The sequence below is a fragment of the Maribacter sp. Hel_I_7 genome (genome assembly GCF_000688315.1).
Lineage (GTDB): Bacteria > Bacteroidota > Bacteroidia > Flavobacteriales > Flavobacteriaceae > Maribacter > Maribacter stanieri.
In genome coordinates this window covers 1-115,343 of record NZ_JHZW01000003.1, presented here as the reverse complement: position 1 = coordinate 115,343, position 115,343 = coordinate 1, and the positions used below count along the sequence as shown (strand labels likewise).

General features: G+C 34.7%; 92 protein-coding genes, 1 other RNA gene and 2 pseudogenes (1 of these 95 running past the window's edge). 63 read left to right on the top strand and 32 right to left on the bottom strand.

Annotation, left to right across the window (positions count from 1 at the left end; genetic code table 11):
* The 5 genes and pseudogenes from P178_RS0112105 to P178_RS0112085 form a co-directional block, all read left to right on the top strand.
* Positions 1 to 2,317, top strand: the 3' portion of a protein-coding gene (locus P178_RS0112105) for a SusC/RagA family TonB-linked outer membrane protein (protein ID WP_027066461.1). It extends 896 nt beyond the left edge of the window; the window shows 2,317 of its 3,213 coding nt (coding positions 897-3,213); the start codon falls outside the window, past its left edge; it ends in the stop codon at positions 2,315 to 2,317.
* Between the two features lie 4 nt (positions 2,318 to 2,321).
* Positions 2,322 to 4,043: a RagB/SusD family nutrient uptake outer membrane protein gene (locus P178_RS0112100; RefSeq protein ID WP_027066460.1), complete on the top strand. Its 1,722-nt coding sequence runs from the start codon at positions 2,322 to 2,324 to the stop codon at positions 4,041 to 4,043.
* 168 nt (positions 4,044 to 4,211) lie between these two features.
* Complete coding sequence (locus P178_RS0112095; RefSeq protein WP_027066459.1) at positions 4,212 to 7,544, top strand: VCBS repeat-containing protein; 3,333 nt, start codon at positions 4,212 to 4,214, stop codon at positions 7,542 to 7,544.
* Between the two features lie 388 nt (positions 7,545 to 7,932).
* Positions 7,933 to 11,232 (top strand): annotated as a pseudogene (locus P178_RS21955) (SusC/RagA family TonB-linked outer membrane protein).
* 25 nt (positions 11,233 to 11,257) lie between these two features.
* Positions 11,258 to 13,018 (top strand): RagB/SusD family nutrient uptake outer membrane protein, encoded by a 1,761-nt coding sequence (locus P178_RS0112085; RefSeq protein WP_027066458.1) that lies wholly within the window; start codon positions 11,258 to 11,260, stop codon positions 13,016 to 13,018.
* 88 nt (positions 13,019 to 13,106) lie between these two features.
* On the opposite strand, the gene P178_RS0112080 is transcribed toward P178_RS0112085, so the two are convergent.
* From P178_RS0112080 to P178_RS0112070, 3 genes are all read right to left on the bottom strand, one after another.
* Positions 13,107 to 14,261: a multiheme c-type cytochrome gene (locus P178_RS0112080; RefSeq protein WP_155941639.1), complete on the bottom strand. Its 1,155-nt coding sequence runs from the start codon at positions 14,259 to 14,261 to the stop codon at positions 13,107 to 13,109.
* Positions 14,262 to 14,329: 68 nt separating this feature from the next.
* Positions 14,330 to 15,046 (bottom strand): prolyl oligopeptidase family serine peptidase, encoded by a 717-nt coding sequence (locus P178_RS0112075; protein WP_051638285.1) that lies wholly within the window; start codon positions 15,044 to 15,046, stop codon positions 14,330 to 14,332.
* Positions 15,047 to 15,208: 162 nt separating this feature from the next.
* The gene (locus P178_RS0112070; protein ID WP_027066455.1) at positions 15,209 to 23,812 is read right to left on the bottom strand and encodes a T9SS type B sorting domain-containing protein; all 8,604 of its coding nucleotides are present in this window, start codon (positions 23,810 to 23,812) and stop codon (positions 15,209 to 15,211) included.
* A 127-nt stretch (positions 23,813 to 23,939) separates the two neighbouring features.
* On the opposite strand from P178_RS0112070, the gene P178_RS0112065 reads away from it, so the two are divergent.
* Positions 23,940 to 25,061, top strand: a complete 1,122-nt coding sequence (locus P178_RS0112065) for a PQQ-dependent sugar dehydrogenase (protein ID WP_027066454.1) — start codon at positions 23,940 to 23,942, stop codon at positions 25,059 to 25,061.
* A gap of 81 nt (positions 25,062 to 25,142) precedes the next feature.
* Here P178_RS0112065 and murQ read toward each other — a convergent pair whose 3' ends face one another.
* Positions 25,143 to 25,955: an N-acetylmuramic acid 6-phosphate etherase gene (murQ, locus tag P178_RS0112060; RefSeq protein WP_027066453.1), complete on the bottom strand. Its 813-nt coding sequence runs from the start codon at positions 25,953 to 25,955 to the stop codon at positions 25,143 to 25,145.
* 6 nt (positions 25,956 to 25,961) lie between these two features.
* Positions 25,962 to 26,711 (bottom strand): DeoR/GlpR family DNA-binding transcription regulator, encoded by a 750-nt coding sequence (locus P178_RS0112055; protein ID WP_027066452.1) that lies wholly within the window; start codon positions 26,709 to 26,711, stop codon positions 25,962 to 25,964.
* A 203-nt stretch (positions 26,712 to 26,914) separates the two neighbouring features.
* Between P178_RS0112055 and nagB the strand changes: the two genes are divergently transcribed.
* The 9 genes from nagB (at position 26,915) to acs (ending at position 39,264) form a co-directional block, all read left to right on the top strand.
* Positions 26,915 to 28,843 carry a glucosamine-6-phosphate deaminase gene (gene nagB / locus P178_RS0112050; protein WP_027066451.1) on the top strand — a complete coding sequence of 643 codons (1,929 nt, stop codon included), beginning with the start codon at positions 26,915 to 26,917 and terminating at the stop codon, positions 28,841 to 28,843.
* A 58-nt stretch (positions 28,844 to 28,901) separates the two neighbouring features.
* A complete protein-coding gene (locus P178_RS0112045; protein ID WP_027066450.1) occupies positions 28,902 to 30,416 on the top strand; it encodes a glycoside hydrolase family 10 protein in 1,515 nt (504 codons plus the stop codon).
* Position 30,417: 1 nt separating this feature from the next.
* Positions 30,418 to 31,692 carry an MFS transporter gene (locus P178_RS0112040; RefSeq protein ID WP_027066449.1) on the top strand — a complete coding sequence of 425 codons (1,275 nt, stop codon included), beginning with the start codon at positions 30,418 to 30,420 and terminating at the stop codon, positions 31,690 to 31,692.
* Positions 31,685 to 33,250: a glycoside hydrolase family 3 protein gene (locus P178_RS0112035; RefSeq protein ID WP_051638284.1), complete on the top strand. Its 1,566-nt coding sequence runs from the start codon at positions 31,685 to 31,687 to the stop codon at positions 33,248 to 33,250. The genes P178_RS0112040 and P178_RS0112035 overlap by 8 nt, the downstream gene beginning before the upstream one ends.
* Positions 33,247 to 34,101: a CPBP family intramembrane glutamic endopeptidase gene (locus P178_RS0112030; protein WP_036146750.1), complete on the top strand. Its 855-nt coding sequence runs from the start codon at positions 33,247 to 33,249 to the stop codon at positions 34,099 to 34,101. Before P178_RS0112035 ends, P178_RS0112030 begins: the two co-directional genes overlap by 4 nt.
* Positions 34,088 to 35,164, top strand: coding sequence for an anhydro-N-acetylmuramic acid kinase (locus tag P178_RS0112025; protein ID WP_027066446.1), 1,077 nt, complete (start codon positions 34,088 to 34,090; stop codon positions 35,162 to 35,164). The genes P178_RS0112030 and P178_RS0112025 overlap by 14 nt, the downstream gene beginning before the upstream one ends.
* A 132-nt stretch (positions 35,165 to 35,296) precedes the next feature.
* Positions 35,297 to 35,557 carry a DUF4212 domain-containing protein gene (locus P178_RS0112020; RefSeq protein WP_027066445.1) on the top strand — a complete coding sequence of 87 codons (261 nt, stop codon included), beginning with the start codon at positions 35,297 to 35,299 and terminating at the stop codon, positions 35,555 to 35,557.
* A gap of 33 nt (positions 35,558 to 35,590) precedes the next feature.
* Entirely contained in the window at positions 35,591 to 37,285 is a 1,695-nt protein-coding gene (locus tag P178_RS0112015) for a sodium:solute symporter family protein (RefSeq protein ID WP_027066444.1), read from the top strand.
* Between the two features lie 71 nt (positions 37,286 to 37,356).
* A complete protein-coding gene (gene acs, locus P178_RS0112010; RefSeq protein WP_027066443.1) occupies positions 37,357 to 39,264 on the top strand; it encodes an acetate--CoA ligase in 1,908 nt (635 codons plus the stop codon).
* A 155-nt stretch (positions 39,265 to 39,419) separates the two neighbouring features.
* On the opposite strand, the gene P178_RS21950 is transcribed toward acs, so the two are convergent.
* A complete protein-coding gene (locus P178_RS21950) occupies positions 39,420 to 40,649 on the bottom strand; it encodes a multidrug effflux MFS transporter (protein ID WP_051638283.1) in 1,230 nt (409 codons plus the stop codon).
* 106 nt (positions 40,650 to 40,755) lie between these two features.
* Between P178_RS21950 and udk the strand changes: the two genes are divergently transcribed.
* The 9 genes from udk (at position 40,756) to P178_RS0111960 (ending at position 47,672) form a co-directional block, all read left to right on the top strand.
* Positions 40,756 to 41,370 carry a uridine kinase gene (udk, locus tag P178_RS0112000; protein WP_027066442.1) on the top strand — a complete coding sequence of 205 codons (615 nt, stop codon included), beginning with the start codon at positions 40,756 to 40,758 and terminating at the stop codon, positions 41,368 to 41,370.
* On the top strand, positions 41,370 to 41,702 hold the full coding sequence (locus P178_RS0111995; RefSeq protein WP_027066441.1) for an FtsB family cell division protein: 333 nt from the start codon (positions 41,370 to 41,372) through the stop codon (positions 41,700 to 41,702). Before udk ends, P178_RS0111995 begins: the two co-directional genes overlap by 1 nt.
* A gap of 188 nt (positions 41,703 to 41,890) precedes the next feature.
* The gene (locus P178_RS0111990; RefSeq protein ID WP_027066440.1) at positions 41,891 to 42,664 is read left to right on the top strand and encodes a ParA family protein; all 774 of its coding nucleotides are present in this window, start codon (positions 41,891 to 41,893) and stop codon (positions 42,662 to 42,664) included.
* Between the two features lie 2 nt (positions 42,665 to 42,666).
* Positions 42,667 to 43,575, top strand: a complete 909-nt coding sequence (locus P178_RS0111985) for a ParB/RepB/Spo0J family partition protein (RefSeq protein ID WP_027066439.1) — start codon at positions 42,667 to 42,669, stop codon at positions 43,573 to 43,575.
* Complete coding sequence (locus P178_RS0111980; RefSeq protein ID WP_027066438.1) at positions 43,568 to 44,227, top strand: DUF5683 domain-containing protein; 660 nt, start codon at positions 43,568 to 43,570, stop codon at positions 44,225 to 44,227. Before P178_RS0111985 ends, P178_RS0111980 begins: the two co-directional genes overlap by 8 nt.
* Positions 44,228 to 44,229: 2 nt before the next feature.
* Positions 44,230 to 44,931: a 4-hydroxy-tetrahydrodipicolinate reductase gene (gene dapB, locus P178_RS0111975; protein ID WP_027066437.1), complete on the top strand. Its 702-nt coding sequence runs from the start codon at positions 44,230 to 44,232 to the stop codon at positions 44,929 to 44,931.
* Between the two features lie 93 nt (positions 44,932 to 45,024).
* Entirely contained in the window at positions 45,025 to 46,725 is a 1,701-nt protein-coding gene (gene lepB / locus P178_RS0111970) for a signal peptidase I (protein ID WP_027066436.1), read from the top strand.
* A gap of 4 nt (positions 46,726 to 46,729) precedes the next feature.
* Complete coding sequence (locus tag P178_RS0111965) at positions 46,730 to 47,359, top strand: WbqC family protein (RefSeq protein WP_027066435.1); 630 nt, start codon at positions 46,730 to 46,732, stop codon at positions 47,357 to 47,359.
* Positions 47,352 to 47,672 carry a DUF6122 family protein gene (locus P178_RS0111960; RefSeq protein WP_027066434.1) on the top strand — a complete coding sequence of 107 codons (321 nt, stop codon included), beginning with the start codon at positions 47,352 to 47,354 and terminating at the stop codon, positions 47,670 to 47,672. The genes P178_RS0111965 and P178_RS0111960 overlap by 8 nt, the downstream gene beginning before the upstream one ends.
* Here P178_RS0111960 and P178_RS0111955 read toward each other — a convergent pair.
* The 6 genes from P178_RS0111955 to P178_RS0111925 form a co-directional block, all read right to left on the bottom strand.
* On the bottom strand, positions 47,653 to 48,675 hold the full coding sequence (locus P178_RS0111955; protein ID WP_231500543.1) for an endonuclease/exonuclease/phosphatase family protein: 1,023 nt from the start codon (positions 48,673 to 48,675) through the stop codon (positions 47,653 to 47,655). The genes P178_RS0111960 and P178_RS0111955 overlap by 20 nt on opposite strands.
* An 11-nt stretch (positions 48,676 to 48,686) precedes the next feature.
* Positions 48,687 to 49,565: a rhomboid family intramembrane serine protease gene (locus P178_RS0111950; protein WP_027066432.1), complete on the bottom strand. Its 879-nt coding sequence runs from the start codon at positions 49,563 to 49,565 to the stop codon at positions 48,687 to 48,689.
* Between the two features lie 3 nt (positions 49,566 to 49,568).
* Positions 49,569 to 50,312 carry a rhomboid family intramembrane serine protease gene (locus tag P178_RS0111945; RefSeq protein WP_027066431.1) on the bottom strand — a complete coding sequence of 248 codons (744 nt, stop codon included), beginning with the start codon at positions 50,310 to 50,312 and terminating at the stop codon, positions 49,569 to 49,571.
* A complete protein-coding gene (mutL, locus tag P178_RS0111940; RefSeq protein WP_027066430.1) occupies positions 50,313 to 52,160 on the bottom strand; it encodes a DNA mismatch repair endonuclease MutL in 1,848 nt (615 codons plus the stop codon).
* A 422-nt stretch (positions 52,161 to 52,582) separates the two neighbouring features.
* Positions 52,583 to 53,065: a 6,7-dimethyl-8-ribityllumazine synthase gene (gene ribH / locus P178_RS0111930; RefSeq protein ID WP_027066428.1), complete on the bottom strand. Its 483-nt coding sequence runs from the start codon at positions 53,063 to 53,065 to the stop codon at positions 52,583 to 52,585.
* On the bottom strand, positions 53,065 to 53,832 hold the full coding sequence (locus tag P178_RS0111925) for a tetratricopeptide repeat protein (RefSeq protein WP_027066427.1): 768 nt from the start codon (positions 53,830 to 53,832) through the stop codon (positions 53,065 to 53,067). The genes ribH and P178_RS0111925 overlap by 1 nt, the downstream gene beginning before the upstream one ends.
* Positions 53,833 to 53,955: 123 nt before the next feature.
* Here P178_RS0111925 and recF point away from each other — a divergent pair, with 123 nt between their 5' ends.
* The 3 genes from recF to P178_RS0111910 are packed head-to-tail and all read left to right on the top strand — an operon-like array spanning position 53,956 to position 55,750.
* Positions 53,956 to 55,035 (top strand): DNA replication/repair protein RecF, encoded by a 1,080-nt coding sequence (gene recF / locus P178_RS0111920; protein WP_027066426.1) that lies wholly within the window; start codon positions 53,956 to 53,958, stop codon positions 55,033 to 55,035.
* 2 nt (positions 55,036 to 55,037) lie between these two features.
* A complete protein-coding gene (locus P178_RS0111915; RefSeq protein WP_231500542.1) occupies positions 55,038 to 55,454 on the top strand; it encodes a lipocalin family protein in 417 nt (138 codons plus the stop codon).
* The gene (locus P178_RS0111910; protein WP_027066424.1) at positions 55,454 to 55,750 is read left to right on the top strand and encodes a DUF721 domain-containing protein; all 297 of its coding nucleotides are present in this window, start codon (positions 55,454 to 55,456) and stop codon (positions 55,748 to 55,750) included. The genes P178_RS0111915 and P178_RS0111910 overlap by 1 nt, the downstream gene beginning before the upstream one ends.
* A 72-nt stretch (positions 55,751 to 55,822) precedes the next feature.
* Here the strand turns inward: P178_RS0111910 and P178_RS0111905 are convergent, their stop codons facing one another.
* Positions 55,823 to 56,242, bottom strand: a complete 420-nt coding sequence (locus tag P178_RS0111905) for a nucleoside-diphosphate kinase (protein ID WP_027066423.1) — start codon at positions 56,240 to 56,242, stop codon at positions 55,823 to 55,825.
* Between the two features lie 45 nt (positions 56,243 to 56,287).
* Positions 56,288 to 57,316, bottom strand: coding sequence for an alkaline phosphatase D family protein (locus tag P178_RS0111900; RefSeq protein ID WP_027066422.1), 1,029 nt, complete (start codon positions 57,314 to 57,316; stop codon positions 56,288 to 56,290).
* Between the two features lie 75 nt (positions 57,317 to 57,391).
* Here P178_RS0111900 and P178_RS0111890 point away from each other — a divergent pair, with 75 nt between their 5' ends.
* From P178_RS0111890 to P178_RS21945, 4 genes are read left to right on the top strand one after another with little or no spacing between them, the layout of a single operon-like run.
* Complete coding sequence (locus P178_RS0111890) at positions 57,392 to 58,408, top strand: DHH family phosphoesterase (protein WP_027066421.1); 1,017 nt, start codon at positions 57,392 to 57,394, stop codon at positions 58,406 to 58,408.
* Complete coding sequence (gene gldI, locus P178_RS0111885) at positions 58,405 to 58,956, top strand: gliding motility-associated peptidyl-prolyl isomerase GldI (RefSeq protein WP_027066420.1); 552 nt, start codon at positions 58,405 to 58,407, stop codon at positions 58,954 to 58,956. The genes P178_RS0111890 and gldI overlap by 4 nt, the downstream gene beginning before the upstream one ends.
* 13 nt (positions 58,957 to 58,969) lie before the next feature.
* Positions 58,970 to 60,106: a peptidylprolyl isomerase gene (locus tag P178_RS0111880; protein WP_410477211.1), complete on the top strand. Its 1,137-nt coding sequence runs from the start codon at positions 58,970 to 58,972 to the stop codon at positions 60,104 to 60,106.
* Between the two features lie 46 nt (positions 60,107 to 60,152).
* On the top strand, positions 60,153 to 61,226 hold the full coding sequence (locus P178_RS21945; RefSeq protein ID WP_051638282.1) for a glycoside hydrolase family 5 protein: 1,074 nt from the start codon (positions 60,153 to 60,155) through the stop codon (positions 61,224 to 61,226).
* Between the two features lie 35 nt (positions 61,227 to 61,261).
* On the opposite strand, the gene P178_RS0111870 is transcribed toward P178_RS21945, so the two are convergent.
* On the bottom strand, positions 61,262 to 62,707 hold the full coding sequence (locus P178_RS0111870) for an aminoacyl-histidine dipeptidase (protein ID WP_027066418.1): 1,446 nt from the start codon (positions 62,705 to 62,707) through the stop codon (positions 61,262 to 61,264).
* 68 nt (positions 62,708 to 62,775) lie between these two features.
* On the opposite strand from P178_RS0111870, the gene P178_RS0111865 reads away from it, so the two are divergent.
* The 3 genes from P178_RS0111865 (at position 62,776) to P178_RS0111855 (ending at position 68,306) form a co-directional block, all read left to right on the top strand.
* Complete coding sequence (locus tag P178_RS0111865) at positions 62,776 to 63,843, top strand: DUF3810 domain-containing protein (protein WP_027066417.1); 1,068 nt, start codon at positions 62,776 to 62,778, stop codon at positions 63,841 to 63,843.
* A 171-nt stretch (positions 63,844 to 64,014) separates the two neighbouring features.
* Positions 64,015 to 66,969 (top strand): amidohydrolase family protein, encoded by a 2,955-nt coding sequence (locus P178_RS0111860; RefSeq protein WP_027066416.1) that lies wholly within the window; start codon positions 64,015 to 64,017, stop codon positions 66,967 to 66,969.
* Between the two features lie 44 nt (positions 66,970 to 67,013).
* Complete coding sequence (locus tag P178_RS0111855; RefSeq protein ID WP_027066415.1) at positions 67,014 to 68,306, top strand: amidohydrolase family protein; 1,293 nt, start codon at positions 67,014 to 67,016, stop codon at positions 68,304 to 68,306.
* A 71-nt stretch (positions 68,307 to 68,377) separates the two neighbouring features.
* Here P178_RS0111855 and P178_RS0111850 read toward each other — a convergent pair whose 3' ends face one another.
* The 10 genes from P178_RS0111850 to P178_RS0111805 form a co-directional block, all read right to left on the bottom strand.
* Positions 68,378 to 68,785, bottom strand: a complete 408-nt coding sequence (locus tag P178_RS0111850; RefSeq protein WP_027066414.1) for a hypothetical protein — start codon at positions 68,783 to 68,785, stop codon at positions 68,378 to 68,380.
* Positions 68,786 to 68,806: 21 nt separating this feature from the next.
* Positions 68,807 to 69,997, bottom strand: coding sequence for a molybdopterin molybdotransferase MoeA (locus P178_RS0111845; RefSeq protein WP_027066413.1), 1,191 nt, complete (start codon positions 69,995 to 69,997; stop codon positions 68,807 to 68,809).
* Between the two features lie 66 nt (positions 69,998 to 70,063).
* A complete protein-coding gene (locus P178_RS0111840) occupies positions 70,064 to 70,840 on the bottom strand; it encodes a sulfite exporter TauE/SafE family protein (RefSeq protein WP_027066412.1) in 777 nt (258 codons plus the stop codon).
* Positions 70,824 to 71,897, bottom strand: coding sequence for a HesA/MoeB/ThiF family protein (locus tag P178_RS0111835; RefSeq protein WP_027066411.1), 1,074 nt, complete (start codon positions 71,895 to 71,897; stop codon positions 70,824 to 70,826). Before P178_RS0111835 ends, P178_RS0111840 begins: the two co-directional genes overlap by 17 nt.
* Positions 71,894 to 72,487, bottom strand: a complete 594-nt coding sequence (locus tag P178_RS0111830) for an NTP transferase domain-containing protein (protein WP_027066410.1) — start codon at positions 72,485 to 72,487, stop codon at positions 71,894 to 71,896. The genes P178_RS0111835 and P178_RS0111830 overlap by 4 nt, the downstream gene beginning before the upstream one ends.
* Entirely contained in the window at positions 72,471 to 72,944 is a 474-nt protein-coding gene (gene moaC, locus P178_RS0111825; protein WP_027066409.1) for a cyclic pyranopterin monophosphate synthase MoaC, read from the bottom strand. Before moaC ends, P178_RS0111830 begins: the two co-directional genes overlap by 17 nt.
* Complete coding sequence (moaA, locus tag P178_RS0111820) at positions 72,944 to 73,927, bottom strand: GTP 3',8-cyclase MoaA (RefSeq protein WP_081819440.1); 984 nt, start codon at positions 73,925 to 73,927, stop codon at positions 72,944 to 72,946. Before moaA ends, moaC begins: the two co-directional genes overlap by 1 nt.
* Before the next feature lie 68 nt (positions 73,928 to 73,995).
* Entirely contained in the window at positions 73,996 to 74,412 is a 417-nt protein-coding gene (locus P178_RS0111815) for a molybdenum cofactor biosynthesis protein MoaE (RefSeq protein ID WP_027066407.1), read from the bottom strand.
* Positions 74,412 to 74,651, bottom strand: a complete 240-nt coding sequence (locus P178_RS0111810; RefSeq protein WP_027066406.1) for a MoaD/ThiS family protein — start codon at positions 74,649 to 74,651, stop codon at positions 74,412 to 74,414. Before P178_RS0111810 ends, P178_RS0111815 begins: the two co-directional genes overlap by 1 nt.
* A 100-nt stretch (positions 74,652 to 74,751) precedes the next feature.
* Positions 74,752 to 75,546, bottom strand: coding sequence for a DUF6503 family protein (locus P178_RS0111805; RefSeq protein WP_027066405.1), 795 nt, complete (start codon positions 75,544 to 75,546; stop codon positions 74,752 to 74,754).
* Between the two features lie 87 nt (positions 75,547 to 75,633).
* Here P178_RS0111805 and P178_RS0111800 point away from each other — a divergent pair, with 87 nt between their 5' ends.
* From P178_RS0111800 to P178_RS0111715, 18 genes are all read left to right on the top strand, one after another.
* On the top strand, positions 75,634 to 76,446 hold the full coding sequence (locus tag P178_RS0111800; protein WP_027066404.1) for a TrmH family RNA methyltransferase: 813 nt from the start codon (positions 75,634 to 75,636) through the stop codon (positions 76,444 to 76,446).
* Between the two features lie 45 nt (positions 76,447 to 76,491).
* Positions 76,492 to 77,724: a M48 family metallopeptidase gene (locus P178_RS0111795; RefSeq protein WP_027066403.1), complete on the top strand. Its 1,233-nt coding sequence runs from the start codon at positions 76,492 to 76,494 to the stop codon at positions 77,722 to 77,724.
* Between the two features lie 44 nt (positions 77,725 to 77,768).
* Positions 77,769 to 79,973 (top strand): RelA/SpoT family protein, encoded by a 2,205-nt coding sequence (locus tag P178_RS0111790; RefSeq protein WP_027066402.1) that lies wholly within the window; start codon positions 77,769 to 77,771, stop codon positions 79,971 to 79,973.
* A gap of 49 nt (positions 79,974 to 80,022) precedes the next feature.
* On the top strand, positions 80,023 to 80,493 hold the full coding sequence (locus P178_RS0111785) for a Fur family transcriptional regulator (RefSeq protein ID WP_027066401.1): 471 nt from the start codon (positions 80,023 to 80,025) through the stop codon (positions 80,491 to 80,493).
* 25 nt (positions 80,494 to 80,518) lie between these two features.
* Positions 80,519 to 81,790, top strand: a complete 1,272-nt coding sequence (locus tag P178_RS0111780) for an adenylosuccinate synthase (protein ID WP_027066400.1) — start codon at positions 80,519 to 80,521, stop codon at positions 81,788 to 81,790.
* Positions 81,791 to 82,057: 267 nt separating this feature from the next.
* Positions 82,058 to 82,735: a DUF1080 domain-containing protein gene (locus P178_RS21940; RefSeq protein ID WP_231500541.1), complete on the top strand. Its 678-nt coding sequence runs from the start codon at positions 82,058 to 82,060 to the stop codon at positions 82,733 to 82,735.
* A gap of 11 nt (positions 82,736 to 82,746) precedes the next feature.
* Complete coding sequence (locus P178_RS0111770; RefSeq protein ID WP_027066399.1) at positions 82,747 to 84,183, top strand: Gfo/Idh/MocA family protein; 1,437 nt, start codon at positions 82,747 to 82,749, stop codon at positions 84,181 to 84,183.
* Between the two features lie 88 nt (positions 84,184 to 84,271).
* Positions 84,272 to 87,433, top strand: a complete 3,162-nt coding sequence (locus P178_RS0111765) for a PVC-type heme-binding CxxCH protein (protein WP_027066398.1) — start codon at positions 84,272 to 84,274, stop codon at positions 87,431 to 87,433.
* Positions 87,434 to 87,453: 20 nt separating this feature from the next.
* Complete coding sequence (locus tag P178_RS0111760; protein ID WP_027066397.1) at positions 87,454 to 88,440, top strand: ThuA domain-containing protein; 987 nt, start codon at positions 87,454 to 87,456, stop codon at positions 88,438 to 88,440.
* 71 nt (positions 88,441 to 88,511) lie between these two features.
* Positions 88,512 to 90,215, top strand: a complete 1,704-nt coding sequence (locus P178_RS0111755; RefSeq protein WP_036146740.1) for an OstA-like protein — start codon at positions 88,512 to 88,514, stop codon at positions 90,213 to 90,215.
* A 9-nt stretch (positions 90,216 to 90,224) separates the two neighbouring features.
* On the top strand, positions 90,225 to 91,400 hold the full coding sequence (locus P178_RS0111750) for an aspartate aminotransferase family protein (RefSeq protein ID WP_027066395.1): 1,176 nt from the start codon (positions 90,225 to 90,227) through the stop codon (positions 91,398 to 91,400).
* A gap of 104 nt (positions 91,401 to 91,504) precedes the next feature.
* On the top strand, positions 91,505 to 92,908 hold the full coding sequence (locus tag P178_RS0111745; protein WP_027066394.1) for a tetratricopeptide repeat protein: 1,404 nt from the start codon (positions 91,505 to 91,507) through the stop codon (positions 92,906 to 92,908).
* Positions 92,909 to 92,925: 17 nt separating this feature from the next.
* Positions 92,926 to 93,840 (top strand): DUF368 domain-containing protein, encoded by a 915-nt coding sequence (locus P178_RS0111740; protein ID WP_027066393.1) that lies wholly within the window; start codon positions 92,926 to 92,928, stop codon positions 93,838 to 93,840.
* A gap of 12 nt (positions 93,841 to 93,852) precedes the next feature.
* Complete coding sequence (locus P178_RS0111735) at positions 93,853 to 94,872, top strand: DUF368 domain-containing protein (protein WP_027066392.1); 1,020 nt, start codon at positions 93,853 to 93,855, stop codon at positions 94,870 to 94,872.
* Entirely contained in the window at positions 94,844 to 95,596 is a 753-nt protein-coding gene (locus tag P178_RS0111730; RefSeq protein WP_027066391.1) for a shikimate dehydrogenase family protein, read from the top strand. The genes P178_RS0111735 and P178_RS0111730 overlap by 29 nt, the downstream gene beginning before the upstream one ends.
* 147 nt (positions 95,597 to 95,743) lie before the next feature.
* On the top strand, positions 95,744 to 97,747 hold the full coding sequence (locus tag P178_RS0111725) for a DUF349 domain-containing protein (protein ID WP_027066390.1): 2,004 nt from the start codon (positions 95,744 to 95,746) through the stop codon (positions 97,745 to 97,747).
* Positions 97,748 to 97,909: 162 nt separating this feature from the next.
* On the top strand, positions 97,910 to 99,121 hold the full coding sequence (locus P178_RS0111720; RefSeq protein ID WP_027066389.1) for a sensor histidine kinase: 1,212 nt from the start codon (positions 97,910 to 97,912) through the stop codon (positions 99,119 to 99,121).
* A 74-nt stretch (positions 99,122 to 99,195) separates the two neighbouring features.
* Positions 99,196 to 99,456, top strand: a complete 261-nt coding sequence (locus tag P178_RS0111715; RefSeq protein WP_143099080.1) for a hypothetical protein — start codon at positions 99,196 to 99,198, stop codon at positions 99,454 to 99,456.
* Between the two features lie 50 nt (positions 99,457 to 99,506).
* Here the strand turns inward: P178_RS0111715 and rny are convergent, their stop codons facing one another.
* The 4 genes from rny to P178_RS0111700 all read right to left on the bottom strand — a co-directional run bounded on the left by rny (position 99,507) and on the right by P178_RS0111700 (position 101,891).
* Positions 99,507 to 101,075 (bottom strand): ribonuclease Y, encoded by a 1,569-nt coding sequence (gene rny / locus P178_RS0111710; RefSeq protein ID WP_027066387.1) that lies wholly within the window; start codon positions 101,073 to 101,075, stop codon positions 99,507 to 99,509.
* A 48-nt stretch (positions 101,076 to 101,123) separates the two neighbouring features.
* Positions 101,124 to 101,234: non-coding RNA, 6S RNA (gene ssrS / locus P178_RS22930), on the bottom strand.
* A 56-nt stretch (positions 101,235 to 101,290) separates the two neighbouring features.
* Entirely contained in the window at positions 101,291 to 101,587 is a 297-nt protein-coding gene (locus P178_RS0111705; protein WP_027066386.1) for a cell division protein ZapA, read from the bottom strand.
* Positions 101,588 to 101,600: 13 nt separating this feature from the next.
* Entirely contained in the window at positions 101,601 to 101,891 is a 291-nt protein-coding gene (locus tag P178_RS0111700) for a hypothetical protein (protein ID WP_027066385.1), read from the bottom strand.
* Positions 101,892 to 102,083: 192 nt separating this feature from the next.
* On the opposite strand from P178_RS0111700, the gene P178_RS0111695 reads away from it, so the two are divergent.
* From P178_RS0111695 to P178_RS0111685, 3 genes are read left to right on the top strand one after another with little or no spacing between them, the layout of a single operon-like run.
* Positions 102,084 to 103,775: a M23 family metallopeptidase gene (locus tag P178_RS0111695; protein WP_027066384.1), complete on the top strand. Its 1,692-nt coding sequence runs from the start codon at positions 102,084 to 102,086 to the stop codon at positions 103,773 to 103,775.
* A gap of 5 nt (positions 103,776 to 103,780) precedes the next feature.
* A complete protein-coding gene (locus tag P178_RS0111690) occupies positions 103,781 to 106,246 on the top strand; it encodes a carboxypeptidase-like regulatory domain-containing protein (RefSeq protein WP_051638281.1) in 2,466 nt (821 codons plus the stop codon).
* Between the two features lie 9 nt (positions 106,247 to 106,255).
* Positions 106,256 to 106,909, top strand: coding sequence for a hypothetical protein (locus tag P178_RS0111685; protein ID WP_027066382.1), 654 nt, complete (start codon positions 106,256 to 106,258; stop codon positions 106,907 to 106,909).
* On the opposite strand, the gene P178_RS0111680 is transcribed toward P178_RS0111685, so the two are convergent.
* The gene (locus P178_RS0111680; protein WP_027066381.1) at positions 106,910 to 108,055 is read right to left on the bottom strand and encodes a cysteine desulfurase family protein; all 1,146 of its coding nucleotides are present in this window, start codon (positions 108,053 to 108,055) and stop codon (positions 106,910 to 106,912) included.
* Positions 108,056 to 108,159: 104 nt separating this feature from the next.
* Here P178_RS0111680 and P178_RS0111675 point away from each other — a divergent pair, with 104 nt between their 5' ends.
* Positions 108,160 to 108,666 carry a hypothetical protein gene (locus tag P178_RS0111675; RefSeq protein WP_027066371.1) on the top strand — a complete coding sequence of 169 codons (507 nt, stop codon included), beginning with the start codon at positions 108,160 to 108,162 and terminating at the stop codon, positions 108,664 to 108,666.
* Position 108,667: 1 nt separating this feature from the next.
* On the opposite strand, the gene P178_RS0111670 is transcribed toward P178_RS0111675, so the two are convergent.
* A complete protein-coding gene (locus P178_RS0111670; RefSeq protein WP_027066380.1) occupies positions 108,668 to 109,210 on the bottom strand; it encodes a Smr/MutS family protein in 543 nt (180 codons plus the stop codon).
* 26 nt (positions 109,211 to 109,236) lie between these two features.
* On the opposite strand from P178_RS0111670, the gene P178_RS0111665 reads away from it, so the two are divergent.
* From P178_RS0111665 to P178_RS0111655, 3 genes are read left to right on the top strand one after another with little or no spacing between them, the layout of a single operon-like run.
* Complete coding sequence (locus tag P178_RS0111665) at positions 109,237 to 109,575, top strand: DUF2752 domain-containing protein (protein ID WP_316930010.1); 339 nt, start codon at positions 109,237 to 109,239, stop codon at positions 109,573 to 109,575.
* A gap of 15 nt (positions 109,576 to 109,590) precedes the next feature.
* Entirely contained in the window at positions 109,591 to 109,929 is a 339-nt protein-coding gene (locus tag P178_RS0111660) for a CCC motif membrane protein (RefSeq protein WP_027066378.1), read from the top strand.
* A complete protein-coding gene (locus P178_RS0111655) occupies positions 109,930 to 110,241 on the top strand; it encodes a CCC motif membrane protein (RefSeq protein ID WP_027066370.1) in 312 nt (103 codons plus the stop codon). It begins immediately after the preceding gene.
* Positions 110,242 to 110,295: 54 nt separating this feature from the next.
* Here the strand turns inward: P178_RS0111655 and rocD are convergent, their stop codons facing one another.
* Positions 110,296 to 111,576 (bottom strand): ornithine--oxo-acid transaminase, encoded by a 1,281-nt coding sequence (gene rocD, locus P178_RS0111650; protein ID WP_027066377.1) that lies wholly within the window; start codon positions 111,574 to 111,576, stop codon positions 110,296 to 110,298.
* 234 nt (positions 111,577 to 111,810) lie between these two features.
* Here rocD and P178_RS0111640 point away from each other — a divergent pair, with 234 nt between their 5' ends.
* The 4 genes and pseudogenes from P178_RS0111640 to P178_RS0111625 form a co-directional block, all read left to right on the top strand.
* Positions 111,811 to 112,983 (top strand): mechanosensitive ion channel, encoded by a 1,173-nt coding sequence (locus tag P178_RS0111640; RefSeq protein ID WP_027066369.1) that lies wholly within the window; start codon positions 111,811 to 111,813, stop codon positions 112,981 to 112,983.
* Between the two features lie 186 nt (positions 112,984 to 113,169).
* Positions 113,170 to 114,582 (top strand): annotated as a pseudogene (gene rlmD / locus P178_RS21935) (23S rRNA (uracil(1939)-C(5))-methyltransferase RlmD).
* A gap of 1 nt (position 114,583) precedes the next feature.
* Positions 114,584 to 115,090: a DUF6452 family protein gene (locus tag P178_RS0111630; protein WP_027066376.1), complete on the top strand. Its 507-nt coding sequence runs from the start codon at positions 114,584 to 114,586 to the stop codon at positions 115,088 to 115,090.
* On the top strand, positions 115,071 to 115,343 hold a 273-nt coding region (locus P178_RS0111625; protein WP_027066375.1), incomplete at its 3' end, for a DUF6048 family protein. The genes P178_RS0111630 and P178_RS0111625, both read left to right, overlap by 20 nt.

Genomic DNA, 115,343 nt, shown 5'->3' with positions numbered 1-115,343 from the left:
AAACGACGGTGCTGTACCATCTCACGCTCAATATGGTGATGGTCCAACTCCTGTAGTTCCTGCAACTTTACAAAGAGCTCCTGTTAGCGCTACGGTAAAACCAGGCGGTGGAACAGATTGGTTAGATGAAATTTACAGAACAGCTATTACCCAAAATGCTTCTATTACATTAGAAAATGGTAACGAGCAATCTAAATTTCTTTTCTCTGCTAGTTATTTAAACAGACAAGGTATTCAAATTGCAACTGGTTTTAAAAGAGGTTCTATTCGTTTAAACTCTGAATTTAAAATTGGTGACAAAATCAAAATTGGTGAACACACAAATATTTCTTTTGATAGAAGAAGCGGTGGTCAATCTTGGTTCAACTTTGCAACTAGAATGTCTCCTTTAGTACCTGTTTATGATGATGAAGGAAACTATGCAGGTAACTACAGTAATGATACTGGACTTTCTAATCCAAACAACCCAGTAGCTGAAGCAAACAGACAAGCAGATGATTTCAACAAAACCCTAAGAGTTTTTGGTGATATTTATGCGACTTTAGACATCATTGAAGGTTTACAATTTAAAACATCAATTGGTGGATCTATTAGAGCTTATAATGACAGACGTTTCAGAGCTCTTATTCCAGAATCTTCAGAGCCACTTTCAATAAACACTTTAAGGGAAGCTGATCAAGATTCTTACGAGTGGGTTTGGTCTAACACTTTAAGCTATAACAAGTCTTTTGGCGACCATAACATTAATGCATTGGTAGGTGTTGAAGCAGTTAATGTAACAGGTAAAGGAAAAGAAATAACTAGAACTGATTACTTCTTTGAAACTCCTGAATATTACTTGCTAAGTAATGGTGGTGGTGCTCCAAACGTAGCATATGCTTATGATAACGCATCATCTTTATTTTCATTATTTGGTACTGTAAACTATAACTATAATGGTAAATACTTATTAACTGCAACAGTAAGACAAGATGAGTCTTCTAGATTCTTAGGTGACAACAAGAGTGACATCTTCCCTTCTTTCAGTGCTGGTTGGGTAGTAAGTAATGAAAACTTTTGGCCTACCGATGGCGTAGTTAGCCGTTTAAAGTTTAAAGGATCTTGGGGTCAATTAGGTAACCAAACATTACCTGTAAACAATCCTACAACTAACATCTCTGTTTTGAGTGAACAATATGGTAACTACGGATTTAATGGTAGTGGCGGTGTTTCACAAGGAGCTGTATTAAATGCTGTAGGTAACCCAGATTTAAAATGGGAAACTAGTGAAACAACCAACTTTGGTGTAGAACTTGGTTTCTTTAACAACAAATTAAATCTTGAAGCAGAATACTTTGTTATAAACACTAAAGATTTAATTAACCAAGATGGTAGCTTAATTAGCTCAACTGCAATTGATGCTGCTCCACCTTATGTTAACCTTGGATCAATACAAAACAAAGGTATTGATGCTACTTTAAGTTTCGCAGACCAAACTGAATCAGGTTTTAGATATGGTATTGATGTTAACTTCTCTAGTTATAAAAATGAAGTTACTGAGTTGATTAATGCTTTCCAACCAGGTTTTGGTGGATTTAGAACTACCGGTACAGTAACAAGAACTCAAGAAGGTGAGCCACTTTCTTCTTTCTACGGTAGAGTTGTTGAAGGAATTTTCGCAACAGAAGCTGAAGTTAGTGCTAGTGCTGATCAAGGATTTGCAACTGCAGCTGACGGTGTAGGTAGATTCAAATACAGTGACATCAATGGTGATAACGTTATTAATGATGACGATAGAACTTTCATAGGAAGTCCACACCCAGATTTCACTTATGGTTTCAACTTAACTATGGGCTATAAAGGTTTTGATATGTCTGCCTTCTTACAAGGTTCTCAAGGAAATGAAATCTTTAACAATGATAAAGTTTATACAGATTTTCCAACATTCTTTAATGCTAACAGAAGTACAAGAGTATTAGATTCTTGGACTCCAGATAACTTAGATGCATCTTTACCTGCACTAAGTGCTAGTATTACTAACAACGAAGGAAACTCTAACTCTTTCTTCGTAGAAGATGGTTCTTACATGAGATTAAAAAACCTTCAAATTGGTTATACTTTTGATGAGCAAGTTTCTGCTTTATTAGGTATGGATAGTGTTCGTTTTTATCTTCAAGGAACCAACTTGCTTACTATAACTGGTTATGATGGGGTTGACCCAGAATTACAACCAAGATTTAGTGATAATGGAGCAATAGACAACTTAACAATAGGTGTATCTGATAACAACTATCCTTTAGCCTCAATTTACTCTTTAGGAGTTAATTTAAAATTTTAAAAAAATGAAAAAGAAATTAATTTATTCAACTATACTCACATGCATGATGCTAGGTGCATGTAGTGATGACTTTACCGAAATTGCTCCAACAGGAGCTCTTTCAGATGAAGCATTACAAAATGCCACTGGTGTTGACTTAAAATTAACCGCTGCTTATTCTGTATTGGATGGAGAACGTATTAACCGTCAAGGTGAAGCTGTTTCTGCAGGTGGTGATAACTGGTGGACCGATGTAATTGCAGATGATGCACATAGAGGTAGTACCGATAGTGATAATACTGAACTGTTTCAATTAGAAACTTTAGATTGGCAAACAGGTAATAGCTGGTTTTTAGGTAGATGGAGTGCTCTTTTTGGGGGTGTAAACAGATGTAATGCTGTTCTTGAATTAATCAGTCAGATTCCTGATGGAGATTTTTCACAACAAAGAGGTGAAGCACTTTTCTTAAGAGGTTATTATAATTTTGAACTTCAGAAATTTTATGGAAACGTTCCATTTATTTCAGTTGAAAATTTAACCAATAAAGAATTTAATCAACCAAATCCAGGTCCTATTTGGGCTCAGATTGAAGCTGATTTCCAAGAAGCAATGAGCTTATTAAGTTCTGATGTTGTAAACGGTAGAGCTAACTCATGGATTGCTGAGGCGTTTCTTGGTAAAGCTTACTTATATCAAGAAAAATGGGATGATGCATTTACATTGTTAAACAATGTAGCTTCTGAAGGTCCATATTCTTTGAACCCAGAATTTGTTAATAATTTCAACTTTGCTGGAGAAAACAGTTCTGAATCTATGTTCGCTATTCAGTTTGTATCAGATGACGGTCGTTCTTTCAATGGTAACGGTGCCGGTACATTAAACTTTCCTGGCGGTGGACCATTAGGTACTTGTTGTGGTTTCTACCAACCAACACAAGATTTGGTAAACATTTACCAAACAGATGGTACTGGACTTCCTTTATTGAATAACTACTATGACACAGATGTTACCAGTGATTATGGCTTGGCTTCATTTGAAGAAGATGGTGAAACACCAACAGATTTTACTCCTTTTGAAGGTCCTTTAGATCCACGATTAGATTATACGGTTTCTAGAAGAGGAATAGATTATAACGGATTTGGTCTTAACCCAGGTAAAGAATGGATTAGAGCTGGTTTTACAGATATATCTGGACCATACCTTCCTAAGAAGAATATTTATCAAGCTGATGAAGTAGATGCCAACCGTGGTACGGGTGGTTGGGGATCAGACTGGTCTGGTATCAATTACAACGTAATGCGTTTTGCAGATGTTCTCTTAATGGCTGCAGAAGCTGCTGTTGAAAAATCTACTCCAGATTTACCATTAGCTTTAAGTTATGTAAACCAAGTTAGAGAAAGAGCAAAAAGTATGTCTTATGTTCAAAACGAAGCTGGAGATGCTGCTGCCGCTAACTATCAAATAGAGCCTTATGGCACTTTTGCTACTCAAGAATTCGCACGTGACGCTGTTCGTTTTGAGCGTCGTTTAGAATTTGGTATGGAAGGTCATAGACTTTTTGACTTAAGAAGATGGGGTATAGCTCAAGAAACTATCAATGCTTATATAGCAAGAGAGGCTGAAGATATTTCTCAGTCTAACTACGGTCGTTTTGGAACTTATACTGAAAAATTTGATTTATTCCCTATTCCAATCAACGCGATTGATCAAAGTGGTGGAGTTTTAACTCAAAATCCTGGATATTAATTAAAAAAAATGTTCAATTATTCTTAGTACAAAGAAAGAGGCTGTTTCAACAAACAGCCTCTTTTTTATTATCTTTAAGCCTATCAAAATCAACAAAACAAATCACTTTTTATTTGTCTATAATTTATAGTCCAATAAAGTATTTAACTACCACTCTTCCCTATCAGCATGAAAAATATTTTATCACTTTCGTTACTCGTTTTAATAACACTCTCTTCTTGCAACAAAACAGATTCTAAACTATTTTCTAAAGTTGATTCTGACGACTCAGGCATAACTTTCAATAACAAAATAGTAGAGACAGATAGTTTTAATATTCTTACAAGTGAATATATATTTAATGGTGGCGGTGTTGCCATTGGTGATTTTAACAATGATGATAAACCAGATTTGTTTTTTACAGGAAATCAAGTCAGTAATAAACTTTATCTAAATAAAGGTGATCTAAAATTTGACGATGTAACAGAAAAAAGTGGAACGTCCGCAAAAAGTAAATGGAAAACCGGTGTAGCTGTAGTAGATATAAATAATGATGGCTTTTTAGATATCTATATATGTGCAGCCATGTATCCATCGGAGCAAGACAAAGCTAATATGCTCTTTGTAAACCAAGGACTAGACGAAAACGGAGTTCCTGTTTTTAAAGAATTAGCTAAAGAATACGGTATCGCAGATACGGGCAATAGTATGAACGCTACTTTCTTTGATTATGATAAAGATGGACTATTAGACCTTTATGTATTAAATAACGTTGACGTACATGTTCTCCCTTCTAATTACAGAAAGAAAATTACAGATGGTACTGCATTAAGTAATGACCGTTTATATCACAACAACGGAGACAACACATTTACAGATGTAACCATTGAAGCAGGCATAACCATAGAAGGTTATGGTTTAGGTATTGCCATATCTGATATTAACAATGATGGTTGGTCAGATATTTATGTGAGTAATGATTACCTCACCAATGACATCTTATATATTAATAACCAAGACGGAACTTTTAACAATAATATTGATGATTTAATAAAGCATCAAAGTAAATTTTCTATGGGTAATGATATTTCCGATTTTAACAATGACGGATATTTAGATATCATTACTTTAGATATGTTAGGAGAAACAAATTACAGATTAAAAACTACCATACGAGACACAAAATATAATGACTATGTCATGAACAAAAGGTATGGTTACAGCCACCAATATATGCGTAACATGTTACAAGTTGGCCAAGGACCAAATGTACCATATAGTGAAATAGGTTTATTAGCCGGAGTATCCAGAACAGATTGGAGCTGGTCTCCCCTATTTTTTGATGCAGACAATGATGGTTACAAGGATTTATTCATTACCAACGGATTTCCAAGAGACATTACCGACTTAGATTTTGGAGAGTTTAATTTTAACGTACGTAGATTTTTAAGTCCAAGTCAAATACTTGATTCTATTCCGGTAGTTAAAATTCCAAACTATTCATTTCAGAATACTAAAAAGGGCACTTTCAATGATTCAAGCAATGACTGGGGCTTAGATATACCTTCATTTTCTAATGGTGCAGCGTATTGTGATTTTGATAATGATGGTGATTTAGATTATGTGGTCAACAACATAAATGACGAAGCATTTCTTTTCCAAAACAATACTAATAGTGCAGAGAAGACAAATTCACACTTTTTAAAAGTAAAGCTTAGTGGTTTAAATCATAATAAAAATGGAATTGGCTCTAAAATAGTATTAAGAACAAATGAAGTGGAATTTCAATACCATGAGCAATATCTTACCAGAGGATACATGTCTAGTATAGATGATGTTATTCATTTTGGGTTGAATGATAAAAACCAAGTTGCATCTTTAGAAATAGTATGGCCAGATGGTAAGTATCAAAAAATAGATCAATTAAGTATAGACACAACCATTAACTTAGATTATAATAATGCAAGCGAAATAACTTCAAATACATTAGTTTTTCCCCTAGCGAAAAAGGAGTATTCTCCAATTTTTGAAGAAATATCAAATGATATTGGTATTGCTTATGCTCATGATGAACTGGATATGGTTGATTTTAATGTTCAGCGAATTTTACCTAAAAAGCTAACCCAAAACGGTCCATGTGTTGTAAAGGGTGACATTAATGGTGATGGTTATGAAGATTTTATAATTGGAAGCTCTTCTGGTACCTCTCCGCAACTATTTACACAAGATAAAGCTGGAATTTTTTCTAACACTCCTCTATTTACTGATGTTTATAATAAAACGTTTGAAGAAGAAAGTATGGTTTTATTTGACCTTGACAACGATGGTGATTTAGACCTTTACTTAGTATCTGGAAGTAATGAGTTCATGAAAGGATTAGAATTTTACACTGATCGCCTACTGATCAATGATGGAAAAGGTAACTTTAAATTGAGCAAAGACAAAATGCCAGTTATACAAGCTAGTGGATCTATTGTAACGGCAGGTGATTTCAATAATGATGGATATACAGATTTATTTATTGGAGGTAGAACCCCATTTGCAAAATTTCCAATTGCAGAAAAAAGTTTCTTATTGGTTAATGAAAAAGGAGTTTTAAAAGACGTAACAGACACGTTAGCTCCAGAATTAAGGCATATTGGAATGTTAACGGATGCGGTTTGGCTAGATTTTGATAATGATGACAGGTTAGACTTAATAGTAGTAGGAGAATATATGCCTATTACATTCTTTAAAAATGAAGAGAGTGGGTTTAAAATTGTTAAAGAAACAGGGCTTGATCATTTATTTGGATGGTGGCAAAATATTAAAGCTCATGATTTTGACAATGATGGAGACATAGATTTTATAGTAGGAAATCTAGGAAACAACAATATTTTCCAGCCAAATAAAAACAGACCCGTAGATGTGCTTTATAAGGATTTTGACAAGAATGGAACTGTAGACCCAATAGCTTTTGCATACTTGAAAAAAAACTACTCTGATACCACATATATCTCTGCTCCTGTTAATTTTGGTGGAGACCTATTTGGGCAAAGTCCATTATTTAGATCAAAATTTAATTTATATAAAGATTATGCAAATACAACACAAACGACACTATTTACAGAGGAAGAATTAGACGGAGTTGAAAAACTGACTATCAATTTCGATAAAAGTATATATATCGAAAACCTTGGTGGTGGAAAATTTAATTACAAACTACTTCCAATAGAAGCACAAGTTGCTCCAATCAACGGAATTGCAATATTAGATTATAACGATGACGGCAAAGAAGATATCTTATTAGTTGGTAACGATTTTGGAAATGAAGTTTTTATAGGACGATATGACGCATTCAACGGCCTATTATTAGGAAATGATGGCAAAGGTGATTTTAAAACGATACCTACTCTAGATAGCGGATTTTTAGTACCAGGCGATTCAAAAAGTATAGCTACCGTTAAAAGCAACAAAGAAAATTATCCATACTATGTCGTTACTCAGAATAGAGACTCTGTTCGGGTATTTCAGAAGAACTAAAAGTTGCAATTAAATTAAAGAAATCGGCTAGTATATTTTAAAATATACTAGCCGATTTCTTTTCATCAAAATTTCCTCCTAGCTAAAAAAATTCCGGATCCTATAATTACAAAAGCAAAATATTTTAACACAAATACCTCTAATTGCATATTTTAAGATACCAAAAAAGATGAAAAGTGCAATAGGATACTTACAATACTAACGACAGACAACACCTCCAAATCGATAAGTAACACTTTTCAACACATAAGTGTATTTTTATTAAAAATTTAGCATTTATATTGGTTATTTGATATAATATTAACTAATATTATATCAATATTATGTAATTCTTAACATAAATTAAGAATTAATAATAATTCAACAATTAACTAAACAACCACTTATTATGAATCAAAAATTAGATTTTAAATCAGTGAAATCCAAAGGACGCTCATCATTCCTAAGCAACGGATTTCTACTGATTTTAGCTTGTATTTGCACGCAAGAAATCGTTGCAAATGAGAAATTAACAACTTCCGAGGAAGTTAAACTAACAATTGTTCAAAATACCGTTACAGGAACGGTTTCAGATGAAATGGGTCCCTTGCCAGGGGCTAGTGTACTTGTAAAAGGTACAACTAACGGTACCCAAACCGATTTTGATGGGAATTATACTATTGACGCACCAAGTAATGCGACACTAGTAATTAGCTATATTGGCTTTAAAACCATGGAGGTTGCTATTGACAATCAAACAACTATTAGCGTTACTCTTCAAGAAGATGCCAGTAAGTTAGATGAAGTAGTAGTAACTGGCTACGGCACTCAAGCGAAAAAAGACTTGACCGGTGCAGTAACTGTTGTTGATACGGATGACCTTTTAGCTATTCCGGCAACAACCTTCGCCCAACAACTTCAAGGTAGGGCTGCTGGTGTAAATATTGTTAACGACGCAAGAGCTGGTGGTGAAGCTACCGTGCGTATTAGAGGTTTTGGTACCTAAGGAAACAATGACCCATTATATATTATTGATGGGGTTCCTTCTCAGACACAATCTAACCTAAACCCAAATGATATAGAATCATTACAGGTTTTAAAAGATGCCTCTGCCGCATCTATTTACGGTTCTAGAGCTGCTAATGGGGTAATCATCATTACCACAAAAAAAGGTAAAATGGGCAAACCACAAATTACCTACAATACCTTTTATGGAATACAATCTGCGGCAGAGGATGTTGACGCTTTAAACGCTGCAGATTTGGGTGAATATTTATATTTAGCTGACTTATACGCTGGTGTAACACCTAGTCACGGTCAATATAGCTATGGACCAAATGGAGAAGTAACTATTCCAGATTTTGTTTTTCCAAGTGGAGCAAATGCTGGTGATGATGGTACTGACCCAAGTTTATATTCTTTGACACCAGATAATATCTATGCAATCACAGAATCGGCAGATACAAATTGGTGGGATGCCATAACACGTTCTGCTCCAATAATGAGTCATAATCTTTCTGCCTCAGGTGCTACTGAAAATGCACGATATGCTTTTAGTTTAAACTATTTTGAGCAATCAGAAATTATTAAATTTTCTGATTACAATAGAGTATCTATTAGAGCAAATACAGAATTTAAAGCTCTAAGCCAAAAATTAACTTTAGGTGAAAATTTTACCGCTTCTTTTGAAAACAAAAAAGGCGTTGTAAATAATTTTGATGAACAAGGTCCTGTACAAGGGTCGTATAAACATCATCCTCTATTACCTATTTATGATATTGCCGGTAACTTTGCAGGAAGTAGAGGTGCTAACTTGGGTAACAATTTCAATCCTTTTGCAAGCTTATCTAGAAACCAGGACGATCGTACATATGGATTACGTTTATTAGGGAATGTTTTTGCAAATTATGACATTACACCTAACATTAGTGTTCGTTCTAGTTTTGGTTTAGATAGTAGAGTGGAAAGAAATAGAGATATTGGAAGACCACAACCAGAATATGTAGAAGGTAACTTTATCAATAGTTCTACAGCTCGTGAGCAATATGAATATCAATGGACATGGACCAATACGGTAAGTTATTCTAAAACATTTAATGAAAAGCATAATTTCGCTGCCTATGTTGGGGTTGAATCTATTCAACAATTTGAGGAGCGTTTTGAAGCATCTCGTCAACGTTTCAAATTTGAAACCAATAATATTATAAGTTATTTAGACTTAGGAGATGCAACCACATCAAGTAACCGTGGTTATGTATGGCAAGATTATTCTTTATGGTCACAATTCGGAAAATTAAACTATGATTATGATGGTAAATACCTTGCACAAGTTACATTAAGAAATGACTCTTCATCCAGATTTCAACAAGCAGCAAATAGTGCAGTTTTTCCAGCATTTAGTTTAGGTTGGAGAGCATCTGACGAGAGCTTTATGGATAGCGTTGAATGGATAAATGACTTAAAACTTAGATATGGTTGGGGACAAACAGGTAACCAACAAATTGGAGATTATAATGCCTATACGACCTTCCGTTCAGATATTAATACTGGTGGCTACCCAATAGACGGCAGTACAGGTTCACCAACTATAGGGTTCTCTACTCAAGCCTTCGGTAACCCAAATGCTAAATGGGAAACTACAACTCAAGGTAACTTTGGTATAGATGCCGTTATGTTTGATAACAAGGTGAATTTCAACTTGGACATTTACAGTCGTACAACCTCTGATATGTTGATTGAGGTTCCACCAACATATACTGCAGGTCAAGCAACCGTACCTTCTTTTAACGTTGGTGAATTGGTAAATAAAGGTCTTGATTTAGGATTAGGTTATAGTGATGATAAAGGTGATTTTGGTTATAGTGTAAATGTAAACTGGTCAACTTATGATAATGAAGTAACTGAATTAGGTGGTGAGAACATTCGTATTTTTGGACGAAGTGAAAGAATTCCTGCTTTATCAATAACACAAGAAGGCTTACCAGTTTCTTCCTTTTATGGATTTAAGACTTTAGGTCTTTTCCAATCTCAGGCAGAAGCAGATGCATGGGCTCCTTACGGAGATTACAACGCTCCTGGTAAATTTAAAGTTGAAGATGTAAATAATGATGGAGTAATCAATGATGACGACCGTACGGTAATAGGTACACCTCACCCAGACTTCACTTATGGCATAAACATAAACCTTACTTATAAAAACCTAGCGCTTAATGTGTTCGGTAATGGATCTCAAGGTAATGATGTCTTTAACTATACTCGTTATTTTGCGGATTTCAATACCTTTCAAGGTAATAAATCAGCAAGAGCACTTTATGATGCATGGCAACCAACAAATCCACAATCCGACCCTTCAACTTGGGTAGCGGCTAATCCAAATGCTACTACTCCAATAATGGATAGAAACGATGCTGTTAGTAGTCGTCCTTCATCTTACTTCATTGAAGATGCTTCGTTTTTCCGTTTGAAAAACATACAGCTTACTTATAATTTTGATCAAAATTTATTAGAATCAATTGGCGGTATTGCTAATGCTAATATTTATGTTCAAGGTCAAAATTTGGTAACGTTTACTAAGTACACAGGGCTTAACCCAGAAGTACAATTAAGTAATACTGATGATTCAAGAAGAAATCTAACGTTAGGTTATGATGGTGGTGGTTTACCTGTAGCCCGTACATTTACTTTAGGTTTAAATGTAACTTTAAAATAATTTGAAAATGCTAATTAAATATATCATGAAAAAGAGAAATTGGATTTATATATCCTCATTAATTACAGCACTCCTTTTTGTCGTTGCATGTAGTGATGAGTTTTTAGACAGACAGCCCGAAGGTCAATTTAGTGAGGCAGACGTGGCAACTCCAGATGGTGTTGAAAACTTACTTATAGGTACTTATAACATGGTGCCAGGTGGTGGTCTTGAAGGACAAACATGGCATAATGATATTCATAGTTGGGTATTCAATATAGCTTCTGATGATGCTTTAAAAGGTACAGATGCTGGGGATCAACCAGAACAATCATTCATAGAAGCTTATGACTTTCAGTCATTTAACGTTCACATACGTGATAAGTGGAGAGGTTTATACAAGGGTGTAGCAAATGCTAATATTACATTAACCACACTTGCATCGGTAGAAGAAGGTATATCTGAAGAAAGAAGAGCTCAAATAATTGCTGAAGCTAGATTTTTAAGAGGATTATTTCATTTTGAGGCTAGAAAAATGTGGAGATCACCTGTATATGTTGATGACACAAATTTTCAATTAAATGATCTTGAAAGCACCAAAATACCTAATGACAGAGAAATTTGGCCACTAATTGAAGCTGATTTTGAGGCAGCGGTAGCCACATTACCAACCACACAAAGTGACGTTGGTAGACCAACAAAATGGGCAGCAAAAGCATTTTTAGCAAAAGCAAAAATGTACCAAGGATGGGATGAAGCAGGTAACGCAAACACCACAAAATTGGGTGAAGCAAAGGTTATTCTAGATGATATAATTGACAATGGTTCGTTTATATTAATGGATAAATTTGAAGATAATTTCAAAGTTGGAACACGAAACAATACAGAATCAATTTTTGAAGTACAGTACGCAATTAGTAGTGCTGCAGATGGTGCTTCTAATAGAGGTATTGGGTTAGCTCATCCATACACTGATCCTTGGGGCTGCTGTGGATTCTACCAAGCTTCACAGAACTTAGTTAATGCATACAAAACGGAAAATGGATTACCAATGTTGGATACTTTCAATGATTCTAACGTTCCGTTTGAAACTGATGAAACTACCACGCTATCTACCTATACAGGCACATTAGATCCTAGACTAGATCATTCAGTTGGTAGACCAGGTATATTATACAAAGGTTTCAAAATTTACCAAACTGATTTTGTACGTGATTTAACGTATGCAGGACCTTTCTTTTCAATGAAGCATGTGGCAGAGCCAGAAGCTTTTGGTCAAGGTGGCTGGGGTAATCTTTCTGCCAATAATTATAGAATCATGAGGTTAGATATGATTTATTTATGGTTAGCTGAAGCTGAAGTTGAATTAGGTGACTTAGAAAGAGCTAGAGAATTAGTAAATGAAATACGATCAAGAGCTGCTAACCCTGCTGGTTTTGTACCAAGGGCAACACAAGGCGCAGAACGTAATGACTTTACAATTGTTGAAGGAACTCCTGCCGCTAATTATGAAATAGCAACGTATGACGATGCATGGACAGATCCAGCAGTAGCAAGAAAAGCAGTACGATTTGAAACTCGATTAGAGTTTGCATTAGAAGGACACCGTTTATTTGATCTTCAACGTTGGGGAATCGCTGCAGAAACACTTAATGCTTATATCGCAAGTGAATCTCAATTGAGAAGTTATTTACAAGGTAGATCATTTGTAGAGGGCAAGAATGAGTTTTTCCCTATTCCTATTGAGGCTATTGACAGATCAGCTATTGACGGGCAACCTACATTAACACAAGATCCAGCTTATTAAAGTATAAATAGTATTGTTAATTGTTAGTTGCATAAAGAGTGGTTAAAACAGTTTTAACCACTCTTTATATTTTTATATACTACTAGAATCATTCATAAATACCAATAAGGTGTGTTCTTATATAAACAGGTATCTCATTTATTCCATCTTCTGCTTTTAACTTCATAACTTCAGAAGGCACTAAAGGCATATGACAGCTAATACAATTTTGAGACGCAGTATGTTCTTGCCCCTCAACCTCCTTATTTATAGTATTAACTTCATGGCACGATAAACACCTGGCATTAAACACACTAGCATTACCCCTCTGATTTTCATGAGGATTATGACATGTAATACAGTCCATTTTCGCGGAATTTACAAAGCATGAACTTTCACTCAACAGTCCCATTTGATTTCCATGAACGTCTAGTTTAGTATTTGAATTTACATTTCTATAATTTTTGGAATATAAAGACAAGGTGTCTCCTGCAATGAATGAAAATGGATTTCCTTTTATCTGTTGAGCCTGTAAACCAGAATGACAAACTGCACAAGCATCTAAGCGTTGCTGTCTATTATATTTCTTGAAGTCATCTATAAACTTCCCAACTAAAACATCTGGGTTTTGGCGATGATATTTTACGTGATTCTCTGCAGGACCGTGACAACGTTCACAATCTATACCTAAAATTATTCTTTCTCTATCATAAGATTTACTCTCGCTAGTTTCATCTTTATGCTGAGCAAAGGTTACATGGCATTTTAAACAATTATCATCAACCTTTCTATTCAATGCACTTTCTGGAAAATTAGGACTATTTACCCAAGAGTCCGTGGGTTGAAAATAAGAAGCCTGTAATTGATATAAATCATTCCCTTTCCAATTAAGGTGGCTTTGTCCTTTTACACCTGAGCCAATTACAATATCAATTTTAGACTTTACTACTTTCTTAGTTTTATACTTAACATTTGACAGTTGAAAATAGTCTTCTTCATCTGCAACCATTTTTAATCGAACACTCCCTAAATCCAACTCGTTTGAATCTGGACTAAAATTTCCTTTAATCGAGCCCTCTTTAGGATAAAATGAAGTATTAAAATGAGCAGTTTCTAAATGCGTTTTATAAATATCTGCATGACACTCATAGCAAGTTTGTGACCCTACATAATTAGTACCATTATAATGAGTGGCTACTATTTTGGGCTCAAGGTATTCTGAAATCTCAACAGCATTTTTTACATACCAAAAAAGATAAATCAATAATAACCCAAGAATACTTAATATAATATATTTTACATTCTTGCTATTATTAATTTTAAACCCTATTATTATTTCAATTCTTGATTCATGAACCAATCATATAAAGCATCAGTTTCATAAGCCTTTATCCATGCATTGTGCCCAACATTCGGATACTTTGTAAAGATAACCTCGTAACCCATTTCCTCTAATTTGGCGACCATAGTTTCCGATTCAGAAATAGGAATAGATTTATCTTTCTCCCCATGAAATACCCATATAGGCATATTTCTATTGATCCAAGAAGCATAAGGCAAAGGTGTCATACCACAGACTACCGCCATTGCTGCAAAAGTTTCTGGATATTGCACTGCCAATTCCCATGCGGCACCACCTCCCCTACTCAATCCTGTTAAATATATTCTACGTTTGTCTATTCTATTATTGTCAACAATAGAATCTAACAATTGTTTTACAGCCCTAGTATTCCACCATTTTTTTGCATTCGGATTTTGAGGTGCCAGTATTAAAAAAGGAAATTTTTTGCCTTGTACAATAAGCTTTGGCGGTCCATTTCTTTTCACGGTAACCAAACTATCGCCAGATTCACCGCCACCATGCAAAAACAATAAGATTGGAAAATCTTTCTCTGGTTCTTCTTGATAATCTTCTGGGTAGTACAAGTAATAGGCAAGATTTTCTTTTACATTGGTTTCCATTTCTGAATCTATCAGAATTGGTTTTACCTGAGATGCGCAACTTTGAAAAATAACTAGTAAAATAATATAAATAATAGACCTCATCATTGACAGCAAAATTTTCAACCAAATGTACCCTAAAAACAAGTTCTTTTGAAGTTAAAGTATCTTTAGATCAATTCCTGATTAAAAAGTTAAACATATAAGAATTTAGTAAAACAAAAAAGGAGATGCAAATTGCATCTCCTTTTTCAAAATTATATTCCTTCTTTATCTGTATAACGTAAAGTGACCTACATACTTAATTGCATCACTATTTGCATTAACTACATACCAGTAATCTCCTGTTGGCACTTCTTTACCTTCGTAGGTACCGTCCCAACCGCTTACTTCATCTAATACAGCAACTACTCTACCATAACGGTCATAAATTCTCACCTCAACACCATCAAAAAGATCTCTGTTTTTAGGTGACCAAATATCATTTAAATTATCACCATCCGGAGTAAAGAAATTAGGGAATTCTAACATTCCTGTAAATTCAAATGGTACACTAAGTTCTAACTCACAACCTCTAGCATCTCTTACACGTACATTTACTAATCCACTTTCATTGGTAGTAAAGATAGTCTCGTCTCCAAAAGATCGACCATTGAAAAAGAATTCATATTCTCCATAACCACCTGCCGCAGAAGCAGAAACTTCATTAGGTCCTGTTTTATCTACGACCAAACTCAAAGGTTCATATCCTTCTACACTAAATTCTACCATATTCGTACAACCATTTTCATGATAGATGTACACAATATGATCACCTGCCGGTAAATCTCCCCAAACATACTCATCTGTGGCATTTGCCGTAATAGCATCGGTTGGATCAATTGGATCAATTGCAAACATTAACTCAGGCAACAAATTACCATTTGCCAATTGAATAGTTGTGGTACTGGTAGGGAAAATACCTTCGCAACCATATTGTACTTGTGGGTTTGCAGTTAAATCAACTCCTATATCTATTGTGAACAATTCTGAAGCAGTACACATATTAACATCTTGTATATAAATAATATAAGATGCACCTCCTTGTAAATCTTCAAGAATTTCTCCAGTATAAGGAGCAAATGTAGCTGTACCTGTCTCATCTACGGGATCAACCATTTCAACTTTATACTCAAAATATGGTGTAGGGTTTACAGTCACATCATCAAAAGGAGTACCACCAACAACCTCAAAAACAACAGTACCATTGTTTGCACCAATACATAATTCATCGGTAGTTTCAATGTTTATAACTTGAATTTGATCAGGCTCTTCAACGGTGATAAAATCTTTCTCAAAACAACCGTTATCATCCTTAATTAATATTTCATAAGTACCTGCCGCCAAGTCTTCAAAAGTATATGTACCCGGATTATCAGAATCATTAAAGAAATCATTAAAGTTTGGTGCTATTGCAAACTGAATTAATCCTTCGCCACCAGCACTTACAGAAACCGTAATAGTACCGTCTTCTTCACCATTACAAGTAACGTTGGTGGGTACAGCATCAAATATAATTGGATCAGGTCTTACGATTTCAAACGGACCACCTATACTCATACAAGTAGACCCACTAGTTACAGCGATATAATATTGTGTTTCTTCTGGAAGACCTTCAAAAGTACCATTATCCTGAGGACCTCTTACTAGGGTTGCCGTAGCTGCAGGATTAAATGCATCTACAGGATCACCTATATATAAGTAGAATAAATCTTCACCTACACCACCACCAACAAATGATTCTATTCTACCATCCAATTCTGAAGCACATGAAATATCATCTATTAAGTTTGTAAACAAGGTAACATCCGTAGCATCTGTCATGGTAATACCATTAGAACGAATTGCCGGACAAGCACCTGCTGAGTTCACCTTTCTAACATCAAATTGATACGTTATACCCTGAACACCTGTAATAGTTACCGAGTTTCCTGTCATTGGAACATAAGTACCAATAGTTACTCCGTTTTCAACCCTTAAGTATTCATACGTAAACAAAGGATCAGGATTCTCTACCGTCATTCTCATTTCACCATCGCCACCACAACCAGGTACTCTTGTCTGTACCAATACTGGCTGAATTGGTGGTGGAGGATCTACAAAATAAGCATCGGTAACAAATGAACATCCAAAACTAGAAGACACCTCAATAGCGTACCAACCTGAACTTATATATCCACCACTATCGCCAATGAAAGTAGGTGTATTCTGTAATCCACTCTGCGAAACAACGGCTGTATTATCGTCACCACTTAAATACAATAGTGTATAGTTATAACCTGCACCTGCAAAACCTCCACTTGCTCCAGCTGTAGCTGTAATAGCATCTCCAGATGTAGTATCATAAGCTTCAAGCACCGCATTGTTACCATTTGGACAATCTAGACTTTGTGGCTCTCTAATACCTGCTATTATTTGTGGAACTTCTTCCAACTCAATTTCTACAGTACTTGTACAACCTTCAACATCTCTAACCTCAACTTCATAGAAACCAAAAGATAAGCCGGTAAATTCATTATCAACCGAGAATGCTGCAACTTCAGATGTATAACTTGCACCACCATCGGTACTCATTAACAATCTATATTCATATGGTGTGGTATCCCAACCGCCTGTACCTATAGCAACAATTTCTCCAGTATCGTTTGTACAACTAACATTTCCTATAGAATCCGCTGTCACTACTAATGGACCATTTGGAGTTCTAATATTGGTAACATTACTAGTTCCTGAACAAAACGGTGTATCAACAGAAACAACATCAACAACTAAATTACCACCAGGTAAATTATTTATACGTGCTTCGTCGCCATTAATATCTGGAAAATCAGTTGTATTAAACGTACCCGAAGCCAATGGTGTAGACCTAGTGTCATCAGTTGCTTCATAGACAACATAGTTAAACTCACCTACATAATCACCAACGGTTATAAACAATGCCCCATCATTTCCCGGAACCGCACAACTAACGGGTTTTGCTTCACTAATTAAAGCTGTAGGCGCAATTGGTGCATTTACCGTGTGTACAGGCATTGGATAGGTACAACCAACCGTATTATCTGTTATTTCAAATAAGTAATCGCCCTCATCAGGCAAGTAAACATCTACATAGTTATTACCAGAAGAATTAGAAACAGAAGACACAGGAATAACAGAAACAGTATTTACCGTAAAATCGCTAGTACCACTAACCTCTATACGTACACGCTCATCATCTCTACAGTTTAAAATATCAACCTCAACAATGGTAGGTATAACATCTGTTGGCTCATTAATTGTTGGAACATTAAAAGTGGCCTGACAACCATTGCCATCTATTGCGTAAACCGTAATGTTTTGAGGTGAACCGTTATCAATTATTTCAAATGTATTTCCTGTTTGATAATTTTCAAATCCGGTAATACTATACTGATAACCAGAACCACTTGTTCCTGTATCAACAACATTTACAGTGATAATTGTTGAACTATAACGATTTGCACCAGGTTCACAAGCAAAATCTGGAGCACTAGCAGTAATACTAAAAGCATCAGGATTATCGATTGTTTGAACAGCAGATAAAACTTCACAATTACGAGCAGTTACTACTTGAACTTGGTAGTCACCTGCAGGCAATCCAGAAAATGCACCTGTTGTGTTTCTGTCCTGCTCTGTAGCTGTCGTTAAATTATTTAAAATATACGTTAATGGTGTATCCTGTGATGTAAATGGAACAGCTGCATTAGCCGGACCAACAACGACCTCTATAGAACCATCATTGTCATCTCTACAACTAATATCAATTGCTTCTTCAGAAATAATAACTGGTTGTGCAGCTTGATTTAAAATGATGTTTGATACCGTTGTTTCACAAAAATTAGTACCATCAAACATGATATTATCGACTATCCTAACTTCATATGTTCCAGGAGTTAGTCCTGTAAATATATGAGAGTCAGTGTTACTGGATTGTGTTATTGGTCCTATCGAATTTGAATTGTAATCAGTACCCGTTAATTCAAAAGTAAAATCACCACTACCACCGTTAGTACTCATTGTTATAACGCCATCTGCATCATTACAAGTACTGTCTGTAGAAAACTCTCCTGTAGCAGATAAAAAGTCATAAACTGTGGCAGTACCTTGACTAGTACAGCCATTAGCATCGACCACATCAACTACATAATTCCCAGGGCTACTAACTATGTACGTGTAAGACCATAAATCAGGATCAGAACCTGAAGCAGGAATAAACGTAGGTAACTGTTCATCTCCACCCAAAGTAAACCTAGGCGTATTTACAGAACCAGGAACAGTTACTGTAATATCAAAAGAAGTAGATAAAGGATTACACTGATTTACTACTGCAAATGTAGGCACTGGTAAATCTGGATCTAAAGATATAATAGTAGCTATATCAAAAGAAGTACAACCACTTGCATCTCTTACATACACATCATAATTACCATCTGGTGCAGAGAATGTAGTGTCCGTAGTCCAATCTGAAGCAGTTGGTGAAATACCATTGTCCATAAAGGCAAAATCATATGGTCCTCCAGAACCTCCTCTACCTTGAACGGTTACTTGACCAAATGCATTACAGTTGGCAGGAACTTCTTGTAAAATATCTATGTCCGGTAAATTTTGAAGGACTAAAACCGAATCTGCCGCTGTACAAGTATCTGTTATATTAGTAACTAATATTTGATAATCACCTGGTAACTCTGGATAATCTCCATTATAAGTTGAGCCTGTAGTTAAAACTGAATTCTCAAGTATAATACTTGACCCATCTTCATTGTTTATCAATTCTATTCTTAATAAATCACCAATATTATAACCTGTAATGTCATAAGTTATTTCTCCGTTCCTATTAGTATCACAAGCGCCAGGTGTAGATTCTGCTATAACACCTAAAGCAGAAAAACCGTCTATTGGTGGTATTTCTTGTTCATAAGTACAACCTGTACCTACATCTAAAACAACTACGGTATAAGCTACACCATATTGAATACCGTCCGAAACATTACTGAATGTATGATCATCAGTGGTCGGTGTATTATTTAAGTTATAAAAAGCAGGTTGATCTAACAACTTTATTTGATAAGGACCAGTACCTCCACTAACAGAAACAGCATAAGTAAAAGCTGTATCATCACAATCAACTGGTGCTGGCGGTGGTATAGGTGTTATCACAACTTCATTAGAAGTAATGGTAACAGTATCTATATCTGTACAACCATTAGAATCTACTGTAATTACCGTATAGTTACCTGTTACTAAGCCTGCATCTAATATTTGTAATGGTAATGCAGAAGGATCAACATCTTCTCTACGTGTAATTTCTACGCCTGTATTATCTTCAATAATAAAATCAAAATTTGGGGTACCTTGGGTGACATCCACTGTTATACCCCCACTTACCGGACCACTACCACCACAAGTAGCCTGAATTTCAGAAACAATTGTTGCTGGCGGTGGAGTAGTATCCAAAACAATATCAAAAGTATCTACAATCGTTTCACACCCCCTTGCATCTCTTACCAAGTATGAATATGTACCAACGGTTAAATTTGAAAATACAGTTTCTGAACCCCATCCATTCCCATTAAAATTAACTTCATATGGTGGTACGCCACTTGTTGCATCAGGAATGATTGTAACAGCACCATTATTTGTAGAACTACAACTTACAGGTCTAGCTACGTAAGATGCAGCAGCAATATTCTGTGGCGGGTTTAAAGTAATAGAAACAGATTGTGCTATACAACCACTGCTGGTAGTATTATTATCTGTAATTCTGAAAACATAATCTCCAGGTATATTTGTATCATAATCAAAAGTATCTGAAGTAAGTGGTATTGCAGTACCAAAAGTAGCACCTCCATCTGAACTAACTTCATATTGCTTTGCACCAGCACCAGAAGTATAACCTCCGTTTACACTTACACTAATTCTTCCATCAGCTCCACCACAAGGTATTTCAGTAGTAATACTTGTATTTACCCTTAATTGAGGTGCTATTGTAATTGGTAGACTATCTGAACAGTCATTACCATCTACCACTTCAATCGTATAATTACCAGGTGCAAGACCTGTAAAAGAAGCGCCAGCCTGTAATGTTCCTCCGTTAATTCTATATTGGTGCGTTCCAATAGCTGCAGTACCTGCACTAGAAGTTACTGCTACCGTAGCACCAACACCTGCAACAAAACAGAAATCAGAAGCTGGACCATCTAATGAAATACTTGGCGCATCAATAGGATTTAAATCGAATGAAAACGTATCTGTACATCCTTCTGCATCTTCAACAGTTAATGTGTATGTTCCTGCTGCAGAAAGATTACTAAATGTTCTTCCAGATTTAGGACCAACTTGTGGACCTACCGGTGGAGTTAAAGTATATCTGAATGCACCCCAGCCGCCGGTTGCATTTGCTCTAACAGCACCTAAATTGCCATTTGCACAGCTCATATCTGTAACCGTACTTGTAGACAAATCTAAAACTGGTGCATCTTGAATATCAAATGAAGTGGTATCCGTACAACCTGTATCAGCATCTGTTACGGTAATCGTATACGTACCAACACCCGATGAAGGTAAAACTACTTCACTTGCACTTTGAGGTCCGCCTGTGAATAAACCTCCATTTATATCATAGGTATAGTTATTAGCAAATCCGTCAATAATAAAAGTACCTGTACCATCTGTTTCACCATTACAAACTCTTAAATCTCCGCCAGACTTTACACGAACACGAATAGAACTAATTACTACAGGTCTAAATCCTTCAGTATAAGTACACCCGTTTACATCTGTAATTTGGAAAATATATGCTTGAGAAGCATCAAGATCATCGAAAGTGTCATTACCAAAATTATCATGAACTTCAGAAGCTGGACTAATTATGCTATAGTTAGCAATAGAAGCGTTACTTGTAGTTAATAATTGTACATCTACCGTATTATTACCACAATTACTATCTGATGTTACAAAATCTATATCTGTTGGTGGATCTGTGTCTAAAATTTCTATAGCAGTAAGTTCTAAACGACACCCACCTGCATCACGAATTATTGGTGTATATGTACCAGCTGCTAGGTCTGTATATGATGTAGTAGTCGTAAAATTAACTCCGTCAATACTAAAAACATAACCACTACCAGAACCACCAGAAAATGGACCAACAAAATCAATTTGTCCGCCATTAGTACCAGCACCTGTACAAGTAACATCAGTAACTTTAGTTGCACTACCTGTTAATGAGCCAACCGTATCTACCGTTACAGAAGCCAAATCTAAAGTACATTCAAATCCGCCTTGTTGGTATCTTACTTCAATATCATTATAAGTTCCTGCAGCTACTGAAATCTGCGGAGTACTTACCCATGGTTCAGAAGCACTTTCTCTATACGATATATTATAACCTCTACCGTTATTTATAGTAAATTCTAATTTTGCACCACCATTACTACAAGTACCATCTATACCTGCAACAGTAATATCTGGTGGTAATAAATCCTCAACATCAGAAGAAGCATTAATAATACAACCGTTACTATCTGTAATAACAAAATCATATGTTCCTGCAGATGATACCGTATATGTTGTTGTACCAGAATCTGTAGCCGCATCTCCAAATGAAGGTTGCACACTACCACCGTTAACCGTAAAAGTATATGGGGCAGAACCACCAGTAGTATTTAAAGTAATATCTACGCTAGAAATATTTGAACATCCAAAACTGCTATTTACTTCAGTTGAGGCATCTAAGGCAGAAGCCCCAGCACCTATTGTTAAAGGATTTCCACTGGTATCTACCGTTTGTCTTGGAGCACTAATTCCGTTTAAAGGGTCTCCCTTACATTGTTGTGTTTCTACTTGTACTGTATATGTACCAAACCCTACAGCCGAAAAAGTATAAGGATTTGTTGCTATGTAAGCTGTAAATTCTTGCGCAACACCACTAGAATTTAATAGAGTATATTTATAAGGACCAGGAACGTTTGAAGCAGTAACTGTTATACTTCCTGTATCACCACTACATAAGGCATCGGTAAAAGTTGCTTCGATTTCGATCTCCTTCTCCTCTATTACAATAGGCTCATAAGGATACTCACATGTATTAGCTGTATTTCTTAATCTTGCCTTAACGTTATACGTACCAGGAGCTAGACCAGAGAATATTGCACCCTGCCAAGTTGTACCACCATCAATACTAAACTCGTAGGCACTAGATAAGTTGGTTATTTGAATTCTACCATCTACTCCACAGATGTAATCTTGTTTTACATAGGTTTGGGTAATTGTACTTTTCTTTACTTTAAAGTAATATGGTTGACCGTCTACAACAACTCGGTATTCGCCACCTGTTGTTGAAGAGACCGAACTAGCATCTAACGAAAATGTTTGTCCATTATGAACTTCAGTATAACAAGAACCGGTATTTGGACATTCAGTATTTACATTCGGTGAACAAGAACCTCCCAATACTTGCCATGAAACTGAAGTATGACTACCACCGGATAAACTTATAATACGATCATCATAATCTCCACATAAATTGAATCGTGCAATTGTGAATCCGTTATCGTTACAAGTCTCAGTAGCGTCTGCACCTACAATAATTGTTGAATACATTGCTGAAGCAGCTAAATTAGACTTTCGTGTAACTATGACTTCTTTTTCTGAATTGGGTTGGTTTTTGGTAGAAATCGAAACAGCCTTTTCGATTACAAGAGCCACCTCTTCGTATAAAGTAGTTACTTTAGAGTTGGCTAGTGCCGTAGTACCTATAACTGATATAACAATCAGTAAAAGTACATACAGCGCATACCGCTGTTGTTTTGGGAGCATAGGTTAAGTTTCGTTTTTAAGAACAATACCGATTTGGGATCTATAAAGTTCTTTGGTGTAATTTTTATACTTATATTTTATCTTTTAAATAATCATGTGTTCTCTAACATATTTCTAACGCCTGTATATGAAAAATAGTATCACCATAGCACTTTTATTCGTTGTATCGCTAAATTATTCTTGCGCACAAAATACTGAAAACAAAGTAATTACACCAAAAGAGCCTGTTTTTTCTACTGAGCTGTTCGTCGATGAGCTACAGATACCATGGGGGTTTACCTTCCTTCCAGACAAAAGTATTTTAATTACTGAAAAAGAAGGAAAATTGATTCATTTTAGAAATGGAAAAAAGACGATTATCAGCAATGTTCCAGAAGTATATAATCGAGGTCAAGGCGGATTATTAGATATTGAAATTCACCCTAATTATCAGGAAAACGGATTTATTTACCTTTCCTATGCATCAACTGAAGGAAATGAAAAAGGAGGACATACCGCAATAATGAGAGCAAAATTGAAAAATAATGCTTTAATCGAAAAAGAGGTATTGTACAAAGCAATACCAAATACGACTAAAGGGCAACATTTTGGATCAAGAATTGTCTTTGATAATGACGGTTATCTTTATTTCTCCATCGGTGAACGTGGAGACAGGGATATTAACCCGCAAGACTTAAAGAGAGACGGCGGTAAAATATATCGTTTACACGATGATGGTCGCATTCCAAAAGACAATCCGTTTGTAGATGTAAACGGTGCCAAGACTGCTATTTACAGCTATGGACACCGAAACCCTCAAGGACTAATTAAACACCCCTTAACCGGAGAAATCTGGGATAATGAACACGGACCACGTGGAGGTGATGAAATTAATATTATAAAAAAAGGAGGCAATTATGGATGGCCATTGGTTACATATGGAATTAATTATGGAGGCACACCTATCACCGATAAAACAGAAATGAAAGGGATGGAACAGCCAATTCATTTTTGGGTACCCTCTATAGCTCCAAGCGGAATGACATATGTTACTGGGAACAATTATAAAAATTGGAAAGGAAGCCTATTGGTAGGCTCATTGGCTTTTCAATATTTAGAAAGATTAGTATTAGATGGCAACAAAGTTATAGCTCGCGAAAAATTAATGGATGGTTTAGGAAGAGTACGTGCCGTAAAGGAAGGTCCAGATGGTATTATTTACATAGCCGTTGAAGGAAAAGGAATTTATAAATTAATTCCTAAAAAGTAAACTATAAAAAAACGCCTGTTCCTATAAATACTGGGGCTTCAGGCGTTTTTTATTCAAAATTTATTATAAAAAAACCTCAACTTAGGCCTTACCGGCATCTATTGCTAATTTTACAGAGCCGTGTTTTTTCAACAACTTTTCAGCTTCGGTATAATCTATATTCAAACCTTCCATAATATAGCGGGTACCTCTATCTACCAACTTATCATTGCTTAATTGCATATTAACCATCTTATTTCCTTTCACTCTGCCAATCTTAATCATTAAAGCAGTAGAAATCATATTTAGCACCAATTTTTGCGACGTACCACTTTTCATTCTAGTACTGCCGGTAAGAAATTCTGGTCCGACATTAATTTCTATAGGAATATCAGCAATTCTGGCAATAGGCGCGCCAGGGTTATTTGTTATTGCAGCAGTTAAAATACCCGCTTTCTTGGCATCTTCTAAACCACCAATAACATATGGTGTACTACCCGATGCCGCAATACCCACAACAACATCGTTATCATTTATATCATGAGCTTTCAAATCAACCCAAGCTTGTGCTGTGGCATCTTCAGCATTTTCAACTGCCTTTCTAATAGCGGTATCACCACCTGCAATTAAACCAATTACACGTTCATGAGGCATACCAAAGGTTGGCGGAATTTCTGAGGCATCTAGAATACCCAATCGACCACTTGTACCTGCGCCAATATAAAACAATCTTCCTCCTTTATTAAATCGCTCTGCCAATCCATCAACAAGTTTAGTCACCTGCGGAATAGTTTTTTCTACTGCATCAGCTACTTTTTTATCCTCCTCATTCATTTTTTGCAGAATGGTTTGGGTATCCATCAACTCTAAATTGTCATGATTAGACGGAGTTTCTGTAATTTTCTTATAATCCATTTTTCACTATATAATTTTAATATCTAGATTTTTAAAAGCTTTCAGTAATTGATTATCGGGGTTTAATTCGGTAATCATTGTATTAATAGAATTTATATCACATGTTTTGTATCGATGTTGAGAATTGAGCTTTTCAGAAATAGACAAAAGCACGGTTTTTTTTGAAGCTTTTATTACCGCTTTTTTTATTTGAACAATATCCCAATCAAACTCCGTTAAGCCAAAAGTAGCATCAACATAACCAGTACCAATAAAACTATAGTCGAAACGTATTTCAGATATATGGTGAATGGCATTTGCACCAATAGAAATTTGAGCCTCTTTTGAAATTTGCCCTCCAATAGAAATAACATTGATATTGGCTTTATGAGAAAGTTCCATTGCCACAGGTAAACTAATAGTAAAACACGTAAGGTTTAAATTTTCTGGTATAATTCTGGCAAGTTCCATACACGTTGTACCACCATCAAGAAAAATTACGGCACCATCTCTCAACATACTTATCGCCTTTAGTGCAATAGCGGCTTTATCTTCTAATTTATATATATTGGTATTTCTGGCACTATTGGTCATGTACCCCATTGAAATAGCACCACCATGAACTTTACGAAGTTTATTCTCTGCATCTAACTCTTTTACATCTCTCCTAATAGTGTCTATAGATACGTCTAAAGCTTCCGCAATATCAGTAATAAGAATTCTATTGTGCAAATCAACTTCGTTTAATATCGTCTGTTGACGTTCTTCCTTTAACATTTAAAAGCAACTTTTATACTTGTGAATAACACAAAGATAGCGAATTTTATCACATGCCGTTTTATGACGTTAATGTAATGTAAACATAAATTAAAGTTTAATTAACAGCATAATACAGCATTATTTCTTGCAAAAAACAGCAAATATTTAAAATAACGCATATATTTGCATGAATTAAAAACCTAAAATTTCATCATAGACTTATGAAAAATGCCGTAAAAGACTCCAAAATCGACATCACCCACAAACCCATTGGTCAGTTTGAAGAAACAAGATTCGAAAAAATTCACAATGTAATTTTTCAAGATTCCAATGAAGCTTCCATTCAAGTTGCTCATGAAATAGCTGCCTTAATTAAAAAGAGACAAGGTCAAAAAAGAAATTGTGTCTTAGGTTTAGCTACTGGATCTTCACCAATTAGAGTCTATGAAGAATTGGTACGCATGCACAAAGAAGAAGGTCTGAGCTTTAAAAATGTAATTACCTTTAATTTAGATGAGTATTTACCAATGGAGCCAAATAACATTCAAAGTTATTTCTACTTTATGCATGAACATCTTTTTAATCATGTAGATATTCCTGAAAAAAATATACATATACCAGACGGTACCGTAAGTATTGACAAAACTACGGCCTATTGTTTAAGTTATGAACGAAAAATTAAAGAACACGGCGGACTAGATTTTCAATTATTAGGAATTGGTAGAACAGGTCACGTAGGTTTCAATGAACCAGGTTCACACTTTAATTCAGGAACAAGAGTAATTACGTTAGATCATATTACTCGTGTAGATGCCGCTCCGTCATTTTTAGGAATAGATAATGTACCTAGAAAAGCGATTACCATGGGTATTTCTACAGTAAGAAAAGCTAAGCGTATTGTTTTATTAGGCTGGGGTCAAAATAAAGCGGACATTATAAAGAAAACAATTGAAGGTGAAATTTCTTCACATGTACCTGCAACTTATTTACAAGAACATGACAACTGTACTTTTGTATTGGACACAGGTGCAGGAAGCGAATTAACAAGAAACAAAACTCCGTGGTTAGTTGATGCATGTAAATGGACCGAAGAATTAAGATCAAAAGCCATAGTTTGGCTTTGTGAAAATACTGGTAAAACCATTTTAAGCTTAACCGATAAGGATTATAATGACAATGGAATGGCAGATCTTCTGGCAACGGAAGACGCTTATGATTTGAACATAAAAATGTTCAATAAACTACAGCATACCATTACCGGATGGCCAGGCGGCAAGCCAAATGCCGATGATACGCATAGACCGGAAAGAGCCAAACCTGCCAAAAAACGTGTAATCATATTTAGTCCTCACCCAGATGATGATGTAATATCTATGGGCGGTACTTTTGACAGGTTAGTTGAACAAGGTCATGATGTACATATCGTTTACCAGACTTCTGGAAATATTGCGGTTTCTGATACAGACGCTAGAAAATATGCGGAAATAGCGATGCAGATAAATCCATCCGATGCGGCTAAAAACATCATTGAATCAATTTCTGATAAAAACGAAACCCGAATAGATTCACCAGAAGTTAGAAATTTAAAAGGGAAAATTAGACGTGGAGAGTCATATGCAGCTACAAGATATATGGGGCTACAAGATGAAAATGTACATTTCTTAGACTTGCCTTTCTACGAAACTGGTACTATCAAGAAAAAGAATTTATCTGATGAGGATATAGCAATTGTAATAGACATCATCAAGGAGATTAAACCCCATCAAATTTATGCAGCAGGAGATTTGGCAGATCCACACGGTACGCACAAAGTGTGTTTAGATGCTATTTTCGCTGCATGTGATAAGATAAAATTAGAAGATTTCATGAAAGATTGCTGGTTATGGTTGTATAGAGGTGCATGGCACGAGTGGGATATCAATGAAATTGAAATGGCCGTACCGATGAGTCCAGGGCAAGTTCTGAAAAAACGGTATGCTATTTTCTGTCACCAATCTCAAAAAGATGGTGTAATGTTTCAAGGAGACGATTCTAGAGAATTTTGGATGCGAGCAGAAGAAAGAAATCGCGATACTGCCAATAAATATAAAGCTATGGGCTTATCCTCATATGCTGCAATCGAGGCCTTTGTAAGACATAAATTTAACTAACAACTAAATTGAATTAAAAGGCCTATTTTTAATAATAAAATAGGCCTTTTTACTATTTATGACAAAACAACTCGCCCTTCTAGCTCTAATACTACTTTTTAATTCTTGCGGAATTTTCAAATCTTACGAAAAACATCCTAAAAGAGAATTTAGAGGTGTATGGATTGCTACCGTGGTCAATATAGATTGGCCTAAAAACGGTAATGACACTTCTGAAAAACAAAAAGCAGATTATCTTAAAATTCTAGATTTTTATGAAAAGGAAAATTACAACGCAGTAATTGTACAAGTTCGTGCTGCCGGTGATGCTTTTTATGATTCTGAGTATGCACCATGGTCCAGATTTTTAACCGGAGAAGAAGGTACTCCTCCAAAATGGAATACAGATGTTCTAGAATGGATGATATCTGAAGCTCACCAAAGAGGCATGGAGTTTCACGCATGGTTGAATCCTTACCGGGCTACTTTTGATGAGAATTTTGAGGTGCTGGCAGAAACCCATGATTATTGCACACATCCAGAATGGATAGTACATTATGGCAAAAAGAATTATTACAACCCAGGGTTACCCCAGGTGCAAAAACATTTTTCGAACATTATAACTGAATTAGTATCCAACTACGATGTAGATGCAATACATTTTGATGATTACTTCTATCCGTACAAAATAAAAGATGCCATTTTCAATGATTCATTAGCATTTGAAACTTATGCTCAAAACAATCAAAGTATTGATGATTGGCGACGAAGCAATATTGATTCATTGGTAAAACAATCTCATGAAACTATTAAAGCTATCAAACCATGGGTACAGTTTGGTATTAGTCCGTTCGGAGTTTGGAAAAATAATTCAACAGACCCAAAAGGTTCAGATACCAAAGCAGGACAAACCACCTATGAAGATTTATACGCAGACCCATTGTTCTGGATGGAAAAAGGTTGGATAGATTACTTGGCTCCACAGGTCTATTGGAGTATGGATTTACCTGTTGCTTCACATAGAAAAATTGTAGACTGGTGGTCAAAAAACAATTTTAACACCAACCTCTATGTTGGCAATGGTCCTTACAAAATTAGAAATAACAGCGACGAAGCTTGGAATGACAGTAAAGAGTTACCAATGCAGTTAGAACTTGCTCGAGAAACACCACAGATTCAAGGTAACATTATGTTCAGTGCAAAATCTTTAATGACCGAAAAAGATGACGTTGTAGAATACATAAACAAGAAATATTACAAACTACCTGCGCTGAACCCTATATCATCTTTAGCTAAAAATCATAGTATTAATAAACCTCAACTTATAAATACGACTAAAGAAGGCGATGAAGTAATATTTGAGTTCGATGATTTAAAAAGTATGCGTTACATGCTCATCTATTCATCTGGCAGAAAGGTGAAGGAAGAATATCCCATTAAAAAACTAGTGACTAAAGTTTTAATAAACTCCAACTCAAATTCAATTCGCATACCTAAATCAGATTTCAAAAAGACATATTACAGTATTAGCTTTATTGATTTGTATGCTGCGGAAACAATACCAACTGTAATTAACTTAAAGAATATTCCTTAAAATGGTTCAAAAAGATAAAGGAGCTTGGGCTTGGGTGCCTGTTCTATACTTTACACAAGGCTTACCTTATGTACTGGTTGTCACGGTATCTGTAATTATGTACAAGAAACTAGGCGTCAGCAACGAAGACATTGGTCTTTATACCAGTCTTTTGTATTTACCTTGGGTTTTAAAACCTTTATGGAGTCCGTTCGTAGATTTAAAAAGCACCAAACGGAAATGGTTTTTAGCAATGCAATTGTTAATCGCTATTTCACTATTAGGTGTTGGCTTAACACTGCCAACCAATATGTTTTTTATATCATCATTAGCCTGTTTTTGGATGGCTGCTTTCGCCTCTGCAACCAATGATATAGCATCAGACGGATATTATATGTTAGGTCTTACAGAAAAGAAGCAATCTTTCTTCGTTGGTATGCGAAGTACTTTCTACAGACTGGCAATGGTTACAGGCGAAGGATTAATTGTTGTATTGGCCGGTTTCCTAGAAAATAAATACGGAGACAATACCAAGGCTTGGAGCATAACCATGTCAGCAGCAGCTTTTCTAATGTTGATAATGACTGTAGCCAACTTTTTTGTTACTCCAAAATACGAATCTGAAAATATTGAGAATAAGGAAAAACCAGCTGGATTTCTTGAAGTGTTTTCTTCATTTTTCAAAAAGCCAGGTATTGGTATTGCCCTAGCCTTTATTTTAACCTACCGATTAGGGGAATCACAATTAGTAAAGATGGCATCACCATTTCTTTTGGATACACCCGATAAAGGAGGATTAGGGTATTCAACAGAACAGTTAGGAACTATATTTGGTACAGCGGGAGTAATTTTCCTTTCAATTGGAGGTATTTTAGGAGGTATTTTAATTTCAAGGGACGGACTAAAAAAATGGATGCTACCCATGGTTCTTTCGCTGAATTTACCCAATATTCTATACGCAGTGTTAGCAGCCACAGATACCACCAATATTTATGCGGTTACAGCAACCGTCATATTTGAGAAATTTGGATATGGATTTGGCTTTGCAGCTTTTTTAATGTACCTCATTTACATAGCAGATGGTAAATCTAAAACATCACATTATGCTATTGCAACTGGTTTTATGGCATTAGGTATGATGCTACCAGGCATGATCAGTGGTTACATACAACAATGGCTAGGCTATGATGGCTTTTTTGTTTGGGTAGTTATTGCTGCCTTACCTGCTTTATTATTATTAAAATTCATTTCTTATCCGGCAGATTTCGGTAAAAAAACAACAGTACCTAATGAGTAATAGTATATCTACTAAAGAAGCTATAGAAACACTTTCCCTATCCGAAAAGGTTGGACAACTTTTTATGCCAGCAGCCTTTATCAATGATACGGAAGAGGAAATACAACAACTTGAAAAACTGATTTCAGAACAACATGTTGGCGGACTCTGTTTTTTTCATTCCAGAGCAAGTGCGGCAACCAATTTTGAAGGCAAGAAAAAAATCGTTGTCAACGAAAACAGTTTTGATACATTAAAAAATCTTATTAAGAGATACCAAAAATCGGCTACCTACCCCCTACTTATTTCCATTGATGCTGAATGGGGATTAGCCATGCGAATAGAAAACACACCACAATATCCTTATGCTATTACTTTAGGAGCAAATACTAAGAATATTGATTTAGTATATGAAGTTGGGAAACAAATAGCCAAAGATTGTAAGGCAGCAGGTATACACTGGAATCTCGCTCCTGTTGTCGACATCAATATAAATCCGAATAATCCTGTTATTGGCTATCGCTCTTTTGGTGATGACAAGCACAATGTGGTCGCTATGGCAACTGCATTTGTAAAAGGTACACAAAGCGAAGGTGTACTTACAAGCATAAAACATTTTCCCGGTCATGGAGATACGGCTACAGATTCTCATTTAGGGCTACCGGTTATTGAAAAAAGCAAAGCAGAACTTTTAGAAAATGAATTATATCCTTTTCAAAAATTAGTTGAAGAAGGTGTTGATTCTGTTATGGCAGGACACCTTTCTGTACCCTCATTAACAACTGACTCCAAATTGCCATCAAGTATCAATAAAGATATTATTACCGGAGTTTTACGAAATGAAATGGGCTTTGACGGAGTAGTTATTTCCGATGCTTTAAATATGCATGCCGTTTCTAAAAATTACCCTATTAAAGGAGAATTAGAATGGCTGGCATTTAATGCAGGAAACGATGTTTTATGCTTTGCAGAGCATATTGAAGAAGGTATTCAGATGATTTTAAAAAATGCCTCAGAAACCCAAATCAATAAAAGTCTCGAGCGCATCTGGAAGTTAAAAGAAAAAGCCTTTAACGAAGAAAGTACAATTCAAGAATTGACAGACCCGAGTGCTCTGAACAGAAAAATTGCGGAACGTACACTTACTTTACATCATGGCACTGCGGCCGATATTTCAAAATTCAAAGCTACTAATTTCTGCACCTTAACAATAAAGCGTTTTGGAACCAATCAAACCAACCAAGAAATTTTAGATAACATTTTTGAAATGAGAAATGAAGTTAAAGGTGAGACTGAAATATTACTACTTTTAACTCCTCCTCAAATAAAACCAACTAATAAATTTGGCTTTCTTCAAGAAGAAATAGACTTTATTAATGAGCTTATAACTTCTAAAAATGTCGTTTTCTATCACTTTGGTAACCCGTATGCATTAAAATATTTCAATACAGATAAAACAACCGCTACTGTAATTGCTTATCAGAATTTCAAAGAATTTCAAGATGTGGCAACTGAGCATTTTTTAGGAAACTTCGAAGCAAAAGGAGAATTACCATTTAAACTTGAGAACAGTATATGAATCATTCGGGCTGGTTGAGAGTAATTGCTATTATATTTCCCTATTTTATTTTAGTAGGGTTGTTTCAATTTGCTGGAGCAGTAATTGCCGAGGTACCCTTTAGTAATCCGGAATTTCAGGAATCTACCACTCAGCATTTAATCATGATTACTTTTTCCTTTTTAGGAACCATGTTGCTAATATGGCTATTCATGAAATTTGTTGACAAAGAACCTTTCATAGAAGTAGGCTTACAAATAAAGAATAAAGGAAAGGATATTGTAATTGGCACCATCTTTGGCTTAACAATAATGTTTTTAGCATATTTAGGACTATCGTTAACAAATGAAATTGTTTTTGATAAACTGAATTTTAACTTTTCTGAATTATTTTATACCACCTTGCTTTTTGTACTTGTAGCTGTTTTAGAAGAAGTATTATTTAGAGGCTATATTTTAAAAAACTTGATGCTATCCTTCAATAAGTATTTAGCATTAACAATATCTGCTACCCTATTTGCTCTAATGCATGGAGCCAACCCAAACATTAGTTGGTTCAGTTTACTAGGTCTGTTTTTGGCGGGCATGGCATTGGGCGCCTCTTACATATACACCAAGAATTTATGGTACCCTATTGCCTTTCATTTCAGCTGGAACCTATTTCAATCATTATTCGGGTTTAACGTAAGTGGTCAAGATATTTACTCTATTATTGAGTTTACTATACCAGTAACCAATAAAATTAACGGTGGTGAATTTGGCTTTGAAGGATCAATTTTTTCACTAGTTACAGAATTGTCATTAGTGTTTTTAGTCATGTATTACTATCAAGTACAAAAGAAAAAACAACCTATCACAAATGAAAATATATAAAATTATTGGTTTAATGTCCGGCACATCTTTAGATGGTCTAGACCTGGCCTACTGTCACATTTGGGAAAAGAAAGGCATATGGGAATTTGAAATCAAAGAAACCAAAAGCGTAGGCTATTCTTCAGAAATGATGAATACTTTGAAAAATGCTATTGACCTATCTGCTGAAAAACTAATTGAACTTCACAATACCTATGGCACATGGCTTGGAGAACAAGCTCTGAACTTTATAATCGATAATAAATTAGAAGTAGACTTTATTGCTAGTCATGGCCACACTACGCACCACCGTCCAGAAATGGGACTTACTTTCCAAGTAGGATCAGGACAACATTTAGCAAATGTAAGTGGCATAAAAGTAATTGCTGATTTCAGAACAAATGATATTGCCCTTGGGGGGCAAGGTGCACCCTTAGTTCCTATAGGTGACCGCATATTTTTTAATGAGTATGATTACTGCTTAAATCTTGGTGGTATTAGCAATATATCTTTTGACGTAAAAGACAAAAGAATAGCCTATGATATTGGTTTAGCTAACATGATACTCAACTACATCACCAGAAAAGTTGATTTAGAGTATGATGAAGATGGTAATCTTGCCCGAAGTGGCCAGGTAAATGCTGAAATGCTTAAAGAATTAAATGGTCTTCAATATTATTTATTACCACATCCTAAATCTATTGGTTACGAATGGTTTTTAGCTGAGGTTGTTCCTATTGTTGAGAATACTGATGATTCTATTGAAAATTTACTTCATACTAGCATTCACCATATATGTGATAAAATAGCACAACAAATTCAACTAAATTTTAAACATAACAAACAACAATTACTAGTAACCGGCGGCGGTGCACTAAACTCTTTCTTGATAGAAACATTACAGCAAAAATTGGGTGACACCACTAAAATAGTAATACCAGAAAAAATCATCATAGAATTTAAAGAAGCCTTGGTATTCGCTTTAATGGGCGTTTTAAGATCGGAGCAATTAACAAATGTACTTTCATCTGTTACGGGAGCAAAGAAAGATTCTTCTAGCGGAGTATTGTTCATACCCAATTGAACTTTTTTACCTAATTTACTTGATAATCGAAATTTAGCATCCAGAGGTTTCCCTCTTTTTTAAATTAATATTTATCTGAAATTATCCTTGGTTCGTACTAAGAATATTCTCTTAATTAAAATAGCATTAAAAATGTCAGAAAAACAAAAGAAAGCAACGGCTTACTGGAAAGAAAATGTAAGGTATCTTTTTATACTATTAACGATTTGGTTCGTAGTATCGTTTGGTGCAGGCATTCTTTTTAAAGATGCTTTAGACTCTATTAGAATTGGAGGTTTTAAACTAGGCTTCTGGTTTGCACAACAAGGGTCTATTTATGTTTTTGTTATTTTAATTTTCGTTTATGTAAGGCTCATGAACAAACTTGATAAGAAATATAACTACAACGAATAACACCAAATATACCAACCATCAAAAAACCAAAACATGAGTGTTCAAACTTGGACTTATATTTTAGTAGGGGTAACTTTTGCCCTATATATCGGAATTGCGATTTGGTCTAGGGCCGGATCAACAAAAGATTTTTATGTTGCCGGCGGCGGTGTGTCACCACTAGCAAATGGCATGGCTACAGCAGCCGATTGGATGTCTGCAGCATCATTCATTTCAATGGCTGGTATAATTTCTTTTGCTGGCTATGACGGCTCTGTATACCTTATGGGCTGGACAGGAGGTTATGTGCTATTGGCACTTTTGCTTGCCCCATACTTACGTAAATTTGGCAAGTTCACCGTACCCGATTTTATTGGTGATCGTTACTATTCTAAGACAGCACGTATAGTTGCTGTTATTTGCGCATTGATTGTATCTTTTACATACGTTGCAGGACAAATGCGTGGCGTAGGTGTGGTCTTCTCCAGATTCCTTCAAGTAGACATAAATACAGGAGTAATAATAGGGATGATTATTGTATTATTCTATGCTGTTTTAGGGGGAATGAAAGGCATCACCTATACACAAGTTGCTCAATATTGCGTATTGATTTTTGCTTTTATGGTACCGGCCATATTTATTTCTATACAAATGACCGGAAACCCTATTCCACAGTTAGGCATGGGCTCAACCCTTAATGATGGCTCTGGCACTTTTCTATTAGATAAATTGGACGGACTATCTACAGAATTAGGATTCAATGAGTATACCGATGGCTCAAAATCTATTACAGATGTTTTCGCCATTACACTCGCTTTAATGGTTGGCACAGCGGGTTTACCACATGTTATCGTTAGATTCTTTACCGTTAAAAAAGTTAAGGATGCTCGTAAATCTGCCGGGCTAGCGTTACTGTTAATCGCTATTTTATATACCACCGCGCCAGCTGTTTCTGTATTTGCAAAAACCAATTTAATTAATACCGTTAGTAACGAAGAATACTCAAACATGCCCGTTTGGTTTAAAAATTGGGAAGAAACGGGATTATTATCTTTTGATGACAAAAATGAGGATGGTAAAATTCAATATGTAGCTGATAAAAACAAGAATGAACTTACCATTGATAATGACATTATGGTATTGGCCAATCCAGAAATTGCTGATTTACCAGCTTGGGTAATAGCACTAGTAGCAGCAGGCGGACTTGCGGCAGCGCTTTCTACCGCAGCCGGACTTCTATTGGTAATTTCCGCATCAGTTTCTCATGATTTGGTAAAGAAAGTTTTTAAACCTAATATTTCAGATAAAGCAGAGCTATGGGTAGCTAGAGGTGCTGCAACAGTTGCCGTAGTTATTGCAGGCTATTTTGGTATTAATCCGCCAGGCTTTGTCGCAGCGGTTGTGGCATTGGCATTTGGCTTAGCAGCAGCATCATTTTTCCCTGCCATAGTTCTAGGTATATTTTATAAGAAAATGAATAAGGAAGGAGCAATAAGTGGAATGGTAGTAGGTATTATACTTATGCTATTCTACATGACCAAATTTAAATTTGGTTGGTTTGGTGGCGGTACCGCTACAGATTGGTGGTTTGGTATTTCTCCGGAAGGGTTTGGTAGTATCGCCATGATCGCTAACTTTATAGTAGCAATTATTGTATTGCAATTTACCCCAGAGCCACCAGAAGATGTTCAAGAAATTGTAGAAAATATAAGAATACCTAGTGGTGCCGGTGAAGCCACAGGACATTAACACAAACAAATCAACATTTAACAACAACCAAAAGGCAGCAACACCTTTTGCATATTAAATTAACGCATACCATGAGTAATTACCACATTAAACATTTGGAGGAGTATTATCAAGTCTACCGAAAATCGGTTCGTAATCCTGAAGCGTTTTGGGAAGAAATTGCCGAAGAACATTTCGTATGGCGTAAGCGGTGGGACAATGTTCTAAGTTGGGATTTTAAGAAACCTGAAATAAAATGGTTTGAAGGTGCTAAACTAAATATTACCGAAAATTGTTTAGATCGCCATTTACCAACAAGGGGAGACAAAACAGCAATTATATTTGAACCGAACAATCCAAAAGAAGAAGCACTTCATATAACGTATAGGCAGTTGCACGAGCGAGTTTGTCGTATGGCAAATGTGCTATTGGATCATGGCGTAAAGAAAGGTGACCGTGTTTGCATTTACCTTCCAATGATTCCTGAACTTTCTGTAGCCCTATTGGCATGTGCCCGTATTGGCGCTATACATTCCGTAGTATTTGCAGGGTTTTCTTCACACGCCTTAGCAACACGTATCAATGATTCTGATTGTAAACTTGTAATTACATCAGATGGTTCGTTTCGTGGTAGCAAATCAATTGACCTTAAAGGAATTGTAGACAAAGCTTTGGAAGGATGCCCAGAAGTTGCAAATGTTTTAGTGGTAAAACGTACGGGAACCGAAATTAATATGGAGCAAGCTAGAGATAAATGGCTACAACCATTGTTAGATGAAGCCTATGCAGATTGTGTTGCCGAAATTATGGATGCTGAAGATCCTTTATTTATTCTATATACTTCAGGTTCTACAGGCACACCTAAAGGGATGGTACATACTACTGCAGGTTATATGGTATATACCGCCTATACCTTCAAAAACGTATTTCAATATAGAGAACATGATGTTTATTGGTGTACAGCAGATATTGGGTGGATAACCGGTCATTCTTATATTGTTTACGGACCGTTAGCTAATGGAGCAACTACATTGATGTTTGAAGGCGTGCCTTCTTATCCAGATTTTGGTCGCTTTTGGGATGTCATTGAAAAACATAAAGTAAATCAGTTTTACACTGCACCAACCGCTATTAGAGCATTAGCTAAGGAAAAGTTAGAATACCTTGAAAAACATGACCTTTCTAGCCTAAAAGTTTTGGGTTCTGTAGGTGAACCTATTAATGAAGAAGCTTGGCATTGGTACAATAACAATGTAGGTAAAAAGAATAGCCCAATTGTTGATACATGGTGGCAAACAGAAACTGGTGGAATTATGATTACACCAATTCCTTACGTTACCCCAACTACCCCAACATACGCTACATTACCTTTTATAGGAATACAACCTGTTCTAATGGATGAAAATGCAAAAGAAATAAAAGGGAATCAAGTAGATGGTCGCTTATGTATTAAATTTCCATGGCCATCTATCGCAAGAACTATTTGGGGCAATCATGACCGCTATAGAGACACGTATTTTACCGCATATGAGAATATGTATTTTACGGGTGATGGTGCCCTAAGAGACGCAGTGGGTTATTATAGAATTACCGGTCGTGTTGATGATGTCATTATTGTATCCGGCCACAACTTAGGAACTGCCCCAATTGAGGACTCTATAAATGAACACCCAGCAGTAGCAGAATCTGCCATTGTCGGTTTTCCACATGACGTTAAAGGAAATGCCCTTTACGGATATGTTATTTTAAAAGAAGTAGGAGAAAGCAGAGATAGAGAAAATCTAAGAAAAGAAATCAACCAACAGATTACCGAACATGTTGGTCCTATTGCCAAGCTAGATAAAATTCAGTTTGTAACCGGATTACCAAAAACACGTAGTGGTAAAATTATGCGTAGAATTCTACGTAAAATTGCCAGTAATGACACGAGTAATTTAGGTGATACAAGCACATTATTGAATCCGGAGATTGTTCAAGAAATTATGGATAACGCACTATAGTTTATCCTTCGATAAAAAAATATTTGTAATTAATAAAATTCGCCAAGTCCGAAACATCTAGAACTTGGTGAATTTTTATTTTATGGCTTTTATTCTTTAATAAATATTTCTAAATCGTTAAAATTTAAACCAATATTAAAGTAAATGACCAAATCTTATGTTTGATTAGAAAACGCATGATTATTGGCAAATAAAGGTCTCGTTTTAAAGATCATAAATAATACAACCGAAATAAGACCACAGACCCCTAAACCTGCAAAGAGTGCCCAAACGGAATCCTCAATAAAACTACCCACAAAAATAGAAATTGGGATAGATAAGATGGTGGAGATAAAACCAGTTATGGCAGCACCTATACCCGCAATATGACCAATAGGTTCCATTGCAATAGATCGCATATTTCCCCAAATAAATCCTAAACACAAAAACTGCAGTGAAAGAAATAGTAATAAGATAGTAATACTAGGATCTTTAGAATTAAGAAATAACAAACTATAGGATAAAGCAATTATTGTAAATGCCACAAGTGCAGCAAAAGATAAGTTGCGCATCCCAAAACGCAATACCAAAGTACCGTTCATTAAAGTTGAAAAACCAACCGACAGTGCTAGCCCCGCAAATACATAAGGAAATGTTTCTGTTAAGCCATAAAGTTCTTCAAACACATGTTGTGCTGAACTTAAGTAGACCAAAAAAGAACCTGTAATTAACCCTGATATCATTGTACAAGAAACAGTTTCCTTGTACCTGAAAATTTCCTTTGTTCCTTTAATAAAGACATTGAAAGAAAAGGGTACCTTATATTCTGGCTTTAATGTTTCTACTTGTCTTTTATAAAACCAAATACCTACCACCAAGGCAAAAAATAATTGCATATAAAAGATACCCTGCCAACCTGTAATACCCATAACAGCTTTGCCAATAGCAGGCGCAACCACCGGAACCAGAATAAAGAACGCTGTAACAAAAGACATTATTTTTGCCATATAATCGCCCTTATATGTATCGCGAATAATGGAAATACTTATTGTTCTAGGCGCAGATAGTCCAATACCTTGCAAGACACGCCCAACAAGCATTATTTCAAGATTCGGAGCAAATAAACAAATTATACTAGCTACTAAAAAGACAGTAAAACCTAAGTAAACAATTGGTTTTCTACCAAGACTATCTGACAGCGGACCAAAAAACAATTGCCCTACGCCCAAGCCTAAAAAAATCATGGTAACAAGTAACTGATTTTTAGTGGGATCCAAGCTGTTTATAGCTATACCAATATCTGCCATTGCTGGTAAAATAGCGTCAATTGTTAAGGCTACAATAGACATTAATGATGCCATTAAGGCTACAAATTCAAAGTTAGGCTTTACCTGTTCATTCTGCATCCTGCAAAAATAAGGCTTAACAATTCAAGCCATGTTATTAAAAGTTGATTTTTGAGATTATGCTTTTTGAAATTCAAATATGTACTTTTGCAATAAATTGTAATGTATGCTGATTATAGGTATTGCCGGTGGAACTGGTTGTGGAAAAACTACAGTAGTAAATCAAATTATCAATGAATTACCAAATGAAGAAGTTGGGGTAATTTCACAAGATTCTTACTATAACGATCTTTCGCACTTATCTTTAGAAGAAAGAAGAAAAACCAATTTTGACCACCCAAGTTCTATTGATTTTGCTTTACTTGAAAAACACTTGATAGCTCTTAAAAACGGAGAATCTATAGAACAACCCGTTTATTCTTTTTTGGAATGCAATAGAACGGCAAAAACAGTTTTAACGCATCCAACCAAAGTAATAATAGTAGAAGGCATTCTTATCATGACCAACTCTGCCATTAGAAAAATGTTCGATATTAAAATTTTCGTGCATGCAGATACAGATGAAAGACTTATTAGAAGACTTAAAAGAGATGTTAACGAAAGAGGTTGGGATTTAGATGAAACTATAGAAAAATACCAATCTATCATAAAGCCAATGCATGAACAATTCATTGAGCCTACTAAAGAATATGCAGATATTATAATACCTAACAATAAATATAACACAGTTGCAGTTGAGATAGTTAAGAGTATTATCAACGAAAAACTAATGCAAGAATAATGGCCTTCAAAGATTTGAAACAAAAGAAATGGTTTAAAATCATGACCAATATGTATGTATTGGTCTTGTCCGTTTTTGTTGTGTGGATGCTGTTTTTTGACACTAACTCTTTATTAATTCATTTGGAACTTAGAAAAGAGATAAAAAAACTTGAAAAAACTCAAGATTTCTTAAAAGAGGAGATTGCACGGGATAAAAAAATTATTGAAAAATTGTCTGATGAAGATGAGTTAGAACGTTTTGCCCGTGAAGAATATTACCTCAAGAAAAAGAATGAAGAAATCTATCTTATTGAATACGAAGACAGTTTAAAACTCAAGAACAAAGAATAGTTTTCATATCCTTTTAATAAGTTTATCACTTTTATTATACTACGTTATAAATGTTCTTCTAACCATTTAATAACTAAAAGTTTAACGCTTTATTAATGAAAACTCAAGGCTTATTCACTTAGTGTTAACAAAAAGCTTTCATTAGCCTCATAAATAATTGTATTTTTACCACCTAACTTACTTTGAACATGGGCAAGATTATTGCTATAGCCAATCAAAAAGGCGGTGTAGGTAAAACTACAACTTCGGTCAACTTAGCAGCCTCGCTAGGTGTATTGGAAAAAAAGGTATTATTAATAGATGCAGACCCACAGGCAAATGCTACTTCTGGGTTAGGTATAGATGTCGATGGTGTTGAATTAGGTTCCTACCAACTTATGGAACATACTAAAACTGCTAGAGAGACAATTATATCTACAACATCGCCTAATGTAGACCTTATTCCTGCACATATTGACCTTGTTGCCATTGAAATTGAATTGGTAGATAAGGATGAGCGTGAGTACATGATGAAAAAGGCGATTATAGACCTTAAAAACGATTATGATTATATCTTAATCGATTGTGCACCATCCTTAGGGCTACTGACCTTAAATGCTCTAACTGCAGCAGATTCAGTAATTATCCCAATCCAATGTGAATATTTTGCACTAGAAGGATTAGGTAAATTATTAAATACGATAAAAAGTGTACAGAAATTACATAATGCCGAATTAGATATTGAGGGCATGTTATTAACTATGTACGACTCTAGGTTACGCCTATCTAACCAAGTAGTTGATGAGGTAAGAAAGCATTTTGGAGATATGGTTTTTGACACTGTAATTCAACGTAATGTTAGATTAAGTGAAGCTCCAAGTTATGGAGAAAGCATTATCAAGTATGATGCTGCCAGCAAAGGGGCAACAAACTATTTGAACATGGCTAATGAAATAGTCAAAAAAAATAAGCAGACGGTTTAAGTATGGCAAAAGCGACAAAAAAACAAGCTTTAGGTAGAGGACTTTCGGCTCTTTTAAAAGATCCGGAAAATGATATAAACACAGCATCTGATAAAAATGCAGATAAAGTTGTTGGTAATATAATTGAACTGGATCTAGACCATATAGAAGTTAATCCATTTCAACCACGTTCCAATTTCAATGATGAACACATAAAAGAATTAGCCACCTCTATTAGAGAACTTGGGGTAATTCAACCTATTACTGTTAGAAAATTAGGTTTTAACGAATTTCAACTTGTTTCTGGTGAAAGAAGGTATCGTGCCTCTAAATTATTAGGTTTAGACACCATACCTGCATATATACGTATAGCCAACGACCAAGAGTCATTAGAAATGGCGTTGGTTGAAAATATACAAAGACAAGATTTAGACCCTATTGAAATTGCGCTTTCATACCAACGTCTAATAGATGAAATAAATCTTACTCAAGAAAAACTGAGTGAGCGTGTGGGTAAAAAAAGATCTACAATCGCGAACTATTTACGTTTGTTAAAATTAGATCCAATTATCCAAACCGGCATGCGTGATGGCTTTTTGAGCATGGGGCATGGTAGAGCCTTGGTAAACATTGATAAAAAACAAGACCAAATTTCTCTCTACGAAAAAATTATTTTCGACAATCTTTCTGTTAGAGATACTGAAAGTGCCGTAAAAGCATATCATGCAGATGATGTACCTACAGAGGAAATAACAAAACCTGTTCAAAAAGAAGCTTCTGTTTTTGTTCGTAAGGGTATAAAAGAATTAACCGACGCCTTATCCGTAAAAGTGGATATAAAATCTGCGGATAATGCCAGAGGAAAAATAACCATACCATTTAAGTCTCAAGAGGAATTTGACCGTATCAAAAAATTGATAACAGGTGCGTAGCTATCTTACATTATTTAGTTCACTATTATTATTTATAAATATTACTTTTTCTCAAGAGGAACAGGATTCTATACCTAAAACTGAAAAAGATAGTATACAAAGTGATCTTGCTAAAAAAGGTGTTGTAATTAAAGACTCGGTTTCATTTAAAAAAGCTAAAGAAGAATTTAACCCTTTAGCTCCAAGTAAAGCCGCTTTCTATTCTGCAATTTTACCCGGCATGGGTCAGATATACAATAAACGATACTGGAAAGCTCCAATTGCTTGGGGACTTGTTGGTGGTAGTGCTTACATGTACGCCTGGAACAACAATCAATATCAAACCTTCAGAACCGCTTTTAAAAGAAGACAAGCTGGTTTTACCGATGATGAATACTATGACATTGATGGTAACAATGCTGTTGGCGATGACCCAGATTTAGATACAGATGATTTGGAGTATCAACAAGAACGTTATCAAAGTGATCGTGATCTTTGGCTTGTTGTAGCAATAGGTATGTATGCACTAAACATAGTTGATGCAAATGTGGATGCCCACCTAAAGCAATTCAATATTGACGATGATCTTAGCATAGATTTTGAACCTTACTTTGATTACAACCAAATAACCAATAGCCCAAACTACGGCATGGCATTAACCATTAAATTTTAAGAATGAGAATTGCACTTTTCGGATACGGAAAAATGGGACAGATGATTGAGCAAATTGCAATAAATCGAGGTCATGAAATTGTAGCCAAAATTGACGAGAACACCCAAGATATTGATTTCAATTCAATGGATGTAGCCATAGATTTTAGTATGCCAGAGGCAGCTTTCGGGAATATAACAAAATGTTTCAACCATAATGTACCTGTAATTTCAGGAACTACTGGTTGGTTAGATAAATATGAAGATGCAATTACTTTATGTAATGATAAAAAAGGTGCATTTATTTACGCCTCTAATTTTAGCTTAGGAGTAAATATCTTTTTTGAATTAAACAATTACTTAGCAAAGATGATGCAGAATCTTCCAGAATATAAAGTTTCACTAGAAGAAATTCATCATACCCAAAAATTAGATGCCCCTAGTGGAACGGCTATTACATTAGCAGAAGGTGTTATTGCTAATTCTAATTACAGCGAATGGAAATTAGATAATTCATCGGATACTATTTTACCAATAACCTCTAAAAGAATTGGCAAAGTACCAGGAACACATACCGTTGATTATGAAAGCGTTGTTGATAGCATTTCCATAAAACATACCGCTCATAATAGAGAGGGGTTTGCTTTAGGAGCAGTTACTGCTGCTGAATGGATTATTGGTAAATCGGGAGTTTTCACAATGCGCGATGTGTTAAACCTAGGTTAAAAGCGTAACAAATAGCAATCTAAAAGACTGATGGACTATTGATGTGATGTTTACCATCAAAAATTCATTCTATTTCAATAAAAATTAAAGAACATGAACGGCACTCAATGGATTATTTTTATTCTCATTGTTCAAGTAATACATTTTTTAGGTACTTGGAAACTTTACGTAAAAGCAGGCAGAAAAGCTTGGGAAGCTGCTATACCTGTTTACAACGCTATAGTTTTAATGCAAATAATCAATAGACCAAAATGGTGGACAATACTGTTGTTTATACCTATAATTAATTTATTGATGTTTCCAGTAATATGGGTTGAAACTATAAGAAGTTTTGGAAGAAATAGCAGACTAGAAACCTGGATAGTTGTAATAACCTTAGGTTTTTACATCTATTACGTAAATTATGCTTTAGAAGTAAAATATATTGAAGACCGCTCTCTACACCCTAAAACAGCTACTGGAGAATGGGTTAGTTCTATTTTATTTGCAGTGGTTGCCGCAACATTGGTACATACTTATTTCATACAACCTTATGTAATACCAACTGGGTCATTAGAGCGTACTTTAAGAGTGGGAGATTTTCTTTTTGTTAGTAAGTTTCATTACGGAGCTAGAACACCAATGACAACAGTTGCCGCTCCTATGGTACATGATACATTACCTGTGCTTGGAGTTCCATCTTATTTAAAAAAACCGCAACTACCCTATTTTAGATTACCTGGTTTCACTAAAGTAGAAAGAAATGATATTGTTGTTTTTAGCTGGCCGGCAGATACGGTTCGCGTATTCTTCAAGAAGGAAAAAGGTGTAGACAAACCAATTGACAAAAAATCAAACTACGTTAAACGATGTGTAGGTGTTCCTGGAGATTCATTGGAAGTACGTGATGGTTATGTATTCATAAATGGTAAGCAATTAGAATTACCAAAAAGTGCAAAACCACAATTAGACTATACTGTTTATAGTTCAAAAGGTGTATCATCCAGAACTTTTGAAGATTTGGGTATAACCGATTACACTAGAAAATATTTATCAAGCCCTTTAAATCAAGAACAAGTAAATGGTATTAGAAGTTACATTTTAGGTTTTAATCAGACAGAAAATGGTCAGATTGAGTTATTTACTAAAGGAAGTGGAATTCCTGCAATAATGATTTCTAGATATAGATTAGCATTAAAAGAAATTACAGATCGCCAACGAACTGTTCCTTTGACTGCAGACATGGTCAATGCACTTAGAAATAATCCAAGTATTGATTCTGTAGTACAAAATGTTGCAGAAAAAGGAAGAAGAGGAATCAATCTATTTCCTCAAAGTCCAGACTACCCATGGAACTATAGTCAAATGGGACCTATTTACATTCCTCAGAAAGGGGCCACCGTAGACTTGAATCTTAAAGTTTTGCCACTTTATAAAAAGATTATAAGAGAATACGAAAAGAATGAAATTTCAGTATCAGGTAATCAAATTAGTATAAATGGAAAACCTGCAACTAGCTACACTTTTAAGCAAGATTATTTCTGGATGATGGGTGACAACAGAGATCACTCAGAAGACAGTAGAGCTTGGGGCTACGTACCTGAAAACCACATTGTAGGAACCCCTATTTTTATATGGATGAGTTTTGACAACTTTACTGACGGCATTAGCAATTGGAGACCTAGATGGGATAGAATTTTCACTACGGTAAATGGTGATGGTGAACCACAATCTTATTTCAAGTACTTCCTAATACTTCTTGGAGCATATTTCATTGGCAACTATTTCTGGAAGCGCAAAAAAGAAAAAAAGTAAACCGATGAAACTAATTCATCCCTCTTATTTTCCGAATATAACTACGTTCAGCTATATTCTACACCACCCCATTTGTTGGGAGGTGCATGACAATTATCAGAAACAAACTTTTAGAAACAGAACTTACATTTCTAATGATAGAGGCAAGCATATTTTAAGCATACCAATAATTCATGTTGGCAAAGCCAACGGAAGGCAAAAATATGAAGATGTCTTAATAGATAATTCGTATCCTTGGCAAAGACAGCATTGGCGTACTTTACAAACTGCATATAGGACATCTCCTTATTTTGAATTTTATGAAGACGATATAAAACATCTTTATAACAAGCCCTACGAAAAATTGTTAGAATTCAATTTAAAGACTATAGAAACCATTTTTGAATGTTTACAAATGGAAATGCCTTTAACAAAATCGACTCATTTTGAAGTCAAGCCGGAAGATAATGAGGATTTCAGATTTTTAATAAGTGCGAAATTAAAGCATCAATTAAATATAGAACCATACATACAAGTATTTGGAGACCGTCATGGCTTTATTCCCAATTTGAGCATATTAGATTTACTTTTTAATCTTGGTCCGAATACTATTGATTTTTTAAACCACGAGTTTATTAACCCTTCTAATGGTTAGATTTATTGCACATTATGGGATACACTTTGTCGTTCCCATTATCATTGCATATTATTTCTATAAAGAGAATAGACTTTGGGCAGCGATAATACTTTTATCAGGAATTATAATTGATTTGGACCATCTATTAGCCATACCATTGTTTGACCCTAACCGATGTAGCATAAATTTCCACCCGCTCCATACCTATTGGGCAATCGCTGTTTATGCCCTATTATTTTCAGTTAAAAGAACTAGGATATTCGGATTGGCATTACTCATTCACATTTTAGCAGATACTATTGATTGTTGGTTTATTCCTGGGACACCTTAAAAGTGGCCATTATGGGCTCGTGGTCAGATATATTTATCTTGTAGTTGTTATGGGATAAGAAAGTAAAACTAGGATCTGCTAAAATCATATCAATTCTAAAAGGAAATTTCCAAAACTTAATGGTTTCCCCATATCCATGTCCAGATTCTAAAAAGCTATCGTTTAAATCTCCCTTAATATTAAAATACACTTTAGAAAATTGGGTGTTATTAAAATCACCCCCGACAATAACAGGATAAGGACTTGTCTTAATATGCTCTCTAACAATATCAGATTGTCTTTCCTGCTTATCAAAAGAATCCCTAAGCCTAACAAACAGCTTATCTGACCGCTCTCTTTTAAAATAATTTGGTCTTATACTTAAAGATTCCAGGTGCAGATTATAGAAACGAATAGTATCTTTCTTAAATACAATATCCGCATAAACACCACCATTAAAAGTATTAGGAAAATCAAGTTCTCCATTATTAATAATCTTAAATTTTGAAAATATAGCTAAATTTTTACTTGACTCGCCGTTTTTAATTTCAAATTTATTTGCTTTAAAAGGATAATTTTTCAACATATCGCCCTTGACATTATGAGGCTCAAATTCTTGAAAATAGATTATATCCGGGTTTTCCCCTTCTACAAATTCTATAACCTCGGGGCTTGTTATATTATCCCAATCTCCATGATATTTACTATGAAAACCTAATGCATTATAACTTAATAAAGAAATGGTGTTAGGATCAGAAATACTGTTTGATCGACCATTAAAGGCAATAAATGAACCAAGTGTAAAGTAACCAAAAACTAATATAGCAAAAGATAATAATAGATATATCTTTTTGCCAACTAACCAATACAAGAAAAATAGCATGTTGACAATTACCAGTGCAGGTACTGTTAAACTGATAAATGCTAAACTAGCTATAGATGTATATGGAACAATGCACGCCAAAAACAAACTAAAAGCTACAATTACATTTAAGAACAACATGAGCTTTTTAAAAAAAGACATTCTTTTCATGCTTAATTTTCTTTACCCGCTTTAAATAAAAAGTCTTTTTCTGCCTTTGACAAACTTTCATAACCAGACTTACTTATTTTATCCAAAATAGCATCAATCTTTTTCTGATGTGTTTTTCTATCATAATCAGCGGTAGAACTAGCTGCGTTAGATTTCGCTTTATTCTTATAAACCGTTTTCATCGGTGCCTTCTTTTCCGAGCCTTTAAAAAGGTTTGCTATGCTATCCATAAACTTTGAAAAACCAGAACCTATGTCATTTCCTTTGGTCAATTGACTTGCATATAAATATCCTAAAAAGGCACCTCCTAAATGAGCTAAGTGTCCGCCAGAATTACTTAATGGCAATTGTATTAAATCGCTAAGCACAAGTACAGCACCAACAATCCAAAGTTTTACATTAAAAAAAACGACCCTAACTTCTTGATTAGGTAAATACGTACAAATAAAAATCAAAACTGCACTAGCTCCGGCTGATGCTCCAATTAAATAGGCACTTGTATTAAAGAAAGCAGGAAAAATATTGTAACCTAAAACAAAGAATAATCCGCCTAATATTACTCCCAGTATATATACATTTAAAAATCGTTTCGCATCAAATAGATTTAAAAAAATACGTCCAACAAAATATATCATTAACATATTCCAGAATAAATGACCAACTCCACCATGAAAAAATGAATAGGTGATAATTGACCAAGGTTGAAATGCAATATCTACGATATCATTTGGTAATTCAAACCACTGTACAATACTGTTCTTAGGTATGCCCAATAAAAAAGGAACCAACGCATTAATGATAAAAACCACCACATTTACTGCGATTAGCTTCTCTGCTATATTTAACCTACTAAATTGATATTTTAAATCTGGTTGAGCCATATTTTAGTTCCACCTATTTTTATTAAATTGATTTTTTTTCCAGTACCACATCATTAAGAAACCGAAAAGTGCCCCACCTACGTGTGCAAAATGTGCAATTCCTTGTCCAAACAAACTATAACCCGTTACTCCTGAAAACAAATCTAACGCTATTAAAACCGGTATAAAGAATTTTGCCTTAATTGGGACAGGTAAGAAAATTAGAAACAATTCGCTCTCCGGATAAGACATTCCATAAGCCACTAGTATACCATAAATAGCACCAGAGGCACCAACAACCGGCGTATTGAAAGCTGCTAAAAAATTATCAATGGTAGACTGACCAGCAATCTTGTACCATTCTGTATTATACTGTCCGCCGTTTATAATTTCAAGAATATTACTCTCAGACAACCCCGCATCCAATAAAGCGCTCATTCCTGCATTATAATAGTAATAATTTACTCCAATATGAATTAAAGCTGCACCAAGCCCTGCTGAGATGTAGAAAAACAAAAACTTATTTCTACCCCACATACGTTCTAATGGAGTTCCAAAAGCCCACAATGCATACATATTAAAAAGTATATGCATAAACCCACCGTGCATGAACATATGGGTTAAAATTTGCCAAAGCTGAAAATGGTCGTTTTTTGGAAAGTAGAGGGAAAACCACTCGTACATTTGCTCGCCGTACATTTGCGTAGCTACAAAAAACAGCACATTTATTATAAGTAAGTGCTTGATAGTTTCTGTTAATCTTCCCATTTAAATAAATTTTCGTTCAATATCATTTTCAGTAATGGTAATGTATACTTTTTTGTTAAACGGGCTCAAGGTAGTTTCCTTACAGGCAAATAAGTCATTTACCAACTTCACTTGAGAAAACTCGTCTAAGGACTCTCCTGTCTTCACAGACAAGGTTTTTGCCAATGTCTTAGCCAACATATCACTTTGAGAGAAACTATCGCCAGGCACCTCTTGTTGAAAATCTGATATTAATTGCTCCATAATCATTTGCACTTCACTCTCCGCAACTAAAACAGGTACTCCTTTAATTTCTACGCCTTCTTCTGTCAACTCTCCAAAGACAAAACCTACCGTGCATAGATTTTCTTTAATCTCCTTTAAGATATGTATTTCACTAGGTGAAAAAGATAACGTTAGCGGAAAAAGGAGTTGCTGACTTACAGCCTCTTTAATAGTAATGTTTTTTAAGAAATTTTCATAGAGTACACGTTGATGTGCCCTACTCTGATTAATTACTACCATCCCAGATTTTATCGTAGTAATAATATATTTTTTTCGCAACTGAAAAGTAGTAGTGGTATGATCTACTGCTTCCTTCTCACCATCAAAAATACTACTATTTACAACCTCCGACTCAAACTCTAAGTGACTTGCATTAGTATCACTTGAAGTCTCTAATCCAGAATACATGCTTTCCCAACCATCTACTTTTGGTTTTGAATAACTACCTCCCGAATTACCTTTTGGTGGCTGGGTAGTCTCAAAAGGATTGAAAGAAGAGTCCACCACAACTTGTGGAATACCTACCGCTTTATTTTTATAAGAATAAGGCGTATCTAAATTCTGATCTTGTTCAAAATCTAAAGCTGGTACCACATTGAATTGTCCTAAACTATGTTTTACAGTTGATTTAAGCATAGCATATAATGTATGCTCATCATCAAACTTTACTTCTGTTTTGGTTGGATGTATATTAATATCAATGGTTGCAGGGTCAACTTCTAAGTTTAAGAAATAACCAGGATGTGTTCCTGGACGTATCACCCCCTCAAAAGCCCCAAGTATGGCATGATGTAAATATGGACTTTTTATAAATCTATTATTGGCGAAGAAAAACTGTTCACCCCTACTCTTTTTTGCGAATTCCGGTTTTTGAATATACCCCGAAATTTTCACAACCTGAGTTTCCTCTTCAACAGGAACTAATTTCTCATCTGTCTTTCTACCAAAAATATGTACAATGCGTTTTCTAAAGTCATTCGCCGGTAATTGAAAAACGTCACTGCCGTTATTATAAAAATTAAAAGCTACCTGCGGATGTGCCAATGAGATTCTATGAAACTCATCTGCAATATGGCGGTATTCTACTTGATCAGATTTTAAGAAATTACGTCTTGCAGGGATATTAAAAAATAGATTTTTAACAAGCATAGAAGTCCCTTTAGGAGCAACAACAACTTCTTGAGTAACAATTTTACTCCCTTCTATTTTAATTTTAGTTCCAATATCATCATCTTCGGTTTTTGTCAGCATTTCTACATGGGCAATTGCCGCAATAGAAGCAAGAGCTTCACCTCTAAAACCTTTAGTATGTAAATTGAATAAATCTTCTGCTTTCTGAATTTTGGAAGTTGCATGGCGTTCAAAGCTCAACCTTGCATCGGTACCGCTCATGCCCTTACCATTATCAACTACTTGAATAAGTGTTTTACCACCATCTTTGATAATAAGTTGTATTTCAGTTGCACCAGCATCAATGGCGTTCTCCATTAATTCTTTTACAACAGATGATGGGCGCTGTACCACTTCGCCCGCAGCAATTTGATTTGCTACATGGTCAGGTAATAATCTAATAATATCGGCCATTATGAAGTAAAGAAAATTGAGAGGTCAAAATCAATAATGTAAAGAAAAATAAGAACCAAAATGGCAACTATAACTATCATTCTAATCTTTAAGTTGCGATCTCCTTTCCTTTTAGTGTCTTCTATAGCACTATTAAGTTTTCTTTTTAAACCTCGAGATGTATTTAGAGTGCTACGAAATTGGTCAAACTTAGGTTCCATTTTAAATGGATTACCTTTTCCCTTGCCATCATAATATCTAGGATTATATTCAAATGACCTATTTTTTCGTAACCGTGTTATTTTGCTTAACATCCCCATAACTCCAAAGTTACTTAAAATAGAAAAATAGGGCATGTTACGAATGCCAAAATTTGTTAACAGCTTAAATTACCAACCCGGAATTTAAGCTTTAAGATAAAAATGGATAAGTTAAAAAGAAGGTTAGCTACCTAAAACCGCCATTTTAATAGCAGCAATTGCGGCTTCAGTACCTTTATTACCATGCTTACCGCCACTACGGTCAATAGATTGCTGTATATTGTTGTCAGTTAATACACAGAATATAACAGGCACGTTTGTAATAACATTCAAATCTTTTATACCTTGAGCTGTAGCCTCACATACAAAATCAAAATGCTTTGTTTCCCCCTGTATAACGCTACCAATAGCTATTACAGCGTCAATCTTATGAGTTTCAATCATTTTCTTTGCACCAAAAGTAAGTTCAAAACTACCAGGCACATTCCACCTTACAATGTCGGCTTCTTGAGCTCCACAATCTAATAACGCATCAATTGCTCCGGAATACAAACCCTCAGTTATTTCAGAATTCCATTCTGAAACAACAATCCCAAACCGAAGTCCGTTCGCGTTTGGGATTGTTGTTTTATCGTAAGCCGATAAATTTTTATTTTTTGTCGCCATTATTCACCACTTTTAGCCATTCCTATAAAAGCATCTATAGAAGCAGCATTTTCTGATTTTGGAAACTCATCTTTAATTCTCCGGAAAAAATCTAATGCTTTATCCTTATCTCCCATTTCCAAAGCAGTAATTCCTGCCTTATATAAAAATTTGGGAGCAGTATATTCATTACCACTGTGCTTTACCGCAGCTTCATAGTACCCTAAGGCATCAGACGCTTGACCTAATTGCATAAAAGCATCACCTAGACCACCTTTAGCCAAAGCACCAAGAACTGCATCATCAGAACTAAAATCTTCTAGATAGGTAATAGCTTCTTGATAGTTATTCATATTCAAATATGACATACCAGCACCATAGTTTGCTAAATTAGCAGCCTTAGTACCGCTATACTCTTCAATAATGTCTAAAAAGCCATATTTACCTTCAGCTCCTTCCAAAGCCAAAGTAAATAATGAGTCTTTAGCCGTTGTAGTAGCTAAAGCTTGGTCAAAATATTGTTGCGGGTAGTACATTTCGTTTGCTGCACTAGCTTCCTTTGGTTTTTCTACAAATTGATTATACGCTAAATAGCCTAAAACGCTGATAGCTATAACCCCAATGGCACCTAAAATGTAATTCTGATTCTTAGAAACCCACTCTTCTGACCTAGAAGCGCCTTCGTCTAAAGAACTAAACACCTCAGCTGTTGTGCTTTCTTGTTCTTCAAATTCTTGCTTTTCAGCCTTTGTTTCAGGTTTAAATCCTCTTTTCTTATATGTTGCCATTTCTAAATTTATTGATCGCGCAAAAATAATGGTTTTATTGAAATCGCAAAGTGTATTTATTCGTTATTTTTGGATATTTTAAGGTAGTTACCATCCTACCCAATCCAAAATCCAATATTTTTAATGCTGCTGAGACAATTATCATTGATTAATTACAAAAATTTTGAGTCTAAAGAACTTACGTTCGATGCAAAGATAAATTGTTTTGTTGGCGATAACGGAATTGGAAAAACAAACATTTTAGACTCCATTTATCACTTATCCTTCGGCAAAAGCTATTTTAACCCAGTATCATCTCAAAACATTCGACATGGATCGGACTTTTTTGTAATAGATGGCACATTTGAAAAAGAAGATAGGGAAGAAAAAATTGTTTGTAGCTTAAAAAAACACAACAAGAAGATTATTAAACGAAACGGAAAAGCATATGACCGTTTTGCCGACCATATAGGTCTTTTACCACTGGTAATTATTTCTCCTGCAGACAGAGACCTTATTATTGAAGGAAGTGAAACTCGTAGAAAATTTATTGACGGTGTAATTTCCCAATCCGACAAAAGTTATTTGCAAAACCTTATCAATTACAACAAGGTTGTTTCTCAAAGAAACGCGCTTTTAAAATACTTTGCAGCTAATAGAACTTTCAATAAAGATACTTTAGCTGTTTATAATGAGCAGATGAATACCTACGGAACTGAAATTTTCAACAAAAGGACTTCTTTCCTAGAAGCTTTTATTCCCATTTTTCAGGAACAGTATAAATCCATCACTGGTAATACAGAAAATGTCTCTCTCTCTTACGATAGCAAATTGAAAGATTTTGACCTAATAACCCTTTTAAATAAAAATCTAGATAAAGACCGAGCTTTACAATACACAAGTGTAGGTGTACATAAAGATGACTTAAGTTTTGAAATCAGTAATTACCCTATAAAGAAATTTGGTAGTCAGGGTCAGCAAAAATCATTTTTAATTGCTTTGAAATTTGCTCAGTTTCATTTTATGAAATCGCAAAGCGGCATTACCCCAATTTTAATTTTAGATGATATTTTTGACAAGTTAGATGAGCATCGGGTATCGCACATTATAACCTTAGTGAACAATGAAAATTTTGGACAAATTTTCATTAGTGACACACATGCAGAAAGAACGGAAAGTATTGTTAAAAAGATTCATCAATCCTATAAAATATTTAAATTGTAATGATGAAAAAGATTTTTATAATCTGCTCTATATTTCTTATTTCTTGCAACTTAAAGATTGACAAGAAACAATTACACATTTTAAATGGTTATTGGGAAATAAAAGAAGTAACTTTTAAAGATGGAGCAAAAAAAGAGTACTCAGTAAATAGTACTGTTGATTACATTAAACTGGATTCCTTAACCGGATTCAGAAAAAAAGTAGATCCTAAATTCAATGGTACTTTTGAAACATCGAATGATGCGGAACCATTTCGAATAAGAATTTCGAATGATTCTATATACATGAGTTACAACAATGATAATAATACTTGGGAAGAAGTGCTGATCAAACTCTCTGAAGAAAGTTTTTCAGTCAAAAACAGCCAAGGTTTAATTTATCAATATAACAGATTTGAACCTATAAATATAAATCCATAATGGCAAGCAGAGGCAACGATAACACTTCAATGAAAGAGGCACTTTCTGCATTTATTCAAAAGAATAAATTAGAAAAAGGCATGGATAAAGTAGATGCAAGAGCTGCATGGGCTAAACTTATGGGCAACGGAGTAAACAATTACACGACAGAAATTGAATTAAAATTCGACACCCTTTACGTATCATTAAGCTCTTCTGTACTACGCGAAGAATTAAGTTTAGGGAAATCAAAAATTGTACGAATGATCAATGAAGAAATAGGAAAGGAAGTAGTTAAAAAACTAGTTTTGAGATAAACTATATTACTATTGAAACAAAAAAAAAGCCAGTTCTAAAGAACTGGCTTTTTTAATATAGTATAAAAAGTCTTAATAGATTTCTCTACCTGCAAAATGGAATGAACCTTCAATAGCCGCATTCTCATCGCTATCAGAACCATGTACTGCATTCTCACCAATACTAGTAGCAAACATTTTACGAATAGTACCTTCAGCTGCGTCTGCAGGGTTGGTAGCACCGATTAATGCTCTAAAATCTTCAACAGCATTTTCTTTCTCTAAGATAGCCGCTACAATTGTACCGCTTGTCATGAATTCAACTAGCTCCCCAAAGAAAGGACGCTCTCTATGTACACCATAAAACTCTTGTGCATCTCTTAAGCTCAATTGTGTATATTTCATCGCTACGATTTTAAAACCAGCAGCAGTAATTTTTTCTAAAATAGCCCCAATATGTCCGTTTTTAACGGCATCTGGTTTAATCATTGTAAACGTTCTATTCGTACTCATATCTTAATTTTTGCGCAAAAATACGTTTTTATACATATCTCACAACTATTCGTAGACTTGTTCTAGTTTCTCTAACACTATTCCGTTATCTCCAACTATTTTAAAATCAACCTTTTTAGCGCTAAAATTAAATTCTAGAATCCCGAAACTTTCGGTAAAAATCACCTCGCCTACTCTATATTTATTTGGCTCTCCACTAAAACCATTATACGCATGCGTAAGTCCGCTACTAGTAAAATCTATTAAAGGATAATTCATCCTCTTTAAATTAGTTTTAGAAAACTCAGAAATATGGCGATCTCCAGACAATACAATTACACCGTTTGCATTAGAACTTTCTATGATGGTTGCCAGCTTATCTACTTCATGCGGGAAATTACCCCAACCCTCAAATCCGTGTTCATTAGACAAATATTGAACACTACTTACAATGATATTAAAATCTGATTTTGATGTATTTAGTTCATTTTCTAACCAAGTCCATTGTACATCACCTAAAATAGTTCCTTCTCCGTAATCATTTGGTTTAATTCGCTTACTGGTTTCATTGTCAGGAGTCAACTGTGTTCTAAAATATCTTGTATCTAGAATTATAATAGTAATGGAATGTTTTCCCACACTATACTTCTTTGAATTGTAAACTCCTTGTCTATTACGTAACGGACTATCTACTGGTACATTCATAAAATTCAAGAATTCTTGTTGACTAGCATCTTTAGCTTCAAATTCCACTCCACCATCATTCAAGCCGTAATCATGATCATCCCAAGTACCTAAAATATCAGTAGTTTCTACTAACTTTTTATATTCCGTTTGCTCCTTCTGCTTATTATACATCGCTCTTAAAGCCACCATATCATCGGTATCGGCATAAATATTATCGCCGCCCCATACCCATACATCGGGCTTGGAATCCAAAATATCATCCCAAAGAAGATTAGGCAAATCTATTCTATTACAAGAGCCGAAAGCCAAGGTAAAATCGGGCATGGCAGATTCATTTTCAATTAGTTTTTTATTTAAAGAACACCCCACCAATAAGAATGTTGCTATAAAAAAGTACGTAATTTTCATATGAGATAGTTAAGTCTGGGTAAAATTAAGGCTTTCGTTTTAAAGCCTATATTATTAAATTGTATCTTTGCCGCCATGAATTTAGAGCACCTAAACGAGCTTAAAAAGCTACTTTCTTCACCAAAGAAAATAGCGATTATACCACATAAGAATCCCGATGGAGATGCTATTGGATCAACATTGGCACTTTGGCATTATTTGGTTAATACCGGTCATACTGCTAGTATTGTTGCACCGAACGACTATCCGAAGTTTTTAAAATGGATGCCAGGCTCAGACCAAATCTTGAATTTTGAAAAAGAAAATTCTCAGTCCAAATCATGCATTAATAATGCTGATATCATATTTACATTAGATTTTAACCACCTAGGTCGTGTTGGTCAAATGAGCGAGATATTAGAATCTGCAAAGGCTACTTTTGTAATGGTAGACCATCACCAAGAGCCATCAGATTACGCTAAAATCATGTACTCAGATGTAAAAATGAGCTCTACCTGCGAGATGGTGTATGTACTTATCAATCAATTAGGTGATGAAAACAGTATTACCCCAGAAATGGCGAATTGTATTTATACCGGTATTATGACCGACACTGGTTCTTTTAAATTTGCCGCTACAACAAGTAATACACATAGAGTTATTGCCGACCTAATGGACAAAGGTGCAGAAGGCACAGAAATTCATCATCGTATTTACGACACCAATTCTCCAAGCAGATTGCATTTATTAGGTTGCGCGCTAAAGAACATGGTCATTTTAGAGGATTACTCCACCGCATACATCACATTAAGCCAAGACGAATTAGACACCTATAATTATCAAAAAGGCGATACAGAAGGATTTGTAAATTATGGCTTAACCTTAGACGGAATTAAATTTGCAGTTATATTCATAGAAAACAAAGAAGAAGGTATTTTTAAAATATCATTTAGGTCTGTTGGGAAATTTTCTGTTAATGATTTTGCAAGGAAGCATTTTCATGGTGGCGGACACACAAATGCTGCTGGCGGAAAAAGTGATGACAATAAAGAAGAGACAATTGCATACTTCACTTCATTATTACCTTTGTACAAGAATCAATTACAATCATGAGATTAGTTTTATTTTTATTTCTAGCGGTATTCATAACAAGCTGTGACGGACCTGAGCCAAGAAAACCTATTCAAACAAAAAGTGGTAGTTTTTTTAAAGCGTCTATTGAAAGGAGCCGTAAACTTCTAGAAGCAGAAGAAAATAAAATTCAGGCAATTATAGAATTAGATTCTTTAAAACATTACGCACACAGTAATTCTGGTTCGTGGTACCATTATTTAACGGTTAACGAGGATAGTGATTATACGCCTAAAACAGATGATTTAGTAGTATTCAATTACGATATTTTAACCTTAGATAATGATACTATCTATTCTAAAGAAGATATTGGCGTTGTTACTTATAAAGTGGACAAGCAAGAAATTTTCCTTGGGCTTCGCGATGCTATCAAGATGCTGAAAGTAAATGAACGTGCCACTTTTCTTTTTCCTTCATCAATAGCCTTTGGCTATCATGGAGACGAAAATAAGATTGGAAGCAATGTTCCTCTTAAATCCACCATTACAATTTTACAAATAGAAAAACAAGAAGAGAATACAGTAAATTAAAATGACCATTATGATTAAAAAAATGTACTTGCTTGCAGTTATCGGTTTACTAATAACCAGCTGTAAAACTAGCAAAAGAGCCGATTTAGGAGACGGTTTATTCGCCGATATAAAAACATCTAAAGGCGACATTATAGTTCGTTTAGAGCAAGATAAGACTCCGGTTACTGTGGCTAACTTTATTTCTTTGGCAGAAGGAACAAATACTTTTGTTAGTGAAGAATACAAAGGAAAAAAATATTACGACGGATTAACATTCCACAGAATTATGAAAGATTTCATGATTCAAGGTGGAGATCCTTTGGGACAGGGAACTGGAAACCCTGGTTATAAATTCATGGATGAGTTTAATGATTCTTTGGTACATGATAAAAAAGGTATTCTTTCTATGGCCAATTCTGGACCAACCACTAATGGTAGTCAGTTCTTTATTACTCATAAAGAAACACCTTGGTTAAATAATAAGCACACTGTTTTTGGTGAAGTAGTCGAAGGTATGGATGTGGTAGATTCTATAGCAAATGTTGCTGTAGGCGCAGGTAACAAACCTGTGGAACCAGTAATTATGAATACTGTTGAGATTATCAGAAACGGTAAAGAGGCTCGTAAATTTGATGCTGTTCAGATTATGACAGATTATTTTGACGGCGAAGAAGATAGACTTGCTGCCATTGAAAAAGAGAAAGCTGAAAAATTGGCTGAAGTTCAAAAAATAAAAGCTGAATTTGCCTCTTCTATTGAAGCTCAAAAAGCAAAAGCTACTACTTTACCTTCTGGACTTAAAGTACTAACTTTAGAAAACGGAGACGGTGAAAAACCTAAGGTTGGTCAAAAAGTCAATGTTATGTATGCAGGCTATTTAATGGACGGTACTTTATTTGACAGTAACTATGAAGAAGTTGCTCAAAAATACGGTATGTTCGATATTAAAAGACAACAAGGTGGTGGCTACATGCCAGTACCAATGGATTACACTCCGGAATCTCGTTTAATAGCAGGTTTTAGAGAAGGACTTTTAACAATGAAAGTTGGCGATAAAGTTCGTTTATTCATACCTTCTCATTTAGGTTATGGTCCACAAGGTGGAGGTCCAATTCCTCCAGATGCAGATTTAGTTTTCGATTTAGAAATTACAGGTCTTACTCAATAAAATAACTATGTAAAACTATAATCGTTAACCTTAAAAAAACAATGTTATGTTTAAAAAATATGAGGTAACGATTATAGTTTTTCTTTTATCTATTATCTTACTTTCTTGTGGTTCTTCAAATACAGAAAGTACGAGTCCGGTAATAGTAACAGAAACTTCGGTTGAAGAAACTCCTACTACCCCAACAGTTCCCACAGACCCTAATACAGAAGACACCGTTGTATCCCTACACGGGCAATTGCATATTGAGGGCACTAAAATTCTAGACCAAAATAATAATGAAGTTCAATTAAGAGGAATGTCCTTTTTTTGGAGCCAATGGATCGGTGAATTTTATACACCCCAAACGGTTCGTTGGTTAAAAGAAGATTGGCAATGTACTATCGTACGTGCAGCTATGGCTGTTGAAGATTCTGAAGGTTACATCACCAATCCTGAAACGGAAAAGAATAAAGTATTTACCGTTATTGATGCTGCAATCGCAGAGGGCATATATGTTATTGTAGATTGGCATAGTCATCATGCAGAAGATTACGAAGAACAAGCTACAACGTTTTTCTCTGAAGTAGCACAGAAGTACGGAGATCGACCAAACATTATTTATGAAATCTATAACGAGCCTTTAGATGTTTCATGGGATAATGTGCTAAAACCATATCATGAAGCTGTGCTAGCGGAAATAAGAAAATATGATCCAGATAATATAGTTGTTTGTGGAACCAGAAACTGGTCTCAAAATGTAGATGATGTTATTGGCAACGAAATTGATGATGAAAATGTAGCCTATACGCTGCACTATTACGCTACTACACATAAACAAGAATTACGTGATACCGCACAAGAAGCTTTAGATAATAACATTGCCCTATTTGTCACTGAATTCGGTACTACAGATGCCTCTGGCGATGGTTTTATTGATATTCAAGAAGCCAACACGTGGTGGGAATTTTTAGATGAGAACAAAATATCTTGGTGTAACTGGTCTATAGCGGATAAAGATGAAAGTTCTGCAGCACTTTTACCAAACTCTAGCACAACAGGCAACTGGAATGCTAGCGACCTAACCCAAAGCGGAACCATGGTTCGAGAAGAGCTTAAAAGTAAAAATCCCCAGTTTTAATACTGAGGATTCTAAATTTAAATGAGCTTTTTATCTTAATTGGTATTCTTTAAAATCTCTAAAAGTAAATTCCAAAATTTTTGAACCGATGAAATACTTACACGTTCATCTGGTGAATGTGCCCCTAAGATTGTAGGTCCAAAACTTACCATATCAATATCCGGATAGTTCTGTCCTAATATACCGCACTCCAAACCTGCATGACAGGCAACTACTCTTGGTTCTTCCTTAAATAAGTCTGTGTAGGTATTCTTAACAATAGTAAGTATCTCAGAATTAGGGTTAGGGTTCCACCCAGGGTAAGCACCACTAAACTCTACATCAAATCCACTTAATTCAAACGCAGAACGCAAAGAATTCGCCAAATCTAATTTAGCGGTATCTACAGATGACCTGGTTAAACAACCCACAGAAATTTTTCCATTTTCCACTTCAACCTTAGCTACATTATTAGAAGTCTCCACTAAATCATCAATTGCACCGCTCATAGCGTAAACACCATTATGAGCTGCATAAACTGCTTTAATAAATTTCTCTTGGGCACCAAGTCCCATAACTTTTTTTGCCGGCTTAACATCGGTCAACTCAATTATTAAATTAGGCTCTTGAACACTTAATTCTGCTTTTATCTGTTCAGAAAGCTTATTGACTTTCTTCATGAATTTATCGGCATGCTTTCTACCAACATTCAATTTACATACACTTTCTCTAGGTATAGCGTTACGTAAGCTACCCCCATTCAAGGAACTAATACGCACATTATAGTCCAGACCTAAGAAAAGTAAGCGATTCATGATTTTATTGGCATTACCCCTTCCTCTATGAATATCCATACCACTGTGCCCGCCAGTTAATCCTTTTACGGTAATCTCAATTCCTGCATCACCATGGCTTCCATCTTTTTCATTGTACTTTCTAGTAGCTGTTACATCTATACCGCCGGCACAACCTATATCTATTTCATCATCCTCTTCTGTATCTAAATTTAAAAGTATCTCCCCTTTTAAAACACCAGCTTTTAATTCAAAAGCTCCTGTCATACCAGTTTCTTCATCTATGGTAAACAAAGCTTCAAGCGCAGGGTGAGAAATAGAATCACTTTCTAAAAGTGCCATTATAGCGGCTACTCCCATACCATTATCCGCACCTAATGTGGTGCCTTTGGCTTTTACCCAATCTTCATCAACGAACATTTCTATTCCTTGAGTATCAAAATTAAAAACAGTATCTGCATTTTTTTGATGAACCATATCTAAATGACTCTGAAGTGTTATCATTTTTTTACTTTCCATGCCTTTTGTAGCAGGCTTTCTTATGATAACATTACCTATTTCATCAGAAAAAGTTTCTAACCCAAGTTTATTTCCAAACTCTAGCATAAAACTAATTACCCTTTCTTCTTTTTTAGAAGGTCTAGGTACCGCATTAAGTTTAGAGAAATTTGACCAAACCGGTGTTGGCTCTAATGTATTAATATCCATTCTATTCTTTTCAAGGTTAGTGTCTACAAAAATACTGATAGAAAAAGGATTTCGCTATTTTTGAGATAATGAAGATATCTTTTAAAAACGCCATTGCTATATCCTTAATTCCCCAAATTATAATTGTGAAATGGTTGGGCACGCGTACCGATTTAGTTGAACAATATTACAGTACAGGAATATACCCTGTTATATCAAAGTTTTTTAGATTCCTTTTTGGCTGGGTACCTTTCTCTATTGGCGATATTATTTACTTCATATTAATTTCCCTTGCCTTTGGTTATTTAATAATAAAACGGAAAAATATCTGGCAGCACAAACTTCAATTCTTACAAAACATAGTGGTGATACTTTCTGTCGCCTATTTTACATTTCATTTAATGTGGGGAATGAATTATTACAGAGAGCCTTTATCTCTAAAATTGGCATTAGTACCAAATAAAGATTATCAAGACTTACTAGAATTCACGCAACGGTTGATTCAAAAAACAAACGAATCACAAGTAATCATTACAAAAGACTCTACATTACCCGTAAAAATACCATACTCTCAAAAGGAAATTTTTAATAAAACGATTCAAGGATACGACCATCTAAAAACTATTCACCCTTTCTTGGCTTACGAACGACCAAGTATAAAAAAATCATTATTCAGTACTGGATTAACATATATGGGTTACGCAGGATATTTAAATCCTTTTACCAATGAAGCTCAAGTAAATGACCTACTACCAAATTTTAGGTTTCCTTTTGTTGCAGGTCATGAAATAGGTCATCAATTAGGATACTCAGCAGAAAATGAAACAAACTTTATAGGCTACCTAGTTACTTCTAATAATAAAGACCCATATTTTAAATACGCGGCTTATGCATACGCATTAGGTTATTGTTTAAATGATATACGACGCGCAAATACAGAAGATTTTGATCAAATAATGCTAAAATTAAATTCTGGTGTAAAAAGTAACTTTCAGGAAATGGCAATTTTTTGGAATTCGTATGAGAATCCAATGGAGCCAGTTTTTAAATCTATGTTCGACACATTTCTTAAAGCCAATAACCAAACCGAGGGCATAAGAAGTTACAATGCCGTTGTTTTATTTTTAGTTGCTTACCATAAAGATCACCCTTTATAAAAGATTAGAACTTCGTGATCCAAATAAGATAATTCACACCTTCTTTTAAAATTTTAAGAAAAAAATGACTATTCTTAATTACTACATTAAGAACTGTTAAACAAAAGTGAAATAGACCTATTTTACTGTGGATTCCCAGTATTTTTAAAAGACTAATTCAAACCAAACATAATGAAAAAACTATTTTTTGCGCTATACCTACTTGGGTGTGGCACATTCTTAACTGCACAAGACTATTTCCCTGAAAACGCAGGAGTAAAAGTCAACAACAATAATTATACGGCATTTACTAATGCTAAAATCTTTGTAACCCCTACTCAAATTATTGAAAAGGGTACTTTATTAATTCAACACGGTAAAGTTGTTAGCGCATCTAACTCGGTAAACCTACCTAAAAATGCTGTTGTTATTGATTTGCAAGGTAAATCTATCTATCCATCTTTTATTGATGTGTACTCCAAATTTGGTGTAGAACAAGCTAAAAAGAAACCAGGTAGAGGCAGGTCTACCGAATATGAACCATCTAGAGAAGGTTATTATTGGAACGACCATATTATGCCTGAAACCAAGGCTATTGAAAAATTCACTTATGATGATAAAGAAGCAAAGGTTTTACGTGAAGCAGGTTTTGGCGTTGTAAATTCACACCTACAAGACGGTATTGCCAGAGGCACAGGAGTTTTAATTGCACTAAATGGAAACGGAACCAATGCAAACAGAATATTAGACGATCGTTCTGCCCAATACTTTTCACTGACCAGAAGTATTGCAAAAGGACAATCTTACCCAGGTTCATTAATGGGAACATTAGCACTATTAAGACAGATGTATAGTGATGCCGATTGGTATGGAAAAGGTAACGCCACCACTACAGATTTATCTTTAGAAGCTTTGAACGCAAACAAGGATTTAGTTCAAATATTTGAAGCTAAAGATAAATCTCATGATTTACGTGCAGATAAAATTGGTGATGCAAATGGTATTCAATACACAATCTTAGGTGGAGGAAATGAATTTGAACGTATAGAAGAAATAAAAGCTACGAATGCAAAATACATATTACCTCTTAACTTCCCAGATGCATATGATGTATCTAATCCTTATGCGGTTGGTTATGTATCCCTACAAGATATGCGCTACTGGAACCAAGCCCCTTCTAACCCAAAAGTATTGGCTGAAAATGGAATTCAGTTTTCCCTTACTACACATGATTTAAAATCTCCTGCCAAATTCAAGGAGAAATTAATGAAAGCCATTGAATACGGACTTCCATCTACTAAAGCATTAGAAGCATTGACCACGGTTCCTGCTCAAATCTTAGGGAAATCTAACGAAATTGGGTCTTTAAAATCTGGTTCAATTGCCAACTTCTTAATTACTTCTGGTGATGTTTTTGACAAAGAGACCACGCTTTATGAAAACTGGGTTCAAGGAGCAAAAAGTGTAGTTAATTCAATGGATGCGAAAGACATTAGAGGAGATTATAATTTAACCGTACAAGGCAAAACATATGATGTTTCTATTACAGGCGAAATTTCAAAACCAGCTATCGAAGTAAAACAAGATACTACAAAATTAAGCTCTAAAATTACTTACGATGCTAATTGGGTTACCATGTCTTTTGCGACGGATAAAGGTGAGAAAACCTATAGAATGATAGGTGCTGTAACCAAAACATCAGACAACTTAACTGGTCGTTTGGTATTGCCAGATGGTACAGAATCTCAATTTACTGCTACCAAGTCCAAATCATTCACTAAAAAAGAAGACGAAAAAGACAAATCCAATGAAGGCGTTAAAATAATGCCCGTTACTTTTCCTAATGTGGGTTATGGTTTTGCAGCTAAACCAAAAGCAGAAAATACATTATTTAAAAATGCTACGGTATGGACAAGTGAAGATGCAGGTGTTTTAGAAAATACCGATGTTCTTGTTAAAAACGGAAAGATTGTTAAAATAGGAAAAGACTTAAGTGCTGGTGGTGCAACAGTAATTGATGCTACAGGCAAACACTTAACAGCGGGTATTATTGACGAACATAGTCACATTGCAGCTTTAGCCGTAAACGAAGCTGGTCAAAATAGCTCTGCAGAAGTAAAAATGGAAGATGTTGTTGACCCAGAACACATGGGTATTTACAGGTCTCTTGCAGGTGGTGTTACATCTTTACAATTATTACATGGTTCTGCAAACCCAATAGGTGGTAGATCTGCCATATTAAAATTAAAATGGGGTGAGGAAGCAGACGGATTAATTTATGAAAACTCTCCAAAGTTTATAAAATTCGCCCTTGGCGAAAATGTAAAACAAAGTAACTGGGGCAGCTTCTCACGTTTTCCGCAAACACGTATGGGTGTTGAACAGATGTACATGAACTATTTCCAAAGAGCTAAGGAATATGACACTAAAAAGAAAATCGGTGAGCCTTACCGTTATGATGAAGAAATGGAAGTTTTGGCAGAAATCTTAAATGGAGAGCGCTTTATTTCTTGTCACTCTTATGTTCAGAGCGAAATCAATATGATGATGAAAGTTGCAGAACATTTCGGGTTCAGAATTAATACGTTCACTCATATTCTAGAAGGTTATAAAGTTGCCGATAAAATGGTAGAACATGGTGTGGGTGCTGGTACGTTTAGTGACTGGTGGGCATATAAATTTGAGGTTAATGATGCAATACCCTACAATGCTGCCATTATGCAAAAGCAAGGTGTTGTCACCGCAATTAATAGTGATGACCGTGAAATGATCAGAAGATTGAATCAAGAAGCTGCAAAAACCATAAAATATGGTGGCATGTCAGAATTAGAAGCTTGGAAAATGGTAACTATCAACCCCGCTAAACTATTACATTTAGATAATCGTGTAGGTAGTATTAAAGAAGGTAAAGATGCCGACTTGGTTTTATGGTCCGGTAGTCCATTATCTATATATTCAAAAGCTGAAAAAACAATGATTGAAGGTGTTACTTATTTTGATTTAGAAACAGATAAGAAAAACCGTGAGACCATAAAAAAAGAAAGAAACGAGTTGGTTACCATGATGCTTAAAGAAAAAAGCGGTGGCAAAAAAACTCAAGGACCAAAGCAAAGTGTAAAAAGAGATTTCACTTGCGAAAGCCTTTAATCTCATAATCAACGCTACATATCAAAATATATAAAACAATTAAAATGAAAAAATTAATAACCTTAGTTATAGCCATTGGTTTTATTATACCAAGCATAGGGCAACAAACACCAGGACCTAAGCAAACAGAGGCGATTACCATAGAAGGCGCAACTGCACATTTGGGTAACGGAGAAGTAATAGAAAGTTCCCTAATTATGTTCGAAGATGGGAAAATCACTTTCGTAGGTGATTCAAAAATGAGAATTGCCAGAAAAGGAAAGGTAATAGATGCAACAGGAAAGCATGTTTATCCAGGATTTATTGCTCCTGCTAAAACGTTAGGATTGGTAGAAATCGATGCTGTAAGAGCATCCAATGATGAAGATGAAATAGGTGATTTTATTCCACATGTAAGAAGTTTAATCGCTTATAATGCTGAATCTAAAGTTGTAGAAAGTATGCGACCTAATGGAGTGTTAATCGCTCAAATCGCCCCAACTGGTGGTCGTATTTCAGGTACATCAAGCATTGTACAGTTTGATGCTTGGAACTGGGAAGATGCAGCTATTAAAGTTGATGATGGAGTTCATTTAAATTGGCCAACTACTTTTAAGCAAGGTCGCTGGTGGGCTGGTGAAGACCCAGGATATCAACCAAATAAAGATTACAGCAAGCAAATTGAAGAAGTAACTTCATTCTTTAAAAATGCGTCAGCATACGGCAAATCTACTCCTAAAGAGGTAAACCCTGCATATGCAGCAATGCAAGGTGTATTTGATGGTAGTCAAAAATTATATGTACATGCAGATGATGAAAAACAAATTATCGATGCTATCAACACTTTAAAGTCTAATGGCGCCAAAGAAGTTGTATTAATTGGTGGTTACCATGCATATAAAATCCCAGAATTTTTAAAGAGTAACAACATTCCTGTTTTAGTACAGTATACACATAACTTACCTGTTTTTGATGATGATGATTATGACCTACCTTATAAGTTACCAAAATTATTGGTGGATGCTGGTTTATTAGTTGGTATACAAAATTCAGATGCAGAAAACTTTCAAACTAGAAATTTACCATTCTATGCTGGTCAAGCAGCACAGCAAGGTTTAGATAAAGAAACTGCAGTACAATTATTAACTGGTAACACTGCCAAAATATTAGGTATAGATGACCTTTATGGTACTTTAGAAAATGGAAAAAGTGCTACATTATTTATTTCTGAAGGTGATGCGCTTGAAATGTCAGGAAATCAATTAACACATGTATTCATTGACGGAAGGTTAGTTTCTTTAGAAACGCACCAAACAGAACTATGGAAACGTTATATGGGTAAATACGAAGGAAAATAAAAACAGGAATTTATATATAAAAAGAGGCTGTTCACAAATGTAGACAGCCTCTTTTTATTTTTTTAACTTATTTACTTTTTTGCTAATAAAAAACCAAGATATGCCATGGGCATATACGCTACAATTATGTCCAAAGCTGTGAACCACATTGGTCCGCCAAGCAATACAATATTAATAGTACCTCCTATTAAGAAAAATAAACCTATTATTAATGCCATGAGCATTTTTCTAGATGCCGCAATTTTAGCAGCTACAAAAGCACCTACCAAAGTTCCTAAGGCATGAGCTAGAAAAGGAAAAATAAAATTTTGGGGTTCAAATAAATGCATAGTAGCCTTTAACCCTTCCATTGTTGTTATATCTCCGCCTTCTGGTGGCGGAATAATGGAACCACTTACCATAATAATTAGCATATTTACAACACTACCTATAATTAGTCCGGCTACGACTGCCAAAATATTCTTTACTATCGGATTCATATAGAAAAATTTTATTGGTTATTATCTAGTCTTTATAAATGGTACACTTTCACCCACTTCATAAATATCCTCTCTAGGTTCTAAGCATATAAAACCATCAGCTTTTGTTAAACTGGTTAAATCGCCAGAGCCATTCTCATTAACTGGAACAGCCCAAATTATACCATCTTTTACTATTGTACTCACTTGAATAAATCTGGTTAAGGGTTGTGTAATTGTAAATGCTACGAACAGTTTAATATACGATTTATCTATTAAAATTCCCCAAGAGGTGTGTAGCCAAGGCAAAAAATACAAATGGTAATTAGCAAACGTCGAAACGGGATTTCCTGGAAAAGAGAAAATAACTGTTTTCAGTTTTGGGTGAATACCAAACCAAAATGGTTTACCCGGTCTTTGAGCAACTCTATGAAATACCTTTTCTACCCCTAAAGATTCCATGACTTCTGGAATAAAATCGAACTTACCTTTAGATACACCTCCGCTTAGCAAAAGCACATCGTTCTCTTTAAGTGCTATCTCCAATTCATGTTTAATAACATCCTTATCATCTAATAGATGTAGTGTACTAGCTTTAATTGAAGCATTGAACAAAGCCGCTTCGATAGTTAACATATTAGATTTACGTATTTGATGTGGCTGGGGCAAAGTATTAACTTCTACTAATTCGTTACCTGTAGCTATTGTACACACTTTTGGATTGCTCTTAACCTTTACCATTGCTTTCCCAACCGTAGCCATCACCCCTATTTCTGCTGGAGTAATTTTTGTACCCTTAGAAAGCAGCAATGCCCCCAAATTCTCATCGCTACCTTGGTAATGTATATTCTGACCTTTAGTAACTTCCTTATTTAATGTAGCTATTCCGTTTTCAATAGAAATATGCTCATACATAATCACAGTATCACAATTTTCAGGCACAACTGCACCGGTCATTACCTCCAGACAATGGCGCTTGCTGCTTAAAACTTGTTGCTCAACACCAGCAGGAGCCTCGCCTTCTATAAAAAAATTATGTTCTGTGTTAACTAAATCTGAAAATTGCACAGCTATACCATCTTTAGTGGCTCGATTAAAAGGCGGAAAGTCTCGATCGGCGTAAATATCTTCTGCCAATATTCTATTTAAGCTATCCATAAGTGAAACGACCTCTATACCTAAGTCTAGAGGATAATCTAATACTTTTTGAAATGCTTCTTTAAATGTTATCATAGATTTAAAGGTAAAACTATTATAAACTTTACTCTTGAAGATTTGTAGCAATATTAATTTGAAATTTTAAAACAATCCCAAACCATTAACCAATAATACTCGAATACCTACTACAAATACCAATAAAGCAGTAACCCTTTTAATCCCATTTGCCGATAGTTTTTTAAGACTGATGCGAATACCTAACTGTCCGCCAAGAAGAACCGCTATAACCAAGCAAATAGTCTCTCGCCACGGTAATGAAAATGAATCGCTTGTTATCAATCCAAATAAACCAGACACTGAATTTACTAAAATAAAAAAACTGGCAAGCGCCGCAATTCTTATGGCTTTATTCCATCGTAAGTGATTTAGAACGGGAGCTAAAAATATACCTCCACCGATGCCTACTAATCCTGATAAGAATCCGATTCCCGCCCCCAACACATAACTTAAATAGTTAGGGTAATCTTTCACTTCTTTTTTTGATTTATCAATTTCAACCGTCTGAACAGCCAAAAACAATGCGGAAAGAATAAGTGAGCATCCTAAAATTATAAAAAAAACGCTTTCTTTTAATCGGAATGTTGCGCCTATGTAGGCTAACGGAATACTCGCCAAAACAAAAGGAAGAAAATCTTTTAGTTTTGCATGACTATTTTTAAAATAGAGATACGTACTACCTGAAACTACCACCAAATTACAAACCAATGCAATAGACCGGATGGCAAAAAAACTAGTCAATACAAGTGTCAATAATGCCAAATAGCTAGAGCCACCACCAAAACCTACAGAAGAATACAAGGTGGCAATGATAAAAAAACCAATGCATAAAAACACCAATTGCTCAATAGGTATCAACATAATTTTTCATCTGGTTCATACCTCCGCTAACATTGACAAAGTCTTTACCTGGGAATAATTCTTGCATCTTGATAATTGCCTTTTTACTTCGTATACCAGATTGGCAAATAACATAAACCGTCGTTTCTAAATCAACCTCAGCCACTCTATTGGTTAGTTCACCTAAAGGAATATGTTTGGCTTCTTTTAAATGTTTTCTTTGAAATTCTTTTACTGTGCGCACATCAATTAGCTCAACAGCATGTTCCATCAGAATAGTATTAAATTCTTCAGCTTTTACTGATTTCAAAGGAAGCTCACAGTCAAACTCGTAGCTAGTTTCGAGTGTTTTAATTTCATTGTTACCTGGTTGCAACTTGAACTTCATTCGTTGTGTTCGTTGAGTAAGCGTATCAAACAGCAATAGAACACCCGATAGCACCTCTCCAATTTCTGCAATAATCTTTACTACTTCTAAAGCTTGTAGATTACCAATAATACCAGGCAAAATACCTAATACGCCATTTTCATTACAATTAGGCACTGCATCTGCTTGTGGCATTGTGGGGAACAAACAACGATATGTTGGTCCGCCTTGATAATTAAACACACTTACCTGACCTTCAAAAGCATGTAATGCCCCATATACAAATGGTTTATTCTCAATTACACAAGCATCATTAATTAAATATCTAGTTGGAAAATTATCTGTAGCATCAACAATTACATCATATTCTTTGATAATATCAAGAGCATTAGCGACCGTTAAATAGGTTTGATAAGTTTCTATTTGAGTATTAGAATTTTGACGCAACAATTGATCTTTAGCGGCTAATACCTTAGAAGTACCAACCACATCTTCCGTATACAATACCTGACGATGTAAATTAGATAAGGAAACCACGTCAGCATCTACGATACCTAAAGTACCCACACCCATAGCATTTAAATAGGTTAAAACAGGAACTCCTAATCCGCCTGCCCCAACTACCAATACTTTGGCATTACCAAGCTTTTGTTGACCCTGAGTTCCAAAACCTGCTAAAGTTGTTTGTCTTAGGTAACGTTCCTTGTTCATGGTGCAATTTTAAGTAGCGCTTCTTCATACTCTGCTCTAGAGTTAGCATTTAACAACACTTCTTTTTGTTGTGGAAACACCAAATTCACATCGGCATTAATCAAAAATTTTCTAGGGCAAGAACCATTGCCTGCTTCTAAATAAGCTATAGATTGCTTAAGCGCTTCTGGTTCCCAAATTGCGCAAAGTGGCTCAGGTAATGGGTTAGTTGCATCTGCAAATGCGCTAGCTATCTTCTCCGTATTTCTAGCAGCGATTAATTCTTGCAGTGCCTTTTTATCCATTAACGGTAAATCGCACGCTAACACTAACCAAGCCGCTTCCGGATGTGCAATATGCGCGGATAATAAGCCATTGTATGGACCTCTAAAATCATCCTTATCAATTATGGTATTAAAAGTATTTGGAATTTCTTTCTCTTGATCTTTTCGAATACTTAGAAATGTTTGCTCGCAAACTTCGTTCAACAAATAATATAAATGTTCACGTTGTGGTAAATCATGATAAGTTATTAACCCCTTATCCTCCCCCATTCTTGTACTTTTTCCTCCAGAAAGCACTAATCCGTATAACTTAGCGTTGGAAATCATTTTTCCCTCCTGTTTTTTGTTCTAATTGAATTGCTCCTATCACGATATCTTGAGAAAGAGCTTTGCACATATCATAAATTGTTAATGCTGCTATTGAAACTCCAGTTAAAGCTTCCATCTCCACACCAGTTTTCTCATTACATTTTACAGTACATATAATTTGAAAAGAATCTATACTTGGTTCAATTTCTACATTAATTTTAGACAAGTTTATTTGGTGACATAAAGGAATTAATTCTGAAGTTTTCTTTACCCCTTGTATACCGGCAATAACAGCGGTTTGTACTATACTTCCCTTTTTACCAACAAAATCTTGATCAGACAACGATTTAAATACTTCTGATGGAAATTTAATAGTTCCACTAGCAATGGCAGTGCGAACTGAAGCTACCTTTTTAGAAACATCTACCATGGTAGCATTACCCGATTCATCTATATGTGATAATTTTTTCTGCATTACCCTCCTATTGAAGTCATTGAATTACTGAATACGTCTTTATATTTTTCTTGAGCTTCAAAACCTGTTTTAGCCCTACTACCTACAGCCTTTAAAATTTGTTCTTTGATATTTTCAGTTACATCATCACCTCTCATTATATCTCTTAAATTCATACTTACTTTAGCATATAAGCAAGTGATAACATCCCCTGTAGCCGAAATTCGTAACCGGTTACAGCTTCCGCAAAAAGTTCTGCTAAAAGATGGAATTACCCCAAAAGTCCCTTTAAAACCGGGAATTTTATAATTTAATGATGTGGATGTCTTTGGGGATTCTAATTTATAATACTCAGGATGTGTATTTCTAATATGTTCAAGAATTGTCTTAAAATCCCATTTTATAGTTTGGAATTTTTTAGACCCGCCGTTAAAAGGCATTTCTTCAAGAAAACGCACAGATACATCATAATGCTTTGTAAGCTCTAACATCGGAATTATATCTTCTGTGTTCTGACCTTCTAATGCTATGAAATTAATACGAACATTAAAGCCTTCTGTAATTAAACGAATGATATTATTATACACCACATCATATTCATTACGTCGTGTAATACGTTCAAAAGTCTCACGATTAATAGCATCCATACTTACGTTGATATTCTTAATACCCAACTCCTTCAATTCATTAATATGCGGACCTATAAGCGTTGCATTCGTAGTAACCGATATATCATTTAGCCCATCTAGTTTTGATAAACTACGCAACAGCACCATAAGATCTTTACGAACAAAAGGTTCTCCACCCGTAATTCTTATTTTGTCTATGCCCTGAGCAACTACAATTTCACTTAACCTTACCAACTCATCGATGGTAAACAACTTGTCATTTTTCGCAAAATTTATTCCCTCCTCAGGCATACAATAATTACAACGCAGATTACAACGATCTGTAACCGCCAACCGCAGGTAATTAATTGCTCTATTATGATTATCTACTAACATTTTTTTTCTTCAAATTCAATTTCAAAAATCGCTACTCATTTTTATCCAATAAGAAAGCAGTATTTTATTTATGGATGTGCAGAAACCCAAACAGATTTATTTTTAAACTTCTCTTTCTTCCAAATTGGAACGGTTTCCTTCAAGGTATCAATTAAAAACCGACAGGCTTCAAAACAAGCATCCCGGTGTGCAGATGATGCCCCTACAATAACTACAGGTTCTTCAACACTTTTTTCCCCCACGGCATGTCTTATAACCACTTTATTTAAACCCCATTTTGCTAAAGCTGTATCAGCAATTTTACCCATTTCTTTCAGAGCCATAGCTTCGTATGTTTCAAATTCTAAGGCAACAACCTCTTCATTATTTGTAAACTCACGAACAGCACCAACGAAAACACAAATTCCGCCACTATTAGCATCGCTTAATTCAGCATACACCTTTGCGGTATCTATTACATCAACTATCTCTATTACTTTCTTCATTAGCCTCCGCTTACTGGTGGTATTATTGCTATTTCTTCATTACCGTTTAATAGTACACTATCATCAGCATACTCACTATTGACCGCTACCGCTAATGAATTTAATTTTGAAAATTCAGGATAACTTTCAATAAGTCGCTTCTTTAATGAAGCAACGCTAGTAGGTTTTAACTCATTAGAAAAACTGATTTCTGAACTACCTACGATATCTTTTGTAATGCCAAAAAAAAGTACATTCATAATCATCTAAAATTAGATTAATTCCAAGTTACTTATAAAAAACAAGGTGCCATAAAAATGGCACCTATTTTAAAATAATTATATGATTTTGAAAATACTTCTACTCTACAATTACTGCATTCTCAGGCTTAGAATAAAAATCCATTGGCATCGCTTCTTTAGACAATCTAGCATTTTCAAAATTTACTGTTTTTACAGCTCCTTTTAAAACACCTTCTTCAACTTTATGCCATGTAATAGCTTTAGGTAACAATATATCATTGACCTTTACCCATTCTCCATAATTTATCCAATTAATTTTTGTTGAAGGCTCTCCACTGAAATATGTCATAGTATAACCTAACCATTTCATCTCATACGTTTTTGCATCATAATGAATATAATATTCATCTGTAGAAGAAGCACCTACTCCGCTGTTATAAGTGATTTTATAACCAGGATATGCAACACCGTCATATTCTAATGCACTAACTTCTTCATATTTAATACCGTCATCTGATAATACAAATGGCATAGCATAGAAGTAAAACATTAAGTTGTGGTAGAACTTTGGCTTACCTTCATAATCACCTGTATTATCTAACAACCAAACATCACTACCATTATAACCTAGCGTATATGTTGGAGTAGAAATTTTATCAAATCTTTTACGAAGATCTATGGTTTGTACTTCGTTAAACTCGGTATTAGGCATTTCAAAATTTAAGGTTTGGTAGCCTTTCCAGGTGTTTAATCCTCCGTGGGCTTCAAATACCTTATTTAATTCCGCTGGATATTTATCTAAATTCACCTGTGCTACAACTTCCTCAGCAGCTTCAGTTATCATTTCTTTTTTAGGAGCATCTTTACATGAAAAAATAGCCAGAGCTAAAACTAAAAGGTAAAACTTGTTCATAATTTAAATTACTTATTTATTATTTTTTGAAACCGCTTAGTCGAGAAACTATATGAGACTTACTAATTTGACTTATTTTTGCACTACATGCAAGTAACGAAACATATAAGCAGTACACAAAACCCTCTAATAAAGAAGGTTTTACTATTAAAAGAAAAATCTAGAGAACGTAAAAAAACGGGTTTTTTTGTTCTGGAAGGTTTACGTGAATTGCAAATTGCTTTTAATAGTTTATATGAGATAGAAACAGTTTTCTACTGTGATGACATCATAGAAAATTCTGAAAGCAATACTATTTTAAAATCTTTCAACATAAACAAACTTATATCTGTTAGCTTAGATGTATATAAGAAGATAGCATACCGAGATACCACAGAGGGAGTTATAGCTATAGTAAAAGGTAAAGACCATCAACTTGCAAGTGTAAGTTTTGACACTAAAAATCCTTTAATTTTAATAGCCGAAGCACCAGAAAAACCTGGCAATATCGGAGCTTTATTACGAACTGCAGATGCTGCCAATTTAGATGCTGTTTTCATTGCCAACCCAAAAACGGATTTATATAACCCCAATATAATTCGCTCTAGTGTGGGCTGTATTTTTTCCAGAACCATTAAAATGGGAAGTACAACGGAAATTATTTCCTATTTAAAAAAAGAAGGGTTTAATATATTTTGCGCAGCACTTTCCGCTTCTAAAGATTATACTACTGTAGATTTTAAAGAGCCAACTGCAATAGTAGTAGGCACCGAGCATTCTGGCTTAAGTGATGAGTGGCTACAAAATGCTACCCAAAACATAATTATACCAATGGAAGGTGAAATAGATTCTATGAATGTTTCGGTATCTGCGGCAATACTTATCTTTGAAGCCAAACGCCAGCGTAAATTAAACAACTAATACATATACTTTTTTTATTGAAATTTCCGTTTGGAACAACACTATATGGATAAATCACTAGTTTTCTATTGCATTCTTTTTATTCTAATTGGGGAGTTCATACTTGCAACGGTAATGAACTACTTAAACGCAAAACGTTTTAAAGACCCAATACCAAAAGACCTTAGCGATGTTTACAATACAGAAGAATATGCAAAATCTCAAGATTACAAACTAACCAATTATAAGTTTGGCATTTTCACGTCGATCTTTTCATTGACACTAATACTTTTATTTTTATTTTTTGGCGGATTTGCTTGGGTAGATAACATAGCCCAGAGCCAAAGTGAAAACATTATTATTCAAGCACTAATTTTCTTTGGTATTATTATGATTGGAAGTGATATTCTAAACATTCCATTTTCATATTACCAGACTTTTATAATCGAGGAAAAATTCGGTTTTAATAAAACATCTAAAGCCACCTTTTTTGTAGACAAACTAAAGCAATGGGCAATGACGGTTGTTGTTGGCGGGTGCATTTTATCCATGGTTATTTGGTTTTTTCAATGGGCAGGAACAAACTTTTGGCTTTACACTTGGGCACTTGTTGCAGTCTTTACTTTATTCATGAATTTATTCTATAGCAAGTTGATTGTACCGTTATTCAACAAGCAAGAACCTTTAGAAGCAGGTAGCCTAAAAGAAAAGATTGAAAATTATGCAGCTCAAGTAGGTTTTGATCTTCAAAACATTTTTGTCATTAATGGATCTAAACGCTCTACAAAAGCCAATGCCTATTTTTCAGGATTTGGAAAAGAAAAAAGAGTGACATTGTATGACACTTTGATTAATGATTTAGAAGAAGAAGAAATTGTTGCAGTTTTAGCCCATGAAATAGGTCACTATAAGAAAAAGCACATTATTTTTAATTTGGCTACTTCAATTCTGTTAACCGGTCTAATGCTATTAATTCTATCCTTATTTATTAATAACCCAGAAGTTTCATTGGCTATCGGTGTAAATAGACCTAGTTTTCATGCGGCATTAATAGGCTTTGGTATACTATATAGTCCTATTTCAGAAATTACCGGACTATTAATGAACCATTTTTCTAGAAAATTTGAATACCAAGCAGATGATTATGCAAAGCATACTTATGCAGCATTACCATTGGTAACATCTTTGAAGAAGCTATCAAAAAACAGTCTTAGCAACTTAACTCCACATCCGGCATATGTTTTCATGCATTATTCCCATCCACCGTTAATAGACCGCATACGTAATTTAAAGGCATAATTTTTGTTGCTCATCATATAAGATTATCTTATTTTTAATCTAGTATGACACAGGCAGCAATAGAAGAAGAAAATAAGCTTATAGCTCACGAGTACAAAGAATTATTGCGTATTAGCTACCAAACCCTAACGGATGAGGATAAAAAACTAATACGTAGTGCTTTTGAGATAGCTGTTGATGCGCACAAAAATCAACGTAGAAAATCTGGAGAAGCCTATATTTTTCACCCTATAGCGGTTGCAAAAATAGTAGCATCAGAAATTGGTTTAGATGCAGTATCTATTGCATCTGCCTTACTACATGATGTCGTAGAAGATACAGAGTACACTTTAGATGATATTGACCGTATGTTCGGTGAAACCGTGGCACGTATTGTTGACGGACTCACAAAAATATCCCATTTAAAGAAAGACATGAATATCTCCCAACAAGCGGAGAACTTCAGAAAAATGTTGTTGACTTTAAATGATGATGTACGTGTAATCATTATTAAAATTGCCGATCGGTATCACAACATGCTTACCATGGACTCCATGCCAGAGCATAAGCAAGTTAAAATTGCTTCTGAGACCTTATACATTTATGCCCCTTTAGCACACAGAATAGGTCTTTACAATATTAAATCAGAGCTAGAAGATTTAAGTTTAAAATATACGGAACCTGAAGTCTATAATTCCATAAAGGATAAAATAGAGGACAGCAAAGAAGAGCAACAAGCCTATATTGATGCTTTCTCTGGAACCATTGATAATTCTCTAAAAAAGGAAGGACTCAATTATATTATTAAAGGGAGGATGAAATCTATCTTCTCGATGCGTAAAAAGATGATTGCCCAAAATGTCACTTTTGAGGAAATCTATGACAAATTCGCAATAAGAATTATCTATAAATCTGATGTACAGAATGAAAAGTTTCTTGCATGGAAGATTTACTCTATAGTAACAGATCACTTCACCCCTAACCCAGTTAGATTACGTGATTGGATTTCCTCTCCAAAATCTACCGGTTATGAAGCCTTGCATATTACCGTAATGGGACCTAAAGGAAAATGGGTAGAAGTACAAATTAGAAGTGAACGTATGCATGAAATAGCCGAAAAAGGTTATGCTGCACACTTTAAATACAAACATGGAGATCAAAAAGAACAAGGTATAGAGGTTTGGCTAAACAAACTTCAAGAAGCTTTGGAAAATGCTAATACCAATGCAGTTGACTTTGTTGAAGAGTTTAAGCTGAATTTATATTCAAAAGAAATATTTGTATTTACACCAAAAGGAGAATTAAAATCTTTACCCAAAGGCGCTACACCGTTAGATTTTGCATTTAATATCCATACTGAAGTAGGTATGCGAACCAGAGGTGCAAAAGTCAATGGAAAACTGGTTCCTTTAAATACGACACTTTCTAGTGGAGACCAAGTAGAAATTATTACATCTGATCAAGCAAAACCAAATCAAAACTGGTTAGATTATGCAACTACGGCCAGAGCAAGAGCTAAAATTAAATCCGTTTTAAGGGAGGAGAAGAAATCTGTTGCCGAAGATGGAAAGGAAATATTACGAAGAAAACTTAAGTCACAAAAAATTTCGCTTAACGAAGATTCCATTAATAAAATGGTATCCTTCTTTAAACTAAAAACAAGTTTAGACTTATTTTATAGAGTGGGCATTGGCTCTATCGATAATACCATGCTCAAAGATTTCGCATCTTCTTATAGTAACGCTTTCATTAGCTTCTTTAAGAACAGAATGCGAAAATCGCCTACGCAAGAAGATATCAATAAGGATGAAATTACATCTAAATATGATATGCTTGTTTTTGGTAAAGAAGAAGAAAAATTAGAATATAAACTTTCTCAATGTTGCAACCCTATTCCTGGGGACGATGTCTTTGGTTTTGTTAGTGTATCTGAAGGAATTAAAGTTCATAAGAAAAATTGCCCTAATGCAATTTCATTACAATCTAATTATGCCTATCGTATTATAAGTGCTAAATGGATAGATTCTTCGCAACAAGAATACCAAGCGGACATTGTATTGACGGGTATTGACAACTTAGGACTAGTAAGTGATATCACAGAGGTTATATCTGATATTATGCATGTTAATATGCGAAATTTAAATTTCAGTACCGATGGTGGAACTTTTAAAGGAAAAATTACCGTAGTGGTCAAAAATAAAGCTGTATTAAAAAAGCTGACCGATAATCTTATGAACATCAACGGTATTGATAAAGTTACACGTATTTAGAAAAAGGAAATTAAAATTTAACTGTACCTTTGTGTATTAATAAGTAAATATGTCTTCTGATAAAAATCAAGAAATTGTAAAAAACGTCTTCACAGCCTTTTTGGAGGACAAAGGACATAGAAAAACACCTGAACGCTACGCTATTCTTCAAGAAATTTACGAGAGTGACGAGCATTTTGATATAGAATCACTTTATATTAAAATGAAGAATAAAAATTATCGCGTTAGTAGGGCTACACTTTACAACACAATAGAGCTTCTTTTAGATTGTAAATTGGTTCGCAAGCACCAGTTTGGTAAAAATCAGGCGCAATATGAAAAATCTTATTTTGATCGCCAACACGATCACGTAATTTTAACAGATACGGGTGAGGTAATGGAATTTTGTGATCCGCGTATACAATCTATAAAGCAAACAATAGAAGAGGTTTTTGATATTACAATCAACACACACTCCCTTTATTTTTATGGGACTAAAAATACTCCTGCTAAAGACGCAGGCAAAAAAGAAATTAAATAGAACTAACCAAGTATATAATATTTAGATGGCAGTAGATTTATTGTTAGGCCTACAATGGGGTGACGAAGGAAAAGGGAAAATTGTTGATGTATTAACTCAAGATTACGACATTATTGCTCGTTTTCAAGGTGGACCAAATGCTGGACACACTTTGGAATTCGACGGAATAAAACATGTTCTACACACTATCCCTTCAGGAATTTTTCATGAAAATGCAGTGAACGTAGTTGGTAACGGTGTGGTTATAGACCCAGTTATTTTCCAAAAAGAATTAGATGCATTAAAGAAATTTAATTTAGATATAAAGTCTAAATTATTCATTTCAAGAAAGGCACATTTAATTTTACCTACACACAGATTATTAGATGCCGCTTCAGAAGCATCTAAAGGAAAAGCTAAAATAGGTTCTACGTTAAAAGGTATTGGTCCAACTTACATGGACAAAACCGGCAGAAACGGTATGCGTATTGGAGATTTAGAATTAAGCGATTGGAAAGAAAAATATCGCAGTTTAGCCAATAAGCATGAAGCTATGATCAGTTTCTATGATGTGGACATTCAATATGATCTTGCCGAACTAGAGGCTGACTTTTTTAAAGCTGTAGATGAATTAAAGCAATTAACTTTTATTGATAGTGAAGAATATTTATACCAAGCTCAAAAAGCAGGAAAAAAAATATTGGCAGAAGGCGCCCAAGGTTCTTTATTAGATATTGATTTTGGAACATATCCATTTGTAACCTCATCTAATACAACTGCCGCTGGTGCTTGTACAGGCTTAGGGGTAGCACCAAATCAAATTGGAGATGTAAAAGGTATTTTCAAGGCGTATACCACAAGAGTTGGTAGCGGTCCTTTCCCTACAGAGCTATTTGATGAAGATGGTGAGACTATGGGTCGTGTAGGTAATGAATTTGGCGCTACTACCGGTAGACCAAGACGTTGCGGATGGTTAGATTTAGTTGCTTTAAAATACGCAGTTCGTGTAAACGGAGTAACGGAATTAATGATGATGAAAGGTGATGTACTTAGCGGATTCAAAAAACTTAAGGTTTGTACCGCTTATAACTACAAAGGAGAACAAATAGAGCATTTCCCTTTTAATATTGAAGCGGAAAATGTAACTCCTGTGTATTCAGAAATGGATGGTTGGAAAGAAGATTTAACAAAAATGACTTCTGCTGATCAGTTACCAAAAGCACTTAATGAATATATAGATTTTCTAGAAAAAGAATTAGAAGTGCCAATTAAAATTGTTTCTGTAGGACCAGACAGAACTCAAACAATTCTAAGGTAGACATTTAGCGACCAGAACAGGTTGTTCAACTTACAAGAATGGCGATATAGGGAAATACCTTTATCGCCATTCTTTTTTTTTGTATTTTCCATACTGTGCAAAATTTACATTTTCACAATTCAACAACAACTTATATACAAATCAACTAATGAAAAAAACAACCTACACTATGCTTCTTTTATTTCTTGTTTTAGCTACGGCATGCAAAACAGAAAAAAAAGAAAAAGTTGAAGAGCAGGTCGCTAAAGAACAAAAATCTGAAGGGGAATGGATAACCTTATTCGATGGCGAAACTACGAAAGGCTGGCGCGCGTACAACGGAAAAGAATTACCCCTGGGTGGATTGCAAAAGACGGTGAACTACAATTTGACACAGAGTTAGGAAAAGAACAAGATTATACCGGCGGTACGGACATTATATATGGCGATGAGGAATTTGAAAATTTTGAACTGTATGTAGAATGGAAATTACCAAAGGGTGGCAATAGCGGTATTTTCTACCATTTAAAAGAGGGTTACGACAATCCACCAGAAGTATCTCCAGAATATCAATTGATCGATGATGAAAACTATGCAAGTATTCATGATTTAACCGATTACAACTTAAGCTTAGGATATACTGATAAACCGGAAGAGCTTAAACCTTTACAACAAACTGCTTCTGACTATGCCATGCATGCTGCAGACCCAGAAGGTAAAATATTACACCCTGTAGGTGAATGGAACACTACTAGAATCATATTTACACCAGAGCAAGTTGAGCACTGGTTAAATGGTAAAAAAGTAGTTTCATTTGTTCCTTGGGACGATGCATGGTACGAAAAAAAGAATTCGGACAAATGGAAGAACAGCGAAGATTATGGCAAGTTCAAAACTGGATACATTGGTTTTCAAGATCATTCCAGTCCTATCTGGTTCCGCAACATAAAAATTAAAAAACTATAATCACCACACCAATGAATAAAAGAGATTTTATAAAAAACGCAGCCGCATTGTCCACATTCGTATTATTACCCTCTGGACTTTGGTCATGTAAGAAAGAGGAAAAAAAACTAACCAGACTTCGTACGGCACATATTGGTGTTGGCAACATGGGAGCGGAAGATTTGAAAGCAATTTCATCTCATGCTAAAGTTGATGTAACTGTATTATGTGATGTAGATGCAAATAATTTGGCCGCAGCAAAAGAGCTACATCCAAATGCAAAAACATATACAGATTATAGGGTGATGTTAAAAGAAATGGGCGATGAAATAGATGCTGTTGTAGTTTCTACACCAGACCATACCCATGCACCAGCTTCAATGATGGCAATGGAAATGGACAAACCGGTTTATTGTCAAAAACCACTTACCCATTATGTATCTGAAGCTAGAGCAATGAACAAGCTAGCAGAAGAAAAAAGTTTGGTTACCCAAATGGGAATTCAAGTACATTCATTTTATGATTATAAACTTGCTACCTTACTAATACAATCAGGCATCATTGGAAAAGTACATACCGTACGTGCATGGTCTCCAAAAGATTGGGGATATGACGGAACTGAGCCAACAGGATCAGATCCCATTCCAGAATCATTAGATTGGAATTTATGGTTGGGGACTTCTGCAGAAAGACCATATAAAGAAGGTTTCTATCATCCCGGAAACTGGAGAAAACTTGTAGACTATGGTTGTGGAACCTTAGGGGATATGGGCGTTCATATATTTGATACACCATACAATGCTTTAAACCTACAAGTTCCAAAAACCATTAAAAATGAATGTAGAGAACCAAACGGTTTTGGTTTTCCGCAGAAAAATGTAGTAACCTATGAATTTCCACAGACTGAATATACTGCAGAAACTTTAAAATGGGTGTGGTATGACGGCCCTGGCGCTCCGGAAGATCATGAAGATTTAATATTACCAGGCGCAAAGAGCACGACTTCTACCGAAGATACTTCAAAAGAATCAATGGAAGATAAAATGTCTCTAGATACCAAGGAAGCTGGTGAAGGAACGTTACCAGACCAAGGGGCTATGTTCATTGGCGAGAAGGGTAGATTATTACTTCCTCACTTTATGCAACTACCTAAGAAAATAGTAGATGGTGAATATGTAGATATATCTGCAGAAATAGAAGCTGTAGAAAAAGCCAATAATATGGGCAAACCTATCCGTAACTATGATACTGAAGGACCTAAACATTATCATCAATTTGTAGATGCATGTTTGGGCACCGATAAAACCACCGCACCTTTTTCATATGCATCTAGACTAACGGAAACTATTTTGTTAGGTGTAATTGCCGGCAGATTCCCAAATCAAGTTTTACATTGGGACAGTGAAAATGCCAAGTTCGCTGAAGAAGAAGCCAATGCTTTTCTAGAAGGTGATTATAGAAATTTCTAAATCATACTGTAAAATAACAAAAACCACTTTCGAGTGGTTTTTTTATATCTATATTTAAAGGTACCAACCTCAAACAACATACTCAATAATGACAAAAATCTTTACCTTACCTTTTAGATTAGCCTTGCTATTCATTAGTATTCTAATGATTTACAGTTGTACCGAAAACAAAGAACCGCTAGTACAGATAACACCTCATTCTTCCATTGTTTTAATAGGAAACAATTTAGGCTCTAGAATGCTAAATTATGGCAGTCTAGAGACTGAATTACAACTTCGGCACCCAAACGATTCACTTATAATTAGAAACATGTGCGATGGTGGTGACACACCTGGTTTTAGACCACATTCAGGTCGTGTTTCTCCTTGGGCTTTTCCCGGAGCAGAAAAATTTCAGTCAGAACTAGCACAAAATTCTGGCAGCGAAGGAGTTTTTGAAACTCCAGATGAATGGCTATCACGATTAGAAGCTGATATAATCTTAGCCTTTTTCGGCTACAATGAATCTTTTGAAGGTGCTGCTGGCTTAGAAAATTATAAGACGGAATTAGATGCATTTATAAAACACTCCCTAAGTCAGAAATATAATGGTTCTACCACTCCACAATTGGTAATCGTTTCGCCTATTGCTTTTGAAAATATATCAGACCATGTAAATGTACCAAATGGTGATTTAGAAAATGAAAATCTCAAATTATATGCAGATGCAATGAAAGCAATATCTGCAAGTAATAATATTCCATTTATAGACGTATACAATCCTTCGAAAAAATGGTTTGAAAACCCTGAAACTGATTTCACTATAGATGGTTCTCAATTAAACGAAGAAGGATATAATAAGCTCGCTGAATTCTTAGCCGATGAACTTACCGGGAATAAAGCTATAAAATCAGAAGAAAAAAGAGTAGCGGTAAACGATGCTGTTAAAGAAAAAAATTTCCATTGGCACAACGATTATAAAATTCCAAATGGCGTTCATGTTTTTGGTAGACGACATGCACCTTATGGTCCAGATAATTATCCATTTGAAATAAAGAAAACAAGAGAACTTACTACAATTAGAGATTCATCTATTTGGGCAACCGCAGTGGGGAATACCTATGATATAAAATCAGCTGATGCACTCACAAGCAAACTACCTCTTGTAGAAACCAATTACAACTTAGGCAACGGAGAAGACATTACTCATTATAAATATGGTGAAGAAGCCATAGAAACCTTAACGGTACCTAAAGGTTATAAAGTAGAACTATTCGCTTCAGAAAAAGAATTTCCAAATCTGGCCAATCCTGCACAGATATCTTTTGATAATAAAGGTAGATTATGGGTCGCTACCCTACCCTCTTACCCGCATTACAAACCTGGTGACCCAAAGCCAGATGACAAGATCATCATATTAGAAGATACCGACAATGATGGTAAGGCAGATAAAGAAACTGTCTTTGCCAATAAATTACATTTACCCATAGGCTTTGAATTTACTCCTGAAGGAGTTTATGTAAGTCAAGGCACCAATTTAAAACTTTACACAGACACCGATGGTGATGACAAGGCAGATAAAGTAGAAATAGTATTAAGTGGATTTGACGACCACGACACACACCATGCTATTTCAGCATTTTGTGCAGACCCTTCAGGTGCATTTTACATGTCTGAAGGAGTTTTTCTCCATACGAATGTTGAAACCTCATACGGACCAGTTAGAGCTACCAATGGTGGATTTTACAGATACAATCCACAGAGAAAACACTTAGAACGCACACTACAGGTTCCAATACCAAATCCATGGGGAATTGCATTTGACGAATGGGGACAAGATTTCTTTTTACACACCTCAGGCCCCAAAGTAAACTGGATGATGCCAAGCTCGCTAAAACCAATTTATGGTATTGCATCTCCATTGACTGAAGAATTGGTTGAAGAAGCACATCGGGTTAGACCAACTTCTGGAATGGAATTTATATCTAGCAGCCATTTCCCTGACGAAGTTCAAGGAGATATGTTATTAGCAAATTCTATCGGTTTCTTAGGTTTAAAGCAACATCAAATGATGGAAGATGGTACAGGCTACACATCTAAACACAGACAAGATTTAATAACTAGTACCGATCCAAATTTTAGACCTGTTGAAATGGAATTTGCACCAGATGGGTCATTATATGTAGTTGATTGGCACAATGTATTAATAGGTCATATGCAGCATAATGCCCGTGATCCATTAAGAGATCATGCACATGGTAGAATTTATAGAATTACCTACCCTTCTAGACCTTTGGTTGAACCCGCTAAAATTGACGGAGCTTCAATAGCGCAATTATTTGAAAATTTAAAATTACCTGAATACAGAACTCGTTATAGAACCCGTCGTGAATTACGAGGAAGAAATACAGATGAAGTGCTTGGTTATTTAAATACTTGGGTGAACAACTTAGACAAAGACGATTCTAATTACGACCATAATCGTTTAGAAGCTTTATGGGTTTCATGGGGATTAAATAAAGTAGATGCACCACTTTTAGAAGCCTTATTAAAATCTGATGACCACAGAGTTCGCGCTGCCGTTGTTAGGGTAATTCGATATATGGGGCATCAATTGAACAATTCTCAAGATTTATTGAAAATTGCCGCAACAGATAAACATGGAAGGGTTCGTTTAGAGGCTATTACAGCTGCATCATGGTTGCCAAAATCTGAAGGGATGGAAATATTAGAAGTTGCTAGAAAGTATCCATTAGATGAATGGATGCAAGACTCTTTTAATTTTGCCGAAACTAGGTTAACCGGTAATTTTTTAGAAGAGGCTTCAGAAAAAATACTTGCCTCCCACCTAAAAGGCGATGATTTAGAAGTTTTCGCAAAGGGAAAGAAAATTTATGAAACCGAAGGCTATTGTATAACCTGCCACCAAGAAGCGGGTACGGGTTTACAAAAAGCCGGCTACCCAACTTTAGTAGGGCAAGAATGGGTTCTAGGAGATGAAGAACGGCTGATAAAATTAGCATTGCACGGACTTTACGGCCCAATGAATATAATGGGTAATCATTATGAAGGTCAAGTGCCTATGATGGCTTTCAAAGGACTTTTAAAAGATGATGAAATTGCAGCAGTTCTTACTTATGTTAGAAATTCTTTTGGTAACAAGGCATCAGTTATTGACCCCAATAAAGTGAAAGAGGTCAGAGCAGCAACTATGGATCGTAACAGTTTTTATACACCAGATGAGTTGCTTAAAGAACATCCAATGAAATAAATAATCATAAAATTAATCCTATGAAATTGAAATATATAGCACTACTTTTTTTAAGTATACTAACAGCATGCGGCGAAAAAGCGAAAGAAAGCAAAGAGACTAATTTGAGAGATGAAGTTAAGCCTCCTCACATTGTATTTGTTACAGGAGAAGAAGAGTATCGTTCAGAAGAATCTTTCCCAATGTTAGCCAGATTGGCAAAAAGAGAATTGGGAGCTAAGGTTACAGTTGTCTATTCTGTAGATAGTTTGGGTTATATTGACCCTAATAGAACAGACCATATTGCTGGGTTAGAAGCATTAGAAACTGCAGATTTAATGGTAGTATTTATGCGTTTTAGAAATCTTCCTAAAACCGAGCGTGATTATATCACCAACTATGTAGAATCTGGCAAGCCTATGGTTGGTTTTAGAACCACTTCACATGCTTTTAAATATGACAATGATTCTACATTAATTGAATTTAATAATGCTTGGCCCGCAAAAGTTTTTGGTCAACAATGGATTACCCACCATGGTCATTTTGATGATGGCAAGTACCCGGTGACAAATATATCTATCAAAGAAGGTCATGAAAACAACCCAATATTAAATGGCTTTTATGAATTTGAAGCTTATTCATGGCTATATCATGTAGACGGTGGGGATTGGAAATTACAAGGAGATAGTGAACCAATTTTAATGGGGCATTCAACAAAATCTCAACATGAAATAAATGGTAAGTTAGATGAGTATTCTTTGGACAACCCTGTAGCATGGACCAAAAGTTATACGGGAACATCAGGCAAAAAGGCTAGAGTTTTCTTTACCACCCTTGGGCATCCTTATGATTTAAAATTACCGGTTACGCGAAAAATAGTAATGAACGGAATTTATTGGGCTTTAGGTAAAGAAGATAGCATACCCAAAGATGGCATTAATATCACTTTAGATGAACCGTTTCTACCTAACAATTCTGGATTCGGTCAAAAATTTAAAAAGAATCGTAAACCAGAGCCTATATTATAGCACTTTACTAAATGTATGCTAATAGTTTTATGCGCTCTTTTAAAATGTTCTATTTTTGAAAAAAAAGTAGATTGAAAAACTTTTGCGTATCCATCTTATTATTTTTCACTTTCTCAATATTAGGTATAGCCCAAGAAGAGAAAGCTGAAGAAGGACCGAAACAAATTAATATTGTCTACGGTGCCAATTTCACTAAAAACGAGGTTGAATACCCAGGTGCATCTATCTTTAGTAAAGATGATCGCCAAGTACAATTTGAACACCAAGGTGCTGATTTATGGTGCGATGTAGCCATTTATTACCAATTAGAAAACCGTTTAGAAGCTATTGGAAATGTCATTTTAAAACAAGGCGATTCCGTAGAAATGACAAGTAAAAAAATCAATTATTTAGGTGATGTAAAATTGGCAAAAGCTTGGGGTAATGTTGTGTTAACAAATTCTGACATGACCTTAAGAACAGACACTTTACGTTTAGATCGAGAAAGGCAAGAAGCATTTTACCAAGATAATGGCACGGTGGTAGATTCTGCAAATACATTGACGAGTAAGATTGGCAAGTATTTCATGGAACTTAAAAAGTATCAATTTTTAGATAGCGTACATGTTCAAAACCCTAAATACACGGTAGATTCTGAACAATTAGATTATTACACGAACTCTAAAAATTTTTACATGTACGGTCCTTCTACCATTAATGGCGAGTCATATAAAATATATTGCGAGAGAGGTTTTTACGATACTAAAATTGAAAGCGGCTACGGAATTAAAAACACCAGAATAGATTACAATAATAGAATTATAGAAGGTGATAGCGTCTATTTTAATAAGGCAAAAGAGTTTGCTTCCGCTACCAATAATATTACCGTTACAGATACCATAAACAACGGAATAATTAGAGCTCATTATGCCGAAGTATTCAAAGCCAAAGATTCCGTTTTTGCTACTAGAAGAGCCGTTTCGATTTCTGTACAAGAAAAAGATTCTTTATTTGTACATGGTGATACACTAATGGTAACCGGGAAACCAGAAGATAGAGTTTTAAGAGCATTTAGAAATGCAAAATTCTACAAGACAGATTTAAGTGGCAAATGTGATAGCATACATTCTGAGCAGAAAACAGGTATTACGCAATTGATAAGAAATCCTATAATTTGGAACGGTGCCAACCAAATGACAGGTGATAGCATACATTTAAAATCAAATTTAGAAACCGAAAAATTAGACTCCTTAAAGGTGCTGAAAAATGCATTCATTATTTCTCTTGATAGTGTTAGCATGACGGGCTATAATCAAGCAAAGGGAATTAATCTCTTTGGTAAGTTTATTGAAAATGAACTTAAACTAATTGACCTAGTTCAAAATACTGAAGTTGTATATTATATGTACAATGATGATGACGAATTAATAGGTATTGACAAAACTGTTTGCAGTAAGATTCGTATTACTATGGTAGATAACGATATAGAAGACCTTACTTTCTATACAAACCCTGATGGAGATATTTTCCCTGAAAAAGATTTACCCAAAAACAGTAGAATTTTAAAAGGATTTGTATGGCGCGGCGATGAACGCATATTGACTAAAGAAGATATTTTTGATGAAGATGATAATAACCTAGAGCTAGTTATTATTAATGGAATTGACAACCCTATAGATATTGATGCCGAAGAAATGCAGCGAAGTCAAAATGAATCTGACCCCGTAAATAATATCCCTACACAAGATAAAGCTACAGACCCTAAAAAATCTGTAAAGCCTAAAAAAGTGAAATAGAGATTTCACATGAACAAAGACTTTATAAAATACCAAGCACAAACCTCTCCTTATCCATTAGGAATGGAGGTATCGCACGCTAGCGGAAGTTATATCTATGACACCGATGGCAATGCCCATTTAGATTTTGTAGCAGGTGTATCTGCATGTACACTAGGCCATTGTCATCCTAACGTGGTTTCTGCAATAAAAGAACAAGTAGAAAAATATATGCATGTTATGGTGTACGGAGAATATGCCCAATCTCCTGCAACTACGTATACAAAATTATTGGCTGCTAATTTACCAGAACCTTTAGAGGTTACTTATTTGGTAAACTCAGGTACCGAAGCTATAGAGGGTGCTTTAAAATTGGCACGAAGATATACAGGACGTTCAGAAATTATAGCGGCAAAATCCGCATATCATGGTAATACTATGGGCAGCTTAAGTCTTATGGATTTTGAAGAACGCAAAAGTGTATTTAGACCTTTACTTCCAGATATCTATCATATAGAATTCAATAATGAAGAAGATTTAGAAAAGATAACACATAAAACTGCTTGTGTAATACTTGAAACTATTCAAGGTGGCGCTGGTTTTATTCTTCCCAAAAATGGGTACCTAAAGAAAGTGAAGGATCGTTGTAAAGAAATCGGTGCATTATTAATTCTTGATGAAATACAGCCAGGTTTTGGCAGAACAGGTAAGTTATTTGCTTTTGAACACTTTGATTGTATTCCAGATATATTGGTGATTGGAAAGGGAATGGCATCCGGTTTACCGGTTGGTGCCTTTACATCTAGCAGAGAAATAATGCACACCTTGAGTGAAAATCCAAAAATGGGTCATATTACTACGTTTGGAGGAAATCCTGTAATTGCCGCTTCAAGTTTAGCCACCTTAAATGTGTTATTAAATTCCTCTTTAATTGAGGACACTTTAAAAAAAGAATTACTTTTTAAGAAGCTATTAAAACATCCGAAGATAAAAGAAATTAGAGGTAGAGGTTTAATGTTGGCCCTTATTATGGATTCCCCAGAAACAGCCAATCAGTTAGTGCTACAAGCCAAAGAAAAACACCTAATCTTGTTTTGGTTATTATTTGAAAATAGGGCTGTTCGTATATCGCCACCATTAACTATAACAAAAAAAGAGATTCAAGAAGGATGTGAGATTATTTTAGCACTTCTTAATTCTTTGTAAATCAATGTTGTTAACTAATTTGTTAATAATATAGCTGATTACAATGGCTTAACCCCCGTACAAACACTTACTTTTAAATTATCTAGTAAACCCAAAAAGTTTCTATGGCGTTAGAATCTAACGAGAGACCGGACAAGCCAATAACAAAATTCGAATCAATGTTAAAGACAGATGATGTCTATTTCTTTGATGCCGAAGATTTTGAAGATATTGTACACCATTATTTAAATCATGGTAAAATTTCTTTGGCTAAAAAAGGAATTAAGATTGGTCTGCAACAACACCCCGGCTCCATTGAGTTAAAATTACTTCAAGTTGAAGTCATGGTTTTTGAAAACCAAATGGATAAAGCTGAAGCGCTTTTAGATGAACTTCAACTTTTAGACAACCATAATGAAGAAATTTATATTCAACGCGCAAATATTTATTCTAAACTAGACAACCATGAAGGTGCAATAGCACTTCTTCAAAAGGCGTTAAGCATCACCAATAACAGTTTTGACATTTATAGCCTTTTAGGCATGGAGTATTTGTTCATGGACAACTTCAACAATGCCAAAGAAAGTTTTATGAAGTGCGTAGAGTTCGACGAGCAAGATTACTCATCATTATATAATGTTATTTATTGCTTTGAGTTTCTTGAAGATTATGAGGGCGCAATTATTTATTTAAACGGATATTTAGAGAAGAATCCTTATTGTGAGGTAGCTTGGCACCAACTAGGTAAACAATACTACTATAAAGAAATGTTTAATGAAGCACTATCTGCTTTTGATTTTGCTATTATCTCAGATGATACCTTTATAGGGGCCTATTTTGAAAAAGGAAAAGTACTTGAAAAATTAGGCAGACATAAAGAGGCTATCGAAAATTACGAGACAACTATCTCTATTGAAGACCCTACATCTCATGCATTTTTAAGAATAGGAAAATGTTATGAAAAGTTGAAGGATACCGAAATGGCAAAATACTATTTCTACCAAACTGTACACGAGGATCCTCAATTAGATAAGGGTTGGTTGGCCATTACAAATCTTTATTACAACAAGAAGGATTATGAAAAGGCTGTGTTTTATATTAATAAGGCACTGAATATAGATGGAGAAAATCCTCAATATTGGAAAAAGTGTGCCAAAATTCATATGGCTCTTAAAAATTATGACCAAGCCAATTTCGCATTCAAACAAGCAGTAGATTTAGGAAATTACGAATTAGAAACGTGGCTAAGTTGGGCTGAGGTAGTGCATAATAATGGGGAACCTGCGGCAGCTGTGGAGATTTTATCTCAAGGAAGAGAATTTTACCCAGAGAGCTTAAAATTACTATACCGATCTGTTGGCTATCTTTTATTTGCAGAAGATCCTATTAACGCACGTATAATGTTAATGGATGCATTGAAAATTGATAAAAAGCAGAAAAAACTACATTTGTTCACAGAAAATTTTCCAAAATTTGGCAAGTCTGAATGGACACAAGAAATTGTAAAAAAATACAATAAAACCTCATAGAAAGGGTTCTAAAGTTCATGGAGAATAGAAAACTTAAAGATTATACTTTCATATCATTAAAAGGTATGGGAATGGGTATTGCAGAATTGGTACCTGGTGTATCTGGAGGAACAATAGCCTTTGTTACAGGTATTTACGAAGAATTCATTACTTCAATAAACAATGTAAACCTAACCACCTTAAAAGTACTTAAGGAAGAAGGCTTTAAAATGTTTTGGAAAAAACTGAACGGTAATTTCCTTTTGGCTTTGCTCATTGGAATGATGATTAGTATTTTCTCTTTATCAAAATTAATTGCGTGGCTTTTAGAAGATCACCCAATACCAACTTGGTCTTTCTTTTTTGGACTAGTATTGGCAAGTGTCATTTTTGTAGCTAAGTCTATAAAAAAGTGGAACGTATTAGCAATATTATTATTCATTATAGGCACAGCAAGTGCATTTTACATAACTACCCTACCCCCATCGGCTAGTTCTGGTAGTTTGCCTTTTATTTTCTTCTCTGGTGCCATAGCAATTTGTGCAATGGTTCTACCAGGTATATCCGGCTCATTTATTTTGGTTTTATTGGGGTCTTACAAAACAGTTCTAGAAGCCGTTAATGAAAAGGATTTTGGAATTATAATCACCTTTGCCTTTGGTGCCGCATTTGGTATATTAAGTTTTGCGAGAGTTTTAAAGTGGATGTTCACCAATTATAAAGATGCAACCCTTGCCGTATTAACAGGTTTTATTCTTGGTTCATTGAATAAAATTTGGCCTTGGAAGAATATAATCGAGATCATTCAAATTGGAAAAAAAGAAATTATAATAGACGAAAATATCTCTCCGTTCGCTTTTTCTGGAGATAATCAATTAACCTTTGCCATTGTTGCCGCTATCATCGGTTTTTCTCTTATTTTTATATTAGAAAAATCAGCTTCTAAGAAGTAAGCGAAAACATACATGAACCAACCCCGATCCCTTACCGATAAATTTTTCTTGGTCATTAAGGGTCTTTGCATGGGCGCGGCCAATAAAGTTCCAGGAGTATCAGGCGGAATTGTTGCCTTTGTGGGCGGTTTTTACGAAGAGTTTATATATTCACTTCAAAAAGTAAATGCAAAAGCTTTTAAACTCCTAATTAATGGCAGGTTTAAAAGTTTCTACCGATATATTAATGGCTCTTTTTTGACCCTTCTTATATTTGGTATGCTGGTTAGTTATTTCAGCATATCAAAAGTATTAGACTATTTTTTAGTTAAACGAGAACTATTTGTTTGGGCTACCTTTTTTGGGATGATTCTGGGATCTATATATTATATAGGTAAGGATTTCGATTACTGGAAAAAGAAAACATTTACTGCTGCAATTATTGGATTAAGTGTTGGGGTCGCTATTAGTTTTCTAAGCCCAGCAAAAGAAAACGACAACCTGTTATTTATTTTTCTATGCGGAATGATCAGTGTATCTGGCATGACCTTACCCGGACTTTCAGGTTCTTTTATTTTAATATTATTAGGAAATTATGTACTACTACTTGTAGATTCTGTAAATGCCCTATATGATACATTTTCAGAGGTATTAGTAGGTGATTTCAGTTTCACTTCTAACCAAGAAAGACTACATACCCTTAAAATTCTAGCCGTTTTTACGTTGGGGTCAGCTACAGGTCTGGTTACCTTATCGCATTTATTAACTTATGTATTGAAACATTACAAGCATGTTACAACTGCAATTATATTAGGGTTTATTACTGGATCCTTAGGTGTGGTGTGGCCATGGAAGAAAACTATTTTTAAAACTGGATTAGACGGTGAATTGATTTTAGACACTAACGGAAAAAAAATTATAATGAATTACGAACGGTTTCTTCCAGATTTAACCACCGTAGAAAACTGGACAGCGATATTCTTTATTATAATAGGTATTAGTATTTTACTACTTTTAGATTGGTATGGAAAAAACAGAAAGACAGAAAGCTAATTTCGGCTTAGTAGGAAAAGATATTTCCTATTCATTTTCACGAGGATATTTTAAAAAGAAGTTTGAAGATATGGGGTTGAACAACCACTCATATCAAAATTTCGATTTGCAAAGCATTTCTGAATTACCCTCTATTTTAAAAAATACATCAGATGTAAAAGGTCTAAATGTAACCATCCCATATAAAGAAGAAGTAATTCCATTTTTAAATGAAATAGATATTGCTGCCAAAAAAATTGGAGCTGTTAACACTATAAAAGTTTCTGAAAATGGTTTAATTGGTTTCAATACTGATGCTTATGGTTTTAAAAAGTCTCTAGAACCTCACTTGAAAAAGCATCATAAAAAGGCATTAATCTTAGGTACAGGTGGTGCGTCAAAAGCCATTGCCTTTATTCTTCAAGAATTGGAAATAGATTTTAGTTTTGTTTCCAGAAGTGGAAAAAATAATGGTTACAACTACCAAGAATTAACAGATGATATTATAATTAACCACACTTTAATAATCAACAGTTCACCTGTTGGCACATTTCCTAATATTAAAGATAAGCCAGCAATACCTTATACGAAAATCAATAAAGAACATCTTTTATTCGACCTTATCTACAATCCAGAAGTAACTGCATTTCTAGCAGCCGGAAAAGCAAATGGAGCCACTATTTGTAACGGGCATAAGATGCTAGAATTTCAAGCTGAAAAATCTTGGGAAATCTGGAATCAATAGTAGACATATTTAATTTCTATTTTACAACAGTCATCGCAAATTATAGGTTTCAGCAAGCTTAATACTTTTTACAATAACTAAAAAGAACAATCAATTCTTTGCTAGTCTTGGGGTTGTCACTATCTTGTAAACATATAATTTAGGATTATGTCTGAGGATAAAAAACAAGAACTACCAGAAAGTTCAATTGATGAAAAAGCTGTAACAGAAACTACTGAAAACACAGTTGATTCTCCAGAAATCTCAAAAGAAGTACAGCCAGAAGAATCTACTGATTCAAAAGAGGCTGTAGTGGAAGCCGATGTCATGGTTGAAATTGACGATTCTAATGCTGAAGATGCTGAGGATACCGATACGGAAAAGAGACATGAAATTCCCATGCCAGATTACCATGAAATGAACATGGAAAATTTAGTAGGCGAATTACAACGCTTGGTGAAGAACGAGAAAGTTCAGGCAATAAGAAAACACGTAGACGCTATAAAAGACGAATTCAACCAAAAGTTTGATGAGTTTTTAGAAGAAAAAAAGGAAGAGTTCATAGCTAACGGTGGTAATGAAATTGATTTTAGATATAATTCTGTCGACAAAAGACAGTTTACCGAAGTTTATTCCGAGTATAGAGACAAAAGAAATCAACATTACAAAAGCTTAGAAAAAAGTCATAAAGAAAACCTAGCATATAGGTTAGACCTTATAGAACAGTTAAAAGCGTTGGTAAACGTTGAAGAAGATATAAATACTACGTACAATAATTTCAAGGATATACAGGCAAAATGGCGTCATGCTGGTCCTATACCTCGAGCAGATTATAACAATGTATGGAAGACTTACCACCATCACATTGAAATTTTCTATGATTTCTTAAATATCAACAGAGATTTAAGAGATTTAGACTTTAAACATAATTTAGAAGAGAAAGGTAAAATAGTTGCTAGAGCAGAAGAGTTGTCTAAAGAGCCAGACTTAAATAGAGCATTTAGAGAGTTACAGGTTTTACATAAAATTTGGAAAGAAGATTTAGGTCCTGTAGGCAAAGATCATAGAGAAGAAATTTGGGATCGTTTTAGCGCTGCAACCAAAATAATACACGAAAGAAGACAAGATTATTTTAAAAATCTTGATAAAATAAAAGAGGAAAATTTAGAGCGCAAGCATGCTATTATTGCTGAAATAAACACACTTAGCGAAAATGTATCTAGTAACCATGGTACGCTTCAACAACAGATTAAAAAATTAGAGGAGCTTAGGGAAGCTTTTTTTAAAGCCGGTCAAGTACCGCAAAAAGTAAATTCTAAAACGTGGAATAGTTTTAAGGCCGCGGTACGAGCATTTAATCAAAACAAAAATGCTTTCTATAAGAACCTTAAAAAAGAGCAACAAGAAAACCTTGATAAAAAAAGGGCTTTATTAGAGATTGCTGTTTCTATAAAAGACAGTGATGATTTTGATGCTGCCACTTCAGAAATGAAGCGAATTCAAGGACAGTGGAAAAAAATTGGTCATGTTCCAAGAAAATACTCCGACAAGTTATGGAAAGAGTTTAAAACAGCATGTAATCACTATTTTGACAGGTTAAACGCTCTTAAAAATGATGCTTTTAAAGAGGAAGAAGCGAATTTTAAACTAAAAGAAGATTGTATTGATCGACTTAAAGCATTTGAACTAAGCGGAGATAAAACCAAAGATTTAGCTTCCATTAAAAAGTTCTCTGAAGAATGGAAAACTTACGGTAGAGTTCCTTTTAAAAAGAAGAACATCAATCAGAAATTCGATAAAATTATAGATGCCCTTTATCAAAAATTAGGCATCAGCAAACAAGAATCTGAATTACTTAAATATGGTAACAAGATTCAACAGCTCACTAATAATGACAACCAAGAACGTGCTATACAGAATGAGCGATCTTTCATTAGAAAAAAGATAGAAGAAAGCAAAGATGAAATTAGACAGTTAGAAAATAACCTACAATTTTTCTCAAATGCTTCTGAAAGCAATCCATTGGTACAAGACGTTATTAAAAGAGTTAATCAACATAAAGAATCATTGACTGCTTGGAAGGCAAAATTGAAAAAACTGAACATCTTAAAAAACAATTTGGTTAAAGATGAAGAGGGTGAAAATGCTGAAGAACCTGAAGCCGATGAGTAATCTTCATGATTAGTAAAAAGTTTAGAAAATAAAATGATTCGGTTAAAATATCGAGTCATTTTATTGAACATACAACATATATAACAATAGTATACTTTGTACGTTATTTAAGTAAGAAAATACTTACTTCTATAGAGTAGGTATATTAGTCATACCTAATATATGTTAAAACCAGAAATACCAATAAACGAACATCAAAGACTAAAGGCGTTAAAAAGTTTTAATATTCTTGACACTTTAGAAGAACAAGAATACGATGCCATTACCCGTATCGCCGCAGATATCTGCAATACACCTATGGCGTTGGTTTCTTTGATAGATGAAGATAGACAATGGTTTAAATCTCACCATGGTATAGATGCTACCGAGACCCCTAGAGATTTAGCATTTTGCGCACACGCCATTAACACACCAGACTCCTTATTATTGGTACATGACGCCAATAAAGATGAACGCTTCTTTGATAACCCTTTAGTAACTGGTGGGCCAAAAGTACAATTTTATGCTGGTGCACCTTTAAATACCAAAGAGGGAGAATCTATTGGAACCTTATGTGTTATTGACACAAAACCTAGAGCTAAATTCTCAGAAAAACAGCAAGCTAGTTTAAAAGATTTAGCGAATCAGGTTATGGCGCAATTTGAACTTAGGCGGCAAAATATTCATCAAAGGCTAATCAATGAAGAATTACGTATTAAAAATAATCAACTAAAACATCTGTCATACCGCTTAGCACATGATATGAAAATGCCACTCTTGGGTATTAGTTCTATTGTTGGCTTTATAAAAGAAGATTATTCAGAATTTTTCAAGGAGACAGAAATACCCAATTATTTAGGTATCATAAATAACAGGGTAGAATATATGGAATCCTTAATTAATGGAATCATTAATTATAATGCTATTACCAATGCAGATATAAATTTAGAGGATTTTGAAATCTCAAAAGAGATACAGACCATACATGGACAACTGTGCGAAAGTAGCTCGACAGACTTACAGCTAATTAATTGCTCACATAGCATCAAGCATTCTTTAAATAGTTTTCGTCAAATATTTAGAGACTTAATATCTAATAGTATAAAATTTTCCAATAAATCTAATACTGAAATCATAATCTCATTTCGAGAAGATGAAGACTTCTATTACTTCACCTATGAAGATAATGGTCCCGGAATACCTGAACGTTATTGGGAGAAAGTATTTGCCCTTTTCGAAAAACTTGGAACCGAAGGTGCTAGCGATACTGGTATAGGTTTAACCACTATTAAAGCATTAATAGATAAACTTGGCGGTGAAATTAAAATTGGGAATAGAAAAGAAAATAAAGACGGGGTAAATTTCAATTTCACACTTTCTAAAAACCTTGTTTAATTAGGATTGCGCTTATGAGGCTAATACTATTGATCATTTTAGCTGTTTTTGATTTATCACTTAAACCTTCATATATGAAATTTGAAGGTTTGAATCATCAGATAAATAATACGAAACAGGATGCATTTTCAGTATTAAATAAGAAATGTAATTATTGTCATTTAGATAAGAAGAATCGTTCTGTTTTTACTTTAGAAAATATGAATATTTTTGCTGAAGTAATAGAACACCAAGTATTTGTAAAGAAGAAAATGCCAAAAGGCAGAAAAAACAAACTGACACTAACTGAAGAGAAAATGCTAAGAACATGGATTGAATCTCTTGATAAAACATAAAAAAGCCCTCTATTAATAGAAGGCTTTTTTATTATAACATAGAAGATAAGTTACTTAGCTACATTGACAGCTCTTGTCTCACGTATAACTGTAACCTTCACTTGACCAGGATAAGTCATATCTGTTTGAATTTTCTGAGAAATTTCAAAAGATAACTGTGCTGCTCTATCATCATTTACTTTTTCGCTTTCTACAATAACACGAAGCTCTCTACCTGCTTGAATTGCATAAGCCTTCTGTACACCACTAAATCCAAAAGCAACCTCTTCAAGGTCTTTTAAACGCTGAATATAAGAATCTAATACCTGTCTTCTTGCACCAGGTCTAGCACCACTAATAGCATCACATACCTGAACGATAGGAGCAATTAATGTTTTCATTTCAATTTCATCGTGGTGAGCACCAATGGCATTACAAACTTCCTCTTTTTCACCAAACTTTTCAGCCCATTGCATTCCTAAGATTGCGTGTGGGGTTTCTACTTCATTTTCAGTATTTGGTACTTTTCCTATATCATGTAAAAGACCTGCACGTTTTGCTATCTTAGGATTGAGTCCTAACTCAGCAGCCATAACGCCACAAAGTTTTGCTACTTCTCTTGAGTGTTGCAAAAGATTTTGTCCGTAAGAAGAACGGTATTTCATTCTACCAACTGCACGTATTAGTTCTGGGTGTAACCCATGAATACCTAAGTCTATAACAGTACGCTTACCTATCTCTACAATTTCTGCTTCAATCTGCTTTTCTGTTTTCTTAACTATTTCTTCAATTCTTGCTGGGTGAATTCTACCGTCTGTCACTAATTTATGAAGTGAAAGTCTTGCAACCTCTCTTCTAACCGAATCAAAACAAGAAAGAATAATTGCTTCTGGTGTATCATCAACAATAATTTCAACACCTGTAGCCGCTTCTAATGCTCTAATATTTCTACCCTCTCTACCAATGATACGTCCTTTTACATCGTCAGATTCAATATTAAAAACAGATACACAGTTTTCAACAGCTTCTTCCGTACCAATTCTCTGAATAGTATTAATGATTATTTTACGTGCCTCTTGTTGTGCGGTAAGTTTAGATTCTTCTACAGTTGACTGAATATATGCCATGGCATCAGACTTTGCAGTTTCCTTTAAGCTCTCTACCAATTGGTTTTTAGCATCGTCTGCTGATAATCCAGAAATTACTTCTAATTGCTGAATTTGGCTTTTATGCATTTTGTCCAACTCCTCATGACGTTTTTCAAAAAGTTCTTTTTTCTGTTCTACATCTTTCAGCTTATTATCTAATTGAGAGTTCATGTTCTTGTTTTTCGCAAGCTCACTACTAACTTGAGACTCTTTATCTCTCGTTCTCTTCTCTGCTTCGTTTATCTTTCTGTCTTTACTATTGATGACCTTTTCATGCTCAGCTTTTAGTTCTAAAAACTTCTCTTTCGCTTGTAAAATCTTTTCCTTTTTAATACTCTCTCCTTCTGCATTTGCATCTTTTAATATACGTTCAGCGTCTTTCTTTGCATTTATTATGGTCTTAGAGGCTTTCCCTTTTTCCAAAAATTTTGCTATTGCAAAACCGATTGCCAGCCCAACTATTGCGGCAATAATTATCATTGTACTATCCATAGTGTAATTTATTAATAAAAAAAAGCCCACATTGGAGAAGTTTTGATCAAACTCCGGTAAACAGGTTTAGGGCTAACAGACTGATCAAGGATCCCTATACGAGTAGGGCCTGCTTTTACAATCTAAACTCACCCTTTTTAAAAAAAATAAATGTTGAGTTTGTCAAAAGGTATTACCAATGTGGGCAGTAACTTAATGTTTTTATAAGAACGTTTTTATTTCATAGCTAATTTAGAGCTCACCAAATCTTCAAGCGCTTTTAAACGCTCTTCGGCTTCTTTGGTTCCTTCCGTTTGCTCTATGCCATTCTGCTCAATTTTAGAGGCAAACTGCAAGGCACACATGGCCAATACATCTTGTTTGTCCCTAACAGCATAATTTTGCTCAAATTTCTTAGCCAACTGTTCTATATTCTTGGCCGCTTTACGCAAGCCTTCTTCCTGAGCAGGATCAATAGTCAATGGGTAGACCCTATCAGCAATAGAAAGTTTTATTTTGAGCTTATCTGACATATTATTATAAACATTACTCCGATAATTGAGCTATACAATGGTCCAACTCTCGTATTAATGTATTTATTTTAAGCTTAGCTTCTGTTTTATTGGTATTACTGCCAAGCATTGAATTTGCAAGTTTGAGAGAATTATATTTTTCTTCCCATTCTGAAACCGTCTTACTAGCGTTTTCTTGTGAAGATTTTATATTCCTTAATTCTTTTTCCAATTCAACATTAGCATTGTTCAAAACCTCAAGTTTATGCAACAATTTGCTAATTTTATTTTCTAAAGAATCAACGATTTTAATTAACTCGCTCATACATTACAGTCAATGCGATTTACACAAAGTTAACATACATTATATGACTTAGCAATAGTTTTGTGAAATATTCGCAAATCAATAGTTCTTATATAATAATACACTAGGTTAAACGCTTTATAATAACTTTAGCGTAACCAACTTCTTGGAATTGTTATTGATTAATTATTTTCGCAGTATTGCTATCTACCTATGAGAAAAATATCCCTAAGCCTGTTATTGTTATTTTGCTTTACACTTTTTGCACAAGAAGATTATCCTAAAGACGCATTTGCACCTCCAATGGATATACCCATTATTTTAGCGGGTACTTTTGGTGAGTTACGTTCAAATCATTTTCATTCTGGCGTTGATATTAAAACGCAACAACGAGAAGGTGTACCAGTTAATTCTATTGGTGATGGTACAATTACAAGAATAAAAGTTTCGTTATGGGGTTATGGCAAGGTTCTGTATATAGCGCATCCAAACGGGTATACTTCTGTATATGGGCATCTACAAAAATTCTCACCTTCTATTGAAGCCTACATTAAAAAGCTACAGTACAATAAAAAGTCTTTTGAGGTGGAGGTATTTCCAGACTATGGTGAACTAAAAGTTTCCAAAGGCGAGCTTATTGCTTATAGTGGAAATACAGGAGGCTCTGCTGGTCCACATTTACATTTTGAAATTAGAAGTAGTATTTCAGAAAAGCCGACCAATCCTTTATTATATGGTATGGATGTCGCCGACGCTACAAATCCTATTCTAGAAAAATTATTCGTGTATCCGTTGACAGACAAATCTCATGTTAACAACAATTACGAAAGAACACAGGTGAATTTCAGCAAACAAAGTGATGGTACTTACTTAGCTGACAAGGTTACCGCACTTGGCGAAATTGGCATAGGTTTTATAGGATTTGACAGACTAGATATGGCTGCGAACAAAAACGGAGTGTATAGTGTTGAGCTTAGCGTAAATGGTAAAACATACTCATTATACGACTTTGAATCTTTCTCTTTTGGTGAAACTAGATATATAAATACACTTGTAGATTATGAATATTACGGAAGAAATAGACAGCGTATTCAAAAGAGCTTTAAATCTGCCGGAAACAATCTAAGCATCTATAAAGAACTATATAATAATGGAAAAATTGATATAAACGAAGGTCTTAGTTATACTGCCAAATTATTGATTAAAGATTATGCCGGTAATAAAGTTGAATTGAATATTCCGGTTGATGGTGTAAAAAACTTACTGGGTAACAAGAAAGAAAAGAAAACAACAGACAATTATGTTATCGCTAAAAAACCGAATAATTTTGATTTGGGCGGTGCTAAGGTCTACTTCCCAACCAATACCTTTTATGAGGATTTTTATATTGAATTAAAAAAAGGCAAAGACACTGTAACCATACATAATAACACAGTACCTGCTCATAGAAATTTCACTATTACTTTCGATGTCTCTAAATATTCAAAAGAAGTACAAAAACAATTATTTATTGCTCGGTTAGATTCTAAACTTAGACCTAACCATGCAAATACATATAAACGAGGTAATGAATTTACCACCCGCACGCGAAACTTAGGCACATATACTCTTGCACGAGACACTGTTGCTCCTACAATTAGAACAAAAAATTTCAAGGAAAAACAATGGCTTAACAATTATAAATACCTGAGTGTGCAAATAGCAGATGATTTAAGTGGTGTAGACACCTACTCTGCAACTTTAAATGGCGAATGGATCTTAATGGAATATGAGCCAAAACGTAATACTTTAACTTATAATTTTGATGACAAGATAGCTGACCAAACGCAATGTGTTCTTAAAGTTACCGTTACAGATAATGTAGGAAATACAAATACTCTAACCACCTCTTTTTATAGAAAATAATATAGTTGAAACTACATAATGTACTAAGCCTTATAATATTGCTGTGCGGCACCTTTGGTCTTGCTCAAAATGCTACTATTTCGGGTATAGTATTAGGTAGTGAAAATGAGCCTTTATCAAATGTAAATATCACTGCAAATGGTTTAGGCACAACAACGGATCCTGACGGCTTTTACCTTTTAGAAATAACTTCTGACAAAGAAACCACTATAATTTTCTCCCATATCGCATACAAAGATGTGATTTTAGAAAAATTAATATTAACAACTAACGAAACTTTTGAGTTTAATCCTATATTAAAAAGTGAGGTTACGCAAATAGATGGGGTTACCGTTTCCGCTACTGGCGAAAAAACTGTAAATGGTATTTTAACCATATCTCCAGAAAGTATACGGAAAATTCCGGGAGCTAATTCTGGCGTAGAAACAATACTAAAACTATTGCCAGGCGTATCTTCTAATAACGAATTAAGTACACAATACGCTGTACGTGGTGGCAACTATGATGAAAACTTAGTGTATGTAAATGAAATTGAAGTCTACAGACCTTTCTTAATACGTTCTGCTCAACAGGAAGGATTAAGTTTTGTAAACAGTGATTTGGTTCAAGATGTTAAGTTTTCCGCTGGTGGATTTCAGGCTAAATATGGCGATAAATTGGCATCTGTTCTAGATATTAAATACAAGACTCCTACGCTATTTTCATTACGCGCAGATTTAAGTTTTTTAGGTGCAAGTGCAAGTTTAGAAACAGTATCCAAAAACAAAAAATTAAGTTCTGTTTCTGGAATTCGCTATAGGAATAATTCTTTGTTGGTAAATAGCCAACAAACTCAAAGTAATTTTAACCCTGCATTCACAGATGTTCAAAGCTATTTATCGTATCATATATCTCCAAAGTTTCAACTTAACTTTCTAGGGAACATAGCAGTTAATGATTACAATAACGAGCCATTAAATAGGCAAACAAATTTTGGTACAATAGATAATCCGCAAGCGTTGGTTGTGTATTATGAAGGTCAAGAAACAAACAAATACACTACTGCACTAGGTGCTTTAAAAGGTAGCTATTTTTTAAATGAAAACACCACATTAAAACTTATTTCATCCATCTACCACACCACCGAGGAAGAATATTCTGATGTAGTCGCGGCATACGAACTTGGCGAAGTAGACAGCAATCTAGGTAGTGATACGGCTGGCGAGGTATTAACGTCTCGTGGCATTGGCTCACAATTTAACCGTACAAGAAATGATTTAGACGCCCTTATCTTTAATCTAGAACATAAAGGAACCCATGTCATGAACAGTTCTGTTTTAGAATGGGGAGCAAAATATACGCATGAAGATATAAGGGATCAGTTACGGGAATCTGAATTTATAGACTCTGCCGGATTCTCTATTCGACCACCAAGGCCTGAGTTTGTGAACAACCAACCTTCAGAACCATTTACAGCCCCATTAATAGCTTATAACGGGTTAAATGCATTGAATTTTGTAAAAACGAATAGATTTTCTGGCTACACTCAAATAGGAACACACAAAACATGGAACAATGCAGATGTATATTATAATGTAGGTGTACGTGCTCATCATTGGACGGTTAGCGGTACTGACATAGAAAAGGTATCACAAACAGTATTTAGTCCAAGAGCCCAATTTGCAATAAAACCAGAATGGGAGAAAGATATGTTATTTAGAGTATCTACAGGATTGTATCACCAACCTCCATTTTATAGAGAATTAAGAGATAGTACAGGTACAATTCAACCAAATGTAAAAGCTCAAAAATCATTTCACCTTGTTGCCGGTAATGAATATAGTTTCTTATTATGGGAACGCCCGTTCACATTAATTAGTGAAGCGTATTACAAAAAACTGGATAATGTAAATCCGTATACTCTAGAAGATGTTAGAATACGTTATGCTGCAAATAATACTACAGAAGCTTATGTATATGGTGCGGAAGTTAGAATGAACGGTGCTTTTGTACCCGGTACAGAATCTTGGGTAAGTCTTGGCTATTTAAAAACAGAAGAGAACAGAGATAATAAAGGGTATATACCTAGACCAACAGATCAAAGAATAAAATTTGCAATACTTTTTCAAGATTATATACCCACAATACCAGATTTGAAAATGTATTTGAATTTAGTTTATCAAACAGGTGTTCCTGGTGGATCTCCCAGTTATGCTGACCCATACATTTTTCAGAATAGATTAAGAGATTATAAACGTGCTGATTTAGGAATTTCCTATATTTTTGCAAATAAGGACAAACAATATCCAAAAACACATTGGCTTCACAATTTTAAAGAGTTGAGTTTAGGTTTTGAAATATTCAATTTATTCAATAATCAAAATTCAATTACCAATACTTGGGTAAGGGATGCGGACAGTAAAAATGAATACGCTGTGCCAAATTACCTTACATCAAGAGTATTAAATTTAAGATTAGGAATTCGCTTATAAACAACACAGATGAAAAGAATACTTTTCTTAATTACACTAATTTCTTCCTTTGCCGTCGTAGCTCAAAAAAACATTTACGAAAGCCCAAGCTTTGATGCATTAAGTGCAGACCACAACGTATTGGCTATAATACCTTTTTTAACCAATTTAGACCTCAATGAAAAAATATCTAAATCTGAGCAAAAAAGACTAGAAGAAAATGAAGGCTATGCAGTACAAAATGCTTTAGAAACTTATTTTTCCAAACGCAGTAAAAAGAAAAATTTACCTGTTACTTTTCAAAACATTGAAAATACCGCTGCCATTTTAGCTAAAGAAAACATCAGCTATGAAAATATTGATGTTTACACTACTAAAGAGTTAAGTGAAATACTGGGTGTAGATGGCATTATAAGTGGCACTTTAGATTTAAATATTTTATTATCAAATGGTATACCTACAGAATTTAGTTTTACAGATTATTTCTCTGGTGGCGCCAATTATGGTAGAATAGGAATTAAAATAAGTGATGGCGATTCTGGTAAACTTCTTTGGAAATACGAGAAAGAAATAAATAAGAAGACTGGTAAAAACACTACAGACCTTATTGACCGAATGATGAAATTAGCCATTAGAAAATTCCCATACGAAAGAGAAAGAAAACGCGATCGTAATAAAAATTAATTACGCTTCTATAATATCTTTTATAACCCCAATAGTATAATCAATATCTTCTTTTGTATTATATGTTGAGAATGAAAAACGAACAGATGGCTTTTTCATATCTTCAGCAGATAGTATTTGCGTAAGTACGTGTGAACCGGCATCGCTACCAGACTGGCATGCACTACCCTTAGAACAAGCAATTCCTTTCATATCAAGATTAAACAAAAGTAGCATAGCTTTATCTTCTGTAATTGGCAAACATACATTTACTAGAGTGTAAGTACTTTTATCCATATCACCAGAATGCCCATTAAATTTAGCATTGGGGATAGTTGACTTTACTTGCGCTATGAAATAAGACTTAAGCTCTTCAACATATTTCTTTTCAGCTTCTAAGTTCTCATACGCATGTATAAAAGCTTCTTCTAAACCAACAATGTTATGGAATGATTCTGTACCAGCTCTTAGCCCTCGTTCTTGCGAACCACCAGAAATCATACAGCTTAATCCAGAGTTTTTACGAATAAAAGCAAAACCAATGCCTTTAGGACCGTGAAATTTATGAGCGGCAGCAGCTAAAAAGTCAATAGGAAATGCTTTTACATCCCAATTATAATGACCTAATGATTGAACGGTATCTGAATGAACCAGTGCGCCGTATTTTTTTGACAAAAGAGTAATTTCTTCTAAATCAATTTTATTTCCTATTTCATTATTGACATGCATTAAGCTTACCAATTTTTTAGAATCATCTTTTTGTAAAAGTATTTCTAAATGTGCCAAATCTGGATTACCATATTCATCCAAATCAACATATAATAATTGAATTGCAGCTTTTTGCTCTAATTCTTCTACAGTATGCAAAACTGCATGATGCTCAATTCTAGAAGTAATTATAGTCTTTACACCCAAATCACGTACGGCACATCTAATAATCATATTATCTGCCTCTGTACCACCAGAAGTAAAAATAATTTCTGACGGTTGCGCATTAATATATTTAGCGATTGTTTTACGCGCACTTTCAATAGCAGTTTTAGCCGTTCTTCCAAAACTATGTGTAGAAGAAGGGTTTCCGTAAGTACCTAAGGCATCTTGCATTTTAGCAATTACATTAGGGTGAACTTGTGTAGTGGCGGCATTATCTAAATATACATGTTTCATATAAGCATACTCTAAAAATAAATAAAGCACAAAAATAGTTAATTAACCCATAAATGACTGTGATGCTACAGACAGATTTCCAAATTTTAAATTAAATTTGAATTATGAAAAAATACCTTTTAATTGGTTGTTCAATTTTGCTCTTTGGATGTAATGATGGTGAATTACAAATAGAAACCGTAGATTTTGATAGTATAGAAACCGTTCAAAGTTGTGATACAGTATCTGTCTCAACCGAAAATGTATTGTTTAAAATAAATGGTGATGAAGCTTTAATAGTAACATTGCCTAGTGGGCTTTTAAAAAATGAAGTTAGTACTACAGAATTAACTAGTGCTGTTCCTGGCAGCTCTCAAATAAGCTACCGTATATTTTCAGAGACAGTAACCAGTACTTATTTCTGTGATTCGCCACCACCACTTACACCAACAGTTTTAGAAGAAATTGAAGCAGAAGGCGGAAGTATTACTATCACCACTACTACTGAAGATAGCATAACATTCACCCATACTATTCAACTAAGTGGAATTACATTTTTAAACGAAAACGGAAGTAGAATTACCGATTTGCAAGTGAGTGAATTTGGTACCGTTACTACTACAGCCGGTTAATTTAAAAATTTTGAAAGACGTAAACCTCTGTTGCCCCTAGCCCATATTTTTGGTAGTCCGCATCATAGTACTTAACGTTATCATACTTTCTAAAAAGATAACCCAACTCTTCTTTCAGCACCCCCTCACCTACGCCATGTATAAAAACAATTTTCTGAATTCTCTTACTAATAGCAAAATCTAGTTGTCTTTTTGCACTATCTAACTGTAAATTCAACATATCAAATTTGCTAATCGCTTTTGGATTTTTCACTAATTGATTAATGTGTAAATCAACCTCCATTTTAGGAGCAGTACGCTCCTTTGTTCTTAAAACAGTAGTTTTTCTTCTTTTAGGAATTTCTTTTTCTTTCTTGATTTTGGCAATTTCATAGTTGGAAACATGAATATCGTCAGAAATTAAAACCAACTCCTTAAAATCAAAAGTTAACGGAAAACCATCATCACTTAAAATGGTGACACTGCGATCATTTATAGACTTAACTACGCCTTTTATGACATCGTCAATTGTTTCTACGGTATCGCCAATCTTAAAATGAGACATGTTTTTGTTTTGAATACACAAAAATAATGGTAATTTTCGGACTATTAATTTATTTAAAGATGCGCCTTAAGGCATTAATTATTTTTTTGGGATTAGAAAGTTTTATGCTTCCCTGTTTTACAAAACAGATATTAGGCGTTGATTGCCCCGGCTGTGGGTTACAACGATCATTGCTATTTTTAATAAAAGGCGAGTTTGTTTCTGCTTTTTTAATGTACCCAGCTATTTACCCTATGTTACTACTTTTTGGTTTTTTAGGGCTCAATAAAATTTATTCCTTTAAACATTCAAATACAATTACGATTACACTTATGGTAAGTACCGTAGGTTTTATATTGACCAATTACATTTTAAAATTCATTTAACTAAACCTTTAAATTATGGAACAACAAAAATTACCTAATGTAACTATCGCTCTTATCTTAAGTATCGTATCTTTTTTATGCTGCTGTGTAAGTGCTGGTATTGGAGGTGTTATTTTGTCTGGTATTGCATTAATTTTAGTAAACAAAGACACTAAAACTTATCAGGAAAATCCTCAAGAATATTCCAATTTTAGTACTCTTAAGACAACTAAAATTGTTGCTATAATAGGACTAGTCTTGGGAGTACTTTCTCTAGTATGGACGGTATACTCAATAGTTTCTATGGGTGGTTGGGATGCATATATAGAACAAACCTCTGAAATTTATGAACAACTTGGAATACCAATGGAATAAATGAACAATTCAGAATATCAACAAATACCAGGTTCTAGTAACGCTTTAACTTTTGGAATTTTATCCATTGTTTTATCCATTTTCTGTTGTGGTCCTTTTGGCGCCATATTCAGTATCATTGGTTTAAATAATGCGAAGAAGGCACAAAGGTTTTATGAAAATAACCCTGGTAATTATAGAGGATATGAAAATATAAATACTGGCAGGATTTTATCTTACATTGGTCTTGCAATAGCTATTATCCTTTTAATTCTTTCTATAGTCTATTTCGGTTTAATTATAGCAATATTTGCATCAGCCGATTTTCAATAGAAGAAAAATTACAAACAAAAAAAATCCCCGATTTACATCGGGGATTTTTTATTTCTATTGTTTAAACTCTTTCAGTGTTTTAATAATGATTGAAACACAATCTAGTAGCTCTTCTTTAGTCATTACCAAAGGTGGTGCAAAACGAATTATATTACCATGTGTTGGTTTCGCCAACAATCCATTCTCCTTTAATGCCATACATATATCCCAAGCTGTAGAGCTCTCTTCACTGTCATTAATAAGAATTGCATTTAATAGACCTTTACCACGAACACTGTTTACTAAATCTGTAGTTGGTATGAATTTATTCAACTCTGATCTAAAAAGTTCACCTAATACAAATGCATTTTCTGCAAGCTTTTCATTTTTTACCACTTCTAGAGCAGCCATACCAACAGCAGCAGCAATTGGGTTACCACCAAAGGTACTACCATGGTTTCCTGGTCGTATAACATTCATAATAGCATCATTTGCCAAAACTGCTGAAACTGGATAAGCACCACCGGACAAAGCTTTTCCTAAAATTAAAATATCTGGCTTAATTTCTGGAGTTCCACTACAGTGTTTATCTGAACAAGAGCAATTACCACAAGTAGCTAATAAACGACCTGTTCTAGCAATACCTGTTTGTACTTCGTCTGCAATAAACAATACATTATACTTTTCACATAATGCTTTTGCTCCGCTTAAATAACCTTCAGAAGGTACGTAAACCCCTGCCTCACCTTGTATTGGCTCAACTAAGAAACCTGCAACATTTGAGTTTGATTTTAAAACCTCTTCTAAAGCCGTTAAATTATCATACGCTATTTTAATGAATCCGTCAGTATATGGTCCAAAATTCTTACGGGCAACAGGATCGTTAGAAAAAGAAATTATAGTTGTAGTACGACCGTGAAAATTATTTTCACAAACAACTATTTCCGCATTATTCTCAGCTATCCCTTTCTTTTCATAAGCCCACTTTCTACAAATCTTCAGTGCAGTTTCTACAGCCTCTGCACCAGTATTCATTGGTAAAAGCTTATCGAAATGAAAAGTTTCAGTAGCATATTTCTCATACTTGCCTAGCATATCATTATAAAATGCTCTAGACGTCAATGACAAAGTTTTTGCTTGTTCTGTCATTGCATCAACAATTTTTGGATGGCAATGACCTTGGTTTACTGCAGAATATGCAGAAAGAAAATCATAATATTTTTTTCCTTCAACGTCCCAAACAAATACACCTTCACCTTTACTTAATACTACAGGTAGTGGGTGATAATTGTGGGCTCCGTGTTTTTCTTCTAATGCGATAGCATCCTTAGAAGAGATGTTTTCTAAAATTGACATGGTAAAAATTACTTTAAATAAAACTTTAGCAATTCCTTCTATACCTTTTTCCTTTCGAAGAGTCGAAAATTCAGCGTGGGAGAGAAATCATCCTTGTAGAGTTACAAACTTAACAAATATTTTTTTTGAATCACCTTAAAATCGAAAAATCCCTATGAAGTACTGTAAAATGTGACTTTTAACAAAAATTTGTGTCCTACTTAATACAACCAATTTATTATATAAAAAAACACTATGAATTATTTAGAGAACATGATGTCTAGCCTTTCAAATTCAGTTGGCGATTTTTTACCGAGTACGATCGGTGCAATATTGATACTGATAATTGGATGGTTTATTGCAGGGTTTGTAAAAAGACTAATTACCAAATTAATTAAAAGAACCAATATTGACAGTAAACTAGGGTCAGGCAAAATTGAACTCTCCTCATTTATCGGTAAACTAGTTTACTTTTTTATAATGATTTTTGTTTTTATGCTAGCCTTAGAAAAACTAGGTATGACCAGTGTTCTAGATCCTGTAAAAAATCTACTTAATGGATTTACAGGCTACATACCTAATATTGTAGGTGCTGGTTTAGTAGGTTACATAGGTTATATGCTAGCTACTATAGTTTCTGAGCTAGTCGGGCTCTCTGGGGAAACAATACAGAGTTTTGTGCCTAAATTAAAACTACCAGAAAATTTAGATTTAGTCAACATTCTTAAAAAGGTAGTTTTTATTTTCATATTTATACCCTTGTTAATTACTGCTTTGAATATATTGAATATGGATGCTATTTCTGTACCGGCAACTCATATGCTAGAACAATTTTTCAATGCCATCCCTAAAATTGTAGTAGCTGTTCTTATACTTTTAATCTTTGTAATTGGAGGTAAATTTGTTTCTGGGTTAGTTACTGATTTATTAGAAAGCTTAAATTTAGATGGTATTATTAACAGGATGAATTTAGGTAGCGTTTCTTCTAATACCAACCTACCTAAATTAATAGGAAATATTGTCTACTTCTTCATAGTACTTTTTGGTATTACTACAGCTTTAGAAAAATTAGAATTCCAAAAATTAACAGAAGTGCTTGATACGTTAGTGGGTGTTTCTGGTAATATTCTTTTTGGATTAGTCATCTTAATTATAGGAAATTGGATTGCATCTATTGCGCATAAAACAATGGCTAAAGATGAAAATAATCTTTTTGTTGCATCAATCGTAAGAATGTGCATTTTAGCAATATTCTTGGCTATGGGACTTAAAACAATGGGAATCGGAGATGATATTATAAACATGGCATTTGGTATTACCTTGGGTACAATCGCCGTTACAATAGCCCTTTCTTTTGGTCTTGGCGGTAGAGAAGCTGCAGGAAAACAGATGGAAAGAATTTTGAATAAATTCAACAAAAATAAATAGTAAAAAACACAATTACCTTTATCCTAAAAGTCAAGAAACCTTAATTTAAGGTGTCTTGACTTTTTTAATTTCTATTGTAAATAACAATCTATAGTCAAATAAACTAAGTCATATTTAACTAAAATTAATAGACCCAAGTGTATGTAATTGTTATAATAAATGCAAACGGATGCTTACTTTTGCGCTATGCGAAAAAAGACAAAGCGACTAGTTTTTGAAAACGTTACCGTTACAGATGCAGCAGCAAAAGGTAAAACTATTGGTAAAGCACCTGACGGAAGAGTTATCTTTTTAACTAACACCGTACCAGGCGATGTGGTTGATGTACAAACGACCAAAAAACGTAAAGCATATTTTGAGGGAATCGCAACAAATTTCCACTCCCTTTCAGACAAGCGTGTAGAACCTGTTTGCCAACATTTCAATATATGTGGCGGTTGCAAATGGCAAGATATGGGCTATGAGCACCAATTGTTTTACAAACAAAAAGAAGTAGAAAATAATTTAAAAAGGATAGGTCATTTAGATTTACCAGAATTAACCCCTATTCTCGGTTCAGAAAAGCAATATTTCTATAGAAATAAGATGGAATTTTCTTTTTCAGATAGTCGCTGGTTAACTTTAGATGAAATAAAGTCTGACAATCAAATAGAAGATAAAAATGCATTAGGATTTCATATTCCTGGAATGTGGGATAAAATTTTGGACATAGAAAAATGTCATTTACAAAAGACCCATCAAATGCTATTCGACTAGAAACAAAAAAATTTGCTACTGCAAACGGGTTGACTTTTTTTAATCCAAGAAATCAGCACGGCATGTTGCGTACCTTAATGATACGTACCACATCAACCGGTGAAATTATGGTATTGGTTCAGTTTTTTGAAAATGATAAAGAAAAGAGAGAATTACTTTTAAATCATCTTTCAAAAACATTTCCTGAAATTACATCCTTATTATATGTGATTAACCCAAAACAGAATGATACTATTTATGATCAAGAAATCATTTGTTTTGCTGGTAGGGACCATATCTTTGAAGAAATGGAGGGGTTGAAGTTTAAAAATTAATGCAAAATCCTTTTACCAAACTAATTCTGAACAAGCTTACGAATTATACAAAATAACTAGAAATTTTGCCGATTTAAAAGGTGATGAATTGGTATATGACCTTTACACAGGTACCGGTACTATAGCACAATTTGTTTCCAAAAAGGCTAAAAAGGTGGTCGGTATAGAATCTGTTCCTGAAGCTATTTTAGATGCAAAAGCAAATGCAGTCCGTAATAATATCGAGAATGTAGATTTCTTTGTTGGTGATATGAAAAATGTATTCAACGAACAATTTATTACTCAAAATGGTGTGCCAGATGTAATTATTACTGACCCTCCACGAGATGGTATGCATAAAGACGTTGTTCAGCAAATACTAAACATCGCTCCTAAAAAAGTAGTTTATGTTAGTTGTAATAGCGCTACGCAGGCTAGAGATTTAGAATTAATGAAAGAGATGTATACAATTACTAAAGTTCAGCCAGTAGACATGTTTCCACAGACTCATCACGTAGAAAATGTTGTACTTTTAGAAAAGAAAGTTTAAAATGAGAAGATTTCAAATCGGATTATTAATTTTCCTAGGTATTATCTTCGCATCATCATGTGAGAAAGATGATATCTGTGTTGAGGGAGATACTCCTCTTTTGGTTATAGAATTTTACGATGTTACAGATACTTCTGCTTTAAAAGAAGTTACCACTTTAAGAGCTGTAGGTGTTGGACAAAATGTTACTGTCAATACTGTAACAGATAGAAGTACGGTAAGTACAAAATCCATTCCTTTAAAAACAGATGAAGAAGCTACAAGTTTTATATTGATTAGCAGTTCTGCTGAAAATGAGGATGGCACAGAAACTGGAAACGTTGATACCATTACTTTTTCCTATAACCGTTTAGAAGATTTTCTATCTCGCGGATGTGGTTTTGTTGTCAATTATGATGAATTACAAGGAAGCCTTACTGCCGATGATAATAACTGGATTCAAGATATTGAAATAAACCAATCCCTAGTCACAAACTCAGATTCTACACATGTCAAGATTTTTCATTAATCTTTTATTTCTACTATGTTCTTGTTTAGCACTTAGTCAAAGTAAGCCCATAGATTTAAATCCAAAGGATACGTTAGAGTATAAACAATCTTATGGTCTAGGGTTAGGTATAGATTTAAGTAGAATCATTACTGGTGCTTTAGATGATAATTATAAAGGTTTTGAAATAGTTGCGGATTACAGATTAAATCAGAATTTATATCTAGCTGCTGAACTTGGAAATGAAGAAAAAACCAGACAAGAAGATCTTTAC

Bases quoted from the DNA above. Each gene is read 5' to 3' on its own strand.
- P178_RS0112100 (WP_027066460.1), top strand. From the start codon at position 2,322: ATGAAAAAGAAATTAATTTATTCAACTATACTCACATGCATGATGCTA.
- P178_RS0112095 (WP_027066459.1), top strand. From the start codon at position 4,212: ATGAAAAATATTTTATCACTTTCGTTACTCGTTTTAATAACACTCTCT.
- P178_RS0112085 (WP_027066458.1), top strand. From the start codon at position 11,258: ATGAAAAAGAGAAATTGGATTTATATATCCTCATTAATTACAGCACTC.
- P178_RS0112075 (WP_051638285.1), bottom strand. From the start codon at position 15,046: ATGATGAGGTCTATTATTTATATTATTTTACTAGTTATTTTTCAAAGT.
- P178_RS0112070 (WP_027066455.1), bottom strand. From the start codon at position 23,812: ATGCTCCCAAAACAACAGCGGTATGCGCTGTATGTACTTTTACTGATT.
- P178_RS0112065 (WP_027066454.1), top strand. From the start codon at position 23,940: ATGAAAAATAGTATCACCATAGCACTTTTATTCGTTGTATCGCTAAAT.
- murQ (WP_027066453.1), bottom strand. From the start codon at position 25,955: ATGGATTATAAGAAAATTACAGAAACTCCGTCTAATCATGACAATTTA.
- P178_RS0112055 (WP_027066452.1), bottom strand. From the start codon at position 26,711: ATGTTAAAGGAAGAACGTCAACAGACGATATTAAACGAAGTTGATTTG.
- nagB (WP_027066451.1), top strand. From the start codon at position 26,915: ATGAAAAATGCCGTAAAAGACTCCAAAATCGACATCACCCACAAACCC.
- P178_RS0112045 (WP_027066450.1), top strand. From the start codon at position 28,902: ATGACAAAACAACTCGCCCTTCTAGCTCTAATACTACTTTTTAATTCT.
- P178_RS0112040 (WP_027066449.1), top strand. From the start codon at position 30,418: ATGGTTCAAAAAGATAAAGGAGCTTGGGCTTGGGTGCCTGTTCTATAC.
- P178_RS0112035 (WP_051638284.1), top strand. From the start codon at position 31,685: ATGAGTAATAGTATATCTACTAAAGAAGCTATAGAAACACTTTCCCTA.
- P178_RS0112030 (WP_036146750.1), top strand. From the start codon at position 33,247: ATGAATCATTCGGGCTGGTTGAGAGTAATTGCTATTATATTTCCCTAT.
- P178_RS0112025 (WP_027066446.1), top strand. From the start codon at position 34,088: ATGAAAATATATAAAATTATTGGTTTAATGTCCGGCACATCTTTAGAT.
- P178_RS0112020 (WP_027066445.1), top strand. From the start codon at position 35,297: ATGTCAGAAAAACAAAAGAAAGCAACGGCTTACTGGAAAGAAAATGTA.
- P178_RS0112015 (WP_027066444.1), top strand. From the start codon at position 35,591: ATGAGTGTTCAAACTTGGACTTATATTTTAGTAGGGGTAACTTTTGCC.
- acs (WP_027066443.1), top strand. From the start codon at position 37,357: ATGAGTAATTACCACATTAAACATTTGGAGGAGTATTATCAAGTCTAC.
- P178_RS21950 (WP_051638283.1), bottom strand. From the start codon at position 40,649: ATGCAGAATGAACAGGTAAAGCCTAACTTTGAATTTGTAGCCTTAATG.
- udk (WP_027066442.1), top strand. From the start codon at position 40,756: ATGCTGATTATAGGTATTGCCGGTGGAACTGGTTGTGGAAAAACTACA.
- P178_RS0111995 (WP_027066441.1), top strand. From the start codon at position 41,370: ATGGCCTTCAAAGATTTGAAACAAAAGAAATGGTTTAAAATCATGACC.
- P178_RS0111990 (WP_027066440.1), top strand. From the start codon at position 41,891: ATGGGCAAGATTATTGCTATAGCCAATCAAAAAGGCGGTGTAGGTAAA.
- P178_RS0111985 (WP_027066439.1), top strand. From the start codon at position 42,667: ATGGCAAAAGCGACAAAAAAACAAGCTTTAGGTAGAGGACTTTCGGCT.
- dapB (WP_027066437.1), top strand. From the start codon at position 44,230: ATGAGAATTGCACTTTTCGGATACGGAAAAATGGGACAGATGATTGAG.
- lepB (WP_027066436.1), top strand. From the start codon at position 45,025: ATGAACGGCACTCAATGGATTATTTTTATTCTCATTGTTCAAGTAATA.
- P178_RS0111965 (WP_027066435.1), top strand. From the start codon at position 46,730: ATGAAACTAATTCATCCCTCTTATTTTCCGAATATAACTACGTTCAGC.
- P178_RS0111960 (WP_027066434.1), top strand. From the start codon at position 47,352: ATGGTTAGATTTATTGCACATTATGGGATACACTTTGTCGTTCCCATT.
- P178_RS0111955 (WP_231500543.1), bottom strand. From the start codon at position 48,675: ATGTCTTTTTTTAAAAAGCTCATGTTGTTCTTAAATGTAATTGTAGCT.
- P178_RS0111950 (WP_027066432.1), bottom strand. From the start codon at position 49,565: ATGGCTCAACCAGATTTAAAATATCAATTTAGTAGGTTAAATATAGCA.
- P178_RS0111945 (WP_027066431.1), bottom strand. From the start codon at position 50,312: ATGGGAAGATTAACAGAAACTATCAAGCACTTACTTATAATAAATGTG.
- mutL (WP_027066430.1), bottom strand. From the start codon at position 52,160: ATGGCCGATATTATTAGATTATTACCTGACCATGTAGCAAATCAAATT.
- ribH (WP_027066428.1), bottom strand. From the start codon at position 53,065: ATGGCGACAAAAAATAAAAATTTATCGGCTTACGATAAAACAACAATC.
- P178_RS0111925 (WP_027066427.1), bottom strand. From the start codon at position 53,832: ATGGCAACATATAAGAAAAGAGGATTTAAACCTGAAACAAAGGCTGAA.
- recF (WP_027066426.1), top strand. From the start codon at position 53,956: ATGCTGCTGAGACAATTATCATTGATTAATTACAAAAATTTTGAGTCT.
- P178_RS0111915 (WP_231500542.1), top strand. From the start codon at position 55,038: ATGAAAAAGATTTTTATAATCTGCTCTATATTTCTTATTTCTTGCAAC.
- P178_RS0111910 (WP_027066424.1), top strand. From the start codon at position 55,454: ATGGCAAGCAGAGGCAACGATAACACTTCAATGAAAGAGGCACTTTCT.
- P178_RS0111905 (WP_027066423.1), bottom strand. From the start codon at position 56,242: ATGAGTACGAATAGAACGTTTACAATGATTAAACCAGATGCCGTTAAA.
- P178_RS0111900 (WP_027066422.1), bottom strand. From the start codon at position 57,316: ATGAAAATTACGTACTTTTTTATAGCAACATTCTTATTGGTGGGGTGT.
- P178_RS0111890 (WP_027066421.1), top strand. From the start codon at position 57,392: ATGAATTTAGAGCACCTAAACGAGCTTAAAAAGCTACTTTCTTCACCA.
- gldI (WP_027066420.1), top strand. From the start codon at position 58,405: ATGAGATTAGTTTTATTTTTATTTCTAGCGGTATTCATAACAAGCTGT.
- P178_RS21945 (WP_051638282.1), top strand. From the start codon at position 60,153: ATGTTTAAAAAATATGAGGTAACGATTATAGTTTTTCTTTTATCTATT.
- P178_RS0111870 (WP_027066418.1), bottom strand. From the start codon at position 62,707: ATGGATATTAATACATTAGAGCCAACACCGGTTTGGTCAAATTTCTCT.
- P178_RS0111865 (WP_027066417.1), top strand. From the start codon at position 62,776: ATGAAGATATCTTTTAAAAACGCCATTGCTATATCCTTAATTCCCCAA.
- P178_RS0111860 (WP_027066416.1), top strand. From the start codon at position 64,015: ATGAAAAAACTATTTTTTGCGCTATACCTACTTGGGTGTGGCACATTC.
- P178_RS0111855 (WP_027066415.1), top strand. From the start codon at position 67,014: ATGAAAAAATTAATAACCTTAGTTATAGCCATTGGTTTTATTATACCA.
- P178_RS0111850 (WP_027066414.1), bottom strand. From the start codon at position 68,785: ATGAATCCGATAGTAAAGAATATTTTGGCAGTCGTAGCCGGACTAATT.
- P178_RS0111845 (WP_027066413.1), bottom strand. From the start codon at position 69,997: ATGATAACATTTAAAGAAGCATTTCAAAAAGTATTAGATTATCCTCTA.
- P178_RS0111840 (WP_027066412.1), bottom strand. From the start codon at position 70,840: ATGTTGATACCTATTGAGCAATTGGTGTTTTTATGCATTGGTTTTTTT.
- P178_RS0111835 (WP_027066411.1), bottom strand. From the start codon at position 71,897: ATGAACAAGGAACGTTACCTAAGACAAACAACTTTAGCAGGTTTTGGA.
- P178_RS0111830 (WP_027066410.1), bottom strand. From the start codon at position 72,487: ATGATTTCCAACGCTAAGTTATACGGATTAGTGCTTTCTGGAGGAAAA.
- moaC (WP_027066409.1), bottom strand. From the start codon at position 72,944: ATGCAGAAAAAATTATCACATATAGATGAATCGGGTAATGCTACCATG.
- moaA (WP_081819440.1), bottom strand. From the start codon at position 73,927: ATGTTAGTAGATAATCATAATAGAGCAATTAATTACCTGCGGTTGGCG.
- P178_RS0111815 (WP_027066407.1), bottom strand. From the start codon at position 74,412: ATGAAGAAAGTAATAGAGATAGTTGATGTAATAGATACCGCAAAGGTG.
- P178_RS0111810 (WP_027066406.1), bottom strand. From the start codon at position 74,651: ATGAATGTACTTTTTTTTGGCATTACAAAAGATATCGTAGGTAGTTCA.
- P178_RS0111805 (WP_027066405.1), bottom strand. From the start codon at position 75,546: ATGAACAAGTTTTACCTTTTAGTTTTAGCTCTGGCTATTTTTTCATGT.
- P178_RS0111800 (WP_027066404.1), top strand. From the start codon at position 75,634: ATGCAAGTAACGAAACATATAAGCAGTACACAAAACCCTCTAATAAAG.
- P178_RS0111795 (WP_027066403.1), top strand. From the start codon at position 76,492: ATGGATAAATCACTAGTTTTCTATTGCATTCTTTTTATTCTAATTGGG.
- P178_RS0111790 (WP_027066402.1), top strand. From the start codon at position 77,769: ATGACACAGGCAGCAATAGAAGAAGAAAATAAGCTTATAGCTCACGAG.
- P178_RS0111785 (WP_027066401.1), top strand. From the start codon at position 80,023: ATGTCTTCTGATAAAAATCAAGAAATTGTAAAAAACGTCTTCACAGCC.
- P178_RS0111780 (WP_027066400.1), top strand. From the start codon at position 80,519: ATGGCAGTAGATTTATTGTTAGGCCTACAATGGGGTGACGAAGGAAAA.
- P178_RS21940 (WP_231500541.1), top strand. From the start codon at position 82,058: ATGGATAACCTTATTCGATGGCGAAACTACGAAAGGCTGGCGCGCGTA.
- P178_RS0111770 (WP_027066399.1), top strand. From the start codon at position 82,747: ATGAATAAAAGAGATTTTATAAAAAACGCAGCCGCATTGTCCACATTC.
- P178_RS0111765 (WP_027066398.1), top strand. From the start codon at position 84,272: ATGACAAAAATCTTTACCTTACCTTTTAGATTAGCCTTGCTATTCATT.
- P178_RS0111760 (WP_027066397.1), top strand. From the start codon at position 87,454: ATGAAATTGAAATATATAGCACTACTTTTTTTAAGTATACTAACAGCA.
- P178_RS0111750 (WP_027066395.1), top strand. From the start codon at position 90,225: ATGAACAAAGACTTTATAAAATACCAAGCACAAACCTCTCCTTATCCA.
- P178_RS0111745 (WP_027066394.1), top strand. From the start codon at position 91,505: ATGGCGTTAGAATCTAACGAGAGACCGGACAAGCCAATAACAAAATTC.
- P178_RS0111740 (WP_027066393.1), top strand. From the start codon at position 92,926: ATGGAGAATAGAAAACTTAAAGATTATACTTTCATATCATTAAAAGGT.
- P178_RS0111735 (WP_027066392.1), top strand. From the start codon at position 93,853: ATGAACCAACCCCGATCCCTTACCGATAAATTTTTCTTGGTCATTAAG.
- P178_RS0111730 (WP_027066391.1), top strand. From the start codon at position 94,844: ATGGAAAAAACAGAAAGACAGAAAGCTAATTTCGGCTTAGTAGGAAAA.
- P178_RS0111725 (WP_027066390.1), top strand. From the start codon at position 95,744: ATGTCTGAGGATAAAAAACAAGAACTACCAGAAAGTTCAATTGATGAA.
- P178_RS0111720 (WP_027066389.1), top strand. From the start codon at position 97,910: ATGTTAAAACCAGAAATACCAATAAACGAACATCAAAGACTAAAGGCG.
- P178_RS0111715 (WP_143099080.1), top strand. From the start codon at position 99,196: ATGAAATTTGAAGGTTTGAATCATCAGATAAATAATACGAAACAGGAT.
- rny (WP_027066387.1), bottom strand. From the start codon at position 101,075: ATGGATAGTACAATGATAATTATTGCCGCAATAGTTGGGCTGGCAATC.
- P178_RS0111705 (WP_027066386.1), bottom strand. From the start codon at position 101,587: ATGTCAGATAAGCTCAAAATAAAACTTTCTATTGCTGATAGGGTCTAC.
- P178_RS0111700 (WP_027066385.1), bottom strand. From the start codon at position 101,891: ATGAGCGAGTTAATTAAAATCGTTGATTCTTTAGAAAATAAAATTAGC.
- P178_RS0111695 (WP_027066384.1), top strand. From the start codon at position 102,084: ATGAGAAAAATATCCCTAAGCCTGTTATTGTTATTTTGCTTTACACTT.
- P178_RS0111685 (WP_027066382.1), top strand. From the start codon at position 106,256: ATGAAAAGAATACTTTTCTTAATTACACTAATTTCTTCCTTTGCCGTC.
- P178_RS0111680 (WP_027066381.1), bottom strand. From the start codon at position 108,055: ATGAAACATGTATATTTAGATAATGCCGCCACTACACAAGTTCACCCT.
- P178_RS0111675 (WP_027066371.1), top strand. From the start codon at position 108,160: ATGAAAAAATACCTTTTAATTGGTTGTTCAATTTTGCTCTTTGGATGT.
- P178_RS0111670 (WP_027066380.1), bottom strand. From the start codon at position 109,210: ATGTCTCATTTTAAGATTGGCGATACCGTAGAAACAATTGACGATGTC.
- P178_RS0111665 (WP_316930010.1), top strand. From the start codon at position 109,237: ATGGTAATTTTCGGACTATTAATTTATTTAAAGATGCGCCTTAAGGCA.
- P178_RS0111660 (WP_027066378.1), top strand. From the start codon at position 109,591: ATGGAACAACAAAAATTACCTAATGTAACTATCGCTCTTATCTTAAGT.
- P178_RS0111655 (WP_027066370.1), top strand. From the start codon at position 109,930: ATGAACAATTCAGAATATCAACAAATACCAGGTTCTAGTAACGCTTTA.
- rocD (WP_027066377.1), bottom strand. From the start codon at position 111,576: ATGTCAATTTTAGAAAACATCTCTTCTAAGGATGCTATCGCATTAGAA.
- P178_RS0111640 (WP_027066369.1), top strand. From the start codon at position 111,811: ATGAATTATTTAGAGAACATGATGTCTAGCCTTTCAAATTCAGTTGGC.
- P178_RS0111630 (WP_027066376.1), top strand. From the start codon at position 114,584: ATGAGAAGATTTCAAATCGGATTATTAATTTTCCTAGGTATTATCTTC.